103 protein-coding genes (1 of these 103 only partly in view) are annotated in these 112,137 nt (G+C 61.5%); 55 read left to right on the top strand and 48 right to left on the bottom strand.

Annotation, left to right across the window (positions count from 1 at the left end; all coding sequences use genetic code 11):
* Nucleotides 1-105: 105 nt before the first annotated feature.
* The gene (locus Q5H92_RS15505) at nt 106-2,715 is read right to left on the bottom strand and encodes a M14 family metallopeptidase (RefSeq protein ID WP_305012452.1); all 2,610 of its coding nucleotides are present in this window, start codon (nt 2,713-2,715) and stop codon (nt 106-108) included.
* Between the two features lie 250 nt (nt 2,716-2,965).
* Between Q5H92_RS15505 and Q5H92_RS15500 the strand changes: the two genes are divergently transcribed.
* Nucleotides 2,966-3,679: a hypothetical protein gene (locus tag Q5H92_RS15500; RefSeq protein WP_305012451.1), complete on the top strand. Its 714-nt coding sequence runs from the start codon at nt 2,966-2,968 to the stop codon at nt 3,677-3,679.
* A gap of 180 nt (nt 3,680-3,859) precedes the next feature.
* Here Q5H92_RS15500 and Q5H92_RS15495 read toward each other — a convergent pair whose 3' ends face one another.
* Nucleotides 3,860-6,820: a leucine--tRNA ligase gene (locus tag Q5H92_RS15495; RefSeq protein ID WP_305012450.1), complete on the bottom strand. Its 2,961-nt coding sequence runs from the start codon at nt 6,818-6,820 to the stop codon at nt 3,860-3,862.
* Between the two features lie 256 nt (nt 6,821-7,076).
* Between Q5H92_RS15495 and dnaG the strand changes: the two genes are divergently transcribed.
* The 6 genes from dnaG to Q5H92_RS15465 all read left to right on the top strand — a co-directional run bounded on the left by dnaG (nt 7,077) and on the right by Q5H92_RS15465 (nt 15,122).
* Entirely contained in the window at nt 7,077-9,167 is a 2,091-nt protein-coding gene (gene dnaG, locus Q5H92_RS15490) for a DNA primase (protein ID WP_305012449.1), read from the top strand.
* Nucleotides 9,168-9,316: 149 nt separating this feature from the next.
* Nucleotides 9,317-10,372 (top strand): potassium channel family protein, encoded by a 1,056-nt coding sequence (locus Q5H92_RS15485; RefSeq protein ID WP_305012448.1) that lies wholly within the window; start codon nt 9,317-9,319, stop codon nt 10,370-10,372.
* Between the two features lie 76 nt (nt 10,373-10,448).
* Entirely contained in the window at nt 10,449-11,705 is a 1,257-nt protein-coding gene (locus Q5H92_RS15480) for a glycosyltransferase family 4 protein (RefSeq protein WP_305012447.1), read from the top strand.
* Nucleotides 11,702-12,871 (top strand): glycosyltransferase, encoded by a 1,170-nt coding sequence (locus Q5H92_RS15475; RefSeq protein ID WP_305012446.1) that lies wholly within the window; start codon nt 11,702-11,704, stop codon nt 12,869-12,871. The genes Q5H92_RS15480 and Q5H92_RS15475 overlap by 4 nt, the downstream gene beginning before the upstream one ends.
* A 211-nt stretch (nt 12,872-13,082) precedes the next feature.
* Nucleotides 13,083-14,312 (top strand): bifunctional 3,4-dihydroxy-2-butanone-4-phosphate synthase/GTP cyclohydrolase II, encoded by a 1,230-nt coding sequence (locus Q5H92_RS15470; protein WP_305012445.1) that lies wholly within the window; start codon nt 13,083-13,085, stop codon nt 14,310-14,312.
* Between the two features lie 87 nt (nt 14,313-14,399).
* Nucleotides 14,400-15,122: a hypothetical protein gene (locus Q5H92_RS15465; protein WP_305012444.1), complete on the top strand. Its 723-nt coding sequence runs from the start codon at nt 14,400-14,402 to the stop codon at nt 15,120-15,122.
* A 236-nt stretch (nt 15,123-15,358) separates the two neighbouring features.
* Here the strand turns inward: Q5H92_RS15465 and Q5H92_RS15460 are convergent, their stop codons facing one another.
* Nucleotides 15,359-16,681, bottom strand: a complete 1,323-nt coding sequence (locus Q5H92_RS15460) for a competence/damage-inducible protein A (RefSeq protein WP_305012443.1) — start codon at nt 16,679-16,681, stop codon at nt 15,359-15,361.
* 112 nt (nt 16,682-16,793) lie between these two features.
* Here Q5H92_RS15460 and Q5H92_RS15455 point away from each other — a divergent pair, with 112 nt between their 5' ends.
* Entirely contained in the window at nt 16,794-17,639 is an 846-nt protein-coding gene (locus Q5H92_RS15455) for a DUF4197 domain-containing protein (RefSeq protein ID WP_305012442.1), read from the top strand.
* Between the two features lie 173 nt (nt 17,640-17,812).
* On the opposite strand, the gene Q5H92_RS15450 is transcribed toward Q5H92_RS15455, so the two are convergent.
* The 3 genes from Q5H92_RS15450 to Q5H92_RS15440 all read right to left on the bottom strand — a co-directional run bounded on the left by Q5H92_RS15450 (nt 17,813) and on the right by Q5H92_RS15440 (nt 20,619).
* A complete protein-coding gene (locus Q5H92_RS15450; RefSeq protein WP_305012441.1) occupies nt 17,813-18,241 on the bottom strand; it encodes a hypothetical protein in 429 nt (142 codons plus the stop codon).
* 116 nt (nt 18,242-18,357) lie between these two features.
* Complete coding sequence (locus Q5H92_RS15445) at nt 18,358-19,566, bottom strand: N-acetyl sugar amidotransferase (RefSeq protein ID WP_305012440.1); 1,209 nt, start codon at nt 19,564-19,566, stop codon at nt 18,358-18,360.
* Between the two features lie 138 nt (nt 19,567-19,704).
* Complete coding sequence (locus Q5H92_RS15440; protein ID WP_305012439.1) at nt 19,705-20,619, bottom strand: carbon-nitrogen hydrolase family protein; 915 nt, start codon at nt 20,617-20,619, stop codon at nt 19,705-19,707.
* 386 nt (nt 20,620-21,005) lie between these two features.
* Here Q5H92_RS15440 and Q5H92_RS15435 point away from each other — a divergent pair, with 386 nt between their 5' ends.
* Nucleotides 21,006-23,636, top strand: a complete 2,631-nt coding sequence (locus tag Q5H92_RS15435; protein WP_305012438.1) for a valine--tRNA ligase — start codon at nt 21,006-21,008, stop codon at nt 23,634-23,636.
* An 82-nt stretch (nt 23,637-23,718) separates the two neighbouring features.
* Here Q5H92_RS15435 and Q5H92_RS15430 read toward each other — a convergent pair whose 3' ends face one another.
* The 16 genes from Q5H92_RS15430 to Q5H92_RS15355 all read right to left on the bottom strand — a co-directional run bounded on the left by Q5H92_RS15430 (nt 23,719) and on the right by Q5H92_RS15355 (nt 36,295).
* Nucleotides 23,719-23,916, bottom strand: coding sequence for a hypothetical protein (locus tag Q5H92_RS15430; RefSeq protein ID WP_305012437.1), 198 nt, complete (start codon nt 23,914-23,916; stop codon nt 23,719-23,721).
* A 140-nt stretch (nt 23,917-24,056) separates the two neighbouring features.
* Entirely contained in the window at nt 24,057-25,442 is a 1,386-nt protein-coding gene (locus Q5H92_RS15425; protein WP_305012436.1) for a dihydrolipoamide acetyltransferase family protein, read from the bottom strand.
* A gap of 168 nt (nt 25,443-25,610) precedes the next feature.
* Nucleotides 25,611-25,985, bottom strand: a complete 375-nt coding sequence (locus tag Q5H92_RS15420; RefSeq protein WP_305012435.1) for a hypothetical protein — start codon at nt 25,983-25,985, stop codon at nt 25,611-25,613.
* A 66-nt stretch (nt 25,986-26,051) separates the two neighbouring features.
* Nucleotides 26,052-26,417 carry a hypothetical protein gene (locus tag Q5H92_RS15415; RefSeq protein WP_305012434.1) on the bottom strand — a complete coding sequence of 122 codons (366 nt, stop codon included), beginning with the start codon at nt 26,415-26,417 and terminating at the stop codon, nt 26,052-26,054.
* 101 nt (nt 26,418-26,518) lie between these two features.
* Nucleotides 26,519-26,995: a hypothetical protein gene (locus Q5H92_RS15410; protein WP_305012433.1), complete on the bottom strand. Its 477-nt coding sequence runs from the start codon at nt 26,993-26,995 to the stop codon at nt 26,519-26,521.
* A 12-nt stretch (nt 26,996-27,007) separates the two neighbouring features.
* Nucleotides 27,008-28,354, bottom strand: coding sequence for an acetyl-CoA carboxylase biotin carboxylase subunit (accC, locus tag Q5H92_RS15405; RefSeq protein WP_305012432.1), 1,347 nt, complete (start codon nt 28,352-28,354; stop codon nt 27,008-27,010).
* Between the two features lie 125 nt (nt 28,355-28,479).
* On the bottom strand, nt 28,480-28,956 hold the full coding sequence (gene accB / locus Q5H92_RS15400; RefSeq protein WP_305012457.1) for an acetyl-CoA carboxylase biotin carboxyl carrier protein: 477 nt from the start codon (nt 28,954-28,956) through the stop codon (nt 28,480-28,482).
* Nucleotides 28,957-29,086: 130 nt separating this feature from the next.
* Complete coding sequence (gene efp, locus Q5H92_RS15395; protein WP_305012431.1) at nt 29,087-29,650, bottom strand: elongation factor P; 564 nt, start codon at nt 29,648-29,650, stop codon at nt 29,087-29,089.
* A gap of 149 nt (nt 29,651-29,799) precedes the next feature.
* On the bottom strand, nt 29,800-30,810 hold the full coding sequence (locus tag Q5H92_RS15390; protein WP_305012430.1) for a beta-ketoacyl-ACP synthase III: 1,011 nt from the start codon (nt 30,808-30,810) through the stop codon (nt 29,800-29,802).
* Between the two features lie 151 nt (nt 30,811-30,961).
* Nucleotides 30,962-31,903, bottom strand: a complete 942-nt coding sequence (gene plsX / locus Q5H92_RS15385; RefSeq protein WP_305012429.1) for a phosphate acyltransferase PlsX — start codon at nt 31,901-31,903, stop codon at nt 30,962-30,964.
* Nucleotides 31,904-32,018: 115 nt separating this feature from the next.
* Nucleotides 32,019-32,249, bottom strand: a complete 231-nt coding sequence (gene rpmF, locus Q5H92_RS15380; protein ID WP_305012428.1) for a 50S ribosomal protein L32 — start codon at nt 32,247-32,249, stop codon at nt 32,019-32,021.
* Nucleotides 32,250-32,317: 68 nt separating this feature from the next.
* Nucleotides 32,318-32,851: a YceD family protein gene (locus tag Q5H92_RS15375; RefSeq protein ID WP_305012427.1), complete on the bottom strand. Its 534-nt coding sequence runs from the start codon at nt 32,849-32,851 to the stop codon at nt 32,318-32,320.
* Nucleotides 32,852-32,928: 77 nt separating this feature from the next.
* A complete protein-coding gene (locus Q5H92_RS15370; protein WP_305012426.1) occupies nt 32,929-33,300 on the bottom strand; it encodes a helix-turn-helix domain-containing protein in 372 nt (123 codons plus the stop codon).
* Nucleotides 33,301-33,302: 2 nt separating this feature from the next.
* Nucleotides 33,303-33,611 carry a type II toxin-antitoxin system HigB family toxin gene (locus Q5H92_RS15365; RefSeq protein WP_305012425.1) on the bottom strand — a complete coding sequence of 103 codons (309 nt, stop codon included), beginning with the start codon at nt 33,609-33,611 and terminating at the stop codon, nt 33,303-33,305.
* A gap of 73 nt (nt 33,612-33,684) precedes the next feature.
* The gene (gene pdxA, locus Q5H92_RS15360; RefSeq protein WP_305012424.1) at nt 33,685-34,719 is read right to left on the bottom strand and encodes a 4-hydroxythreonine-4-phosphate dehydrogenase PdxA; all 1,035 of its coding nucleotides are present in this window, start codon (nt 34,717-34,719) and stop codon (nt 33,685-33,687) included.
* 118 nt (nt 34,720-34,837) lie between these two features.
* The gene (locus Q5H92_RS15355; protein ID WP_305012423.1) at nt 34,838-36,295 is read right to left on the bottom strand and encodes a leucyl aminopeptidase family protein; all 1,458 of its coding nucleotides are present in this window, start codon (nt 36,293-36,295) and stop codon (nt 34,838-34,840) included.
* Nucleotides 36,296-36,540: 245 nt separating this feature from the next.
* On the opposite strand from Q5H92_RS15355, the gene Q5H92_RS15350 reads away from it, so the two are divergent.
* Nucleotides 36,541-36,942 (top strand): hypothetical protein, encoded by a 402-nt coding sequence (locus Q5H92_RS15350; RefSeq protein ID WP_305012422.1) that lies wholly within the window; start codon nt 36,541-36,543, stop codon nt 36,940-36,942.
* Between the two features lie 115 nt (nt 36,943-37,057).
* Here the strand turns inward: Q5H92_RS15350 and Q5H92_RS26680 are convergent, their stop codons facing one another.
* Nucleotides 37,058-38,590, bottom strand: coding sequence for a TSUP family transporter (locus Q5H92_RS26680; protein ID WP_369811152.1), 1,533 nt, complete (start codon nt 38,588-38,590; stop codon nt 37,058-37,060).
* A 225-nt stretch (nt 38,591-38,815) separates the two neighbouring features.
* Here Q5H92_RS26680 and rsmA point away from each other — a divergent pair, with 225 nt between their 5' ends.
* From rsmA to Q5H92_RS15300, 7 genes are all read left to right on the top strand, one after another.
* Nucleotides 38,816-39,640, top strand: a complete 825-nt coding sequence (rsmA, locus tag Q5H92_RS15335) for a 16S rRNA (adenine(1518)-N(6)/adenine(1519)-N(6))-dimethyltransferase RsmA (RefSeq protein ID WP_305012421.1) — start codon at nt 38,816-38,818, stop codon at nt 39,638-39,640.
* 20 nt (nt 39,641-39,660) lie between these two features.
* Complete coding sequence (locus Q5H92_RS15330; protein WP_305012420.1) at nt 39,661-40,626, top strand: NAD(P)-dependent oxidoreductase; 966 nt, start codon at nt 39,661-39,663, stop codon at nt 40,624-40,626.
* Between the two features lie 101 nt (nt 40,627-40,727).
* Entirely contained in the window at nt 40,728-41,204 is a 477-nt protein-coding gene (gene greA, locus Q5H92_RS15325) for a transcription elongation factor GreA (RefSeq protein ID WP_305012419.1), read from the top strand.
* A 153-nt stretch (nt 41,205-41,357) separates the two neighbouring features.
* Nucleotides 41,358-42,197, top strand: a complete 840-nt coding sequence (locus Q5H92_RS26675) for a nuclease A inhibitor family protein (RefSeq protein WP_369811151.1) — start codon at nt 41,358-41,360, stop codon at nt 42,195-42,197.
* Between the two features lie 45 nt (nt 42,198-42,242).
* The gene (locus tag Q5H92_RS15310) at nt 42,243-42,989 is read left to right on the top strand and encodes a hypothetical protein (protein WP_305012418.1); all 747 of its coding nucleotides are present in this window, start codon (nt 42,243-42,245) and stop codon (nt 42,987-42,989) included.
* 90 nt (nt 42,990-43,079) lie between these two features.
* On the top strand, nt 43,080-43,916 hold the full coding sequence (locus Q5H92_RS15305; protein WP_305012417.1) for an alpha/beta hydrolase family protein: 837 nt from the start codon (nt 43,080-43,082) through the stop codon (nt 43,914-43,916).
* Nucleotides 43,917-44,048: 132 nt separating this feature from the next.
* On the top strand, nt 44,049-44,993 hold the full coding sequence (locus tag Q5H92_RS15300; RefSeq protein ID WP_305012416.1) for a hypothetical protein: 945 nt from the start codon (nt 44,049-44,051) through the stop codon (nt 44,991-44,993).
* A gap of 20 nt (nt 44,994-45,013) precedes the next feature.
* Here Q5H92_RS15300 and Q5H92_RS15295 read toward each other — a convergent pair whose 3' ends face one another.
* The 5 genes from Q5H92_RS15295 to Q5H92_RS15275 form a co-directional block, all read right to left on the bottom strand.
* On the bottom strand, nt 45,014-45,424 hold the full coding sequence (locus Q5H92_RS15295) for a hypothetical protein (protein ID WP_305012415.1): 411 nt from the start codon (nt 45,422-45,424) through the stop codon (nt 45,014-45,016).
* Nucleotides 45,408-46,163, bottom strand: coding sequence for a class I SAM-dependent methyltransferase (locus tag Q5H92_RS15290; protein WP_305012414.1), 756 nt, complete (start codon nt 46,161-46,163; stop codon nt 45,408-45,410). Before Q5H92_RS15290 ends, Q5H92_RS15295 begins: the two co-directional genes overlap by 17 nt.
* Nucleotides 46,160-46,900 carry a DUF2071 domain-containing protein gene (locus Q5H92_RS15285; protein WP_305012413.1) on the bottom strand — a complete coding sequence of 247 codons (741 nt, stop codon included), beginning with the start codon at nt 46,898-46,900 and terminating at the stop codon, nt 46,160-46,162. Before Q5H92_RS15285 ends, Q5H92_RS15290 begins: the two co-directional genes overlap by 4 nt.
* A 10-nt stretch (nt 46,901-46,910) precedes the next feature.
* Complete coding sequence (locus tag Q5H92_RS15280) at nt 46,911-47,279, bottom strand: DoxX-like family protein (RefSeq protein WP_305012412.1); 369 nt, start codon at nt 47,277-47,279, stop codon at nt 46,911-46,913.
* Nucleotides 47,280-47,368: 89 nt separating this feature from the next.
* Nucleotides 47,369-48,838, bottom strand: a complete 1,470-nt coding sequence (locus tag Q5H92_RS15275) for a DNA/RNA non-specific endonuclease (protein ID WP_305012411.1) — start codon at nt 48,836-48,838, stop codon at nt 47,369-47,371.
* 113 nt (nt 48,839-48,951) lie between these two features.
* Between Q5H92_RS15275 and Q5H92_RS15270 the strand changes: the two genes are divergently transcribed.
* Nucleotides 48,952-49,677 carry a Bax inhibitor-1/YccA family protein gene (locus Q5H92_RS15270; protein ID WP_305012410.1) on the top strand — a complete coding sequence of 242 codons (726 nt, stop codon included), beginning with the start codon at nt 48,952-48,954 and terminating at the stop codon, nt 49,675-49,677.
* A 185-nt stretch (nt 49,678-49,862) separates the two neighbouring features.
* Here the strand turns inward: Q5H92_RS15270 and Q5H92_RS15265 are convergent, their stop codons facing one another.
* The 4 genes from Q5H92_RS15265 to aspA all read right to left on the bottom strand — a co-directional run bounded on the left by Q5H92_RS15265 (nt 49,863) and on the right by aspA (nt 54,002).
* Nucleotides 49,863-50,882 (bottom strand): aldo/keto reductase, encoded by a 1,020-nt coding sequence (locus tag Q5H92_RS15265; protein ID WP_305012409.1) that lies wholly within the window; start codon nt 50,880-50,882, stop codon nt 49,863-49,865.
* A 381-nt stretch (nt 50,883-51,263) separates the two neighbouring features.
* Nucleotides 51,264-51,500, bottom strand: a complete 237-nt coding sequence (locus Q5H92_RS15260; protein ID WP_305012408.1) for a hypothetical protein — start codon at nt 51,498-51,500, stop codon at nt 51,264-51,266.
* Between the two features lie 73 nt (nt 51,501-51,573).
* Nucleotides 51,574-52,449 (bottom strand): alpha/beta hydrolase, encoded by an 876-nt coding sequence (locus Q5H92_RS15255; RefSeq protein WP_305012407.1) that lies wholly within the window; start codon nt 52,447-52,449, stop codon nt 51,574-51,576.
* A 146-nt stretch (nt 52,450-52,595) separates the two neighbouring features.
* Entirely contained in the window at nt 52,596-54,002 is a 1,407-nt protein-coding gene (aspA, locus tag Q5H92_RS15250; protein WP_305012406.1) for an aspartate ammonia-lyase, read from the bottom strand.
* A 244-nt stretch (nt 54,003-54,246) separates the two neighbouring features.
* Here aspA and Q5H92_RS15245 point away from each other — a divergent pair, with 244 nt between their 5' ends.
* From Q5H92_RS15245 to Q5H92_RS15230, 4 genes are all read left to right on the top strand, one after another.
* On the top strand, nt 54,247-56,001 hold the full coding sequence (locus Q5H92_RS15245; RefSeq protein ID WP_305012405.1) for a DUF885 domain-containing protein: 1,755 nt from the start codon (nt 54,247-54,249) through the stop codon (nt 55,999-56,001).
* Between the two features lie 61 nt (nt 56,002-56,062).
* Nucleotides 56,063-56,419, top strand: coding sequence for a thioredoxin family protein (locus Q5H92_RS15240; RefSeq protein ID WP_305012404.1), 357 nt, complete (start codon nt 56,063-56,065; stop codon nt 56,417-56,419).
* 122 nt (nt 56,420-56,541) lie between these two features.
* The gene (locus tag Q5H92_RS15235; protein ID WP_305012403.1) at nt 56,542-57,309 is read left to right on the top strand and encodes a YdcF family protein; all 768 of its coding nucleotides are present in this window, start codon (nt 56,542-56,544) and stop codon (nt 57,307-57,309) included.
* Nucleotides 57,310-57,326: 17 nt separating this feature from the next.
* Complete coding sequence (locus Q5H92_RS15230) at nt 57,327-58,898, top strand: S41 family peptidase (RefSeq protein WP_305012402.1); 1,572 nt, start codon at nt 57,327-57,329, stop codon at nt 58,896-58,898.
* A gap of 36 nt (nt 58,899-58,934) precedes the next feature.
* Here Q5H92_RS15230 and Q5H92_RS15225 read toward each other — a convergent pair whose 3' ends face one another.
* On the bottom strand, nt 58,935-60,767 hold the full coding sequence (locus Q5H92_RS15225; RefSeq protein WP_305012401.1) for a hypothetical protein: 1,833 nt from the start codon (nt 60,765-60,767) through the stop codon (nt 58,935-58,937).
* Nucleotides 60,768-61,066: 299 nt separating this feature from the next.
* Nucleotides 61,067-62,467 carry an NAD-dependent succinate-semialdehyde dehydrogenase gene (locus tag Q5H92_RS15220; RefSeq protein ID WP_305012400.1) on the bottom strand — a complete coding sequence of 467 codons (1,401 nt, stop codon included), beginning with the start codon at nt 62,465-62,467 and terminating at the stop codon, nt 61,067-61,069.
* A 305-nt stretch (nt 62,468-62,772) separates the two neighbouring features.
* Here Q5H92_RS15220 and Q5H92_RS15215 point away from each other — a divergent pair, with 305 nt between their 5' ends.
* The 6 genes from Q5H92_RS15215 to Q5H92_RS15190 all read left to right on the top strand — a co-directional run bounded on the left by Q5H92_RS15215 (nt 62,773) and on the right by Q5H92_RS15190 (nt 67,047).
* Nucleotides 62,773-63,333: an RNA polymerase sigma factor gene (locus Q5H92_RS15215; protein WP_305012399.1), complete on the top strand. Its 561-nt coding sequence runs from the start codon at nt 62,773-62,775 to the stop codon at nt 63,331-63,333.
* A 7-nt stretch (nt 63,334-63,340) separates the two neighbouring features.
* Entirely contained in the window at nt 63,341-64,255 is a 915-nt protein-coding gene (locus tag Q5H92_RS15210; RefSeq protein ID WP_305012398.1) for an anti-sigma factor, read from the top strand.
* A gap of 136 nt (nt 64,256-64,391) precedes the next feature.
* Nucleotides 64,392-64,931 carry a heme NO-binding domain-containing protein gene (locus Q5H92_RS15205; RefSeq protein WP_305012397.1) on the top strand — a complete coding sequence of 180 codons (540 nt, stop codon included), beginning with the start codon at nt 64,392-64,394 and terminating at the stop codon, nt 64,929-64,931.
* A gap of 177 nt (nt 64,932-65,108) precedes the next feature.
* On the top strand, nt 65,109-65,441 hold the full coding sequence (locus tag Q5H92_RS15200; protein WP_305012396.1) for an arsenosugar biosynthesis-associated peroxidase-like protein: 333 nt from the start codon (nt 65,109-65,111) through the stop codon (nt 65,439-65,441).
* Nucleotides 65,442-65,482: 41 nt separating this feature from the next.
* A complete protein-coding gene (locus tag Q5H92_RS15195; protein WP_305012395.1) occupies nt 65,483-66,019 on the top strand; it encodes a rhodanese-like domain-containing protein in 537 nt (178 codons plus the stop codon).
* Nucleotides 66,020-66,153: 134 nt separating this feature from the next.
* Nucleotides 66,154-67,047 (top strand): hypothetical protein, encoded by an 894-nt coding sequence (locus Q5H92_RS15190; protein ID WP_305012394.1) that lies wholly within the window; start codon nt 66,154-66,156, stop codon nt 67,045-67,047.
* Here Q5H92_RS15190 and Q5H92_RS15185 read toward each other — a convergent pair.
* The 3 genes from Q5H92_RS15185 to Q5H92_RS15175 form a co-directional block, all read right to left on the bottom strand.
* Nucleotides 67,010-68,374, bottom strand: a complete 1,365-nt coding sequence (locus tag Q5H92_RS15185; RefSeq protein WP_305012393.1) for an MptA/MptB family glycosyltransferase — start codon at nt 68,372-68,374, stop codon at nt 67,010-67,012. The two genes, Q5H92_RS15190 and Q5H92_RS15185, sit on opposite strands and share 38 nt — an antisense overlap.
* Nucleotides 68,364-69,821 carry a cellulose synthase family protein gene (locus tag Q5H92_RS15180; protein WP_305012392.1) on the bottom strand — a complete coding sequence of 486 codons (1,458 nt, stop codon included), beginning with the start codon at nt 69,819-69,821 and terminating at the stop codon, nt 68,364-68,366. Before Q5H92_RS15180 ends, Q5H92_RS15185 begins: the two co-directional genes overlap by 11 nt.
* 145 nt (nt 69,822-69,966) lie before the next feature.
* On the bottom strand, nt 69,967-70,665 hold the full coding sequence (locus Q5H92_RS15175) for a glycosyltransferase family 2 protein (RefSeq protein ID WP_305012391.1): 699 nt from the start codon (nt 70,663-70,665) through the stop codon (nt 69,967-69,969).
* Nucleotides 70,666-70,803: 138 nt separating this feature from the next.
* On the opposite strand from Q5H92_RS15175, the gene Q5H92_RS15170 reads away from it, so the two are divergent.
* Genes Q5H92_RS15170 through Q5H92_RS15160 form a run of 3 tightly spaced genes read left to right on the top strand, consistent with a single transcriptional unit; the run spans nt 70,804 to nt 72,756 of the window.
* The gene (locus Q5H92_RS15170) at nt 70,804-71,259 is read left to right on the top strand and encodes a peroxiredoxin (RefSeq protein ID WP_305012390.1); all 456 of its coding nucleotides are present in this window, start codon (nt 70,804-70,806) and stop codon (nt 71,257-71,259) included.
* A gap of 11 nt (nt 71,260-71,270) precedes the next feature.
* Nucleotides 71,271-71,726 (top strand): SRPBCC family protein, encoded by a 456-nt coding sequence (locus Q5H92_RS15165; RefSeq protein WP_305012389.1) that lies wholly within the window; start codon nt 71,271-71,273, stop codon nt 71,724-71,726.
* A 37-nt stretch (nt 71,727-71,763) separates the two neighbouring features.
* Nucleotides 71,764-72,756, top strand: a complete 993-nt coding sequence (locus tag Q5H92_RS15160; protein WP_305012388.1) for an alpha/beta fold hydrolase — start codon at nt 71,764-71,766, stop codon at nt 72,754-72,756.
* A 3-nt stretch (nt 72,757-72,759) separates the two neighbouring features.
* Here Q5H92_RS15160 and Q5H92_RS15155 read toward each other — a convergent pair whose 3' ends face one another.
* The 4 genes from Q5H92_RS15155 to Q5H92_RS15140 form a co-directional block, all read right to left on the bottom strand.
* A complete protein-coding gene (locus Q5H92_RS15155) occupies nt 72,760-73,914 on the bottom strand; it encodes a formylglycine-generating enzyme family protein (protein ID WP_305012387.1) in 1,155 nt (384 codons plus the stop codon).
* Nucleotides 73,886-75,247: a 4Fe-4S binding protein gene (locus Q5H92_RS15150; RefSeq protein ID WP_305012386.1), complete on the bottom strand. Its 1,362-nt coding sequence runs from the start codon at nt 75,245-75,247 to the stop codon at nt 73,886-73,888. The genes Q5H92_RS15155 and Q5H92_RS15150 overlap by 29 nt, the downstream gene beginning before the upstream one ends.
* A gap of 150 nt (nt 75,248-75,397) precedes the next feature.
* Nucleotides 75,398-75,628, bottom strand: coding sequence for a hypothetical protein (locus Q5H92_RS15145; protein WP_305012385.1), 231 nt, complete (start codon nt 75,626-75,628; stop codon nt 75,398-75,400).
* Nucleotides 75,629-75,704: 76 nt separating this feature from the next.
* The gene (locus tag Q5H92_RS15140) at nt 75,705-77,045 is read right to left on the bottom strand and encodes an NAD(P)/FAD-dependent oxidoreductase (protein WP_305012383.1); all 1,341 of its coding nucleotides are present in this window, start codon (nt 77,043-77,045) and stop codon (nt 75,705-75,707) included.
* A 127-nt stretch (nt 77,046-77,172) separates the two neighbouring features.
* On the opposite strand from Q5H92_RS15140, the gene Q5H92_RS15135 reads away from it, so the two are divergent.
* Together Q5H92_RS15135 and Q5H92_RS15130 are read left to right on the top strand one after the other, a co-directional pair.
* On the top strand, nt 77,173-77,604 hold the full coding sequence (locus tag Q5H92_RS15135; protein ID WP_305012382.1) for a hypothetical protein: 432 nt from the start codon (nt 77,173-77,175) through the stop codon (nt 77,602-77,604).
* Between the two features lie 264 nt (nt 77,605-77,868).
* Nucleotides 77,869-78,600 (top strand): carboxypeptidase-like regulatory domain-containing protein, encoded by a 732-nt coding sequence (locus Q5H92_RS15130; protein ID WP_305012381.1) that lies wholly within the window; start codon nt 77,869-77,871, stop codon nt 78,598-78,600.
* Nucleotides 78,601-78,813: 213 nt separating this feature from the next.
* On the opposite strand, the gene Q5H92_RS15125 is transcribed toward Q5H92_RS15130, so the two are convergent.
* Complete coding sequence (locus tag Q5H92_RS15125; protein ID WP_305012380.1) at nt 78,814-80,301, bottom strand: APC family permease; 1,488 nt, start codon at nt 80,299-80,301, stop codon at nt 78,814-78,816.
* Nucleotides 80,302-80,418: 117 nt separating this feature from the next.
* Here Q5H92_RS15125 and Q5H92_RS15120 point away from each other — a divergent pair, with 117 nt between their 5' ends.
* Nucleotides 80,419-80,970 carry a hypothetical protein gene (locus tag Q5H92_RS15120; RefSeq protein WP_305012379.1) on the top strand — a complete coding sequence of 184 codons (552 nt, stop codon included), beginning with the start codon at nt 80,419-80,421 and terminating at the stop codon, nt 80,968-80,970.
* Between the two features lie 3 nt (nt 80,971-80,973).
* Here Q5H92_RS15120 and Q5H92_RS15115 read toward each other — a convergent pair whose 3' ends face one another.
* Nucleotides 80,974-81,510, bottom strand: a complete 537-nt coding sequence (locus tag Q5H92_RS15115; RefSeq protein ID WP_305012378.1) for a hypothetical protein — start codon at nt 81,508-81,510, stop codon at nt 80,974-80,976.
* 198 nt (nt 81,511-81,708) lie between these two features.
* Nucleotides 81,709-82,233 carry a hypothetical protein gene (locus Q5H92_RS15110; RefSeq protein ID WP_305012377.1) on the bottom strand — a complete coding sequence of 175 codons (525 nt, stop codon included), beginning with the start codon at nt 82,231-82,233 and terminating at the stop codon, nt 81,709-81,711.
* A gap of 185 nt (nt 82,234-82,418) precedes the next feature.
* Here Q5H92_RS15110 and Q5H92_RS15105 point away from each other — a divergent pair, with 185 nt between their 5' ends.
* Nucleotides 82,419-85,178: a PQQ-binding-like beta-propeller repeat protein gene (locus tag Q5H92_RS15105; protein WP_305012376.1), complete on the top strand. Its 2,760-nt coding sequence runs from the start codon at nt 82,419-82,421 to the stop codon at nt 85,176-85,178.
* A 165-nt stretch (nt 85,179-85,343) separates the two neighbouring features.
* Complete coding sequence (locus tag Q5H92_RS15100) at nt 85,344-86,384, top strand: AAA family ATPase (protein WP_305012375.1); 1,041 nt, start codon at nt 85,344-85,346, stop codon at nt 86,382-86,384.
* A 133-nt stretch (nt 86,385-86,517) separates the two neighbouring features.
* Here Q5H92_RS15100 and corA read toward each other — a convergent pair whose 3' ends face one another.
* A complete protein-coding gene (gene corA / locus Q5H92_RS15095) occupies nt 86,518-87,726 on the bottom strand; it encodes a magnesium/cobalt transporter CorA (protein ID WP_305012374.1) in 1,209 nt (402 codons plus the stop codon).
* Nucleotides 87,727-87,897: 171 nt separating this feature from the next.
* On the opposite strand from corA, the gene Q5H92_RS15090 reads away from it, so the two are divergent.
* The 6 genes from Q5H92_RS15090 (at nt 87,898) to Q5H92_RS15065 (ending at nt 97,612) form a co-directional block, all read left to right on the top strand.
* On the top strand, nt 87,898-88,905 hold the full coding sequence (locus Q5H92_RS15090; protein WP_305012373.1) for a hypothetical protein: 1,008 nt from the start codon (nt 87,898-87,900) through the stop codon (nt 88,903-88,905).
* 62 nt (nt 88,906-88,967) lie between these two features.
* On the top strand, nt 88,968-90,242 hold the full coding sequence (locus Q5H92_RS15085; RefSeq protein WP_305012372.1) for an MATE family efflux transporter: 1,275 nt from the start codon (nt 88,968-88,970) through the stop codon (nt 90,240-90,242).
* A 187-nt stretch (nt 90,243-90,429) separates the two neighbouring features.
* Nucleotides 90,430-91,383 carry a glycosyltransferase family 2 protein gene (locus Q5H92_RS15080; RefSeq protein ID WP_305012371.1) on the top strand — a complete coding sequence of 318 codons (954 nt, stop codon included), beginning with the start codon at nt 90,430-90,432 and terminating at the stop codon, nt 91,381-91,383.
* Nucleotides 91,384-91,506: 123 nt separating this feature from the next.
* Nucleotides 91,507-93,186, top strand: coding sequence for a hypothetical protein (locus Q5H92_RS15075; protein ID WP_305012370.1), 1,680 nt, complete (start codon nt 91,507-91,509; stop codon nt 93,184-93,186).
* 166 nt (nt 93,187-93,352) lie between these two features.
* A complete protein-coding gene (locus Q5H92_RS15070) occupies nt 93,353-94,333 on the top strand; it encodes an acyl-ACP desaturase (RefSeq protein WP_305012369.1) in 981 nt (326 codons plus the stop codon).
* A 120-nt stretch (nt 94,334-94,453) separates the two neighbouring features.
* Nucleotides 94,454-97,612, top strand: a complete 3,159-nt coding sequence (locus tag Q5H92_RS15065) for an FG-GAP-like repeat-containing protein (protein WP_305012368.1) — start codon at nt 94,454-94,456, stop codon at nt 97,610-97,612.
* Nucleotides 97,613-97,788: 176 nt separating this feature from the next.
* Here Q5H92_RS15065 and Q5H92_RS15060 read toward each other — a convergent pair whose 3' ends face one another.
* From Q5H92_RS15060 to Q5H92_RS15050, 3 genes are all read right to left on the bottom strand, one after another.
* On the bottom strand, nt 97,789-98,622 hold the full coding sequence (locus tag Q5H92_RS15060) for a bifunctional transcriptional activator/DNA repair enzyme AdaA (RefSeq protein ID WP_305012367.1): 834 nt from the start codon (nt 98,620-98,622) through the stop codon (nt 97,789-97,791).
* A gap of 216 nt (nt 98,623-98,838) precedes the next feature.
* A complete protein-coding gene (locus Q5H92_RS15055) occupies nt 98,839-99,501 on the bottom strand; it encodes an LEA/WHy family protein (protein WP_305012366.1) in 663 nt (220 codons plus the stop codon).
* 111 nt (nt 99,502-99,612) lie between these two features.
* Nucleotides 99,613-100,275 carry a hypothetical protein gene (locus tag Q5H92_RS15050; protein ID WP_305012365.1) on the bottom strand — a complete coding sequence of 221 codons (663 nt, stop codon included), beginning with the start codon at nt 100,273-100,275 and terminating at the stop codon, nt 99,613-99,615.
* Between the two features lie 108 nt (nt 100,276-100,383).
* Between Q5H92_RS15050 and Q5H92_RS15045 the strand changes: the two genes are divergently transcribed.
* The 13 genes from Q5H92_RS15045 to Q5H92_RS14985 all read left to right on the top strand — a co-directional run.
* The gene (locus Q5H92_RS15045; RefSeq protein WP_305012364.1) at nt 100,384-101,655 is read left to right on the top strand and encodes a tyrosine-type recombinase/integrase; all 1,272 of its coding nucleotides are present in this window, start codon (nt 100,384-100,386) and stop codon (nt 101,653-101,655) included.
* Between the two features lie 354 nt (nt 101,656-102,009).
* The gene (locus Q5H92_RS15040; RefSeq protein WP_305012363.1) at nt 102,010-103,038 is read left to right on the top strand and encodes a hypothetical protein; all 1,029 of its coding nucleotides are present in this window, start codon (nt 102,010-102,012) and stop codon (nt 103,036-103,038) included.
* Nucleotides 103,039-103,267: 229 nt separating this feature from the next.
* Entirely contained in the window at nt 103,268-103,507 is a 240-nt protein-coding gene (locus Q5H92_RS15035) for a hypothetical protein (protein ID WP_305012362.1), read from the top strand.
* 250 nt (nt 103,508-103,757) lie between these two features.
* Complete coding sequence (locus Q5H92_RS15030; RefSeq protein WP_305012361.1) at nt 103,758-105,881, top strand: hypothetical protein; 2,124 nt, start codon at nt 103,758-103,760, stop codon at nt 105,879-105,881.
* A complete protein-coding gene (locus Q5H92_RS15025) occupies nt 105,878-106,111 on the top strand; it encodes a hypothetical protein (protein ID WP_305012360.1) in 234 nt (77 codons plus the stop codon). The genes Q5H92_RS15030 and Q5H92_RS15025 overlap by 4 nt, the downstream gene beginning before the upstream one ends.
* A 605-nt stretch (nt 106,112-106,716) precedes the next feature.
* Nucleotides 106,717-107,637: a hypothetical protein gene (locus tag Q5H92_RS15020; protein ID WP_305012359.1), complete on the top strand. Its 921-nt coding sequence runs from the start codon at nt 106,717-106,719 to the stop codon at nt 107,635-107,637.
* A 475-nt stretch (nt 107,638-108,112) separates the two neighbouring features.
* Nucleotides 108,113-108,406 (top strand): hypothetical protein, encoded by a 294-nt coding sequence (locus Q5H92_RS15015; protein WP_305012358.1) that lies wholly within the window; start codon nt 108,113-108,115, stop codon nt 108,404-108,406.
* Nucleotides 108,399-108,860, top strand: coding sequence for a hypothetical protein (locus tag Q5H92_RS15010; protein WP_305012357.1), 462 nt, complete (start codon nt 108,399-108,401; stop codon nt 108,858-108,860). The genes Q5H92_RS15015 and Q5H92_RS15010 overlap by 8 nt, the downstream gene beginning before the upstream one ends.
* Nucleotides 108,857-110,002 (top strand): P-loop NTPase family protein, encoded by a 1,146-nt coding sequence (locus Q5H92_RS15005; RefSeq protein ID WP_305012356.1) that lies wholly within the window; start codon nt 108,857-108,859, stop codon nt 110,000-110,002. Before Q5H92_RS15010 ends, Q5H92_RS15005 begins: the two co-directional genes overlap by 4 nt.
* A gap of 204 nt (nt 110,003-110,206) precedes the next feature.
* Nucleotides 110,207-110,698, top strand: a complete 492-nt coding sequence (locus tag Q5H92_RS15000; protein ID WP_501991677.1) for a hypothetical protein — start codon at nt 110,207-110,209, stop codon at nt 110,696-110,698.
* 1 nt (nt 110,699) lies between these two features.
* Nucleotides 110,700-111,407 carry an NUMOD4 domain-containing protein gene (locus Q5H92_RS14995; RefSeq protein ID WP_305012354.1) on the top strand — a complete coding sequence of 236 codons (708 nt, stop codon included), beginning with the start codon at nt 110,700-110,702 and terminating at the stop codon, nt 111,405-111,407.
* Between the two features lie 156 nt (nt 111,408-111,563).
* Nucleotides 111,564-111,770, top strand: a complete 207-nt coding sequence (locus Q5H92_RS14990; RefSeq protein WP_305012353.1) for a hypothetical protein — start codon at nt 111,564-111,566, stop codon at nt 111,768-111,770.
* Between the two features lie 227 nt (nt 111,771-111,997).
* Nucleotides 111,998-112,137, top strand: partial view of a hypothetical protein gene (locus Q5H92_RS14985; protein WP_305012352.1) — the start only. The gene runs 592 nt beyond the window's last position; 140 of the gene's 732 nt are visible here — the first part of the coding sequence; it begins with the start codon at nt 111,998-112,000; the stop codon falls past the right edge of the window.

The raw sequence follows: 112,137 nt of genomic DNA, 5'->3' as shown, positions 1-112,137 counted from the left end.
GAGTTGATTGACCACTCGTATGAGTTGGTGCGGGCATCATTGCCCAAGGCCGTAAAAGCGGCGTTAAAACTGTAGCTCGGACTCGCAGAGTCCAAGCTACGGTGCTTACTGCCCGACCAGAAAAACGGCATTCCCAAACATCAGCTTGCCGCCCTGCCAGAAGGCGCGGAAAAGCGGGTTGTCGCCCAAGTACACCACCGAGCCGCGCCCTAAATCCTGGGTGCCAACGACGAACGTGTCGCTGAGTTCCTTCCGGGCCTTGGTGCCGGTGAAGCCGGCCGAGTAGCTGTCTTTTTTGATGACGCCCACGTTCCAGCCGCCTTTGCCCAGGAAACTGTAGTTGAGCGGGTTGCGCACCAGGGCGAAGTAGGTGCCGCCGTAGCCGAAGGCTAGCGGGTGGGTGTTGTCGAGCTGCACGCGGTAAATGCTGCCCTGCACGGCGTCTTCGGCTTCCTCGCGCTCGGCGTCGCCATAGCGGCGCAGCAGGCGGTAGGGGTTAGCCTTCAGGTCTTTCTTGATGGCAGTGGAATCGGTGGTTTTGGGCTTGAGCAGGAAGTCTTTTTTGCCAGACAGGAATTTGGCCGCGCCTTCCAAGGCGATGAGGCGGCCGCCGTCGCGCACCCAGGCTTTGAGGCTTTCGAGGTTGCGGTCGTTGTACACGTCGCCGTAGCCGCCGTTAGGCAGAATGAGGACGTCGTATTTATTCAGCGAAACGCGGTTGAGGTAGTCGGTGCCCAGCACCGTGAGCGGGTAGCCGAGCTGCTGCTCGAAGAAGTGCCACACCTCGCCAAACGCCGTGGCATCCACGCCCGGCCCGGCCACCACGGCCACCGTGGGCTGCTTCACGAAGTGCACCGAGCTGGAACCTAGGTCGCGCCCCGAAGTCGAAAAACCCGATTTAACGGCCATCACCGTCGTGCCGGCCGAGTCGGCCTGGGCGCGCACCAGCTGGTCGAACCGCGCCCCGAGGCCCTCGTTGCCGGTGCGGGTGATGATGAGCGTGCCGGGCGCGTACTGCTGGCCTTCCGATTCAAAGGCCTTTTCAGCGTAGCGCACCTTCACTTTCTGTTGCAGCAGGCGGCTGAGGAAGCGCACGTCCTGCAAGGAGTTCCAGCGGGCTAGGTAGGCGTAGGGGCGGTCGGCGGTGGCGGCGCTCCCTTTCACGCTGGCCGTGGCGGGCGCGCCGGCCGAGGCATCGAGGCGGCCGGGCACGGCGTAGGACTTCAGGCCAAACGCGTAGGGCAGGGCCCAGGAGGTTATATCGTAGGTGAGCGAGTCTTCGAGTTGCGACTTGGGCTCGAACAGCACCTTCACCAGCGTCGATTTGGGTTGATACATGCTGATAACCACGTCGCGCGGCTCGATGGTGACGTCGCCGGTTTTGCCGGTGGTGTAGTTGAAGCCTTTGGTTTTGACACGCTTCGGGGCATAGCCGTAGCGAATTTGGTTGCGGTCGAGGTACTGGGTGAAGGCGCGGAGCTGGCCGGGGTCGTTGCCGGCCGACATTACGTAGCTTTTGAACTCGCCCTGGGGCTTGCTGGCGGCGTTGGCGAAGTAGCTCTGGAACTCGCGCACGAGGTCGTCGTGCCGCTCGGCGGTGGCCTGGATGGTGGCGCGGCTGGCGGCGTGGTGGTGGGCAATGCGTTGGGCCAGCGTCAGGGTGTCGCCGTCGAGGCGGGCGTAGGCCAGGCCGCCGGCCCCGCCGCCGCCCTGCTCATACGTCATGCCAATGGCGCCGTTGAAGCTGGGCCAGGTGTCGCCGTAGGTGGGCGCGTACAGGTCGTAGACTTCGCGGGTGAAATACAGCCAGTTGTTCTTGTCGAAGGCCACTTTGTTGTAGTCGCCCAGCACGCCCTGAAACTTGCGCTGCCAAGCCGTGAGGTCGGCGTGGTAAGGTTTGGCGGCGGGCGAGAAGTAGTAGGTGTTGTTCGGGCCCATCTCGTGGAAGTCGGCGTGGACCTCGGGCAGCCACTGGTTGTAGAGGGCGATGCGCTGCTTGGTTTCCTGCTGAGTTTGCCAGGCCCAGTCGCGGTTCAGGTCGAAATAGTAGTGGTTGAAGCGGCCACCGGGCCAGGGCTCGTGGTGCTCCCAAGAGTCGGGGCTGGCATTCACCGACTGGTTGCGGACGCGGTTGTACCAGTTCACGTACCGGTCATGGCCGTCGGGGTTGATGCAGGGGTCGACGATGACGACGGTGTTTTTCAGCCAGTCCTGCATCTGCTGGTCCTGCGGGTTGGCCAGGTCGTAGAGCACCTGCATCACGGCTTCGGAGCTCACCGCCTCGTTGCCGTGCACGTTGTAGCTCAGCCAGCACACGGCCGGCTGCTGGCGCTGGCCGGTGCCGCTTTCCAGACCGGCCAATTTCAGATTGTTGTGACGCACGTCTTCCAACCGGCCGAAGGTTTCGGCGTTGGCAATCTGCACCACTTCGAGCGGGCGCTTTTCGTAGGTGCTGCCGTAGCGCACCAGTTTCATGCGGCCGGGCGAGTGGGCGGTGATGTGGGCCACGTAGCGCAGCAGCTCGGCGTGCGGCGTGAACTGCGCGCCCAGCTTGTAGCCCAGGAATTGCTCGGGCGTGAGCAGGGGGCCGGCCGCGTCGGTGGTTTGGGCGCGGCTTGTGAAGCTGAGCAGCAATAGCAGCCCGGTAGCTATTGCGCCGAAAACCTGCCGTTGGGTTCGCAGGAGCTTAAAATTCAGCCAGGAAAAACCGGTCATTTATGAACGAGAAATAGTGTGAGGGCAAACGTACTGCCAGCCAGCGGAAAGACGTGGCGGTCCCGCTTCAGTAAATGCGCATTGGCCTCTTTTGCTTCTCCAAAAAAGACTATCGAAGCCGGTAGCTTCCTGTCCAAAAGAAGCTGACGTGACGCAGAATGCTATCATGTTTTGTCTTGCTGTTCAACCGGGTACGCTCAATGCTGTCGTATATAAACCTTCTTTCTAAACTTACCCCCAGCACTTTGTTATGATTGATGCCAACAAATCGCTCCGGCTGCTCCAGGTGTGGGTAGGAGTGCTCACGCTGCTCGTCGTAGGCCTGCTACTGGCGCTGGTTTATCTGCTGCAAACCCAGCGGAGCCCGGTGCTGACGGCCGAGCGCATCAACATCGTGGAGCCGGACGGCCAGCTCAAAATGGTGATTAGCGGCAGCCGGCGGCAGCACCCGGGCATGCTGAACGGACGGTCCCTGCCAGCGCGCGAGCGCGGAGCGGGCCTGACTTTTTTCAACGAGGCAGGCGACGAATGCGGCGGCCTGCTATACAACGGCAACCCGCGCGAGGCCAGCATGGTGTATTCCATCGACCAGTTCCGCAACGACCAGCTGATGCAGCTGCAATACGACCAGCGCGCCGGCACCGGCCCGGTGGTGAGGAGCTACGGCCTGAAGCTCTGGGACCGCAACGACAGCTTCCCCCTGACCCGGGAACTGGCCTACCTCGATTCACTAACCGCCCTGCACGACACGGCCGCCTACCGGCGCGGCGTAGCGCAGCTCGTGGCCTCGAACCAGCTGGGGGCGGAGCGGCTGTTTCTGGGCCGGGCGGCCAGCGGCGAAACCGGCCTATTTCTGCGCGATTCCAAAGGGCGTGTGCGCCTCAAAATCTACATCGACACGCACGACCAGCCGGTGATGCAGCTCGTTGACGCTTCCGGCCAGCCGGCCAAGCTGCTGCCTTAGCCGCTAAAGACGCGCCACGATGCTAAGAGCAAAGAGGCCCGTTGCAATCGCAACGGGCCTCTTTTAGAAATATCCAAACCGTCATGCTGAGCGCAGCCGAAGCATCTCTACCGCGAGAGTAAATAATTACTACTGCGGTAGAGATGCTTCGGCTGCGCTCAGCATGACCGTTCCGTTAGCCTACACCACCACGTTCACCATGCGCCCCGGCACCACAATCACCTTCTTGGCCGATTTGCCTTCGCCGTGCTTGGCCAGGAAATCGGAGGCCAGCACGGCGGTTTCAATCTCGGCAGCGGTGGCGGCGGCGGCGAACTGCATTTGCTCGCGCACCTTGCCGTTGATGGCCAGCGGGTAGGTCACGGTGTCCTCCACCAGAAATTCCTCGCGGAACTCGGGGTAGCTGGCCGTGGAGATGCTGCCGGCCTCGTGGCCCAACTCCTGCCACAACTCCTCGGCGAGGTGCGGCGCGTAGGGCGACACCAGCAGCACCAGCGGCTCCAGGATGGCGCGCTTGTGGCACTTGAGTGCCGTGAGCTCGTTCACGGTAATCATAAACAGGCTGACGGAGGTGTTGAAGCTGAACTTCTCGATGTCTTCCTGCGCCTTCTGGATGGCGCGGTGCAGCACCTTGAGCTCGGCGGGCGTGGCGGGCTCATCGGTGACGGCGAGGGGGCCGTCTTCGGGGTGGAAGAGGCGCCAGAACTTCTTGAGGAAGCCGCCCACGCCGCTGATGCCGTTGGTGTTCCAGGGCTTGTACTGCTCCAGCGGGCCGAGGAACATTTCGTAGAGGCGCAGGGCGTCCGCGCCGTATTTGTCGATTAGAATGTTGGGGTTAACAACATTGTATTTCGACTTCGACATTTTCTCGACTTCCGAAGCAGTCAGGAAGACATCAGAGCCACCGAATGGGAAAGCGGTGAAGCTGCCATTTTGCCAATAGCCACCAGCACAAACGAAAACCGCATCCTGAATATCTGGGTGCGATGACAGATACTTATCAATATCAAGTTTATTGTTTTCGACTTGCGAAATGTCAACATGCAGTGCCGTTAAACTGCCGGAGCTAACACCTTCAGTTGGGCGGAATCTGTCTCGGATGTCCTGGCTGACAAATACATTCTTCGTTGGCAAACTGAGCTCAAATTCACTTGACGAAAAATGCAGCTTGGTGAAAGGAGTATCCAAGGCTGCTTGAGTTTCCGCAGTTGTTGCCTCAGGCTTCACAGCCTGATTCAATCGATAAATCTTCTCCGAAACCCCCAGAATCATCCCCTGGTTAATCAGTTTCTGGAATGGCTCGTTGCTGCTGACGAGGCCCAAGTCCTTCAGGAATAGGTACCAGAAGCGGGCGTAGAGCAGGTGGCCGGTGGCGTGTTCGGCCCCGCCCATGTAGAGGTCAACGCTGCCCCAGTACTGCTCGGCTTCCTCCGATACGAAGCGGGCTTCGTTGGTGGGGTCCATGTAGCGGAGGTAGTACCACGACGAGCCCGCCCAGCCGGGCATGGTGCTCAGCTCGTAGGGGTATTTGCCTTTATAAAGCCAATCCTGGGCGCGGCCGAGGGGCGGCTCGCCGGTTTCGGTGGGCTTGTATTCGTCGATTTCGGGTAGCACCAGCGGCAGGTCGGCCTCGGCGATGCCGTAGGCGGTGCCGTCCTTGTAGTAAATCGGAATGGGCTCGCCCCAGTAGCGCTGGCGGCCAAAAATGGCGTCGCGCTGGCGGAAATTCACCTTGCCTTTGCCCAGGCCCTTCTCTTCGAGGAAGGCAATGAGCTTCTGCGTGGCCTCCTTGTAGGTGAGGCCGTTGATGATGCCGGAATTGATGTAGCGGCCTTCTTTGGTGGGGTCGGCCTGCTGGTCGAGGCCCTGCTGGGCATCGGAGATGGCGGGGATGGGCAGGTTGAAGTGCTTGGCGAACAGGTAATCACGCTGGTCGCCGCTGGGCACGGCCATCACGGCGCCGGTGCCGTAGCCGGCCAGCACGTAGTCGGCCAGCCAGATGGGCACGGGCTCGTTGTTCACCGGGTTCAGGGCGTAGGCGCCGGTGAAGACGCCGGACACGGCCTTCACGTCGGTCATGCGGTCGCGCTCCGAGCGGCGCTTGGTGGCAGCGATGTACTCATCGACGGCGGCGCGCTGGCCGGGCGTGGTGAGTTCGTCCACCAGCTCGTGCTCGGGGGCAAGCACCAGGAAGGTGGCGCCGTAAATGGTGTCGACGCGGGTGGTGTAGACCTTGATTTGGGCGGTTTCGGAGCCCTGCACCGGGAAGGTGACTTCGGCGCCGATGCTCTTGCCAATCCAGTTGCGCTGCATTTCCTTCACGGCATCGGGCCAGTCGAGCTGGTCGAGGCCTTGCAGGAGGCGGTCGGCGTAGGCAGTGATGCGCAGGTTCCACTGGGGCATGAGGCGGCGCTCGACGGGGAAGCCGCCGCGCTCGCTCAGGCCGTCTTTCACTTCATCGTTCGAGAGCACCGTGCCCAGGCCGGGGCACCAGTTCACGTAGGTGTCCTGCTGGTAGGCGAGGCGGTAGGGGAGCACGGCGGCCAGCTTCTGCTTTTCCGAGAACAAGGCCCACTGGCCGGCTGAGAAGCTGAGGCGGTCGCCATCGTCGCCGGCGGCGCGGATGCCCTCGCTGCCGCTGGCGGCAAAGCGGGCGGTGAGCTCGGTGAGGGGCTCAGCCTTATCGGTATCGAGGTTGTACCAGGAGTTGAACAGCTTGAGGAAAATCCACTGCGTCCACTTGTAATAAGAGGCATCCGAGGTGCGCACTTCGCGGCTCCAGTCGTAGCTGAAACCGAGGCTGCTGAGCTGCTGCACGTAGGTTTCAATGTTCTTCTCGGTGGTGATGGCGGGGTGCTGGCCGGTCTGGATGGCGTACTGCTCGGCGGGCAGGCCAAAGGAGTCGAAGCCCATGGGGTGCAGCACGTTGAAGCCGCGCAGGCGCTTGTAGCGCGTCACGATATCGGAGGCAATGTAGCCCAGCGGGTGCCCCACGTGCAGGCCCGCCCCCGAGGGGTAGGGGAACATGTCGAGCACGTAGTACTTGGGCTTGTCGGAGTGGTTCTCGGTGCGGAAAGTGCGGTGCGCTTTCCAGTGGGCCTGCCACTTCTTTTCAATCTCTTCGGGGCGGTATGCGGGCATCTTGCGCGGAGTTTATTCCGGGCAAAGGTAGGACGTAGGAGAAAGTAGGGCGAAATTTGTTGTGTCACGTACTGTCGCACTATCAGAACTTCGTTTAGAACGTCATGCTGAGCGCAGCCGAAGCATCTCGCGTGTGGTAGTAATCAAAACCGCAGAACGATTGAGTTAGTGGTGGCACGCGAGATGCTTCGGCTGCGCTCAGCATGACGTTCTTGTATTAGCCGCTTCCGCCCCATTTGCCCCCGAATAGCCACCCATGGCCCGCATCCCCAAAGAATTAGTTGACCACATCATCCAGACCGCCGACATCGTGGAAGTCGTCGGCGACTTCGTGCAGCTCAAGCGCAAGGGCCAGAACCTGTGGGCCCCGTGCCCGTTCCACAACGAGAAGTCCCCATCCTTCTCCGTAAACCCGGCCAAGAGCCTGTACAAGTGCTTCGGCTGCGGCAAGGCCGGCGGCGTGGTGCAGTTTGTGATGGACGTGGAGGGCACCAGCTATGTAGAGGCGCTCAAGTACCTGGCCAAGAAGTACGCCATCGAGATTCAGGAGGAGGAAAAGACGCCCCAGCAGCAGCTGGAGCAGAACGAGCGGGACTCGCAGTTCATCGTTTCCGATTTCGCCAAAAACCACTACCACCGCCTGCTGCTCAACTCCGAAGAGGGCATGAGCATCGGCTACGGCTACCTCAAGGAGCGCGGCCTCAACCTGAGCACCATCCAGACCTTCGAGCTCGGCTACTCGCTCGACAGTTGGGACGACCTCATGAAAGCCGCGGAAACGGCCGGTTTCGACAAGAAATACCTGGAAAAAACCGGCCTCACCGTCATCCGCACCGACGACCAGGGCAAGGACACCGGCCGGCGCTACGACCGGTTCCGGGGCCGCGTGATGTTCCCGATTCACAACATCAGCGGCCGGGTGGTGGGCTTCGGGGCGCGCACGCTGAAGCGCGACGACAAGATGGCGAAGTACCTGAACTCGCCCGAGTCGGAGATTTACCACAAGTCCGATGTGCTATACGGTCTGTTCCAGGCCCGGCAGGCCATTCGGACGCAGGAGGTTTGCTATCTGGTGGAAGGCTATCTGGACGTGCTTTCGTTGTACCAGGGCGGGATTAAAAACGTGGTGGCCTCGTCGGGTACCTCGCTCACGGAAGGCCAGATTCGGCTCATCAAGCGGTATTCCGATAACGTGACCGTGCTCTACGACGGTGACGCGGCCGGCATCAAAGCCTCGCTGCGCGGCACCGATTTGCTGCTCGAAGGCGGCCTGAACGTGCGCGTGGTGTTGTTTCCGGACGGCGACGACCCCGACAGCTACATCCGCAAAGTGGGCGACCAGCGCTTCACCGAGTACATCGAAACCAAGAGCCAGGACTTTATCACTTTCAAAACCACGCTCGTGGCCCGCGAGGCCTCCGGCGACCCGGTGAAGAAGGCCGAAGCCATCCGTGACGTGCTGCACAGCATCGCCAAAGTGCCCGACGCCATTAAGCGCCAAGTGTTTTTGCAGCAGACGTCGGCCACGTTCGGCATCGATGAGCAGGTGCTCATCACCGAGTACAACAAGCTCGTCAAGTCGCCCAGCCAGCAAACCAAGCTCAGCGGCCAAGGCGACAACCGCGGCAACTACGGCAGCGGCGCGGGCAGCGCCAATACCGGGTACCCGCCCAGCTCAAACCCGCGCTCGGCCCCGGCGACGCGTCCGATGAGCGACGAGGAGGAGGCCGAAATGCTCATGTACGGCGGGGCCGAAGCGGCCGAGTCTCTGGGAAACTCGTTCACCTCCGCTCCTAAAAAGGCCGCCGAGGAGGAAGAAATTCCCGACATGCTCCAGGTGTGCGAGCGCGAGGTGCTGCGCCTGCTGGTGCTCTACGCCGGCCGCGAAATCGAGCCCGAAATGAGCGTGGCCGGCTACCTCATGGGCCAGCTCGGCGAGTACCCGCTCCAGAAGCCGCTCTACGCCGAAATGTGGGAAATCTGCCGGCAGGAGCTGCTGGCCGGCCGATTTCCCGACGCCCGCCTGCTGGCCCAGAACGAGCGCGAGGACATCCGTCAGCTCATCACCGACCTGGCCACCGAGCGCTATGAAATCAGCCCCAACTGGCGCACCAAGGAAATTTACGTCTTCAACGAAGTCGACCTGCCCCAACTGGCCTGCGACAACGCCGTGCTGCGTCTCAACAAAGTCCACGTGCAGCGCGAGCTCGACCAGTGCCTCGAACGCCTGCGCCACCCGCTGGAAGATGCCGAGATGTTCGAAATACTCGGCGACATCAAGCGCCTCAAGGAGCTGGATAACGAGCTGGCCGCCCTGCTGGGCACCGTGGTGGCGCGGGGCACTTGAGTTATTCGAATAAGGAAGAAGAACGTCATGCAGAGCGCAGCGAAGCATCTTGCCCGCAGCCACTAATCCTGTCGATTGGATTGCGTTGCGCGGGCAAGAAGCTTCGCTGCGCTCTGCATGACGTTCCTTTGAGGATTCAACTGTAAAAAATGCTCCAGCGCCTCAACATCAACCGCCTGATTCTGGCCGTCGTCCTCACCGGGCTGAGCCTGATTTTTGGCATGGCGGGCTTCATGGGCATCGAGCATTACCACCCCATCGATGCCTTTTACATGACCGTGACGACCATCGCCACGGTCGGCTTCGGCGAGATTCATCCGTTTTCGCTGGCCGGGCGGCTGTTTGTCTCCTTCTACATTCTATACAATCTAGTGGTGGTGGCCTACCTCGTGTCGGTTTTCTCTTCCTTTATCTTTGACGGCGAGCTGCGCAAAATTTATCGAATGATTCGAACCGACCAGGAAATCAAGCGTTTTAGCGGCCATGTCATCGTGTGTGGCTTTGGCCGTAACGGCCGCCGGGCCTACCAGGAACTCGTGGCCAATGGTGTGCGCGTGGTGGTCATCGAAATGAACCAGGAGCTGATAAAAAGCCATGCCGAAGGTGAAACCGAAGAGGACTACGACGGCGACGGCGTGGCCGGCGGCAACATCTTCGCCGTGTACGGCGACGCCACGGCCGACCGGATTCTCAAGCAAGCCGGCGTGGAGCGGGCCTCTTCGCTCATCACCGCCCTGCCCAAAGACGCCGACAACGTCTTTGTGGCCCTTTCGGCCCGGGCCCTCAATCCGCGCCTGCGCATCATCGCCCGGGCCTCGCAGAAAACCTCGGAAAGCAAGCTACTCTCCGCCGGCGCCGACTCCGTGGTGATGCCCGACGAAATCGGCGGCTCGCACATGGCCAACCTCGTGGTGCGCCCCGAAGTCATCCGCTTCCTCGACCTGATTTCGGGCCTGAGCGCCGACAAGCTGCGCCTCGAAGAAATGACCTTCGAGCAGCTCCGGCGCGACCTGCACGGCCGCAGCATTCGCGAGCTCAACGTGCGCTCCATCACGGGCGCCACCATCATCGGCATGCGCCAAGCCGATGGCTCGCTGCTCGTGAGCCCGCCCGTCGACTACGTGCCCGCTCCCGGCGATGTGCTGCTGTTGCTGGGCAGTGAGGAACAGATTGAAACCTTCGAAGTCCGGTTTCGCCAACTGTGAGCGATGATGGCTGCAGCTTGAGACCTTCATTCGACCCCTTCACAAAGCGCGGCCCTATTCTACCTTTGCGGGCCCTATGCACATTCTGCAACTCTGTCCGCGCGTCCCATTTCCGCCCCACGACGGCGGGGCCATTGCCATGTATGACGTGGCGGCTGGCCTCGTGCAGGCCGGTCACCGCGTCACGCTGCTGGCCATTAATACGCCCAAGCACCGCCAGCCTGCCGATGCCCTGGCCCATCTCGGCCCCAACCTGCGGCTGGTGCTGGTGGATGTCGATACGGCCATTTCGGCTGGCAAAGCCCTGAAAAACCTGCTTTTCAGCCGCCAGCCCTACAACGTGGAGCGGTTCATGAGCCCGGCAGTGGAGGAGAAGCTGCTGGAAATCTTGCGCGGCGAAAAGGTTGACATTGTGCAGATGGAAGGCACCTTCGTGGCTTGGTATGCTGAGTTGCTGGGCCGGCAGCACCGCCAGGATTTCCAGGTGCCGCCGCTGGTACTACGCGCCCACAACGTGGAATACACCATCTGGCAGATGCTGGCCGGCCGCGAAACCAACCCGCTCAAGCGCCGTTTTTTGAAAACAATGGCCGACCGGCTGGAGAAATTCGAGCGCCGCCACCTGCGCCAGTTCGACGCCATTGCCGCCATCACTGAGGCCGATGCCGACCGCCTGCGCGCCCTGCACTGCCCCGAGCCCATCGTCTTCATCCCCGCCGGTGCCGACCTAGCCCGCCTGCAGCCCGACCCCGCCATCCGGCCCCAGTCGCGCACGCTGTTCATGATTGGCTCGCTTGATTGGCTGCCCAACCAAGAAGGCGTGGAGTGGCTCTTGCGCGAGGTCTGGCCCACATTCCACGCCGAATTTCCCGATGTGGAGCTTCACATTGCCGGCCGCAACGCGCCCGCGCACTTACTCAATCTGAAGGCCGAAAACGTCACCATGCACGGCTTCGTAGAGTCAGCCCCGGCCTTTATGCAGCAGCACGGGCTGATGCTGGTGCCGCTCCTGAGCGGCGGCGGCATGCGTGTCAAAATCATCGAAGGGATGGCCGTAGGCAAGGCCATTCTCAGCACCAAACTAGGCGCCGAGGGCATTGCCGTGCGCGACGGCCACGACATCATCGTGCGCGACAGCCCGGCCGAATGGCTCCAATTCCTGCGCACCTGGGCCCGGGGCGAAGTCGACCTGACCAGCATCGGCGCCAACGCCGCCCGCACCGCTACCGAGGTGTACGACAACCGCCGCGTGGTGCAGCGCTTCGTCGATTTGTACGAGCAATTGCTTCTGCCCGCGCCGGCCGGCACGCCCGCTCACTCGCCGCCCGCATGAAGCTGCTCGTTCTCCTTTCGCGCTTCCCGTACCCGCTCGACAAGGGCGACAAGCTGCGCGCCTTCCACCAGTTGAAATATTTGGCTGAGCGCCATAAAATCTGCCTTTTCGCCGTGACGGACGAGGCCGTGACGCCCGAGGCCGACGCGGCCGTGCGGCCCCTGTGCCGGGGCGGCCTGGTGGTGCATCGCCTGCACCGGCCCGGCATTGCGGCCAACATGGCCCGGGCGCTGGCCACGGGCCGGCCGCTGCAAGTGGGCTATTTCTACGATGCCGGGGCCCAGCACGAAGTCGATGCGCTGCTGCGCGACTTCCAGCCCGACCACGTCTATTGCCAGCTCATCCGCATGGCCGAGTACCTGCGCCCCCACGCCGGCCGGGTGCCCATGACGCTCGATTACATGGACGTGTTTTCGGCCGGGGTGGCGCGGCGGGCTACGCAGGCGCCGTTGTGGCAGCGCCCCGTGATGGCGCTGGAAGCCCGCCGGCTGCTGGCCTACGAAGCCGAAGCCTTCGACTGGTTCGCTCACCACACCATCATCAGCGACCAGGACCGGCAGCTCATTCAGCACCCGCGCCGCCAGGAAATTCGGGTGGTGCTCAATGGCATCGATGCCGAACGGTTTCGGCCCCTGCCGAAGGTGGCGAAGGAATATGACGTGCTGTTTTCGGGCAACATGAGCTACCATCCCAATGTGGACGCCGCTGCATTTCTGGCCGAGGAAATCATGCCGTTGGTGCGCGCCCGCCACCCCGATGCCCGGCTGCTGGTGGCCGGCACCACGCCCGCGCCGCGCGTACAGGCGCTGGCGTCGGCGCACGTCATTGTGAGTGGCTGGGTGCCCGATATTCGGGCAGCCTATGCTTCGGCGCGGGTATTTGTGGCGCCCATGCGGGTGGGCACGGGCCTGCAAAACAAGCTGCTGGAGGGCATGGCCATGCATCTGCCCTGCGTGACCACCCCGCTGGCCAACAATGCCCTGGGCGGCACCAACGGGCAGGAGTTGTGCGTGGCTGAAACCGCCGCCGCCATCGCCCACGACATCATCGGCCTGCTCGACAACCCTACGGTAGCGGCAGAACTCGCCACCCGCGGGCAGGAATTTGTGAAAGCCCACTACACCTGGGCCGGCGCCACGGCGCAGCTGGAAGCGCTGTTTGAGTAGTCGGATTACCGCTGCAGTACGTCATGCTGAGCGCCGCCGAAGCATCTCGCGTGTGGTAGTAATTCAATCGTTGAAAAGGATTAGTGATGCACGCGAGAAGCTTCGGCGGCGCTCAGCATGACGCACTGCCTTAGCCCGTCGTCCTACCGGCGCGGCCCCGTTGGCTAACTTTGCAGGCGCCGCCGTTGTTATGGCCCGAAATACCCATCCCATGCTTGATACCATCGAATCCGCCATCGAAGACATTCGCGCTGGCAAAGTCGTCATCGTTGTCGACGACGAAGACCGTGAGAACGAAGGCGACTTCATTTGCGCCGCCCGCTCGGCCACGCCCGAAGTCATCAATTTTATGGCCACCCACGGGCGCGGCCTCGTGTGTACGCCCCTCACGGAGCAGCGCTGCGAAGAGTTGGGCCTCAACTTGATGGTTGGCCACAACACGGCCCTGCATGCCACTCCGTTCACGGTGTCGGTCGATTTGCTAACGAACGGCGTGACCACCGGTATCTCGGCTTCCGACCGCAGCAAGACCATTCTGGCCCTCATCGACCCCGCCACCAAGCCCGAAGAACTGGGCAAGCCTGGCCACATTTTCCCCCTCAAAGCCCGCAAGGAAGGCGTGCTCCGCCGCGCCGGCCACACCGAAGCGGCTGTGGACCTGGCCCGCCTGGCTGGGTTTGAGCCGGCTGGGGTGCTGGTTGAGATTCTGAAGGAAGACGGCGAAATGGCCCGCCTGCCCGACCTCGAAATCGTGGCCAAAAAATGGGACCTGAAGCTGATTTCGGTGCAGGACCTCATCAAGTACCGCCTTGCCACGGAAAGCCTCATCACCCGCGAAATCTCGGTGAAGATGCCGACCGAACACGGCGATTTCGAGCTATACGCCTTCACCCAAAACTCGAACGGCGCCAAGCACCTGGCCCTGGTGAAGGGCGACATCAGCGGCCCCGAGCCGGTGCTGGTGCGCGTGCACAGCTCCTGCGTGACGGGCGACATCTTCGGCTCGTGCCGCTGCGACTGCGGCCCCCAGCTGCACCAGGCCATGCGCCAGATTGAGCGCGAAGGCCGCGGTGTTATCGTATACATGAACCAGGAGGGCCGCGGTATCGGCCTGCTCAACAAGCTCAAAGCCTACAAGTTGCAGGAGCAGGGCCGCGACACCGTGGAAGCCAACGAGGACCTGGGTTTCAAGGGCGACGAGCGCGACTACGGCGTGGGCGCCAGCATCCTGCGCGACCTCGGCGTGCGCCAGATGCGCCTGCTCACCAATAACCCGCGCAAGCGCACCGGCCTCATCGGCTACGGCCTCGAAATCGTCGAAACCCTGCCCATCGAAATCCATTCCAACCCGCACAACGAGGCCTACCTGACCACCAAGCGCGACAAGATGGGCCACGAAATCATGCGCAAAGTAACCTCGGACGCGCCAGAAGCGGCATAAACTGCCATGCTAGGGTGCTGAGCATCAGAAGAACCGGTAAGTAGCTTATATTTAGGCTGCTTATCGGTTCTTTCTTTTCTGCGCGTCATGAAAGCTTGGCTTATCGGGTGTTGGTTGCTGGCCGCCGGGCCTGCCGTGGCGCAGTTCAACAAAGGAGTGCATTTGCAGTTTCAGTTCAGCCGGGTGGTATTGGCCAGCGGCGATACCTTGGCCGGGCCGCTGGCTGTGCAGTTTTCCACCGATTTGCTGTACCTGGGGCAGCCTGACGGCTCGGTGCGCACCTTTGTGCCGGCCGCCGTAGCCGCTTTCGCCGTGCAGGGGCAAGCGCCCTTGCGCGTGCACAGCGCTAAGAGCGGCATGGCCACTTTCGACCCCACGGTGGTGCGGTTGTTTCGTACCTTGCCGTGGCCATCGGAGAGGCCGGACCGGCGAGCCGAGCCTGCCTTTTTCGAACAGCTTAGCGAGGGACCGGTGCTGTTGCTGCGTCGACAGTCCTACGTGCCCCGCACGGTGGCATTCCCGGCCGAAGGGTCGAACCGTCAGTTCCCGGTTGGGTCTGCCAGGCAACCCGCCCACACACCCGCAGCCTTTCGCACCCTCACCGAACTCAAAGACGAGTTCTACCTGGCGTGGGCCTCTGGCGAAATCCGCCCGCTACACCACGGTAAGAAGGACTTGCTGGCGGCGTTTCCGGCCCACTCCAGTCAGTTGCAAGCCTATGCCAAGGCCCACGGCCTGGGTTACCACTCGGCCGCCGAGCTGCACGACCTGGTGAGTTACGTGAACACACTCGCTGGGGCCGCACAGTAACCGGAAAGTAAACAGTATTTGGGCGGAGGAGGACTGCAGGCGCTGGCCAAGGAATTAGTGTATGCTATCCACTACCTCCAAAACGGTGTCTTTGGCAACGATAAACCTGTGCCCTTTATAACCCATGGCTGACGACACAGAGAATTCGTGATACGAGGATTCAACCATTTTGCGCTGCTTGTTATAGAACACGCATTGATTTGCGCGCAGTAAATGACACCCGCTAATTTGCTGCGCTACACTTGCAACGGCCGCACCTGCTCCTGTGCCAGCTGCTGCCGTAGCAGCGTGAGCAGCGACTGAGCGGCGTATTCCACGTTCAGCGCCCGGCCGCGGTCCAGCACGTACTCGCGGCTGATGGTCTGGTGCGCGTCGGCGTAGGCGAGGCACACGGTGCCCACTTTTTTGGTTTCGGTGGCGCCGCCGGGGCCGGCGATGCCACTGGTGGCCACCGCCACATCCACGCCCAAGCGGCTGCGGGCGCCTTCGGCCATTTCGCGCACGGTGGCTTCGCTCACGGCGCCGTACCGGGCCAGGGTTTCGGTTTTAACCCCCAGCTCTTCCTGCTTGATGTCGTTGTGATAGGCCACGATGGCGCCCCGGAAGTAGCCCGAACTGCCCGGCACGCTGGTGAGGCGCTGGGCTACTAGGCCGCCGGTGCAGCTTTCGGCCGTGCCTACGGTGAGGCCTTTCGCTAATAACAGCTGGCCGATAGCGGCTTCAATGGTCGTTTCCTCCTCGGCAAAAATGTACTCGCCGATGCGCTCGCGCAAGGCCGGCAGCAGGGCCAGCATGCGGCCACGCAGGTCGGGCTGGCCGTCGTCGGTGCCCGTCAGGCGCAGGCGCACGGCCCCGAAGCTGGGCAGGTAGGCCAGCTTGAGATTGGCGGGCAGGGCTTCTTCCCAGTCCTCAATCTGCTTGGCCAGAAACGACTCGCCCAAGCCGGCCGTCATCACCACCACGTGCTCAATAGGCGCGATGTGAAACTGGCTTTGCAGGCGCGGCAGCACGTGGTCGGTCATCAGGCGCTTCATCTCGAAGGGCACGCCGGGCATGCTCACAAACACGGTGCCCCGGTCCTCGAACCACATGCCGGGCGCAGTGCCTACGGCGTTATGCAGCACCTCGCAGTTGGCGGGCACGAGGGCCTGCTGGCGGTTCACGTCGAGCATGGGCCGTTGGAATCGCTTGAAAATTTCCTCCACGTGGCGCAGCGTGGGCTCGTGCATCACCAACTCGGTGCCGAAGTAGCGGGCCAGCACGTGCTTGGTAAGGTCGTCCTTGGTGGGGCCGAGGCCGCCGGTGATGAGGACAACTTGCGCCCGCTGTCGGGCTTGGTCGAGCGCTGCCACAATCTCATCGGCCCGGTCCGATACCGAGGAAATCTGCCGCACACGCAGGCCAATTTTGCCCAGTTCCTGGCCCATAAAGGCCGAATTGGTGTCCACCACTTGCCCGTACAGCAGCTCGTCGCCGATGGTCATGATTTCGACGGCAGGCGGCGCGGCGGGCGTAGCAGGGGCAGCTGTAGCGGCGGAAAGTGGGGTGGAGGCAGGCATGGGTTTGACGAAAAAATAGGTTTGGCCGCAAAATTGTCTTCAATTTGCGCAAGCGACGGTCCAAGGACAGCCATAGGGGCCATCCGGTTTTCCCGCCGCGTCAGTTTATTCCATGTTTACTCGCATCGCCAGTGCCCTGCTGGTAGCCGGCCTGTTGGCCACCGCCGCCCCCGCCCACGCCCAAACTACCGCCGCCAAAACCGCTGCTGCCAAGAAGGCCGCCGCCGCCAAAGCCGCTGCCGCCAAAACGGCCGCTGCCAAAGCCGCCGCCGCCAAAGCTGCTGCCGCGAAAGCCGCGGCAACCAAAGCTGCCGCCACGCCCGCTGTGGTCACGCCCGCCCCCGCGCCGCTCACCGAGGCCCAGGCCAGCGCCGGCATCAAAGACGCCCTCAATAAAGGCATCACCAAAGCCGTACAGTTTGCTTCGGAGCCCGACGGCTTCAACCTGAACGACGACATCCACATCCCGGTGCCGCCTGATTTGGAAATCGTGAAGAGTACCGTGGGCCGCCTGCCGGGCATGACTACCGTCTTTACGCAGTTCGAAACCCAGCTCAACCGGGCCGCCGAAGCCGCCGCGCCCAAAGCCAAGGATATTTTCCTGAACGCGCTTACCAACATCAGCATCACCGATGCTCTGTCGCTGGTAACCAGCAGCTCCACCGACGCGGCCACGCAGTTCCTGCGCAAGTCGACCCAGTCCCAGCTCATTTCGGCTTTCCACCCCGACATCGAAGCCGCCATCGACCAGGTGGGCGCCGGCCGCGCCTACGCCACCATCACCGACAAATACAACAAGATTCCGCTGATGACTCCGGTTAATCTCAGCCTCGCCGATTACACGACTCAGAAGGCAGTAGATGGCCTTTTCATCCTGCTGGCCCAGGAAGAAGCCAAAATTCGCAAAAACCCGGCGGCCCGCACCACTGACATTCTCAAGCAGGTTTTCGGCCGCTAGCATCTGGGTTGTCAGTTGCTGGGTATAATCAAAAAGCCCCACTTGGATTGTCCAGGTGGGGCTTTATATTGCCTTAAAAGTCGTTGGAGTATTTTACCAGCTAAGCGTCGTGTCGAGCGAAGTCGAAACATGACGTTTTCAGCACGTCCATTCTGGCGGCCAACAACGAACAACTAGTAGTCGTCGCTGTCGAAGCTGCTGCCGCGCCGGCTGCCGCGGCCGCTGCTATAGCCTTCGTCGTCTTCGTCGTCGTCGTCGGCAAACTCATCCTCATCGTCGTCGAGGCTGGTGAAGCCGCCGCGGTCGGAGTTTTCGGCCCGTTCAGCTTCCACAAACTCTTCTTCGGTCATGTTGGCCAAGTCCAGCGCCTCGTCGTGCGACGAGCCCGTGTCGGTCCACATCAGGTAATCGGCGTATTTGGCCGAGAGGCGGTCTTCCGTATTGCCGAGGGCAGCAGCGCCGCCTTTCTTGGCGTAAGAGTCCAGGGAATCGTCGTCGTCGAGCAAGTCGTCGTCCAGGTCGTCGTCATCTATCATGGCCGGGGCGGGTAAATTGGTGAGGTGAGAAATAGTGCCAAAGCAGTGGCCGCGAAGATACGTCACGCGCCCTTTTTCGGTTGACTCCAAGCCGGAATTTTGCTGTAAAAATGTAACCTGAAGCGTAGCTAAAGGCCCTTTTTACATAATTATTTCTCCGGCGCCTCAGCACCTTGCCATCCTCAGGTGCCGCAGTTAAAATACTTGTCGTAGGCCGATTCCGGAATCAGGTTGAGCCGGCTCATCAGCTTGATGGGCAGGCGGAGCAGGCGGAGCAGGGCGTAGCTGTTGGGGTAATCGTGAAACGTTTTGGGCGGAGCGGCCACAATCCGGTCAAATTCAGCGCGCGTCAGGCCCAGCCGCTTAATGCACAGGGAAATAACGGCCTCATCTTCAATTGAATTGATGTGGGAAATCCGGTCCATGGCTACTTCCCGGCTCATTTGCCCCGAGCGCACCAGCGCCGAGTAGTTGAAAAGCCGCCGGTCGATGTTGAATTTGACGCGGTTGAGGTAATAAATCAGGCTTTGGTAAAGGTCGTCGGCGTAATGGGCACCGGGGCTTTTCCAGCCCAGCTCGCGCACCAGCAGCTCGTCCACGTCCGTGCGCACATAGTCGAGGTGGTAGAGCAGCGTTACGGTCTTGATGCGGCGCAGGAAAGCGTAGTAAAACATTTCCTTAATGCCGAGATTAAAGCCCGGGTCGGCGGGCTTCCAGGGCCGCAGCGGCACCGTGCCAAACTGCTTGTGCACGGCCCGCAGGTAGCGGCCGTCCAGAAAATTCCAGCTCAGCGGCGCAATGCCTTCGGTGCGAAACGACTGGCCAATAACCAGGTGCTGCACACCTTCCTTGGCCGCCACGCCGTAGAGGGCCGTGGCAATGCCCAGGTCGGTGCCTTCCTCCATGTCGGGCACGGAGGCCTTGAGAAAGGCAATTTTCAGGTCCTTCGACTCGCGCCAGTCCGAGGTAATGGTGCGCAGCTCCACGCCCAAGCGCTGACAGGCGCGCACCATGTTTTCGCCGGCCACGGGGTTGCCGAAGCCGTCGTTGAAATGCACGGCCAGCGGGCGCAGCTTTAGCTGCGTCACGCAATACCACAGGGTGTAGGAGCTGTCGCGGCCGCCGCTCACGCCCAATACGCAGTCGTAGCGCTTGCCCTGGCCGGCGCGCCGCATCTCGTCGGCCAAGCGCTGCACAGTGCGAAGCCCGGCTTCGCCCACGGGAAAAGCCTGTTCCATACGGTCATGCACTTCGCAAAACGAGCAGGTCCCTTCTTCATTGAAGGAAATGCCCGGCACAGTGGTGTCCATCACGCACCGCGTACAGCGCTGATGGTCGTGCGGTGGCGAAGCCGAAACAGCGTCCTCGGCGGGGTATACTTGTGTAAGCAAGGGAAGGAGGATGTAGTGGAAGACTGCTGATAAGTGGGGTGGGTAGCAGCCGCTGGAAGCGATGGGAAGAGGCGGGAATCAAACGGTAGAGGTCAGGAAGACAGCTAGCGAACCAATGCGAAAAGCAATACGCGAAAGCTAAGGCAGTTGGTCAAATTTGTAGCCTTTGCGTTGTAGCATGAGGCCGATGTCGGTGCCGCGTTCGGGGCGGTGGGGGCGGGCCAGGTCGGCCACCACCAGCTCGCCGGCAAATTCATTGAAGGCCCCCTGCGCTTGCACGCCGTGGGCATCGACGGCCAGCGAGCAGCCGACGCTTTTCTTGCCTTCGTAGGGCCCGCCCACGATGTAGCCCACCGACGTCGTGCTAATTACTACTACGTTGTAGAGCTTGGCCAGGATTGAGAACGGCTTCACCCATTTTTCCTGGTACGGGTCGCTTTCTTCCGTGATGGAGTAGTCGACCGTCCAGGATGCCGGGGCAATGATGAACTCGGCGCCCATGCGGGCCAGAGTGTGGCCAATAGATAGGCCGTCGATGTAGTTGTCGGCACACACATTCACCCCGATTTTGCCCAGAGGCGTGTCCACTACATTCAGCGTCTGACCTACTGCGTAAAAGGGTTGTTCGACGGCCAGTAAATTGATTTTATGATACTTGACAATTATCTCGCCCTGTGGGTCGATGAGGATGGCGGCATTGTAGTTGCGGCCGTCGGCGGCGCGTTCCGTCAGGCCGGCGCACACGTACAGGCCGTGTTCGGCCGCGGCACGGCACAGCACGTCGCTGAAAGGCCCCGGAATGGGCTGGGCTTCGTAGAGGGCGCTGGGGTGCGTCCAGGCAAAATCGAGGGTTTCGGGCAGCAGCACTAGGTCGCATTTGCGAGCGGCGGCTTGGGCTATTTGTTCCACGGCGCGGCCCAGGTTGCGGGCGGGCTCGCCGCCCTCTACCAACAGCTGGCCCATTCCCACGCGCAGGGTGCCCACCGGGGCAGGCACTGTCGGTGGCGGCGGGGCGGCAGGAATGGGTTTGCGGAAGGAAAAAAGCGCAGCCATTGGCAAAAACAAGGAAAAGGCGGTCGAAATATTTAGTAAGGTACAACGCTGAGATTAAACTCGGAAGCCTTTTTATGGTCGCTAACCAAAGGTAAGCAGCGGAAACAAGGCCAAGATTAAATAGTCATTAAAAGCAATAATAGCCCCCTTGCATGAAATTCACAAGGTGCATGAAGGCCTTCAGGAGCCGTTTGGTGAACCGTGAAGCGGGCATAATGTTGAGGCAGAGGACGGCATCGTGAATTATAGGTGAAGACAGAAAATGCCTGGGGTGACGATTGAAAGAGAATGGTTTAAGTCGAATTTGAAAAGGAGCCGCGCTGGCAGTTGTCTCGCCCTGCCTGACTAATGCCTATTTTTGTTCTTTCTGCTTCTTTTAATTTCACATGTCCCTCGCCACCACCTACTCGCCCACCGACGTTGAAGCCAAATGGTACCAGCGTTGGCAGGAGCAGGGCTTTTTCAAAGCCAAACCCAACCCCCGCAAGAAGCCTTACACCGTCGTCATCCCGCCGCCAAACGTGACGGGCGTGCTCCACATGGGGCACATGCTGAACAACACCATTCAGGACGTGCTGGTGCGCCGCGCCCGCATGCAGGGCAAGGAAGCCTGCTGGGTGCCCGGTACCGACCACGCCAGCATCGCCACTGAGGCCAAAGTGGTGGCCTTGCTCAAGGAACAGGGCATCAGCAAAACCGACCTCACCCGCGAGCAGTTCCTGGCCCACGCCTTCGAGTGGAAAGACAAGTACGGCGGCATCATTCTGGAGCAGCTCAAGCAGCTCGGCGCCTCGTGCGACTGGGACCGCACGCGCTTCACGATGGAGCCGGATTTGACCGAGGCCGTGCTGCGCGTATTCGTGGACCTCTATAACAAAGGCCTGATTTACCGTGGCGTGCGCATGGTGAACTGGGACCCCGAAGGCCGCACCGCCATTTCCGACGAGGAGGTGATTGCCAAAGATGTGCAGGCCAAAATGTACTACCTGAAATATGCCGTGGTAGGACAGGAAGGCCAGTTTCTGACCGTGGCCACCTCGCGCCCCGAAACCATCATGGCCGACGTGGCCGTGGCCGTGAACCCCAACGACCCGCGCTACGCACACCTGACCGGCGCGAAAGTGCGGATTCCGCTGCTGGGCCGCGAAATTCCGGTGATTTTCGACGAGTACGTATCGATGGATTTCGGTACGGGCGCGCTGAAAGTGACGCCCGCCCACGACCTGAACGACTACGAGCTGGGCGTGAAGCACAACCTGCCCGTTATCGATATTCTGGCCGACAACGGCACGCTCAACGAGAAGGCTGTGCTCTACGTGGGGCAGGACCGGTTTGCCGCGCGCAAGCAGATTGCCAAGGATTTGCAGGAAGCCGGACTGCTCGAAAAAGTGGAGGAGTATGCCAGCATCGTGCAAACGTCGGAGCGCACCAAGGCCGTGATTGAGCCCAAGCTCTCGCTGCAGTGGTTCATGAATATGGAGCAGATGGCTAAGCCGGCGCTCGACGTGGTGGAAAACGACACCGTGAAGCTGCACCCGCCCAAGTTCAAGAACATGTACCGGGCCTGGATGGAGAACGTGCGCGACTGGTGCATCTCGCGTCAGCTCTGGTGGGGCCAGCAGATTCCGGCCTACTACCTGCCCGACGGCACTTTCGTAGTGGCCCTTACCGCCGAGGATGCCCTGCACAAAGCGCGGGAGCAGAGCGGCAACGCCGAGTTGCAAGCCAGCGACCTGCGCCAGGACGAGGACGTGCTCGATACCTGGTTTTCGTCGTGGCTGTGGCCGATTTCGGTGTTCGACGGCTTCAAAGACCCCGACAACGCCGACATCAACTATTTCTACCCCACCAACGACCTGGTGACGGGGCCGGACATCCTCTTCTTCTGGGTGGCCCGCATGATTATGGCCGGCCTGGAATACCGCCAGGAAGTGCCGTTCAAAAACGTGTACCTCACTGGCATTGTGCGCGACGCGCAGGGCCGCAAGATGAGCAAGCAGCTCGGCAACTCGCCCGACCCGCTCGACCTCATCGCCCAGTACGGCGCCGATGGCGTGCGCACCGGCATGCTGTTTTCGGCGCCGGCCGGCAACGACTTGCTCTACGACGTGAAGCTGGTGGAGCAGGGCCGCAACTTCTCCAACAAGCTCTGGAACGCCTTCCGCCTCGTGAAAGGCTGGGAAGCCGACGCGTCGCTGCCCTTCGTGAACGAAAAGGCCGTGACCTGGTTCAACGCCAAGCTGCAGGCCGCCATTGTCGAGATGGACGACCATTTCGAGAAGTTCCGGATGTCAGATGCGTTGATGACTATCTACAAGCTGGTGTGGGACGATTTCTGCGCCCAGTACCTCGAGATGGTGAAGCCCGCCTACCAGCATCCCATCGACGCCGAAACGCTGCGCCACACCACCGCCTACCTCGAAACGCTGCTCAAGCTGCTGCACCCCTTCATGCCCTTCATCACCGAAGAGCTGTGGCACGAGCTGGCCGAGCGCGGCCCCCGCGACTACGTGACCGTGGCCCCCTGGCCCCGCGCCAGTGCCCCCGCCAACGCTGCCGAAACCTTGGCCAATATGGATAAGGCGCTGGCCATCGTGGCCGGCATCCGCGCCGTGCGCAACCAGAAAAACCTCGGCCCCAATAAGCCGCTGACGCTGGTAGCCAAAACCGACGAGCCCGCACTGGTGACCGATTACGAAGGCATCATCCGCAAGCTGGGCAGCATCTCTGAAGTGAGCTTCGCCGAGGCCGGCCCCGCCGCCTCGGTGAGCTTTGTGCTCGGCGGCAGCGAGTTCTTCATCCCGCTTGAAGGCCACATTGATATGGCCGCCGAGCGCGCACGCCTCGAAAAAGAATTGGAGTATGCCCAAGGCTTCCGCGACTCGGTGCAGAAGAAGCTGGGCAACGAGAAATTTGCCCAGAACGCCAAACCCGAAGTGTTGGAAAAGGAACGCCAGAAGCTGGCCGATGCCGAAGCTAAAATTGCGGCGCTGGAGCAGGCGCTGAAAGGGTTGTAAGTCCAATCCAGTTTGACGCAAAAAAAGCCGCTTCCTGTATTAGGAGACGGCTTTTTGCTTTCAGTTGTATCAGCGTCTTATGTTACTGTGGAATTCCGCCCGGCTGCTTTTTCTGGAGCGGAGCCAGCTGATTTTGCAATTGGAAAGTGACCTTCTGACAATCCGTGAAGCGTTGTTCCGATACTTTCAACGCCTTCTCAGTGGCATCGAGCTGCTGATACAAGTAGCCGATGAGGCCCAGCGCCAGCACCAATGCCCCGAGGTAAATAATATTTTTCATGAGTTGCGAGAGAATGAAAAAGAACGTCATGCTGAGCGAAGTCGAAGCATCTCTACCACGCAAGTAATTATTTACTTCCCCGGTAGAGATGCTTCGACTTCGCTCAGCATGACGTTCTACTATTGTTCAAATTGCCGGCTTTAAATCGCCGTGTTGGGGTCGAACTGCTCCAGGTAGTCGGCCACTTTGCGCACGAACATGCCACCGAGCGAACCGTCGACCACGCGGTGGTCGTAGCTGTGGCTCAAGAACATGAAGTGGCGGATGCCGATGAGGTCGCCCTGCGGCGTTTCAATCACAGCCGGCTTCTTCTTGATGGCGCCCACGGCCATGATGGCCACCTGCGGCTGCATGATGATGGGCGTGCCCATCACGTTGCCGAACGAGCCCACGTTGCTCAGCGTGTAGGTGCCGCCTTCGAGGTCGGCAGGCGTGAGCTTATTGATGCGGGCGCGGTTGGCCAGGTCGTTCACCTTCTTAGTCAGGCCGTTGAGGTTAAGCTGGTCGGCGTTGTGAATGACGGGCACAATGAGGTTACCCGAAGGCAGGGCCACGGCGATGCCGATGTTGATGTCGCGTTTCTTGATGATGTAGTCGCCGTCAATCGACACGTTTATCATCGGGAAATCCTGAATGGCGCGGGCCACGGCCTGCACGAAGATGGGCGTGAAGGTGAGGTTTTCACCCTCGCGCTTCTTGTAGGCGTCCTTGTGCTTGTTGCGCCAGTTCACGATGTCCGTCACGTCGGCTTCCACGAAGCTGGTGACGTGCGGCGAAATGCGCTTCGAGTCCACCATGCGCTGCGCAATCATCTTGCGCATGCGGTCCATCTCAATCAGCTCCTGGCCGCCGCTCACGCTGGGGGCGGGCTTGGTGCTGGCTACGGATGCAGCCGGGGCTGCTACAGACGCGGCCTGCGGCTGCGGTGCGGGCACGGCAGCCGGCGCCGGGGTTGCGGCCGGCGCGGCAGTTGCGGCGGCTGGCGCAGCCGTGAACGACGGTTTGCCCGCAGCCACGTAGTCGAGAATGTCCTTCTTCGTCACGCGGCCTTCTTTGCCAGTACCGGGCAAGTATTCGAGGTCACTCATGCTCACGCCTTCTTCGCGGGCGATGCTCAGCACCAGCGGCGAGAGGAACCGGCCGGGCTGGTGCTCGGCGCCGGCTGCTGGCGCAGCTGCAGGAGCAGTGGCTTCGGGCACGTAGGGCACGGCGCTGCCGTTGCTGGAAGGAGCGGGGGCGGCTTGCGGTGCTGGTGCCGCCGGAGCCGTAGCGCCCACGCTGGCCGCATCGGTTTCCACGATAGCAATGGGCGCGCCCACGGCCACGACCTGGCCTTCCTGCACCAGAATTTCCGTGAGCACGCCGGCGTAGATAGCCGGCACTTCGGTGTCAACTTTATCGGTGGCTACTTCCAGCACTGATTCATCCTGCTCAATGGGGTCGCCAACTTGCTTGAGCCATTTCAGGACGGTGCCTTCCATGATGCTTTCGCCCATCTTGGGCATCGTCATTTCCACTCGTGCCATAGGTAAGGAGGGGTATTTGGGGGTAATGAGGGTGGGGTGGGAGTTTGGTGCCGCAAAGGTAGCCCAAAAGCCGAACGCCCCCGGCGCATTCGGCGGCAGGGGCGTTTTTTATAATTTAAAACCAACGGTAGCGCCGGTTGTGCTGAAAACAGGTGGCAGCTTTGCGACTTATTTCAAAGCGCGGAAATATTTTATTTTGAGCCGTTTTCGGACATCGGCCGGCAGCGGCCAGCCCTGCTCGTACTGTTGCACCACGCCGGCCTCCCGGCTCTCACTGTAGCGCCTCAGGTTGCGCACCGCCAGCACCGACGACACCAAGGCATTGAGCGTGAGTAGGCCCGCTACAGCGCCTTGCCCGCGGGAAACGGCGAATGCCGTGCCGGCCAACCCCGCAAATCCGTACCCGGCCTCGCTCAGCGCATTGCCCCGGCGCTGGCGGAATAAGTTGTGCACGGCATAGGCCGAATCGCGCACCGGCCCGGGGCTCTGGGCGCGCAAGGTGGCAGGTAGCAGCAGCAGAAAGGGCAAAATCCGGAGTGCCATGAAAGGTGGAAAAGTGACGCAACCGACATGAAGAGCGTGTGTTCTCTCGCGAAGTTGCAGCGCTCCCTACTCTTCCACCGTAATTTCTGGCAGTCCTTCTTCCGTCAAATCACCGCCCGTAGCCGCCGCGTTGTTCTTAAACTTCGAGAAGCAGATGCTACGGTTCGAGGCGTAGCGGTTGGTGGGGTCGTTGATGACGACGACGTGCGGAAACGTGCCAAACTCCTTGCCCTCGTAGAGCAGCGTTTGCTTGATGCCCAAGTCGGGCTTGTTCACTACGTCCACGTAAATGCGGCGGCCCACGCCCTGCGGCCCCGGCTTGGCAAAGAGCACCGTGGTTTCGATGCTGCCGTTGCAGGCCGGCGAGCAGGCCGGGATGGCAAGGCAGGCAAATGGCAAGGCCAGCAGGAATTTGTTAACGTGACGCATCATGTGCCGAAGGTAAACAGATAAAACACAGCCCCGGCCGGAGCGCACCCGTGCCAACGAATGCCGCCCGGCCGGGGCCGTGAAGGAAGTGGATGCGGCAGAAATTAAGGGTTGACCCGACTGCCAATTGCGGGCAATTCCGCCTGATTGTAATATTCCTGCCGATGGCCGGTATCGCAGGAGGTTATCAGCAGTGCCAGCCACACCACGAAACCGAGGTTTCTGAAGTGCCGCATTTGCCAGGCGCGCAACGCCCCCGGCTCCGTGATTTGCTTGAGCAGCAGCCATCCCAACAGCGGCGCAAGCAGCGTGAGTAAAAAGGGCCAGTCCTCGCCCTTGTATTCTAACTGCCAGCTTTCCGGATGTAAGTTGTCATTCATACTCACCCAGGCATCGTTGTGAGAATAGCCGCTCACAACGGGGTTGTGCAAAACCGACAATTGAGTGAGCGAAACCAAGGCAGTTAGCAACACCCAAATAAGGGGAGCAATCGACAACTGGACGCCTCCCAATTCCCGATTACTATACAGCCATATCCCATATCCCAGAAGGGCCAACAGACCAAATGCCCACTCAGCCATTAGTCTGACCGATTATATTGTCGAGAAATCGAACGACTGCTCAATGAACGCCGTCGTGAAATTCCCCGCCTTGAAATCCTCGTTGTCCATCAGCGCGAGGTGGAAGGGGATGGTCGTTTTCACGCCTTCCACCACGAACTCGCTCAGGGCGCGCTTCATTTTCACGATGCACTCCTCGCGGGTCTGGGCCACGGTGATGAGCTTGGCAATCATCGAATCGTAGTTCGGCGGAATCTGGTAGCCGGCATACACGTGCGTATCCACGCGCACGCCGTGGCCGCCGGGGATGTGCAGCGTGGTGATGCGGCCCGGCGCCGGCCGGAAGCCGTTGCGCGGGTCCTCGGCGTTGATGCGGCACTCCATGGCGTGCATCTTGGGGTAGTAGTTTTTGCCCGAAATCGGGATGCCCGCCGCCACCTTGATTTGCTCCTTGATGAGGTCGTAGTTGATGATTTCCTCCGTTACCGGGTGCTCTACCTGGATGCGGGTGTTCATCTCCATGAAGTAGAAATCCCGGTTGGCATCCACCAGAAACTCAATCGTGCCCACGCCCTCGTAGCCAATGGCCGCCGCGCCCGCAATGGCCGCCTTGCCCATTTTCTCGCGCAGCGCGTCGGTCATAAACGGCGAGGGCGCTTCCTCCACCAGCTTCTGGTGGCGGCGCTGGATGCTGCAGTCGCGCTCCGACAAATGCGCGACGTGCCCGAACTGGTCGCCCACAATCTGCACCTCAATGTGGCGCGGCTGCACCACGTATTTCTCCAGGTACATGCCATCGTTGCCGAACGCCGCCTTGGATTCCGTGCGCGCGTCGTCCCAGGCTTTCTGGAACTCGTCGTCGCCATGAATAATCCGCATGCCGCGCCCGCCGCCGCCGGCCGTGGCCTTGATGATGACGGGGTATTTAATCTTGTTGGCAATTTTTTTGCCCTGCTCCACCGATTCGAGCAGGCCCTGCGAGCCCGGCACCACCGGCACGCCGGCCTTAATCATGGTCGCCTTGGCCGTGGCCTTGTCGCCCATCTGGTTAATCATCTCGGGCGAAGCGCCGATAAACTTGATGCCATTCTCGGCGCAGATGCGCGAGAATTCCGCGTTTTCGCTCAGGAAGCCGTAGCCGGGGTGAATGGCGTCGGCGTTGGTGATTTCGCAGGCCGCAATCAGGTTGGGCATGCTCAGGTAGCTGTCCTTCGAGGCGGGGGGACCGATGCACACGGCCTCGTCGGCAAATTTCACGTGCAGGCTTTCCCGGTCGGCGGTCGAGTACACGGCCACCGTTTTGATGCCCATTTCCTTGCAGGTACGGATGATGCGCAGCGCAATTTCGCCCCGGTTGGCGATGAGTATTTTCTTGAACATGTGGGTGGGATGGTCAGTGTTAAAACCTGTCATCCTGAGCGGCGCAAAGGACCTTATCACGTTTGAACGACTCGTTCCGACTTGATAAGGTCCTTCGCGCTGCTCAGGATGACAAATGGGGGTAACTATTCAATCAAAAACAGCGGCTGGTCGTATTCCACCGGCGTAGCGTTGTCTACCAGCGCCTTCACGACGCGGCCGCTTTCTTCGGCTTCAATCTCGTTGAACAGCTTCATCGCCTCGATGATGCAGATAACCTGGCCTTTTTCCACCATGTCGCCTACCTGTACAAAAGCCGGAGCATCCGGGCCGCTGCTGCGGTAGAAGGTCCCAATCATGGGGGCCTTTAGGGCTTTGTGGCTGGCCGCCGAAGCTTCCGCAGCAGCCGGGGCAGCGGCAGGAGCCGCAGCAGCCGGCGCGGGAGCCGACGCTACCGGGGCCGGGGCAGCAGGAGCCGCTGCCGGGGCCGCTGCACTGAATACGGTTTTGGTGTTAGGGTCGCGCTGCACCGAGATTTTAAATTCCTCAGTTTCAATGTTAACCTTATTCAGGCCCGATTTAGCGATAAAATCGAGCAATTCCTGGAGTTCTTTGGCTTTCATGGCAGCGTCCTTTTCCTTTTTGGGCGAGTTTGACATTTTGGGAGCTATTAGCTAATGGCTGTTAGCTAATAGCTTCTCGTTGACCGTCAGCAAATGGCTAACCGCTAGAAGCTAATAGCTAAACAAGAGGCTATTTTACGCGCTCGACGTAGCTGTAGTCGCTGGTTTTGATGCGGATTTTGGTGTCCACGTCCACGAACAGCGGCACCTGAATGCGGGCACCGGTTTCCACGGTGGCGGGCTTTAAGGTGTTGGTGGCGGTGTCGCCGCGCAGGCCGGGCTCGGTGTAGGTCACCACGAGGTCAACGGTGGTGGGTAATTCGGCGGTGAGGGGCTGCTCGGTTTCGGCGTGCACGAGGATGGTCACTTCCTGACCTTCCTTCATAATATCGGCAAAAGGCACCAACTCCTCAGGCAGGGTAATCTGCTCGAAAGTGCTGTTGTCCATGAAATTGTAGCCGTAATCGTCCTTGTACAGGAACTGGTGCGGGCGCTGCTCCACGCGGGCCGTTTCCACTTTCACGCCGGCGTTGAAAGTGTTGTCGATGGTGCGGCCGGTTTTGATGTTGCGCATCTTGGTGCGCACAAAGGCCGGGCCTTTACCGGGCTTCACGTGCTGAAACTCGGTGATGACGTGCAGCTCGTTGTTGTAATTAAGAACGAGCCCGTTGCGGAAGTCGGCGGTTGATGCCATGGTTTTGAAGCTTTTAGCGAATAGCCGTTGGCTATCTGCTTTTTGTGGGTGGTTTTTGAAGGCAGTAGCAAATCAAGAACGCGCTACTAACTTTTTAGGTAACAGAAAAATAAGTGCAAAGCTAAGGGCTGGCCGCTATTCGTTATCCGCTAGGCCTTGGCCACTTTATCGCCATCATACGCCCATTTGATGTAAATGGAGCCCCATGTGAAGCCACCGCCGAAAGCTGCCAGCACGAGGTTGTCGCCGCGGCGCAACTGGCTTTCGTAGTCGGCCAGGCACAGCGGGATGGTGCCGTTGGTGGTGTTGCCGTAGCGGTCGATGTTGAGCATCACCTTTTCCGGGCCCACACCCATGCGGTTGGCGGTGGCGTCGATGATGCGCTTATTAGCCTGGTGCGGCACGAGGAAGGCCACGTCGTCGTTGCTGAGGTGGTTGCGCTCCATCACCTGGGCGGCCACATCGGCCATGCTTTTCACGGCGAATTTGAAAACCGTGGCACCTTCCTGGTAGATGTAGTGCTCCTTAGCGTCCACGGTGGCGTGGGAGGGCGGGCGGCGGCTGCCGCCGGCTTTCTGGTGCAGGTAAGCCTCGCCCGAGCCGTCGGTGCGCAGCACTTGGTCGAGGATGCCGTAGCCGTCGGTGCTGGGTTCGAGCAGCACGGCGGCCGCACCGTCGCCGAAGAGGATGCAGTTGGCGCGGTCGGTGTAGTCCACGATGGACGACATCTTGTCGGCGCCCACCACAATTACTTTCTTGTGCGTGCCGGCCTGGATGTATTGCGCCCCGGTGGCCAGCGCGAACAGGAACGTGGAGCAGGCCGCGTTCATATCAAAGCTGAACGCCTTGGTGATGCCCACGCCGTTGGAAATGATGTTGGCCGTAGCCGGAAACAGCAGGTCGGGGGTGGTGGTGGCACAAATCAGCAGCTCCACGTCCTCGGGGTTGGTGCCGGTTTTGGTCAACAGCTGTTGCACGGCCTTGATGCCCATCACCGAAGAGCCCTGGTCTTCGCCCTTCAGAATGCGGCGCTCTCGAATGCCGGTTCGCGACATAATCCACTCGTCGGTGGTGTCAACCATCTTTTCAAGCTCGGCATTGGTGAGGACGTAGTCGGGCACATAGGAGCCCACGCCGGTGATGGCAGCAGTAATCTTCATACGGGCAAAAGTAGGCGGGGCAAGCGATAATTGGGAATTCGGGCCGAAAATGGGCAATTGCCTAGCAGTCAGGGCACGGGCGCTGAGCCAGCAAGCGACTAAAAAAAATCCGGCCGGAGCCGGAGGTTTTTTCACCGCCGCATGATACGGTTCAGGTTTTAAAAGTAGCCTTTATTTGGTCAACAATGCCCGACTCGGCCATGTTGAAGCCCTGCACCAGCATGTTGCCGATGGCCAACGGGGTACTGCGGCCGTGCCCGATGATGGCGTTGTCGTTGATGCCCAGAATGGGCGAACCGCCCACGGCTTCGTAGTTGAATTTGTCGAAAAATGGGTCGTGAATGTGCTTCTCCTCCATCATCTCGTAGATGGATTCGGCCATTTTCAGCAGGATATTGCCCGTGAAGCCGTCGCACACAATCACGTCGGCTTTGTCGTTGAACATGTCGCGGCCTTCCACGTTGCCCACGAAATTGATGTGGGGGTTCACCTTCAGCAGCTGGTGCGCGGCTTGGGTGATGGGCGTGCCCTTGCCTTCTTCTTCGCCCAAGTTCACCAGGCCCACTTTGGGGCTGGCGATGCCCAGCACATACTGCGCGTACAGCGAGCCCAACTCGCCGAACTGCTCCAGCATTTCGGGCTTGCATTCGGCGTTGGCACCCACGTCGAGGAGGATGCCGAAATCCTGCTTGAGCTTAGGGACGAAGTTGGCGATGGCCGGGCGGATGACGCCGGGCACGGCCTTCACGGTGAGCATGGCGCCTACGAGCATGGCCCCGGTGTTGCCGGCCGAGCAGAAGGCGTCGACTTCGCCAGCCAGCAGCAGCTTGTAGCCCACGGCAATGCTCGAATCCTGCTTCTGCTGGAAAGCCTTGGCGGGGTGTTCGCCCATGTCGATAATCTGCGACGCGGGGACAAACTCAAGGGCGGCCCCGGCGGGGCCGGCCGCCAGCAGCAGGGGCCGCACGGCATCTTCCTGGCCAATGAGGACGATGGTGGCGCGGCCAGCGAGTTGTTCGGCGGCAAGCAGCGCACCCGCCACGGCGGCTTGGGGGGCGAAATCGCCGCCCATTGCGTCGAGGGCTATTTTCATGAACGAGGTGTTTGGGAGGTCAGGTGAGGGTGTAGGAACCACAAGTCCGGCCCCGCTGGCTTAAAAAAGGAGCGAAGCCGGACCGTGTGGTACCGCGAAGTAACAACCTGACGCGCTATTCGTCGTCTTCGGCAGTGTCAACTGCAGGCGCAGCGTTGGTTTTAGCGTAGTTTTTGATGGCCAGCTGGCCATTGTGGTACAGGTCGCCGTCTACTACGTAAGCTTTGTGGCGGAGGTGCAGCTCGCCCGTGTTGGGGCAGAGGGTCACGGCCTTAGGGGTCAGCTTGTAGTGGGTGCGACGCTTGTCGCGTACGGCGGAAGAAGTGCGGCGCTTAGGATGAGCCATGGTTTAGTTGAAATTAGGGGATTGAAGTTGCGGTTGTCGAGTGGGGAGCGACTCGGGGCACTGACGGATTAATTCAGGTTGCGCAGCGCGGCCCAGCGCGGGTCGGCCGGCTCGTCGTCGTCGGGCGCATCATCAGCAGGACGAGTGCTGAAAATGAGCTTGGTCGGCGCGTCGGGGTTGTCGTCGGCCTCGTCTTGGAAGCGCGGGTGCAGCTTCTTCATGGGCAGGGCCAGACCGATGTAGTCGTAGAGGTGCTGGGCGAGGGGCAGGGTCTGGGTGTCGGGCGTGATTTGCAGCACGTTGTCGTCCAGCTCCTTGGCCTCGTCGCCGAAGCGCACCAGCAGTTGCTCGTGAATGTCCAGCGGCTGGTCGAATTCATCGAGGCTGCGGTCGCAGGTGAGCTGCACGGTACCGGTGATGTGGAAGTTCAGCGTCATCAGCCGCTCGGTTTTGATGAGCTCCACGTCGGCGTGCAAGTGGCCATGCTCCACCAGCGGCTGGTCGAATAAGGCGAAGAATTCGGGACCCAACTCGAACTCAAAGTGGTGCGTTTTCAGCGCCAGCTTGGCCAGGTTGAGGTCGTATTTGCTTTCTTTTTTCACGGTCGGCTGGATAGCAGGGGGCAAAAGTAGTGAAAATCCGGCTTTTTGCCAAATATTCGGGTCATTTTCCCCGTTGGCTAGGCGGTTTTGAGGATAAACTCGGGGCTGATGTGCAGGCGCTCGTAGAGCTTTTTGGCCAGGTCCATGGTTACGCGCCGCTTGCCGCTCAGGATTTGGGAGAGGCGGCCGGGCGGCACTTCGAGCAGGGCAGCCAGTTCCTTTTGCTTGAGGTGCTGCTGCTGGCGCTTGAGTTCAATCATCGCCGGCAGGGTGGTGGGCTTTGATAGCGGAATAGGTGCATCCTCAACCCGCACTTCGTACTCTTGAATGGCTTCGGCCAACAGGCGGGCCGGCTCCTGGAGTGAAGGTGTATTATCGATATCCTGGGCTAGCAGCGCATCGAATTGCTGCAAAGCTTCGCGGTATTCCTGAAGCGTGTTGATGAGCATAATTAGGGCTTGGAATAATCAATGGTGGCAGCATCCACCACGTCGTATTCCTGGTGCGTGCCGATAAACTTGACAAAAACAGTGCGGGTAGAGAATACAATGGCGGCAATGAGCCGGTAGCGGTTGCCGCGAATGTTGAAGACGTAACGAAAGTTGCCCACGTAATCAACCGTGTTGGAGAATTGACGAACGTCGGCCAGCGTGCGCCAGTCGGCTAGGCTTACCTGCTGGTACCAGTCCTTGAGCGCATTCGCGGCATCGGGATGCTGCTTGCTGAACTCGCGAAGAATCGGCCAACTCAGGACAACCATAATAAACGCAGAAACGCGGCCGTTGCCAGCCGCGTTTCAAAAGTAGAAAGAAAATTTCGTTTATGAAAAGAAGCTACCGGGCCGAGCGGGGCTGGGCGGCTTCCCAGCGCTGCTTCCAGATGTCGCAGGCTAGGTACACGGCGGCGCGGAAGGACGATTCATCGGCCCGGTACTGGCCGGCGAGGCCGTAGGCGGTGCCGTGGTCGGGCGAGGTGCGGACTACTGAAAGGCCAGCAGTGAAGTTCACGCCGCGCTCGAAAGCCATGAGCTTGAAGGGAATCAGGCCCTGGTCGTGGTAGAGGGCCAGCGTGGCGTCGAACTGGCGGAACTGCTGGGTGCCGAAGTAACCATCGGCCGGGAAGGGGCCGAGGACGAGGTGGCCGTCGTGGGCGAACTGCTGGATGACGGGCGTCACGATATCGCCTTCCTCCTTGCCCAGCAGGCCGTTTTCGCCGGCGTGCGGGTTGAGGCCGAGCACGGCGATGCGCGGCTTGAGGATGCCGAAGTCATTTTTGAGCGACTTGAGCAGCAGTGTGATTTTGGTGCGCAGCAGCTCGGCGGTAAGCTTGGCGGGCACGTCCTTCAGCGGCACGTGGCCGGTGACGGTGGCAATGCGCAGGCCGGCGTCCTCATCTACCAAGAACATGAGGCTTTCAGGCGCCTGGAAGAAGCTGGTGAGAAACTCAGTGTGACCGGGGTAGCGGAAGTCGTCGGCCTGGGTATTGTCTTTGCTGATGGGGGCCGTTACGATGCCGTCAAGCTTGCCGGCTTTGAGGTCGCGGGCGGCGCAAAGGAGGCTTTCGCGGGCGGCGGCACCGGTGGCGGGGGAGGGCTGGCCGGGGGCGAGGGCAAAATCCTCGTCCCAGCAGGTCACGGCGTTGAGGCGGCCGGGAGCGATATCGGCCGCGTCGCGCAGCTGACGAAACTGGAGGTGCTCGGTATCGGCAGGCGTGGGGAAGTCGTCGAACAGGGCCGTGGCCGTGCCGTAGATGACGGGCGTGCAGATGCGCAGCAGGCGCTCATCGAGCAGGGTTTTGTAAATGACTTCGGGGCCGATGCCGGCGAGGTCGCCCACGGAAAAGCCGAGGCGGGGGAGGTTTTGGGGCATTGTCAGGAGCGAAACGTCATGCAGAGCGCAGCGAAGCATCTCGCGTGCAGCAGTGATTCAATCGATTGGATTAGTGGTGGCACGCGAGATGCTTCGCTGCGCTCTGCATGACGTTCTTTTAAGCGAGCTGCTTGGTCAGGAACTCATAGAGCAGGCGCACGCCCACGCCGGTGCCGCCCTTGCCGCGGTAGCTTTCGGGGGCGGTGAGGTAAGCGGGGCCGGCGATATCGAGGTGAATCCAGGGATAGCCCACGGCAAAGCGCTCTAGGAATTTGCCAGCGGAAATGTGGCCGGCTTCGCCCTTGCCAAGGTTGTTGATGTCGGCAATGTCGGACTTGATGTGGTCGGCGTACTCGTCCCAGAGCGGAAACTCCACGAGGCGCTCGTGCACGGTGTAGCCGGCTTCGCTGAGCTTTTGCAGGGTGGCGGGCTCGGCGGTGCCCATGGAAGCGCTGGCTTCGGTGCCGAGGGCGCGCACGGCGGCGCCCGTGAGGGTGGCTAGGTCGATGACGAGCTCAGGTTCGTAACGTTTGGCGAAGCTAAGGGCATCGGCCAGGAGCAGGCGGCCTTCGGCGTCGGTGTTGCGCACCTCGACGGTGAGGCCGCTGTGCATGGTGATGACGTCGCCAGGGGCATAGGCGAGGCCGCCGGGGCGGTTGTCGGTAGCGGGCACGAGGCCGATGACGTGCAGCGGCACCTGGTTTTTGGCCAGGGCGAAGAGCGTGCCGGCCACGGCCGCGCCGCCGGCCATGTCGCACTTCATCATGTCCATGCTGTTGGGCGTGGGCTTGAGGCTGAGGCCGCCGGTATCGAACACCACCCCTTTGCCGACGAGGACGTAGGGCTTCTCGTTTCGGGCATTGGCGGGCTTATATTCGAGGATGCTGAATGTGGGCGGCTCGGGCGAGCCGAGGTTGACGGCGAGCAGGCCGCCCATGCGCAGAGCTTCGATTTTGGCCAGGTCGAGGATGTCGGTGGAGTAGCCGGCTTCGTCGCCGGCCTGGGCCATGCGCTCGGCGAACTGCACGGCGTTCAGCTTGTTGAGCGGGGCATTCACTAGGTCGCGGGCCAGAACGACGCCTTGCAAAAGGCCTTCGAGCTCATGGATTTGAGCGGCGGTAGCGGCGTTGCCGACGAGGTAAACTTCTTTCAGGGCCGGGGCTTTGCGCGACTTCTCGTCGGTTTTGTAACCTTCGAACTGGTAGGCGGTGAGGGCCAGACCTTCAGCCAGCAGCAGGGCGGCGTTGGGCGTGGCGCTGTGGTTTTCGATGAACACCTCAGCTACTTTTTCGGCCTTAAGCTGGGCATGGAGGGTGTGGCCAGCGCGGCGCAGCTGCTCGGCCACTTGGGCGGCGGTGGGCTTGTCGGCCAGCACCACGAAGTAGTGATGGTGGCTGAAATGGTTGAGGTGAACCAGCTTCTGGTCGTCGGCCAGGGCGTGTTCCACGTAGCGGGTGGCCGCGGCGGGCAGGTCGTCGGCGGCGGCGGCTGGCAGCGTGGTGGTGCCGTGGGGCAGAATGAATACCTGCGTGGACTGGGCCGGCGCGGCGGCTACATGGGCAAGGGCGAAGGACATGAACAGAATTGGCTGAGGTAATACAACCGCGAAGGTAGCCGAGTACCGGGGACTAGCCGTTTTCGCCTAGGTGTTTCCGAAGCGAAAGCGCGTCAATCCGGCACAGGAAGGCCGCTGAGTGACCCTGATGCCGCTTTTAGGCACAGAAGCTACTTCCATTACGCGGGTTCAACTGTAGTTTGCCGGTCCATTCAACGGAAGCCCTCATGTCGTTTTTTACTTCTTATCTTGTATCATCCAGGTTCTTGGGCATCCTGCTGGCCGTAGCTTTCGGGCTGACGGCTTGTAGTACGGGCCCGGAAAAGGCGGTTTGCCAGCGGTTTAAGACCGGGCATTTTCAGTTCCGGCATCATGAACCCGGCTTTCATTTCTCATCGCTGATTGAACGCACCGATTCGCTGCAAATCGAACGGGATGAAATCAGCGGCGACATTTCGACCCTGGCAGTGAAATGGACCGGCGACTGCACCTACGATTTGCGGCTCATCAGCAGCACCAAGCCGTTTCCCGATTCCATTCAGCACCTGCGCAAAACCGTGCCGCTGCACACCGAAATTCTGGGTGGCACGGCCGACTATTATCTGTTCAAGTGCTATCGGGATAATTCCGATTTGGTAATTACGGATACGATGTGGGTGCGGAAATAGCGTTTTGTTCATTAATAATGAGGAGTTTTAGTTTGCTGTAAAAAGTTAAAAGCTCGGGTCAGATAACCAGAACCTGTTATCTGACCCGAGCTTTTGAAATGGGGAAGGGTGTTCCCTAAAAAAACACCTTGCGCAGGGCCCAGAGGCTCCACACTATCACCATCAGGCCCACGCCGAGGAACATCCAGCGGGTGGGAATGCGGCCGGCCAGCCGGGCCGCGAGGGGCGCCGCCGCCACGCCGCCCACGATGAGGCCGGCCACAATCTGCCAGTGCTTGATGCCCAAAATGGAGAAAAAGGTGAGGGCGCTGGCAAAGGTGACGAAGAATTCGACCAGGCTCACCGTGCCGATGACGAAGCGCGGAGTGCGCCCGTTGGTTATTAAGGTGCTGGTAACCAATGGGCCCCAGCCGCCGCCGCCGAAGGAATCGAGGAAGCCGCCGGCGCCGGCCAGCCAGCCGGCGTGCTTCACCTTGCGACGTTTTTCCTTTTGCTTGCGCAGGGCTTTGCTGATGATGCGCAAGCCCAGAATGAGCAGGTAAACCGCCAGAATGGGCTTGATGTAGTTGGCATATTGCTCGCCAAAGGTGGAGAGCAGCAACGCGCCGCTCACCGAGCCGAGGATGCCGGGCAGCAACAGCACCCGAAACAGCTTTTTGTTGACGTTGCCGAAGCGGTAATGATTGTAGCCCGACGCGCCGCTGGCAAACATCTCCGCCGTGTGGATGCTGGCGCTCACCGATACCGGGCTCAGCCCCAATGACATGAGGCTGATGGCCGAAACCACGCCGTAGCCCATGCCCAGCATGCCGTCAATCAATTGAGCAATGAAGCCGACGGCCACGAATTTGTAAAACAAACTTGAATTGCTGAAGACGCCCCAGGCCTGCTGCCATGTGAAATAGTAAGACAGGATGTTGAGCAGAATGAAGCCTGCGAACGTGACCAGTGCGCCCGTGGCAATGCGTCGCCAGTAGGCCGTAGCCGGCGATTCGAAGGCCGGACCGTAGGCCATTTCGGCCGTTAGCGTATTCAGCACCTTGACTTTGCTGGCAAAGTCGCCGCTCAGCCGCCGCCGGATGACGGTCATGTTCTGGAGCAGCGTGTGGAGCTCGCCGGGCAGGGTTTCTTCCAGCACGGCGCGCAGGCGCTGGCCCACGGAGGGCGACTTGCCATTGGTAGAAATGGCCACTTTCAGGTCGCCTTTCTGCACCACCGAAGAGAGGTAGAAGTCGCTTTCCGCGGGCGTGTCGGCCACATTGGTGAAAATGCGGCGGACCGAGGCGACGGCTTTAATGTGGCGGTTCAGAGCCGGGTCGTCGGTGGCCACGAACACGAAATCCTGGTCGTCGAGGTCGTCGTCGGAATACGGGCGGGCGTGCAGTTGCACCCGCGGGTGCCGGGCGGCCAACTCGGCCAACGTGGGCAGGATGCGCGGGCCCACCACCGTCACGGCCGTGGCGGGGCTGTCGCGCAAAATGGCGGTGAGTATTTCCAGGCCCGCGTTGCCGCCGCCGACCAGCAGCACATTGAACTGCTCCAACTTCAAAAAAACTGGAAACAGGGCGTTGGTTTGGGGCGGGGTGGCGGGCGGCGCAGGGGAGTTGGTCACGCTGGGGGCGGGGTGGGCGATGGGGGCAACGGCCATAAGTTACGACGAAATCGGGCGTGAAAATGCGTGCCCTGGGGGTGGCCGCCCCGTAGCCCTGCCGAATAGCGAAGTTGCAAAACCGTTCCGGTAGCTGGCACCGGCCGGCCCAAGCGGCGCAATAAACGGCAAAAGCGCGTGCCGGATTCCGGCTTTTCGCCCCCGCCCGGCGGGGCTGCTACCTTTGCCCTGCCGCCGCGCCTCTAGCCGCCGCCGCGCTTTCCCGTGGTCAGACCCAAAAAACACCTTGGTCAGCACTTCCTGGCCGACCCCAACATTGCCCGCAACATCGTGGGCGCCCTCCAACTGCCCGACGCCGTGCGCACGGTGCTGGAAATTGGCCCCGGCATGGGCGTGCTCACCCAATACCTGCTCCAGAACCCGGCCTACCAGACCAGCGTGGTCGAAATTGACACCGAATCGGTGGCCTACCTCAAGCAGCACTACCCGGCGCTGGACGGCCGGATTTATGCCACCGATTTTCTGAAGCAGAACCTGGCCGAGCTGTTTCCCGGGCAGCCGCTGGCCATTATCGGCAACTTTCCCTACAACATCAGCAGCCAGATTTTTTTCTCCGTGCTCAACAACCGCCAGCAGGTGCGCGAGGTGGTGGGTATGATTCAGAAGGAAGTAGCTGAACGTCTGGCCGAGCCGCCCGGCTCGAAAACCTACGGTATCCTGAGCGTGCTGCTGCAGGCCTACTACCGCATCGAATACCTGTTTACGGTGCCGCCGCACGTGTTCAACCCGCCGCCCAAAGTGGAGTCGGCCGTGGTGCGCCTCACCCGCAACGACACCCTGCAGCTGGACTGCGACGAGAAGCTGTTTTTCCGGGTGGTGAAACAGGCGTTTCAGACGCGCCGCAAGACGCTGCGCAACGCCCTGAAACCCTTCGGAATGCCCGCCGAGACCACCACTGACCCGGTGTTTGACAAGCGCGCCGAGCAGCTGGGCGTGGCCGAGTTTGTGGGCCTCACGCAACGCGTGGCGCAGCACCAGGCCGGCGGCGCGGCTCTGCCGGATTTGGATGCCAGCGACATTGCGGAATAAAAAACACGCTTAAGAATCCCATGAGCCTCTGCCTCGTCGTCGACGAAATGCACCCTTCGCTGCTGCCGCTGCTGGCCGACATCGGCGTGGCGGCCGATTACCAGCCCGACCTGACGGCTGCCGAAATCCCCGCCGCGCTGGCCGCCCGGCCCTACGAGGGGCTGGTAGTGCGCAGCAAGCTGCGCGTGACGGCCGCCCTGCTGGCCCACGGCCCGCAGCTGCGCTACGTGGCCCGGGCCGGCGCCGGCACCGATAACATTGACGAGCCTGCCATGGCTGCGGCCGGCGTGGCGCTGCTCAACGCGCCGGAGGGCAACCGCGACGCGGTGGGAGAGTTTGCGGTGGGGCTGCTGCTGGCGTTGTTTCGAAATATCGTGCGGGCCGATGGCGAGGTGCGGCGCGGCGAGTGGCACCGCGAGGCCAACCGGGGCGAGGAAGTGGGCGGCAAAACCATCGGTCTGCTCGGCTACGGGCACATGGGGCGGGCGTTTGCGCTGCGGCTGGGGACGTTCGGCTGCACGGTGCTGGCGCATGATATTGACCCTGGCATTGAGCCCGATGCGAATGCGGAATTGGTGAGCTTGGCTGAAATACAGGCCCGCGCCGACGTGCTAAGTTTGCACATCCCGTACTCGTCGGCCAACCACCATTTCGTGAACGACGTGCTGCTGGCCGGCTTTGCCCGGCCCATCTGGCTGCTGAACACGGCCCGCGGCGAGGTGCTGGACCATGCGGCGCTGGTGGGCGCGCTCCAAGCCGGGCGGGTGCGCGGCGCAGCCCTCGATGTGCTCGACAATGAAAAGCTGGGCACCCTCACGGCCGCGCAACAGGCTCGGTTCGATTTCCTGCAGCGGGCGCCCAACGTGGTGCTGACGCCGCACGTGGGCGGCTGGACGCACGAGAGTTACGCCCGCATCAACGAGGTGCTGGTGGAGAAAATTCGGGCATTTCGGGCCGGGGCCGAAACGGCGGGTGTGGGGAGCTAACTGGTTTTGCGTATCTTTGTCTCAAACCTAAGAAGGGAGAACGGTTGGCAGTGCCAGCCGTTCTCCTTGCTTTTTAGCCAAACCGTCAAGCACTAATTCCCATGGCCACCACCATCAATTATTACACCCCCGAGGGCCTGCAAAAACTGAAGGATGACCTCCAGGACCTTAAAATCCGGGGCCGGGCCAAAGCCGCTGAAGACCTGCGCGAAGCCCGCGACAAAGGCGACCTGAGCGAAAACGCCGAATACGACGCCGCCAAGGACGCGCAGGGCCTGCTGGAGCTGAAAATTTCCAAGCTCGAAGAAGTGCTGGGCAATGCCCGCCTCATCGACGAAACCAACATGGATTTCAGCAAGGTGCTCATCATGAGCAAGGTGAAGCTGAAAAACCTAAAAAATAACATGGTGCTCGACTACACGCTCGTGGCCGAAGAAGAAGCCAACCTGGCCACCGGCAAAATCTCGGTGAAGTCACCCATTGGCAAAGGCCTGCTGGGCAAATCGGCCGGCGACACGGCTGAAATCACGGTGCCCGCCGGCAAGCTGCAGTTTCAGATTCTGGAGATTTCGCGGTAGTTGTCAGTTGCTCGTTGTCAGTTGTTAGGGCAGCGCCGCGAGGTGCTGCCCTTTCTCCTTTTTAGACCCGGGCCGATGCCGGACCGTTGGTTCTCGTTTATTTGCATCAGCGACCTGCCAATTGATAACGAACAACCGACAACTAACCCGCCCATGCCTTCGATTTTCTCCCGCATCGTTTCCGGCGAGCTGCCGGCCTATAAAGTGGCCGAGGACGGCCGCCACCTGGCTTTTCTCGACATCACGCCGCTGGTGGAAGGCCACGTGCTGGTGATTCCCAAGCAGGAAGTCGATTACATTTTCGACCTGCCCGCCGATGAGCTGGCTAGCCTGCACGTGTTTGCGCAGCGCGTGGCCAAGGGGCTGAAAGCCGCCGTGCCCTGCAAGCGCGTGGGCGTGGCCGTGATTGGGCTGGAAGTGTCGCACGCCCACATCCACCTCATCCCGCTGCAAACGGTGCAGGATATTAACTTCACCAATCCCAAAATAAAAGTGCCCGATGCGCGAATGCAGGAACTGGCCGCCGCCATTGCGGCCAAGGTGGACGGCGGCAGCGGCCTGAGCGACGCCAAAGCTGCCGCAAATCGGGGCACTGATGCCGGCGCGCCCGTGCCGCCGGAACTGCAAAAGCAGGTGGCCGGGCTGCACTTCCTGAGCGAGTCGGACGCCCCGCTCGAGGCCGTGGCCTACGCCGCGCCCGGCGGCGAGCTGAGCAACGCCGCGCTACTCAAGCTGCTAGGCGAGCCCGCCGATGCCAAAGTAGAAACCATGGAACTCACCCAGTTCCTACGCAACCACACGGCCGACGATGGCGTGTTGAACGACGTGGCCCAGGCCAACCGCTACAAGGCCCTGCAAATGTTTATGAAGCAGGACATGGACGGCGTGCAGGTGTACCGCGTGGGCAAGGGCCCCGAAATCCACGCCTACGCCCTGGGCCGGACGATGGACGGCACCTTGGCCGGCTTCAAAACCGTGCTGACGGAGACGTGAGCCTGACCGAAATAATTACGAAGTCCATAACGGCTGCGGGGTGTCATGTCATTCGAGGTAATGCCGGTGCTCGATGCGATGCTGGCGCTGTATGACCAGCCGCGCGACCAAGCGCGCTTTCAGCGCTATCTGCAACTGCTGGGCGGCGGCAATCAAGCCGATTTGGTGGTGCCGGTGATGCACTTCAACCCCATGGCCAAGGAGCCGTTGGTGACCCGGCTGCGGGAATTGCAGCAGCTGGGCGCAGAAGACATTGCGGCGGAAGCGCTGCAGGAGGCCGGATTATGGCGCGGCACCGTGCCCGCCGAGCCCCATTTCCGGGTGGCGCTGAACCTGGCCGACGACGTGGCCGGCGGCTGGACCAACCGTTACACCACCGATTTCGCCAGCAAATTTGAGTTGAAGGCCTTGGTGAAGCGGGGCTTCTGCACGCCCGTATTTTGGGCCAGCGAGGAATATAGTCCGGCGTTGGTGCGGCAGCGCGTGCTGGCCCAAGTCTGGCGCACCCGCTACTACGCCAGCCACGTTCCGCCGCGCACAGTGGCCGAGCACCTGGCGCAAGAGGTGTTTGTGGCGCAACGGGTGCTCAAGAGTCCCGGCCTAGTAGAAACGGATTTTGAAGGAATACTGGCGCGTTACGAGGCCGTGAAGGCGGCCATTGACATGCCCACGCTGCTTACTTTTTTCTACGGCGACGCGGCGACGCGGCAGTTGGGCCATGCCGAATGGGAGCACTGGCCGGTGGAGAGTGGCTTTGAACTGGCCCGCCTGCTGGCAGCCGGGCTTCGCTAGCCGCTGCCGCCATCGCTGCAACCGAACCGGTCGGTATCGGTCTTTGGCGAAGGCTGGCCGGGTGGCCAGGTTTCTATTTCACAAAAACCAATGCTCCGTTTTCTACTGGTAAGCTGTTTCCTGTTGGTTAGTGCGGGGTCCTGGGCCCTCAAGCCCAGCCGCGTCTGGATAGCTACCCCCGATTCGTTGGGCCTGCGCTACCAGACCGTGGCCCTCGTCACGCCCGACCATGTGCAACTCACCGGCTGGCTCATTGAGCCGGCGCCGGGCGTGGCCGACCGCCACACCACCATGGTGGTGGCCTACGGCGACTTTGGCAACATGTCGAACGAGCTGTACCAGGCCCGGGCCCTGACGGCGGCCGGCTACCGGGTATACCTGTTCGATTACCGGGGCTTTGGCCACAGCGCCGACTTTGCCATCGATACCAAACAGCTTTATTATCATGAATTCGCCGTGGATTTGGGGGCGGCGCTGGCCGATGCGCGCCGGCGCTTCCCGCACGACCGCACCGGCATTATGGCTTTCTCGATGGGCAGCATCATGGCCAGCGAGGTGGCCGCCACGGCCCCGCACTGCGACTTCCTGGTGACGGAAGGCTACGTGGCCAGCCCGCAACGGCTGGTGGCCTACCAGTGGCAAAGCCGGCAGAAGGCTGTGAGTTTGCCGGCGGAAGCGGCTGCGTATTCACACTACGCGCCCCGCATCCGGTGCCCGTGGCTGCTCATTGGTGGCACGGCCGACAAGCACACGCCGCTGACCGATTCGGTGGCGGTGGTGCGCGAGGCCCGGCGGCGGCAGCGGCGGCAGGTGCTGGCTTTTGAGGGCGAGCACCTGCAGGGAATGGTGGCGCTGAGCATCGAGAGCTTCGGCGATAAGTACGTGGGGGAGGTGAGCCGTTTTTTGGCAGCCGGCAAACGGGGTTAGGCCAAGCGTTGGCTGTGGCGGACGCTGGTGGACGGGCCGGAAAAGCAGCGTAGGGCCAGCAGTGCAACTTTGAGGCGGCGAGGCCGGTCAGGCTGAAAACAGGAAACTCCCTGCTTTCAACCCTTCTTCACCATGCAAAAGCTGTTTTTACTACTGTTCATCGGCTTCGGCCTGAATGCCTGCAGCCACCAGCCGGCCCCGCCGCTGGCCACCGACCAGGTGAATGTGCTGGTAGGCAACGCCGGCTACGTGGCCGCCACCGGCAACGCCCCCACCACTGCTACCAACGACGATGCCCGCGTGCAGGCCCACCTCGCTTACGCCGAGGAGGAGCTGCGCCAGCACTCCACGGCCGGCCTGAGCCCCGCGCTGGTCCAGCGCCGCGGACAGTTGCTCGACCTGCTGCACCGCTACTGGGTGGCCGGTGTGTTTCCGCGCAACTACGACCATCCCGAAGGACGGCGCCCCTGCTTCATCGACCGCGACGGCCGCCTATGCGCCGTGGGCTACCTGGTGGCCGAAACCGCGGGCCGCTCCGCTGCTGAACGCATCAACCGGGCCCACCAGTACGACCTCATTGCCGACATGCGCACGCCTGTGCTAGCCGATTGGGTAAAAACCTCGGGCCTCACCACCGCTGAGTGCGCCCTCATTCAGCCCACCTATGGCCCGCTGCCACCCACCGAGGGCGAGGTGAAAGCCTACGCCGTGGGCTCGGCCCTGTGGGGCGGGGTGAACGTGATGCTGGGTGCCGCCAACGCCAGCCAGTTCAACCGTGCCGATGTGGGCAAAGGCGCCGCCTATGCCGGCATTCTGAGCGGCACCGGGCAGTTGCTGACGGGGGCCCTGCGCCTGCCCAACGACCAGCAAGGCATCAACTGGAGCCCGAGCACAACCTACGGCACGGAGCGCACCATTTCCTGCCTCAACATCGGCATGGGCACCGCCACCCTGGCCCTCAGCGCCTGGAACCTCATCAGCCACCGCAACGCCGAGCGGAAGAAAACCACCGTGGGCGTGGCGACATTCCCTGGCCCGGCGGGGGGCAGTGGGCTGTCGCTCACGCGGCGCTTCTGACGGCCGCCGGCCAAGCCAACTCATGCCGCAAGGCCCAGACCGCAGCCCACCCACAAAAAAACGGCACTCAAATACGACCAAAGCACCGAGAAAAGCAGGTGAATGATGGTTTCGAACCGCTTGCCGCGCCACAGCTCGGGCGAGTAGCCGAAGAACTGGACGAGCAGCCGGGCCAGCCAGAACACGCCGCAGCCCAGCGCCACCCGGCGGCCCAGCGGCGTGCCTACCAGCTCCGGGGCCGAGGTGAGGCAGAGCAGGCCCATGAGCAGCACGGTGAAGGCAATGAAGAACGTGTGCACGTACATCATCTGTCGGTTGATGAGGCTCACGGCGGCAAATTCGGTGCGCCAGTTGAAGTAGCGGCCAAAAGCCGCGTGCAGCAGCGCCAGAATGACGAGAAAAAAACCGGTGGCTTTAAGCTGCAGAACCATCTTGGCGCAGGAAGAAGGAGGTGATGAAGGGCGTAATTTTTACTTCCCGCTCGACGCGCAGCCCTGCCGCCCGAAAGGTTTCCAGCCAGGCGCGGCGCGAGTGGAAGTGCAGAAAGCCTACGGTGTAGGCCAGAAAATTGGCCGGGTCGCGCAGGTGTTCCGTCACCACCAGCGTGCCGGCTGGGGCCAGCACCCGGGCAATTTCCCGGAAGAAAGCGGCCCGCTCGGTGGCATCGCGGATTTCGTGGGCGGCCAGAAAAGCCACGGCCAGGTCGATGGAGCCCGCGGCCAGCGGCAGGGCGGCACGGGTATCCACCGCCAGGATGCCGGGGTAGGGCGGGTAGGCCCGCCGGGCGCGCTGAATAGACGGCTCGGTGTGCCGGGCCGCGTCGTAGAAATCGGCCGCCAGCAGGTGGGCCGCCGGGTACTGCCGGGCCAGCGGCGCGCTGATTTCATCGAAACCGGCGCTGAGGGTGAGCAGCGTGGCTGGCACGGGCACTTTGCCAAAAAGCCAATCGAACCGGTACAGCCCCGAAAAATCGTAGACGTAAGCCGTGACGAGCAGCGACACCAGCAGCGGCAGCAGCGCCAGCGCCAGCAGCAACCCGGCATACGGACGCCAGGCGGCCGGCCCGGCCAGCCACCCGGCGACTAGCGTCAGCGCGGCCCCGCCGGCCACGAGGTAAAGCGGCCAGTTGAACCGCACCACGTTCCACAGGCCTTGCAAGGGCTTTCTCACGACTGCCATTGCTCGGTGCGGCCTTTTTTCCACGAATAGGGGATGTCGCGCACGACGAAGGCATTGGCCAGGTGCAGTTGGCTAAAGCCCAGCTGCTCGAAAAACCCCACCCGATAGCTTTCCACGGCCACCGGCTGGGGCTGCCAATGCTCGCGCACGCCTTCCACAATCAGCATGCGGCCCGCCCGGGCATCGGCCGAAAAGGTAAAGGGCAGCGGGCCGGCAAAGCGGCGGGCTTCGGCCCAGGTGGCGAAAGGAGAATGCGGCGGCAGCGCAACTTCCGAAGCCGGCGGGGCCAGCGTCACGTGGAAATTGGCTTGCAATGATTCGATGTGCAGCCGGCCGGCGCGGTGCTGCTGCGCGATGTCGACGGTGTGGTACTGGTAGTGCGTGAAGAGGTTGCCCAGCCAGGTCATGCGCTTTTTATCGGTTTCGGAGCGCAGGATGTAGAGGCCGCGCAGGCGCTTGCCGGTGGGCGAGGGGTAGCGCACGAAGGCCCGGTAGCCAATCAGAAAAAAGGCCTGCCCCAGTGCGGCCGGGAAGCCCTTGGGCCGCAGGTGCCGCGTCTGGACCAGCGCCACGGCCAGGAAGCCCCGGCCTTCCGCAAAAGTATCGGCCACCAGCGGCGCCGGCAGCAGCGCCTGCAGCTCGGCCTGCGGCACGGCGAAGGTGAGCACCAGCGAGTGCTCAAAAAACGCTTCGACGGGGAATGGATGGGTTTTGAGCCAGGCCAGCATAATGCCGTATTTAGTAACCAGCGCGCTGGGCCGGCGGCAGGCTATGAAAGTAGATAAGCGCGCAGAACAGCACCGCAAACACCGCATTGAAGCGGCCCCACAGCAGCAGGTCGTGCGCCAGCACGGCCTCCAGCGTGTTCATCGACAGAATGAGCGCAATCTGTGCCCATGCGCACCAGCGGGGCCGGATGCCGCTCAGCACCCACACGGCCATGCCGATTTCACCCAGGCCAATCAGGCGCGTGAGCAGCGGGGCGTGCGCCGGGCCGAGGATGCGCGCCACGATGGCGGCGTGGCGCGGCACGAGCAGCAGCACTTTGCAAAGCAGGCCGTTGGCCAGCCAGACAAGCGCGATGAGGTAAGTGAAAAGGCGGTGCATGTCATTTTGTAGCGTGGACTCTGCGAGTCCGCGCCCGCTAGGTTTCGTTCGGCTCGTGCATGCGCGGACTCGCAGAGTCCACGCTACAGCTATTCGGCGCGGCCGGCGTCTACTAGCTTTTGGAGGCGAGCCTGAGCGGGGCGGGGCAGGGCGCTGAGCAGGTCGAGGCCGGTGGCGGCTTCGATTTTATCGACTGACGTGAGGTATTGGCGCCAGTCGGGGTTCACGGTGTTGTTGTCGTTGGGCGTGTCGATGGCCAGCACGCGCACGGCCGGGTCGGTGGCAATGCGCTGCAGGTCGTTGAGGCCGTCGGGCAAAATCACCATGACTTTCCAGATGCGGGCGGGCACGGTCACGCGGCCTTGGTCGAGGGTTTGGAGGAAGCCGTTGGCGCCGGTGCCGCCGCGCCCGTAGCTGCCCATGATGACGTAGATTTCCTGGCCGCGCTGGATTTGGGAGCGGCCGTATTCTTCAAGGTGGGCCCAGGTCTGCTGGTTGTTTTTGGGCGCCTGGGGCACCATGTTGGTCATCAGGAAGGTGTTGGCGTTGGCGTCGAGGTCGGCGGTGCGGTCGCCGCTGGGGCAGTTGTGGCCTTTGTCGAAGCCGGAGCGGGCGTAGCTGGCGGGCGTCACCGGGTAAAACTGCCGGGGCAGGGCCGCGTCGGGGCGGAAGTTGTTTTGGCGCGGGGCTTCGCCGAGGTCAGCCTTGTCGAGGTGCCAGCTCACCCAGGTGGGGATGCCGCGCGCGGCATGGTAGCCGATGGTAAATTCGGGGTGGACCAGCAGGTAGTTGTTGGCGTTGGCGGGGTCGGAAGTGGCGCCGCTGGGGTTGCCGAGGGCCAGGTTGGCGTCGTTGGGGTCCTGGGCCACGCCGGTGCCCGTGCCGACAGTGGGGGCGGGCTGCTGAGCGGGGCTGGTAGTGGCCGGCTGGGGCTGGTTGCGGTTTTCAAAATAGCCACCCGTCACGCCGCCGCCCACGGCCGCGGCGGGGCCGGCGGCGGTTTCGAGCACGATGTCATCAATATCGAGCCGGTTGGTGGGGCCGCTGGTTTTGCGGATTTCCAGCCGCAGAGGCTCATTGGCCAGCCCGGCGAAGACGTGCGCCGTGAGCGTGGGCCCGCTCGTGACCACCGGCTGGCCGGTACGGGAATACGTGCGGCCCCCGTCGCGGCTCAGCCACAGTTCCCAGGTGCTGGGCCCGTCGGAACCATACGCGGCCGCCGAGATGCGAATGCGGCGCACGCCCGCCGCCGCGTTGAAGCGCATGGAAATGCGGCCCAGGTTACGCAGGCGGGCGGCGTGGGCGCCGTTGGCGTGGTCCTGCGGGCTGCTGCCGATGAGGGCGTCCTGGAAGTGCCAGAGGCCAGTGGCCAGCGGCTCGTCGGCTTCCTCGTATGCGCCTTTGCTGCCCGACTCGAAGGTTTCGGGAAACGGCTGGCCGGCCGGCGCCTGGGCAGCGGGGGCTTGAGGCACCCGGGCCGTGGTGGTTTCGGGGGACTGCTGGGAGCAGGCCAGTAGGGCAAAAAGGGCAGCGGTGGAGAGGTAAGCCGGGGTGTGCATGGGGGCGAAGATATGGCTTCGGACGCCTGCGCTGGCGGCCTGGTTTTGGAGTGTAGCTTTCTGCTTAGCTTAGCCGCCTCATTCTCATCCCCAACCATTCATTCTGCTTCTTTATGGAAGAAAACCAATTCACCCCAGAGCCCAAACCGGTTTACATTTCCACCGAAGAAGCGGCGCAGGTGCAGGCCAGCTTTTTCACGCAGGTATACGGCTGGATGACGGCCGGCCTGGGCCTGACGGGCGGCATTGCCATGTTTGCCGCCTCTTCGCCGGCGCTCATGGAGTTTGTATTTGGTACGCCGTTCGTATTCATCGGGCTGATTATCGCCGAATTAGTGATAGTGGGTTTCCTGTCGGCCCGCCTCTTCGACTGGAGCCTGGGCAAGGTGCAGGCCGCTTTCGTGGGCTACTCCATCCTCAACGGCATCACGCTGAGCTGCGTGTTTCTGGCTTATACGTCGGGGTCGATTGCTTCCACCTTCTTCGTGTCAGCCGCCACGTTCGGCGTCATGAGCCTGTTTGGCTACTTCACTAAAGCCGACCTCACGGGCTGGGGCAAGCTGCTGAGCATGGCCCTCATCGGCCTAGTGCTGGCCATGGTGGTGAATATTTTCCTCAACAATTCTATGCTGGAAACCATCACCTCCTTCATCGGCGTGCTGCTCTTCGTGGCCCTCACGGCCTACGACACCCAGAAACTGAAAGCCGTGGCCCTTCTGGGCGTGACCGAAGGCGAGGAAGTGAGCAACAAAGCCTCCATCATGGGCGCGCTCACGCTGTATCTCGATTTCGTGAACCTGTTCCTGTTCCTGCTGCGCATTTTCGGCCGTCGGCGGTAGGGTGAATCCGAATTATTTCATAAAAAAGGCCCACTGGATAGTCCAGCGGGCCTTTTTTATGAAACGTCATGCAGAGCGTAGCGAAGCATCTCGCGTGATATGACTACTAATTTTCAACGATTGAGTTACTACCGCACGCGAGATGCTTCGCTGCGCTCTGCATGACGTTCTTCTGCACTACAGTCCTACGCCTGGCGGTCGGCGCCGGTCATGCTCAGCATCCAGCCGGGATATTCTTGCGCCAGCTTGCTCACTTCGTCGAGCTGCTTGAGCTCGTCGGGGGTGAGCTGCACATCTACGGCCTTGAGGTTGTCTTCGAGCTGGTCCATCTTTTTGGCGCCGATGATGACGGTGCTCACCACCGGCTGGTGCAGCAGCCAGGCCAGGGCTAGGGCGGCCACGGTGGTGTTTTTGGCTTCGGCCATGGGGCGCAGTTTGTCGATGATGTCGAAGGCCAGTTCCTTGTTCACGGGTGGGAAGTCGAAGTTGCTGCGGCGGCCTTCGCCGTTGGGGTTTTCGCGGGTGTACTTGCCCGAGAGAAAGCCGCCGGCCAGGGGGCTCCACACCATGAGGCCGAGTTGCTGGTCTTGCAGCAGGGGCACGAGCTCGCGCTCCAGGTCGCGCCCGGCGATGGTGTAGTAGGCTTGCAGGCTCTGGTAGCGCTCCAGGTGCTGGCGCTCCGAGATGCCGAGGGCTTTCATCAGCTGCCAGGCGGCCACGTTGCTGGCCCCGATGTAGCGCACCTTGCCCTGGCGCACGAGGTCGTCGAGGGCGCGCAGGGTTTCTTCCAGGGGCGTGAGCGGGTCGTAGGAGTGGGTTTGGTAGAGGTCGATGTAGTCGGTTTTGAGGCGCTTCAAGCTGCCTTCGACCTGGGCCATGATGTGCTGGCGGGTGAGGCCGGCGTCGTTGGGGCCGTCGCCCATCTTGCCGCGCACCTTGGTGGCGAGGATGAGCGAGTCGCGCCGCAGCCCGAGGTTGTGAATGGCCTGGCCGGTGATTTCTTCGGACTGGCCTTCGGTGTAGATGTTGGCCGTGTCGAGGAAGTTGATGCCGGCTTCGACGGCGCGCTTCACCAGGGCATCGGCCCCGGCCTGGTCCACGCCATTGATGGCGGCAAAGCGGCCGCCGACGGCGCCAAACGTCATGGTGCCGAGGCAGAGCTCGGAAACTTTGAGGCCGGTGCGGCCGAGAAGGTGATATTTCATGCGGAAGGTGTTTTAGGAAAGGTGCGTCCTGAAACCGGCCCGGCGAGGGATTGTTGGGCAGGCCCATCGGCAAGTTGTGGCGGGAGTGCGAGAGCAAGAATCCAGACCGCGGAATGACGTGGCTTGGGCGCGGAAAGCTGTGGCGGCAGGTAGAGAAGATGCGGCGCGAAGTAAAAAAGCCTTAGCGTAGAGTAGAAAAGCCGTGGCGACAGGTAGGAAAGGTGTGGCGGTAGAGATGAAAGCCGTGGCGTGGAGTAGGAGAACCATGGCGACGGATAGGAAAGCCGTGGCGGAAGCGAGGAAAACTGGAGTGAAATGCAGCAGCCCGTCACGCGGAGCATGACGGGCTGAAATGGGCACTTGGGATGTACACCAGGGCCTTTAGCGGTCGATGTGGCCCTGCGTGCCGCCGTTGCTGATGACCGTGGCTTCGGCGGCTTTTGGCATGCCGCGCTGCGTTTCGTGGTTGACGCGCCGGCTGCTGTCTTCGGCAGCCAGGGAATGGCCGTCGGGGTGTTTGTTGGGGTTCACGCCGTAGGGGGTGCCGTCGGGCTTCTGGCCGCAGCCGGTGAGTAGCGCCAGCAACAGCAGGCGCGGGAATAGCGAGGGAATAGACACGGGCGGGGAGCTGAGGAGGTATACTTCCGCTAAAACGGCTGCACGGCGCCGGTGGGTGCGTTTTAAGCCCGATTTAATGCGGCACCAGAGTCCCGTTGGTCCGGAGCACCTCCTTAAAAAACAGCACCTGGTAGGGCAGGGCCGTCTGCCAATAAGCCCACGTGTGAGCACCCGGGCGCTCGGTGTAGTCGTGCGGGGTGTGGTTGTACACCAGCCGGCGGTGCATCTCGCGGTTGATTTCGATGAGGCCGTCATCCACGCCGCAATCGAAGATGAGGGGCAGGCCGTTGCGGTGCATCTGGTCAATCATGTTCACCACCGAATTAGCGCTGAAAAACGCGGGATTTTCAGCTTCGGAACCCATGATGGGCTGCAGGTTTTTGGTGCGCCAGGCCAGCTCGTCGGGGGTGAAGCTGCGGTTGGCGCTGCTCAGTTCCAGGGCGCCGCTCATGCTGCCGGCGGCGCCGTACAAATCGGGGTGGCGGGCCGAGAGGTACATCGCCCCGAAGCCGCCCATCGAAAGGCCCGCAATCACGCGGCCTTTGCGGTCGCGCACGGTGCGATAGGCCTGGTCGATGGCCGGGATGACCTCCTTGGTGAGGTAGGTTTCGAACTGGCTGTCGGCCTTCACCGGGCTATCGAGGTAGAAGCTAAAGGTTTCGCCCTCGGGCGTCACGATAATTAGGTTGTTCTCATCGGCCAGACGGTGCAGGAGCTGCTTGTCGGCGGGGCTTTTCAGCCAGTTATAAAAGTGGCCGTAGGCGCCGTGCAGCAGGTAGAGCACGGGATAATTGGCCTTTTTATTTTTGACGTAAGAGGCGGGTAGCACCACGGCGGCGCGGTAGGTTTTGTGCATGGCCGCGCTGGGAATGCTCAGGGTATCGACGCGGGCGGCGCGGGCGGTGGCAGCGGTGAGCAGGAGGCAGGCGAGGAGGAGCAGGGGGCGCATGGGGTGGAGGAAGGAGGAGGGAATGAATAATGAAAGAACGTCATGCTGAGCGCAGTCGAAGCATCTCTACTGCAATAGTAAAATCAATTACTGCAGTGGTAGAGATGCTTCGACTGCGCTCAGCATGACGTTCTTGAAAGCAACGCCTACCGCATAAACACCGGCCGAATCAAATTCTCGAACGTGAAAATCTCGTCCCACTTCTCTTGGGTCAGCAGGCCGCGCTCGGTCACCGCGATGTCGTGGACCGACTTACCGGTTTTCAGCGCTTCCTTCGCGATTTCGGCCGAGGCCTCGTAGCCGATAACCGGATTGAGCTGCGTGACGATGCCGATGCTGTTGCGCACGAGGCTCTCGGCGTGCTCCTTGTTGGCCGTGATGCCGATGACGCACTTTTCGCGCAGTGTGCGGCAGGCGTTGGTCATGTAGGAAATCGAGGTGAAGAGGGCAAAGCTGATAACCGGCTCCATCACGTTGAGCTGCAGCTGGCCGGCTTCGGCCGCCATGGTCACCGTGAGGTCGGCCCCGATGACGTAGAAGGCCGTCTGGTTCACCACCTCGGGAACCACGGGGTTTACCTTGCCGGGCATAATGCTGGAGCCCGGCTGCAGGGGCGGCAGGTTGATTTCGTTGATGCCCGTGCGCGGGCCGGAGGACAGCAGGCGCAAATCATTGCAGATTTTGCTGAGCTTCACGGCCGTGCGCTTCAGCACGCCCGAGAGCTGCACGTAGGCCCCGGTATCGTAGGTGGCCTCGAACAAGTCGCCGGCCAGACTCAGGTTCAGGCCGGTGATGCGGCGCAGGTGCTCGGTCACGAGCTCAGGGTAGCCGGTGGGGGCGTTGATGCGCGAGCCGATGGCGGTGGCGCCCATGTTGATTTCGTCAATCAGCCGGCGCGAGTCGTCGATGCGCAGCAGCTCCTCGCGCAGGTTGGTGGCGAAGGCCTTGAACTCGTCGCCCATGCTCATCGGTACGGCGTCCTGCAGCTGGGTGCGGCCCATTTTGAGGATGTCGCGGAACTCCTCGCCTTTTTGGGCGAAGGCCTCGGCCAGCTCATTCAGCGTTTCGCGGTAGCCCACCAGCTTGTTGTTGAGGGCGATGCGGAAGGCGGTGGGGTAGGCGTCGTTGGTGCTTTGCGAGCAGTTGACGTGGTTGTTGGGGTGGCAGTACTGGTATTCGCCCTTCTGGTGGCCCATCATTTCCAACGCGACATTCGCAATGACTTCGTTGGCGTTCATGTTTACGGAGGTGCCCGCGCCGCCCTGAATCATGTCAGTAAGAAACTGGTTGTCGAACTCGCCGGCGGCCACCCGGTCGCAGGCGGCCGCTATGGCGTCGGCGATGTTGGCGGGCAGCACACCCAGCTCCTTATTGGCCAGCGCCGCGCCCTTTTTCACGTAGGCCAGGGCCTGCACGAAAAGCGGCTCGTTCTTAATCGGAATGCCGGTGATGGCGAAGTTTTCGAGGGCGCGCAGCGTCTGGATACCGTAGTAGGCGGTGTCGGGCAGGCTGCGTTCGCCGAGAAAGTCGTGTTCGATGCGTGAAGGATTCATGCGGGAATTTTGGGGTGGGAGAAAGAGGCGTGTACGGAAAGGCCGAACGCCGGGACAAACCTACGGCGGGGCTTTGCAACTGGGCCGGTTTGGCGAGGGCTGGGATATCTGAGAACGTCATGCAGAGCGCAGCGAAGCATCTTTACCGCTTCGTTGCAGTCGCATTAATTACTATTGAGGTAAAGATGCTTCGCTGCGCTCTGCATGACGTTCTTTTAAATTCGACAAGCCTCAATTCCCGCCCATGAAACTCCGCTACCTGCCCATCATTGCTTTGGCGCTCGCCAGCTGCTCCCAGGCCGATAAAACCAAAGCCACCTCCAACGCCGCCGACGCCCGCTTCGACGCCTTCAAAACCCAGTTCATTGAAGCCCTGTGGCGACAAAACCCCGACTATGCTAGCAGCCAGGGCTACCACCGCTACGACTCGTTGCTGGTCATCCCAAACGCCGCCCAACGCCAAAGCGACGACGCTTTCGCCCGGAAATACCTGGCCGCGCTGGGCGGCTTTGGCCTCGACAGCCTCTCGCCCAACAACCAGATTGACCTGCGCCTGCTCCGCAACGAGCTGCGTGCCGAGCGCTGGTACGCCGACACGCTCAAAAACTGGCAGTGGAACCCGGCCAGCTACAACCTGGGCGCCTCGGTAGCCGACCTGCTCAATGGCCGCCACTACCCGCTGGACCGCCGCCTGCGCAACATCTCCGACAAAATCAGCCACGCCACGGAGTATTATGCCGCCGCGAAGTCCAACCTCAGCAACCCCACCCGGGAGCACACCGTGCTGGCCCTCAAGCAAAACGCCGGCGGATACGCCGTGTTTGGCTTTGCCTTGGCCGATTCAGTGAAGAAGTCGGGCCTGAGCGCCGCCGAGAAAAAGACGATGATGGACCGCGTGGCCGCCGCCCGCACGGCCGTGGCCGGCTACATGAATTTTTTGGAACGCGACGTACTGCAGGGAAAGCAGTTCCGCCCGTTCCGCATCGGCAAGGAGCTGTTTGAGCAGAAATTCGCCTACGACATTCAGTCGCGCTACTCCGCCGCCGAGCTGTACCAGGAGGCCCAGAAGCACAAGGCCGAACTGCTGCACGACATGGGCCGCCGCGCCGCCCGGCTCTATCCCAAGTACTTCCCTGGCCAAAAGGCCCCGGCTGACACGCTGGCTCTTATCACCGCCGTCATCAACCAGCTCACGCTGAAGCACGCCCCGCGCGACGGTTTCGTGGACGCCGTGAAGCGCCAGATTCCGACGTTGGTGGCGTTTGTGAACGAGAAAAAGCTGCTCACTCAGGACCCCAGCAAGCAGCTGGTGGTGCGCGAAACGCCGCTCTACATGCGCGGCAGCGGCGCGGGCGCCAGCGTATCGGCCCCCGGGCCCTACGACAAGGGCGCCAACACCTACTACAACGTGGAGCCCATTCCGGCCGACTGGACGCCCGCCCAGGCCGAAAGCTACCTGCGCGAATACAACGACTACACCCTGCAGATTCTCAACATCCACGAAGCCATTCCGGGCCACTACACGCAGCTCGTATACGCCAACCGTTCGCCCTCGCTGGTGAAAAGCATCTTCGGCAACGGCGCCATGGTGGAGGGCTGGGCCGTGTACGCCGAGCGCATGATGCTGGAAAACGGCTACAGCAATAATTCCGACGAAATGTGGCTGCTGTGGGACAAATGGAACATGCGCTCGACGCTGAACGCCGTCATCGACCACGCCATTCAGGTCGACAACATGAGCGAAGCCGAGGTGGTGAGCCTGCTGCGCCGCGAAGGCTTTCAGGAAGAAGCGGAGGCCCGCGGCAAATGGCTGCGCGCCACCCTGAGCCAGGTGCAGCTCAGCAGCTACTTCACGGGCTATACCGAGATTTACGCTCTGCGCGAAGAGTTGAAAAAGAAAGAGGGTAAGGACTTCGACTTGAAAGCCTTCAACGAAAACTTCCTTAGCTACGGCAGCGCACCGGTGAAATATATTCGCGAGCTGATGCTGCGCAAGTAGGCCAGGGGAAACCTCCTCCGTAGGAATTGAGTTTAATGCATCCATTTACGACCGTTTTCTTATGACCGAAGAAGAACGCAAACATGTGGTCGATACCGACGACGAGCACCTGCGCCGCCTCACCCACGAGCACATGAAGGTGTTTGCCAAGTTCACCTCCGAAAATTGCGCCATCTGCCAGGCGCTGGCCCCGCCTTTCGCCAAATTCGTCGATGATCCCGGCAACGAATCCATCCTGTTCGTGCGCCTCGATTCGGACCAGAACCCGGTGGCCAAGAAACTAATGCAGCAGAAAGTAGCGCCCTTTTTCGTGAGCTATTGCCAGGGGCGCATGCTGGAGTGCGACAACCTGACCACCGAAGCCGAAGTGCGCGCCCAGCTCGACCGCCTCCGCGCCTTCATGCCGCACACCGAATAATGGTAGCGCGAACTTTGTAGTTCGCGTACCTGCGCCGTTCAGGTATCGTTCTGTCACGCGACCTGCAAAGTTCGCGCTGCTGCCCAAAGGCCGGCTGCCGCTCAGGCAGCCTACCTTTGGGCATGTTTTTTATCCTCTCCAAGGTCCTCGACCTCGTTTTGTTGCCTACGGTTTGGCTGCTGGCCTTGCTGCTGGCAGCGCTGCTGGCCCGGCAGCCGCGCCGGCAGCGGCAGTGGCTGGTAGCGGCGGCGGCTCTTACGCTGCTGGCCACCAACCCCGCCCTCACCAACGAGGCCCTGCTGGCCTGGGAACTGCCGGCCGTGCCGCTGGCCGCCCTGCCCGCCCACGCCGATGCCGCCGTGCTGCTCACCGGCATCACCCAGGTCGATAAATCGCCGCACGACCGGGCCTACCTCGGCTCCGGCGCCGACCGGCTTACCAACGCCCTATGGCTGTACCGGGCCCGGCGGGTGCGCCGCATCATTGTATCGGGCGGCTCGGGGGCGATAACGCAAAAAGCCCACAGCGAAGCCTCCGACCTGGCCACGCTGCTGCGCCTGGCCGGCGTGCCCAACTCGGCCATCATCCTGGAAGACAGCAGCCGCAACACCCGCGAAAACGCTCTCTACACCAAGCGCCTGCTGACCCGCTACCCCGGCACCGATACGCTCATCCTCGTCACCTCGGCCTTTCACGAGCGGCGGGCACTGGGCTGCTTCCGCAAAGTGGGCCTGCAACCCATCGCCTTCCCGGCCGACTTTCGCAGCACCGACCGAAGCTGGTCGCCCGGCTATTGGGCGGTGCCCAGCCCGGGTGCTCTGGAAAACCTGAGCCTGCTGGTGCACGAAATGACCGGTTGGCTGACGTATAAGGTGATGGGGTATATTTAAGCCACTTCTTTCGACGCATGACTTTGTTTTCAAGGCGCCGGGGGCTGTTGGTTGCTGCAGTGGCCGTTGCAGTAAGTGCCTGCCACCCAACGGCCACAGTGCCGCCCACCAGCCCCATCCTGCGTCGCGTCATTCCGGCCCGGCAGGTCCTGGCCGACCTAGCCTTGTTCCAGCGGCTGAAGGAGGCTGCGCATCCCGGCATCTATAAATACCGCTCGAAGGCGCAGATGGACAGCACGTTTGCCGACGCCTGCGCCCGCGTCACCAGCCGCATGACCGTGCTCGACGCCTACCGCCTCGTGGTGGGCATCACCGACTTCGAAGGCAGCCTGCACAACGATACCGCCCTGCCCGACTCGGTCAGGAAAGCCCTGGAAGCAGAGAAGTCCTTCTTTCCGTACCCGCTGAAGCTGGTGGCGGGCCAGCTTGTGCTGAACACGGGCCACGCCCCGCTGCCCCTGGGCGCCACCATCAGCAGCATCGACGGCGTGCCGGCCCGGCAGCTGGTGCGCGCCCTGGGCAAATACTACACCACGGACGGGCTGAACACCACGGGCAAGGCCGTCGGATTGGCCGAATCTTTCCCGGAGTACTTCCGCCTGGAGTACGGCCCCCGCGCGGGTTTCGTGGTGCGCTACTATGCACCCGGCGCGCGGGCCATCCGCCAGCAAACGCTGCCCGCCGTCACTTACGCGGCCTACGAGCGGGCTTTCGCGGACCGTCATTCCCGGCCCTGCGACCGTTCCTTTTTCGAAGGAATGCCCGCCAAATACACGTTCCGGCTGCTGCCAACCCAAGCCAAGGCCGTGCTGACGCTCAATACATTTGATATCGGCGAAGATAATTCGTGCGGGCATCGGCGGTACGCACAGTTTCTGGATTCCTGCTTTCAGCTCCTGCGTCGTTCCCCCGCCATCACCCATCTGCTCGTCGATGTGCGAGGCAACGGCGGAGGCGATGACGACAACGACATGCTGGCTTTCTCCTACCTGGCGCGGGCGCCTTTCCGGGAAAACCAGCGCGCCACGATGCGTTTCTGGCAGGTACCCGGCCGCCGCTACCTCACCGTAGCGCGCGATACAGCGGAGCGAGGGGGTATCGTGGCCGACATCGCCGAGGAGTTGCGCACTGATTTCACCAAGGGCGCCGACGGCCTGCCACACGAGAATGCGCACGGCAATCCTTGGTTTCAGCCCAAGCCTGCCCGCTTTCGCGGGCAGCTCTACCTGCTCATCAGTCCCCGCGTAGCCTCGGCGGGGTCGATGTTTGCGGCTATGGTGCGCGGCAACACGTCGGCCGTGGTCATTGGGGAGGAAACGATGGGCGGCTACTACGGCCACACCGGGCACGGCAGCCTCGACTACACACTGCCGAACACCGGCATCCAGGTCAGCTTTTTTCGGGTTGATTTGGCGCAGGCTGTGCCTGTTCGCGCATCGCAGCCCTTCGGCCGCGGCGTGCTCCCGGATTATGAAGTGTCCCAGTCAGCCGCCGATTTTCTGGCCAACCGGGATACCCAGCTACGTTTCGCGCTGCAACTGATTGCGGCTAAGCAACCCAAACGGGTCGCTGTCAGCAACAAGCGCTAGGGTTTATAGGGTGCAGAGCCGGGTGGGTGGCCCGGTTCAGCCGCCGATTTTGAAGCTCGGCCCGTTGTCCGTAAAATTCAAATGGAAGCCGATGCGGTGCTGGCCCAATTCCGGCAACTCGCTGCCCGTGAGGGGGATGGAATAGCCGTAGAACAGGTTGAGGAAGCCCCACAGCGACAGGCCCGCCTGGGGCGTGAGGCGCAGGCCGCTGGTTCGAAAATTGACCGTGTAATACGCCACGTCCAGCCGAGCGCCGCAAAAGGCCGCCGTGGCCTCATAGCTTAGCTTGGGTGCCAGCACATAATGGCGCGGCCCGGCGCCCATTTCCAGCCCCACCGAAGGGCCGTGCTGGGAATACCCGTTTCCGGTGGCGTAGCGGTAGTAGCCCACGTCCAGGCCTTTGGTGGCGCCCTGGCTGAAATAACCCAGCCGCAGGGTGCCGTCTTCGGGCAGCGCGTTGGCGAGCCAGGCGAACGGGGTGCGCCCGGGCAAAGAACAGTTGCGCCATTGGGGCCGGCCCGGCGGGGCCTGAAAATCGGCGTAGCGGCGCGTCTCGTAGCAGCGAGCGAAATCGGCGCAAGCCCCCTCCCGGTCGTGCAGGTAGTCGGCGCGGAGCACGCCGCGCCGGCAGTGGTAGCGCCCCGACCCGCCGGCGTAAAAAACGTTGTCGATAAGGGTATCGAGGTCGGCCGCGGCGCGGGCATAATCGGCGAGGCCCTCGTAGGCGCGGGAGCGGTAGTCGCGGGTCGTTATCTGGTCGGCCCGCGTGAGCGCCGCATTGGTCGTAGGCCGATTCAGGGGCGCCGCCGGGGCCACAAAACGAGCAGCGGCCCGGATAGTAAGCAGCCGCGTGAGCAGGCGTTCAGCCCGCAGAAACTGCTTGCCTGTCAAATAAATATCGGCTTGCTTCAGCGAGTCGGCGTAGGCGGCGCGGTAGGTAAGTACGTCGGCCGGCGTCACCGGCCTGCGGGGCAATGCGCAGCCGCGCCAGTCGGGGCGCCAGCCGAGGGTGTCGGGGTTGTGCGCGTAGGCCCAGCGCAGGTCGGCGCAGCCGCCGTCGCGGTCCTGGAAATGGTCTATTTTGAGGGTGCCCAGCGCGTAGTAGTGCAGGGGCTGCGGCAGGGGCAGGGCCACCAGGCTTTCGAGCAGGGCGCGGGCCTCGGCGTACTGCCCGCTCTGCCGGGCCAGCTCGCTGCGCAGGTACGCGGTGTTGAGGGCCTGAACGGGGTTCTGGTAGCGCGGCTGCACCCAGGCGAAGCGGCCTACGTGGCCCGCTTCCAGCTGATTCAGCAACGTTTCGGCCCGCGCCAAGCGGCCCTCGGCCAGCAGGCGCTGCCCGCTGGCCAGCGAATCGGTGAGGTCGCGCTGGGCCTGCTCCATCTCGTCGCGGGTGCGCGGTGCGTGGGTTGCGGGCACCGGGCAGCCGTGCCAGTCCAGGGCCGATGCAGGGGCGGAGTCCAGCTCGTACCCGGCGGCCAGGTCGGCGCAGGCCCCGGCCGGGTTGTTGAGCCAGGCGCGGCGAAGCGTGGCCCGCTCGTAGTGGGCTTGTTTCAGCAGCGCCTGGGCGGGGGCTCTGTAGCTCAGGTGGCCTTCGTAATACGGGTAGGCGCTGGCCGCGAGGGCGATGGTTTGGGTCAGGTCGGCTTCGGCCCCGGCAAAATTGCCGCGCTGCCGCCGTGCTTCGGCCCGGTAGGCGTACACCATTGGTTGGTAGGCCGTACGGACGCCAGTGGCAAAGTGCGATGGCCAGGTCGGGGGATATTGAAAGACGGCATCGTAGGCGGCGGGGTATTGCGCCAGCAGCTGCGTGGCCAGCCGCTCCACGTCCGGCGCGCGGCCGAACTGCGCATACCGGTGCAGGGCGTGCATGGAATCCTGCAAAACGCGGCCTTTATCAACCGGAACCTGCTTTGCGCGGCCCCTTTGAGCCATTACGGGTATCGTCAGCCAGCATAAAAAGCAGAATAGCCAGTAGCGGTTCATCCGCCCAAAGGTAGCGTGCAGGCGCTGCCGTGCTTAACCTCCTAGCCTCCCCATTTTCAAGAAGTTCCGATAGATACTGAAGTAGAGCAGGCACAGGAAACCGGCTTCGGAGCCTGCTACCGAAAAGCCCGCCCGGCAAATCCAGAAGGAATTTCCTCACGCGTCAGAGCCAAACGACGGGCCATTTATTCTACTTTCTTCCTCGCTGCTGTTGCCGCTTCCTTGCCAATCCAAATCGACTTCTGGTTCACAAACTCCCGGATGCCCAAGTACGAAAGCTCCCGGCCGTAGCCCGATTTCTTCACCCCGCCAAATGGCAGCTCGGGCATCGACTTCACCAGCCCATTTACAAACACGGCGCCGCTTTCAATCTGACGGGCCATTTCCTCGCCTTTTTTAGCATCACCCGTCCACACGGCCGCGCCCAGGCCGAAGCGCGAGTCGTTGGCCAGGCGCACGGCATCATCAGCGTTTTTGGCTTCGAGCACCAAAGCCACGGGGCCGAAAAACTCCTCGGCGTAGGCGCGCTGGCCGGGTTTCACGTTCGATAAAATCATGGGGCGAAACAGGGCGGTGCCGGGCTTGGCCTGGCCGCCGTGCAGCTCCACCCGGGCGCCCTGGGCCACCGAATCTTCTACCTGTTTGGTCAGCTCGTCGGCCAGGTCGGGGCGGGCCAGCGGGCCGTATTGGGTGGCCGGGTCGAGCGGGTCGCCGGGGCGGAAGGCGAGGAGGTGGGTTTTCAGCTGGTTGAGGAAATCCTTGAGCACGGGTTTTTCCACGATGAAGCGCTTGGCGGCAATGCAGCTCTGGCCGCTGTTTATCATGCGGCTCTGGGCAGCGGTTTTGGCGGCCAAGGCCACGTCGGCATCGGCCAGCACGATGAACGGGTCGGACCCGCCCAACTCCAGCACCATTTTTTTGATGTGCTGACCGGCCAGCGCGCCCACCGTGGCGCCCGCGCCCTCGCTGCCGGTGAGGGTGGCGGCGCGCACCCGGTCGTCGGCCAGCAGCTTTTCCACCTGCTCGGTGCCAATGAGCAGCGTGCGGAAGCAAGCCGGCGGTAGGCCCGCGTCGTGAAAAATCTGTTCCAGCGCCAGCGCGCACTGTGGCACGTTGGAGGCGTGCTTGAGCAGGCCCACGTTGCCGGCCATCAGCGCCGGCGCGGCGAAGCGCACCACCTGCCAGAGCGGAAAATTCCAGGGCATGATGGCCAGCACCACCCCCAGCGGCTGGTAGCTGATGAAGCTGCGGCCGGCGTCGGTTTCAATCAGCTCATCGGCCAGGAAGTCTTCGGCCCGCTCGGCGTAGAAGTCGCAGCAGGTGGCGCATTTCACGGCTTCGGCGCGGCCATCGGTGATGGGCTTGCCCATCTCCAGGGCCATGAGGCGGGCCAGCTCGTCCTGCCGCTCGCGCAGCAGCGCGGCCGCCCGGCGCAGGATGCCCGCGCGGTGGGCAAAGGAGGTGGCCCGCCAGTCGGCCGCCGCGCGGTGCGCCTGGCCGAGGATGCGTTCGGTTTTGGCCCAGCTAAAGGCCTTGAAGCGGCGCAGCACGCGCCCGGTGTGGGGGTTGAAAGACTCGATGGGCATGGTGGTGGGAGGTAGGGGGATGGGGAGGTGAGAGATGGAAAGGATGGGTGTAGCGGGACGTCATGCAGAGCGTAGCGAAGCACCTTTACTACAATAGTAAATCTGATTACTCGCTACGGTAAAGATGCTTCGCTACGCTCTGCATGACGTTCTTTATCTAAACCTTACTCAACCCCGCGCCAGGTTGTTCGGTTACATATACGGCGGCGGCGTATAGGGTAGCAGGCAATTGCGGGCACCGCCGTATTTTCGTGCGCTTTGCATGATGCCCGCTCTGGCCTCATTTTTCACTTTCAGTCACTCCCGTGTCGGATACATCTTTAATCTCCCTCCCACCCGCCGCCGAGGCGGACCTCGTCCGACGCTTGCAGGCGCGCGACGAATCGGCCATGACGCTCTTCTACGACCGATATTCGGCGGCCCTCTATGGCGTCATCTTCCGCATTGTGAAGGCCGAAGACGAAGCCGAAGACGTGTTGCAGGAGGCGCTGGTCAAAATCTGGCACGCCTTTGCTAGCTACGATGCCAGCAAGGGCCGCCTCTTTACCTGGGTGCTGAATATTTGCCGAAATCTGAGCATCGATAAAATCCGCTCCCGGCAGCACCGCGTAGGTAGCCGCACTCAGGGACTGGACGACAGTCTGACCGCGCAGCGCCAGGCCGCGCCCACGACCTTCCGCCCTGAGCACATTGGTCTCCAGGAAATTACTCAAAAACTCGTGCCCGAACAACGGCAGATTATCGACCTGCTCTATTTCGAAGGATTCACCCAAAGTGAGGTGGCGGAGGAACTCAACATTCCCTTGGGAACGGTGAAAACCCGGGCCCGCACCGCCATCAAAGTCCTCAGCAAACTTATTCGCTAATACCATCGTGGAAAACATCCAAGCATACATAGAATCGGGCATTCTGGAGCAGTACGCTCTCGGAGAGCTTTCGCCGGCCGAGCAGGCTGCCGTGGAAGCCGCCGCCGCCCGGCACCCGGAGGTTGGCGAGGAATTGGCGCAAGTGCAGCAGGCCCTTGGTTTCTACGCCGAAGCCCATGCCATCGCGCCCCCGGCCGGCCTGCGCGAGCGGGTGCTCGGCAACGTAATGGCCCAGATTGCGGCCCCCGCCGCTAACGCTACCCCGAATCCTACGCTGCGCGCCGACGTGGATGCGGTAGTGCAAGCGCCCCGCGCTACTTCCGCGCCGGTGCAGCCCACCGCTGGTGAGGCTACCGTGCGCCCCTTCACGCCGGCAGCCGAAGCCCCGGCGGCTTCGCGCTCCCTGTGGGCCATGGCGGCTTCGGTGGCCTTACTGCTGAGCCTGGGTGTGAATGCATTGCTCTATTCGCGCTGGAAAGATGCCAGCTCCGAGGTAGTGGCCTTGCAAAGTGAGAAGTCGCGCTTTGCCACCACCTCGCAGGTAGTGGAGCGGCAATTGGGCGACTTGCGCCAGGAAAACCAGGTGCTGCGCAGCGACGAGTTCAAAGCCGTGGCGCTGGCCGGCACCAAAACCGCCCCCACGGCCCACGCCCGCGTGCTGTTCAACGCCGCCACCCACAAAGTATTCGTGGACGTGCGCAGCCTGCCTGCCCTACCGGCCGGCAAGCAATACCAGCTGTGGGCCCTCGACAAAGGCAAGCCGGTAGATGCTGGCGTGCTCACGGCCAGCACGGCCACCGGCCAGGGTTTGCAGCTGATGAAAGACATTGCCAGCGCCCAGACCTTCGCCATGACCGTGGAGCCCGAAGGCGGCAGCGTGAACCCCACGCTGAGCACCATGACGGTGGTTGGCAATATTTAGAGAAACAATGTGCGCGGGAAGTTGGTAGCTTGCCTGCCGCCGCCCGCGCGTAACTGCCCTGGACCGTTACCGCCCGTTGGCCCGCCCGGCCGATGGGCGGTAATTGTTTGTTAGCCCTTTTCATCTTCCCGGTTTTATGCACGGAACCATCCTCACGTTGCTAAAACGCTACGTGCAAACCCAATACGACCACAGCACCTGGGTGAAGCTCATGGAACTGTCGGGCCTGGAGCACGTCGAGTTTGACCATAAAACCGTGTACCCCGACGAGCACATCTACGCCCTAGTGGGCCAAGCCGCCGAGATGACCGGCATTCCGGCCGGTGAGCTGCACGAAAAATTCGGCGAGTACCTCGTGCCCGACCTCATGTACATGTACCAGAAGTTGCTCAAGCCCGAGTGGAAAACGCTGGACATGCTGGAGCATACCGAACTTACCATGCACAAGCAGGTACGCAAGGAGCACACCGAAAACTCACCGCCCGTACTAGAAGTTACGCGCCTGAGCCCCAATGAGCTGTATATCGACTACGTGTCGCCGCGCCGCATGGGCGGGCTGGCCGTGGGCATCGTGCGCGGCCTGGCAACTTATTACGACGAGGCCGATCGCATCGACGTGCAGCCCACTACTACCGAGGATGGTGAACGGGTGCGCATCCATGTGCGGCGGCGGTAGCGTAGCTTTTTTAATTGAACGGTGTAGAACATCATGCTGAGCGTAGTCGAAGCATCTCTACCGCAACCGTAAACTCATTCGATTGAATTACTTTGGCGGTAAAGATGCTTCGACTGCGCTCAGCATGACGTTATTTTCTAACTGTTTATAACAACTTCATCCCAACTCCCCAACCCCATGAGCTCCTACTACAACCCCGCCGACCTGGCCAAATTTGGTAAAATCAGCGACTGGCAGCCCGAAATGGGCAAGAAGTTCTTCGACTATTACGGTGAGGTTTTCAAGGAAGGCGCCCTCACGGAGCGCGAAAAATCCCTGATTGCCCTCGCCGTGGCCCACGTAGTGCAGTGCCCGTACTGCATCGACGCCTATACCTCGGATGCGCTGCAAAAAGGTGTGGATGAAGCCGAAATGATGGAAGCCGTACACGTAGGCGCGGCTATCAAGGGCGGGGCCACGCTGGTGCACGCCACCATGATGATGAACAAAGCCAAAGAACTGTCCATGTAAGCCGGCGGGCGGGACTGGTTCCGGTCCCGCCGCCATTCGGTATGTATTTCCCCCTTATTGCCTGCTCCTGCCTGTGTCTGGGGCTATTCGGCCTCAGCAGCTGTGGCCCCGACGATGCCAAGCGCGCGGCCGGCTCCTCCACGGCTTATGACCGGATGCTCCGGTTGCTTTATAAGCACACGGTGCCCACGGTGGCCCCGGCCACGCTGGCGCAGGAAATCAACCTGCTCACGGCCCCGCTGCTGCTCGATGCCCGCACCCCGGACGAGTACGCGGTAAGCCACCTGCGCGGGGCCCAACTAGTACCCTACGACTCGGTGCCCACGGCCGAGTTTGCAGGCGTCGACCGCAGCCGGCCGGTGGTGGTTTACTGCTCGGTGGGCTACCGCAGCGAGCGGCTGGGCGACCGGCTCCGCGCGCTGGGTTTTGAGCACGTGCGCAACCTCTACGGCGGCTTGTTTGAGTGGGTGAATGAGGGCTACCCGGTGGAGAATGCCGCCGGCCCCACCCAGAACGTGCACCCGTATTCGGCCTTGTGGGGCCCGTGGCTGAAGCGCGGCCGTAAAGCATATAAGTAGGCGCCCGGTGCCGCTTTGTAGCATCAACCAAACTGTGAGGCGCTTTTTTAGCGTATGCATTTGTCTGCCGCCCGGCATTGAGCCATTTAAATAGCGCCGTGCCGATACATTTGCGGCCAATGCAACCACCCGACATGCTTCGTCCCCCCCTTCGAACCACCTTGCTGCTACTGGCTGTCAGCGCGTCGCTACTGGGCTGCGATGCCCCATCGAAGGAGAAGGAACCGGGCCGGACCCCGGCCTCGGCCCAGGCCCTGCAGGCGGTGCTGCCCTACTTCGAGCAAGGCTGGGCAATGAACAAGCTATGGGAAGACGGCCTGGCCGAAGTGGCCACCTACGACGCTGAGCGCGTGATTTACAAGAAGAAGCGCGCGTTTGAGTACACGATGATTACGGTGAAGGAGGAATTCAACCAGGAATTCAACGTCAAAACCGACGACTACAAGCGCGCTGACTTGTTTCCGGTGATGAAAATCAACCAGTTCTGCTCCATTCAGGCCGACCAGTACCCGTACCATTACCTCACGTCGCTGTTTTTCCGGCGCGACCAGCCCGTGGCGCTCTATAAGATGACCACCTCCTCGCAGGAATGGTGCGGCAACACATTCAAGTCCATCATCGACGACGGTGTGAATTTCGAAATGTGGTACCACTCGTACTGGGACGGCGAGGGCAGCAATAGCCGCGACCTGCGTCGCGACTTGTTTCTGGAAGATGCCTTGCCTTACACTCTGCGCAGCCTGAAATTCGACCAAAAACCGGCCTTCGACCTGACGGTACTCGACTTGCAGCAGACCAATCGGGCCAAGCCGCCCGTGTATTACCAGGCCCACCTGACCACCACCGAGACCCCTGCCACGGCCTCCAGCCCCGCTGCGTGGCGCGTGGCCGTGAAGCTGGCGCCGGACAAGGAGAATACGTACCTGTTTGCGAAGGAATACCCCAACATTTTGTTGAGCCAGACCACATGGGATGGCCGTACGCTGCAGCTTAAAGCGCAGCGTCGGTACGCTTACTGGCCGAAGTAGCGCGCAGCTCCCAGGCCAGCACGGCGTAGGTGCCGGCGTATTCCAGCGCCACCAGCCACAGGTTTTCGGTGTAGGCGGAGGTTTGATAGGCGGCGTAGGAAAGGATGGCCAGCCCGCCCCACACCCGGGCAAAGCGGAAGCGCGTGAGCGTGCTCAAACCCACCAGCAGCGTGAGGTACCAAGGGTGCACGGTGGTGGCCGCCGCGTAGTACGCCGTGAGCATGAGCAGCAGCGTAGGCAGGAGTGAGGCGAGCTCCGAGCGTCGCTCCCGCCAGGCCAGCGCTAAGCCCGCCAGCCCGCTTAGCACAGCCAGGCTGGGCCCGATGATGGCAATCTGGTTGTAAGTAGTGAGCCAGATTCCGATGGGCCGCAACAGGTAGTAGATACTGGCATTGAATTCGAAGCTGCGGAAGTAAAGCTTGAGGCTGCGGGCGATATTGACAAATAAATCAACCGATAAGAACGGGCCGAACAGCAGCGCCACTGTGCCCACGCACAGCGCCGCGTACGCGGCGAAGCGCCGCCAGCCCAGCCGCCGCACCAGCAGCGGCAGAACCAGCAGCGGCAGCAGCTTGGTGGCCACGCCCAGCCCCAGCGCCCCCGCCGAGGCCGTCCACTTCTGCCGGCTCAGCAGCCATAGCGCCAACAGAATGAAGCCGAACACCAGCCCTTCAAAATGCAGGTTGCCGGTGAGTTCCACGATGACCAGCGGGTGCAGCAGATAGCCCAACGCCCGGCGCCCCGGCCAGCCCAGCGCGGGCAGTAATGTTAGTAACAGCCAGGCCGTGCCCGCCTCGGCAGCCAGGATGACTACGCGCAAACAGGCGGCAAAGCCCGCATCGGAAGTAGGAAACAGCCGGGCGGCGGCGCCGAACACGAACTGACAAACCGGCGGATATACCGAGTAGTAGTGCGGTGAGTTGAGCTGCCGGTAGAGCTGCTGCAGCTCGGGCAGCACGGCGGCGCGGGCGGCTTCGTTAGGTACGGCGGCGCGGGCGCCGTCAGCAATGAGCTCATCGGGCCGGAAGCGGAAGGGGTTGACGCCGTTGGCCACCAGCAGGCCGTCCCAGCGGAAGCGGTAAAGGTCGTCGGACAGGGCCGGCGTGGCGGGCAGCCACAGCAGCCGGAACACCAGCGCCGCGCCCAGCCCCCAACGCAGCGGCAGGCGCGTGCGCAGCAGCCACCAATACGCCAGCCCCGCCACCGCAAACAGCCCCAACAGCTGCCCAAACTGCACCCGCGGCGTGGCGTAGGCCAGGGCCGCATAGGCCGCGCCCGACAGCAGCAAAGCCGCGCATTGCGAAAGCGAAGGAAGCTTAGCGGGCATGGCGCACCGAGTAGTAGAAAATGGCCGCGAACCCCACCGTGAGCAAAGTATGGAAGGGCAGCAGTCCGAAGTCATCGAAATAAATGCCCGTGCCCCAACCGAATGCGAAATAGGCTGCCAGCAGTCCCTCCAACGCCACCAGTGGGCCCACGCCGCCCGTGCGGTAGCGCCGGCGCCGAGCCACGGGCGCGGTGCCGGCCTTGGGCGTGCGCACGAAGGGCGTGCGACGGCCCAGCCAGCCCAGAATCACGGCCCGGGCATTATGCAGCGCCAAGCCCATTGAAACCGACAGAAACAGCAGGAAAAAGCCCGGGTAGCGCCACAGCGGCTTGTCGGGGTGGGCCAGCCGCCAGGCCGAATAATAGTAGTAAATGAGCGGCGTGAACCCCACCAGAAACACCGACGCCAGCTGAAAAACCACCTTGTACTCGCTGTATTGGGCCCGCACAAACACCAGCGGTACGCTCAGCAAGGCCATGAGCATGATGACGATGTACACGCTGCTGTTGAGCAGGTGGAAGGTGGCCTGCAGCTTCACGGCCAGCGGCTGCTGCGAGCGCCACACGGGGCCGAGGTGCTTGTGGGCGGTTTCGGCCGCGCCCTTGGTCCAGCGGAACTGCTGCGACTTGAGGGCGTCCATCACCGCTGGCAGTTCGGCGGGGGCCACGATGCCGGCGCGGTAGATGAAGCGCCAGCCACGCAGCTGCGCCCGGTAGCTCAGGTCGAGGTCTTCGGTGAGGGTATCGGTGTGCCAGCCGCCGGCGTCGTCGATGCAGGCGCGCCGCCACACGCCGCCGGTGCCGTTGAAATTGATGAAAAAGCCCGCGAAGGTGCGGCCCACTTGCTCGATGAGAAAGTGGGCATCGAGCCCAAAAGCCTGCAGGCGCGTGAGTAGCGACTCGTTCTCATTGAGGTGGCCCCAGCGGGTTTGGACCACGCCAATTCGCTCATCCTGCAGGAAATACGGAATGGTGCGCCGCAGAAAATCAGCTTCGGGCACGAAGTCGGCGTCGAAAATGGCCACGTATTCTCCGTCGGTTTCCTCCAGGCCGTGGCGCAGGGCGCCGGCTTTGTAGCCCTCGCGGCTGGCGCGGCGCACGTGGCTGATGCGCAGGCCTTGGGCGGTGTGGTGGGCCACGCGGGCGGCCGCGAGGCCAATGGTGGCGTCGGTCGAGTCGTCGAGCACCTGAATGTGCAGCAGCTCAGGCGGATAGTCGAGGGCGGCGGTGGCGTCGATGACGCGCTCCACCACATTTTGCTCATTATAAAGCGGCAACTGCACCGTGACGCGCGGCCACGCGGTGGGCATCGGTGGGAGCGGGGCCGGGGGGGCCGCATAAGCACGCCGCGCCAGCCGCGTGAGCTGCCACTGGCCCAGGCTAAACCCCAGAATAAAGAGCAGGCACAGGCCGTAAACCGCCACCAGCAAAATGGGCAGAACCGGCATCAGCAAAAAGGAACGGTATAGAGAGGTAGCATAAATATGTCTGTCATCCTGAGCGCAGCGAAGGACCTTATCACGCCCGAACGATTGGTCTGAATGTGATAAGGTCCTTCGCTGCGCTCAGGATGACAGGCGCTTTTAAATTGCATTACCAATACCGAAAGATGGTCCACAGAATCTTATAGCCTGCCCCCAGCGTGCCGCGCACCGTGCCCGATACCTTGCTGGTGCCAATGCGGCGGCGGTAGCGCACGGGCACCTCGGCCACGCGCAAGCCTTCGCGGAAGGCCTTCACCTGCATTTCCACCGTCCAGCCGTAGGTTTTGTCTTCCATACCAATGCGCTGCAGGGCAGGGGCGAGGATGGCCCGAAAGGGGCCCAGGTCGGTGACGTTGCCCTTGTAGCGCAGGTTGAGCAGGCGCGCCGCCAGCCAGTTGCCGAAGCGCTGCTGGGGCAGCAGGGCGCCTTTTTCGCGTTCGCCCAGGGCCCGCGAGCCAATCACGAGGTCGGCCTCCCCGCGCAGGAGCGGGGCCAGTAGTTCGGGCATTTGTTCGGGGTAATCGGAATGGTCGCCGTCGAGAAATACGACGATGTCGGGCCAGTCGGATTGCGGGCGGCCGAAGGCGTGGGCCATGCCGGCCAGGCAGGCGTAGCCGTAGCCGGGGCGGGGCTCGCGCAGCACGGTGGCCCCGCAGGCCCGGGCAATGGCGCCGGTGTCGTCGGTCGAGTTATTGTCGACCACGATGATTTCCTGCGCCAGTCCGGCCGGGATTTCGCCCAGTACCAAGGCAATGGCGCCGGCTTCGTTGTGGGCCGGAATGATGACGCTGATGCGGGGCTGAAGCATGAAATGCGGAGGTCGGAATAACACTTTAGCCAAACAAAAAGGAGTGGCCGGCGCTATATGAATCACAAAGATGCCGCCGCCGCCGTAAAGCCGCATCGTGCCGCTCCCGCGCCGCGCCTTTCAATTAACCTCAACCGTATGCTACAAGTAGGCCAGCCCGCCCCCGATTTCACCCTGACCACCACGTCCGGTGCCACCTTCCGCCTCGCCGAGCAGCGCGGGCGCCACGTGGTGCTTTATTTCTACCCCAAAGATGACACCCCCGGCTGCACGGCCGAAGCCTGCTCGTTCCGCGACCAGTACGAAGATTTCAAAGACCTCGGCGCCGAAGTGGTGGGCATCAGCTCCGACAGCGCGGCCTCCCACCAGAAATTCACTCAGAAGCACCGCCTGCCCTTCGAACTGCTGGCCGATACCGAGGGCAAGGTGCGCAAGCTCTACGAAGTGCCCCGCGCACTATTGGGACTGCTGCCGGGCCGCGTCACGTTTGTGATTGATAAAGAAGGGATTGTTCAATACATTTTCAACTCGCTGAGCGGGGCAACGGACCACGTGAGCAACGCGAAAAAGGTGCTGGCGGGGCTGCCGGCTTAAGGCATTATTCGATGGCGCGCATCGAGTTGGAAACGTTTATCCAAGCATCGCCAGCCGCGTGCTATGCGTTGGCCCTCAACGTGCAGGCTCACCTCCATTCGACGCAGCAAACTGGGGAGCGGGTGCTGGATGGCCCCGCCAGCGGCCAGTTGGCGCTGGGTGACGTGGTGACCTGGGAAGCCCGGCATTTGGGAGTGCGGCAGCGGCTGACGGTGCGCATCACGGCCGCCACGCGGCCTCGGCATTTTCGGGACGAGTTGGTGCGGGGGGCGTTTAAAACCCTGTGCCACGACCACTACTTTGACGCGGTGCCGGGCGGCACCATCATGCGCGACGTGTTCGAGTTTAGCAGTCCGGCGGGCATCGTTGGTCGGTGGTTCGACCGCTTGTTTCTGACCCGTTACCTGACTCGGTTTTTGCTCGCCCGCAACGCGGTTTTAAAGCAAATGCTTGAGCAGGTACCCTGATTTCTGCGCAAGCGGTAATACTCAATATAAACCCATAATGCCCCGTTTCCTGCTGTTTCTCCTGCTACCCCTGCTGCTGGCTGGCACGGCTGCCCCGGCCCAAACGGCCCCGCTCAACGCCACACTGGATGGCTACGAGTACCCGTTCCCGGTGAAAGTGCTGCCGCTGAAGATTGAAGGCCAGACCCTGCGCATGGCCTACATGGACGTGCCGCCCACGGCCAAAGCCAACGGCCGCACCGCGGTGCTGTTGCACGGCAAAAACTTCTTCGGGGCCTACTGGCGCGAAACCATCAAAACGCTGGCGGCGGCCGGCTTCCGGGTGGTCGTGCCCGACCAGATTGGCTTTGGCAAGTCGGACAAGGCTGATATCCATTACTCCTTTCACCAGCTGGCGCGCAACACCCGGCAGCTGCTCGACACGCTGGGCGTGACAAAGGCCGTCATCGTGGGCCACAGCATGGGCGGCATGCTAGCTACGCGCTTCGCGCTGATGTACCCGGAAACCACCGAAAAGCTGGTGCTCGAAAACCCCATTGGCCTGGAAGACTACCGCGTGGGCGTGCCCTTCCAGCCCGTGGCGCAGGCCGAAGCCACCGAGCTGAAAAGCACCGAGGCCAGCATTCGCAAGTACCACGCCACCTACTACCCCAACGGCTACCCGGCCGCCCACGACCAATGGCTGCTGCCCCTGGCCGCCCAAACCCGCAGCCCCGACTTCGCCCAAGTGGCCCGCGCCAACGCCCTCACTTACGACATGATTTACCAGCAGCCCGTGAGCTACGAGTTCAACCGCATCACGGTGCCCACGCTGCTCATCATCGGCCAAGCCGACCGCACCGTGGTGGGCAAGGCCCTGATAAAAGACCCGAAAACACTGGCCCAAATGGGCCAGTACCCGGCGCTGGGCCGCCGCACCGCCGCCCAAATCCAAGGCGCCAAATTAGTGGAACTGCCCAACGTGGGGCACATCCCGCATCTGGAGGTGCCGGCGCAGTTTTACCGGGTGCTGCTGGGGTTTCTGGGGTAAAAATCAGCGCTGATTGGGAAGGGTAGCGCGGAGCACACAACGAAAGCCGATGGTGGGTGCCGGGCCGTTGTAAGTCCCGCGGGCGGCCACGGTGCAGGCAGACAACGGGTCGCGAAAGTTGCCGCCTCTGGTGATGCCCCGTTCCTGCATCATCTCCGAGACATTGCCCAACAGGTGAAAAACCTGGTAGTCGTTCGAAGGCGTTTGGAAAACGTAGGCCGGGGTGGCCTGCCGCAAAAAGTAGGGTTCGGGCTGATTACAGACAATGAAGGGCCTTACCGGCTTGCGCTGGTTGTAGGCTTTGATATCAGCTTCAATCTTATCGACCGATTCGGGGCTGCCGGAGCGCACTTTCAGGTAAGCCGCTGCTTTGGGATTCACCCTGATGGGCGCTTCGCTGCACCGGCTGCCGTAGGGGAGGCCCCGGCCCGCTAACGCCGCCTTCTCCCATTCCGCTTCGGTTGGCAAACGGCATTCAACCGCGACGTAGGCCGGAGACTTCGAGTCGGACAGGACCGGCTTGTTCCTGTTGAGCGCCGCTTCAATGGCCTGGCCACGCCATTGGCAGAAGGCCATAACCTGCTCGTAGCTGAGGCCAACGACGGGGTAGAAATCGTAAAAGGTGTTGGTGAAATAATCGGGAACCGGCAGGGAAGCCGTCGCGGGCTGGGTTGCCGCGATGCTTCGGCCTAGGGCCGCCAGCCGCAACTGGTAGCGTTTCCACTCAATGTTGGGCACTTCCGACTCGTCGATGCCCAGGCCATCCCTGGTCAGCAGCAAGCAGCCGGGCATGCCGATGGGAGCGGCGTGCGGCACCGATTTCAGCGTGCTCCAAATGTCCTTGACCACTTGCGAAGTGTCTTTGCAGGTAGGGTCTGGCTGGTAAGTAAGAACCTCGTAATCGCGCAGGGCCGAACTGCGCCGGTTCATTTCCGGCGAAATATTTTGCAGGCCTGTTGTGGTGCTATAAAGCCCCGGATAGGAGCTTGATGGTGGCACGGTCATGCAGCCCGCCAAGCCGAAAGTCGCCACAAGGCTCCCCATCGACTCGCACGCGAAGCGACGGCGAAATGGGAAGAAACGGGTAGAAAAATTTCTCATAAATGCACCGGGGAAGAACGGGTAATACCTACGATAATATCCGCAACGAATCGGCATGAATAAGCGGCGAGGCCTGATAGCGCCCTTCGCGCGGCCCGTTCTCCAGGTTGAGCACGCCGCGGGGGCAGGCCGTGCTGCACAGCCCGCAGCCCACGCAGGAGGCGCGGATGATGGGCGCGCCGCGCTGGGCGTATTGCTGCACGTCGATGCCCATTTCGCACACGTTGGAGCAGTTGCCGCAGGAGATGCACTGGCCGCCGTTGGTGCTGATGCGGAAGCGGGAGAAGTGTTTTTGCAGCATGCCCAGGTAGGCCGCCATGGGGCAGCCGAAGCGGCACCACACCCGCGAGCCCAGAATCGGGTAAAAGCCCACCCCGATAACGCCCGAAAACACCGAACCAATGGCAAAACCGTACCACTTGGCAGCCACTGTGCCGGCCTCGCCCAGCAGCGTGCCGCCGGTGGCAAAATGCACCCACAGCAGCGCCGTAATGGCCACGATGAGGCCCAGAATGGGGTAAATCAGGCGGACTTCCCAGCGCCAGGCAGCGCGGCTTTTGTCGGACAGGTGGCGGTAGGGGTCGCCGGCGGTTTCGGCCAGCCCGCCGCAGCCGCACACCCACGAGCAGTACCAGCGCTTGCCAAAAAAATACGTCAGCACCGGCGTGGCCACCAACGACATCACTGCCCCCCAGAACACCATGAACACGCCCAGTCCGCCGTTTTTCAGCAATGAAGTGACGGTGCTTGGAAATAGGTAGTCGTATTTCAGCGGCCAGAAGTAGCTGAAGTAGAACTCGGGCTGCTGAAAAAACTGCAGGATGCCCGGAATCAAAAACGCAAAGCCCAACTGGAAAAACATCACCGACGCCGTGCGGATGACCTGATACCGCGAGTGCCGGTACTTCCACAGCGCCCGGCCGCCCATCAGGAGCACGGCCAGCGTGTAGAACGTGCCATAGAGAAACCATTGGTCGGCCGGCCGGCCGCGCAGGGCCTGGCTGAATCCGTCGAGCGGATGGACAAGGTTGTTGAGTACGCCGAAATGGCCGTGGCCGTCATCGCCGCTGAACCAGTACAGCACCACGTAGAAGCCCGTGAGCACCAAGCCCGTGACCCAGGCCACGGCGCCGCGACTGGTGCTGGCGCGCAGCCAGAGGTTGTCGTGCTGCACCCCGGCGGGGCGGGAGCCGAATTTTAGCCAGCTCCAAGCCAGGGCACCGCCGCTGACTAGGCCCAGCGCCGCCCAGAACCACAGTCGTTGGCGGCTGGGGTCAGCATCGGCCAGGGCTAGCAGCAGGGCCAGCAAGCCCCCAGCCACCACGGCCAGCGTGAGTTTCTCAGCTGCTGAGGTGTCGGGCAGGGGAGGCGTGGCGAGGGTTGGCGTCATGGGGCAGAATAGGGGAACAGAAAAAGAGTGTCATGTCGAGCGCAGCCGAGACATATGCCCTGTCGCCGCTAATTCATTTATTACGAGTGAGTAGATTACTGCGGCACGCGACATGCCTTGGATGCGCTCGACATGACGTGCTAAGCGCACTCAATGGTGGTGATGGTGCCCGCTGTCGTTGGGCTTGCCGAAGAGGTTGCGGAGCGTGCCGGCAATGTAAAGCGCTGTCCAGCACACGTACAGCCAGTTGAAACCCGCCGGGGTGCGGCCCACGAAGAAGTGCAGAATCAGATGCGCGCCGGCGCTCATCAGCAGGCCGGTGAGGGCGATGAACTGAAAGCTATTGAGGGCCGAGGGGCGGTATAATTTGGAGAAATCCACGTTATGAAGTTGAGGAATGAAGCGTGAGGAATGAAGAATTGACGGGGGTGAATCAAGCGAAGTAATTCTCCATTCCTCACGCCTCATTCCTCAACGAGAAAAGGCCTTTACGGCGCTTCAGCACCACGGGCTGCTGCGGAAACTGCCGATTGAAGGCCGCCACAATAGCCGCTTCGTGCTGCGGAAAAAACTCGGGGTCAAAATTAGCTGCACCCAGTTGGGCCAGCACGGTGGCCACCGGCGCCTGCTGCCGAATCCACTGCTCGCATACGGCTTGGCGCAGGCGCAGGCCCAGGGCGTTGAAGCCCACCACGGCGTGCGGCGTGGCGGCATGGAAATAGATGCGCAGCGCCACGCTGGCTGCCGGATGTTCCCAATAAAAGCTCTCCAGGCCGGGCGTGGCGCCGGCCGGGGCTTGGCCGTAGGTCTGGTATTCGAGGTTGAAGAACTTGGCCGAATTAAACCACACGCCGCGCCGGTAGGCCGTGGGCTGGCCGCAAATGGTGTGCGCCACGGTTTCGCCCTGCATGCGGCCCGTGTACCAAAGCTGCTCGATGGGCACCTCGCCGGCGGCCGGCCGGCGGTGCTGGGCGCAATCGCCGGCCGCGTACACGTTGGCCACGCTGGTGCGCAAACAGTTATCGACCAGGATGCCCCGGTCGGTTTCCACGGCGGAGGTTTTGGCCAGCGTCAGGTTGGGGGCCACGCCGGTGGCTAGGCCCACCCACTGGCAGGCAATTTCTTCGCCTTTGGTGGTCACTACGGCCCGCACGCGGCCCTGGGCATCGCCCAGAATCTCGCGCAGCTCTGTCTGGTAGCGCACTTCGACGCGGTTTTCCTGAAACTGGCGGTCCACCAGGTTGGCCTCCTCGGGCGGCAGCACGGAGGCCCAGTAGCGGCCGTCGCGCACCAGCATCACGGGCTCGATGCCGCGCGAGTGCAGCATTTCGGCCAGTTCCACGCCGATGAGGCCGCCGCCCACCACCACGCCGCGCGCGATGCCGGGGGTGTCGCGGGTCATGGCCTCCAGGTCGGGGAGGCTGTAGAGGCCCTGCACGCCGGCCAGGTGCTGGCCGGGCCAGCCGTGTAGCTTGCTTTTGGAGCCGGTGGCGAGGAGTAATTGATTGTAGGCGAGGGTGGTGCCGTTGTCGAGGACAATCAGGTTTTCGGCGGTGTTCAGGGCCGTGGCGGTGGCGTGCACCAGCGCCAAGCGGTTTTCGGCCCAAAACCAGTCCTCGTAGGGCTTGATGTCCTGAAGGCGCAGGTGGCCCATGTACACGTACATCAGCGCCGTGCGGGAATAATGGTGGGCACTTTCGGCCGAAACCAGCGTGATGCGGGCCTCGGGGCGCAGGCGCCGCACGGTGAGCGCGCAAGTCACGCCTGTGATGCCGTTGCCGATGATGACCAGATGCATGAAGGAAAGGATAAATGCCGGGGCAGAAATCAAATGTAGCCTAAACGGGGCCGAAACGCCCAAACCGAAACGGAATGGCGGGCCCTGCGTAAGCCCAAACACTTTTCATCCCCAACTCCTCCAGCCCATGATTCCCGACAATATTTCCGGCGACGGCACCAATCCCAACGAAGGCGAAAACGCCGACATCACCGAAAACAAGCACTTCGCCAAAAACGAAGAGCTCGAAAAACAGAAAGAGTACCAGCAGGACCAAAGCAACAACAAAGCCAGCAACGACCCCACTGCCGCCCGCAACACCGGCGCCAACGGCTACACCCAGCGCGACAACCAGAAAGACCAGCTCGACAACCTGCACATCGGCGGCTCGGAAACCAGCCCCCAGGGCGGCAACGACCACACCAACGCCGGCGAGCAGGCCCAGGGCCCCGGCTTCGAGGCCGAAGGCAGCTACGAACTGGACCACAACCTGCGCACCCGCGACCAGGAATTTGGCGATAAAGCCCCCAGCGGCCCTGCCAAGCCCGCCGGCAATAGCGAAAGCATCAGCGACGAATAAGCCCGGATTAAGCCTGGGCGGCGTTCGACGCCCCGGTCCTCAAAGCGGGGCCGACGCACTTCCTGAGCGGGAGGGCGCCGGCCCTTTGTTGTTTGATGGGTGGCTGGTTAGCCAATGGATTACCCTTGAATAATTCAAAAAAATGGCCATCTGATGCGCGGAACTGTGCTAAATCATTAACTTGCCGCACATATCTAAGGCTGCGCTATTTGCCGGCTTTACCGTTTACTTCTTTTCCCACCCACTTCGTTGATGCCCTTGCCGATGAATCCTGAAAATTTACCCAAACCCGAAGAGCAGCCCTACAACCCCAACCTGGACGCGCAGGACGAGGATGTGACCTCCGGCGGCAGTAACCGCCTGACTTACATCCTGGTGGGCGTGATATTGGCGCTGGTGGTGGGCTACGTGGCCCTGCCGAAAGGCCACGGCACCGGCCTAGCGTCCGTTACGCCCTCCTTCATGCTCGATGATGCGGCCGTGACGGCCACCGCCCCCACCGCTGAAGACAGTATCGCGGCCGGCCTTAAAGCTGCGCCTGCCGCCGATGACGAAGCCGCTTATGTAAAGGAAACAAAAGCCGCCGCTAAGAACATCACAACCCGCCCGGCCCCTGCTACGGCCGCCGCCGCGCCCGCTTCCACAACGGACGCCGCCCCAACTGCTGCCCCCACCGCCGCGCCCGAAGCCGCCCCCGAAGCCGCTGCCCCGGCGCCTGCGGCTGCCCCGGCCGCGCCGACGGCCATCACCATGTCGGGCAAGATTGAGGACGAAAACGGCAAGCCCCTGGTAGGCGCCACGGTGCTGCTCAAGGGCAGCAGTAAAGGCACCAGCACCGATGCCAATGGCAACTACACCATGGAAGTGCCCGCCGGCGCCGACAACACCCTCGTGTATGGCTACGGCGGCTACGAAGACGAGGAGGTGCACAGCCGAGGCACCCAGCCCGTGAACGTGACCCTCACGCCCCGTGCCAAAGCCAAAAAGCGCCGCTAGGCTAAGCTGAGTTGAATGCGAAAGGCCCCGAACTTTGAGGAAGTTCGGGGCCTTTTTGGGTTGAGTGGCCTTGGAAAAAAAGAACGTCATGTCGAGCGCAGCCGAGACATCTCGCGTGGGGTAGTAACTCAATCGTTGAAGAAGAGAATTACTTCGGCACGCGAGATGTCTCGGCTGCGCTCGACATGACGTTTTAATGTTACACTCCATTCGCTACCCCGCTTTGCTGCCAAACCGTCGGCCGAACAGGAGGTACACTGGCAGGCCCAGCGCCATGAGCATGAGGCCGCGCTGCGAAAACTCGGCCGTGTCGGGGGCAATGAGCAGGATGATGCAGAACGCGCTGGCCAGCAGAACGTAGAGGCCCGGCACCAGCGGGAAGCCCCAGGCGCGGTAGGGGCGGGGCGCGTCGGGGCGGGTGCGGCGCAGCACGAAAATGCCGATGATGGTGACGACGTAGAACAGAATCACGGCGAACATCACGTAGTTGAGCAGGTCGCCGTATTTGCCGCTCAGGCACAGCAGGCTGGCCCAGAAGCACTGGGCCCACAGGGCGCGGCCGGGCACGTTGGCGTGGTTCAGCCGGGCCAGGCCGGGGAAAAACAGCCCGTCTTTGGCCATGGCGAAGTAGGCGCGGGCGCCGCTGAGAATGATGCCGTTATTGGCGCCAAAGGTGCTGAGCATGATGAGCACGGCCATCACGTAAGCGCCGTTCTGGCCGAGCACCGATTCGGCTACGGCGGTAGCCACCCGGTCGTCGGTAGCGTACTGGATGCCGCGGCCGGCCACGGTGGCCGCCTCGGGCGAGCCGTGCAGAGGCAGCACCAGCAGGTACACCACGTTGATGAGAATGTAGAGCCCGGTGACGATGGCTGTGCCGATGGCCATGCTGCGCACCAGCGTGCGCTCGGGGTTCTGGATTTCCTCGCCCGCGAAGCCGATGTTGTTCCACGAATCTGATGAAAACAGCGAGCCCGTCATGGCCATGCCAATGGCGATGACGAGGGCGCTGCCGCCAATGGGCAGCGGCGCGGCGCTCACGCCCGGGGCCGGAAAGCGCATGGCCGCCCACATATCGGCAAAGTTGGCCTGAATAGCTTCGTGGTTCAGTCCCAGGGCCAGGCCGAAAATGATGAGCAGTGCCAGGGCCACCAGCTTGGTGCTGCCCAGCACGTTCTGAATCATTTTGCCGGTGCGCACGCCCTGCGCGTTGAGCGCCGTGATGCCGATAATCAGCAAAATGGCCAGCAGCTGCACCGACGAGAACGTGAAGTGCCAGCTGCCCAGGTTGGTTTCAAACAGAATGTTCTTGACGCTGAACCACGGGTGCAGCACGCCGGTGAACTTGGCAAAGGCCACGGCCACGGCCGCAATCACGCCGGTCTGGATGACGAGAAACAGCGTCCAGCCGTAGAGAAAGGCGGTGAGGCGCCCGAAGGCCTCGCGCAGGTACACGTACTGCCCGCCCACCTTGGGGAACATGCTGGCCAGCTCGCCGTAGCTGATGGCCCCGGCCATGGTGATGAAGCCCGTGAGCAGCCACACCACCAGCAGCCAGCCCGCGCTGCCCACCTGCCGGGCAATGTCGGCCGAGACGATGAAGATGCCCGAGCCAATCATGCTGCCCGTGACGAGCATAATGGCGTCGAAAAGATTGATGGCGCGCTTAAAATGCGGCTGGTCGGGTTGCGGTTCGGTCATAAAGCCAGTTGTTGAAGCCGGGAAGATAGAGCGAGTGCCGGGAAATGTGCGGTGATTCGTACTTTGGCAGGAGATGGGCCTGCCTCCAGCTTCCGACCGCTTTGCTTCAATTGCATCATGAAAAGACTTCTTCCTGCCGGCTGTACTTTTCACGCGGCGTGCATTGGCCTTATAGCCGGCGGTTTGGTAGCCAGTGGCTGCAGCAAAGAGAAAGTCAACTGCGGCCACGGCTTTCCCACCAACTCGTTCCGCTTTCAGGTGGTCGATGAGCGTACCAATTCGGACTGGTTTGACGGGCCTGGTCGTCCACCGGTTGACACCTTAAAACGGTTGAATAACAACCCCTATGGGATTACCAAAATCGGCAGCCAAGTGGTTTGGGAAGGTGGTTTTGGCAACTACCGTGCACTGCCGGAGGGAGGGGGCGATTTACGGAATGTCTTTCTGATACGCGTCAGCGCGACCGATACCGATACCGTGGATGTCCGGGCCAACTTCGGCCCATTGAAGAAAAGCGAGTGCCTGCCCGATATGCACTACATTCAGACGGTTGAATTTCGCTACAACGGTCGCCTTAATGACGCGTACGACTTTGTTGGCAACGGCAAAAAAGCCAGTTTCCTGTGTGCTGGTTGCGGCACTATTCTGGTGTTTCGCAAGCGCCCGTAGTGGCTAAAACTCGCTGCGGTCGTACCAGCTGCGCATGCGCCAGGGGTCGTTGCGGTTTTTGCGCACCAGCACCAGCCGGGCGGTGCCGGAGCCGGAAAACCGCTGGTCGTCGCGCTGCTCGATGGTGAGCAGGAAGGACCGTTCCACGCTGGCCAGTGTGTCCGATGACAGGGTGTCGGAGCTGGGCAGGTACTGCGTCCACTGCAAATTGGTGGAGCGGGCGGCCCGGAAAAGGCGGTAGGTGGTATTGGCGTCCACGTCGCGGGTCCAGGTCCGGTCCACGTTGGCGGCGAAGTCGCGGTAGGTAAACTTGAACTTGGGCGAGAGCAACTGCCCGTAGAGCGTAGAGTCACGCAGCTGATACGACGCCCGGAACCGGTCGAAAAAACCGCGTACCGTCACGGGGTTGCCCAGCAGGGCATTCTGGTCGGTGGGCACCTCATCGAGGGCCGGCGCAAACGGGTTGCAGGCGGGCACCGTCAGCACCAGCACGATGCCAGCCAGCAGCAAAGCAGTAAATGAGGGGCGCCCAAGCTTCATGAGCCGAAATATACGGGTTGGCTAATGAAGAATTGATAGGTAGCCGACGAACAAGTAGAATGTCATGTCGAGCGCAGCCGAGACATGCCGCGTGCTACACTAATCTTTCTCATCGATTGGATTACTTCGGCACGCGAGATGTCTCGGCTGCGCTCGACATGACGTTCTTTTCCCAACTCCCCAACTCCACGACTTCCCTCAGTGCGAGCTGAAATATTTCTTCAAATCGGTCCAGCACAGGCCGGGGGTGGTGCGCTGGTCGCGCCAAGCCACGATGCGCCACTCGTTGTTGCGACGGCGCAGGATGAGGCGGATGTTGCCCTGCAGGGTGCCGGCGTGGAAGGCCGTGTCCTGCTGCGTGATTTTTAGCTGGTAAAGGGCCGATATTTCAACTGAATCGGCGGTGTAAAGCTGGTCGCGCCGGTCGGTGAGCGTGAGGGTGTTATTGACCGTGGAAGCCGTGCGGCGGCGCAGGCTGCTGAAGTAGGTGGTTTCCTCGGGCACGCTCCAGTTGGCGAAGAGGCCAGGCGAGGAACCGGCGCTGGTGGGGTCGGGCACGAAGCGGTAGGTGGGCCCGCTGAAGGTGCGCTCGTAGTTGGCCACGTTGACGTGCTGCACCGCTGTGATGAAGTTGCTCAGCAGGATATCGACCTGCGTGGGCTGAATCCACTCGCTGGCCGCGCCGGCGGGTTCGGGCTCGCGCAACTGGAAGCAGGCCGGCAAAGCCAGCAGCCCGAGCAGTGGTAGTAGCGCACGGCCCCGCGGCCGGGGCGGGCCTTCAGAATTTCGACGCCGGTGCTTCATAACCAGTTGCGGGGCTTGGGATTGAACCGAAAGATACACCGGCTTTTGATGGAAGGCCGCGCCCGTCGCCGTACTTTCGTCGCCCGTCATCCGCTTCCTTCCGCATGTCCCGAAAGCTTCTGGCGCTTCTCACGGCCCTCGTTTTGCTGCTGGCGCTGGCCACGTTCGTGTACTACCGCCGCACGCTGGCGGCCGTGCCCGTCGACCCCTACGCCCTGGTGCCCGACGATGCCGTGCTGGTGCTCAGCACCCACGACCACCCCGCTCTGGTGCGCCACCTGCAGGAAACTGAGCTCTGGGACAACCTCACGGCGGTGCGCTACTTCCAGCAGGCCGCCGGCCACCTGGCCCTGGCCGATAGCCTGAACGGCGGCAGCGCCCGGCGCAACAGCCTGCTCAGCCTGCTGGGCCGCAAGCTGGTCATCACCTCGCTGCACGTCACGGGCCCGGGCGAGTTCGACGTGCTCTACCAGGTGCCGCTCACGCAGGTGAGCGAGTACCGGCAGGTGCGCGGCCTGCTCGAAACCCTGGGCCGCGACGCTCGCTATCGCCTCAGCACCCGCGACTACGAAGACCAGGAGCTGACCGTCCTCACCGAGCAGCGCAGCGAGTTCAGCATCACGATTCTCAACTACCGCAACCACCTCCTCATCAGCGCCAACCCCAGCCTGGTAGAGGCGGCCGTGCGCCGGCTGGCGCACCTCGATACGCCCACGGTACTGGCGGCATTTAACTCAACTGATTTGTTGAAGCTGCGCGGGGTAGATGCTTCGTTATTAATCAACTATCGGCGGCTACCGCAGTTTCTGGATGTGCTGTTTCGGCGTGATGCGCACGGGCAGTTCGACCAGCTCACCGGGCTGGTTTCGCAGGGCCTGCTGGGTGTGAAGCTGACCGGCCGCGAGTCGATTTTCCAAGGTTTTTCCAACCCCGAAACGGCCAAAGGCGCCCTGCAACAGCGCCTGCAGGGGCAGCCGGCCCAGCCCCTGGGCCTCACCGGTATCATGAGCACGCGCACGGCGCTGCTGCTACACCTGGCCGCCAACCCGGGCCGCACCTGGCCGGCCGCGCCGCGCGGGACGACCGATTCGCTGGGCATCAGCGGCGCGCTCGATAGCCTGCGGGCCACGTTTGGGGGCGAGATGGCGGTGGCTTATCTGGCCACCACTACGCCCGGCAGCCGGCCGGGGCGCCTAGCTATGGTGCGCTGTCCGGTGCCGGCGCGCACGGCCAACTGGCTGGCCCGCCTGCGGCGGCTACAGGGTAATTCGCCGGCCTTCACCCGGGTGGGCCCCTACCAGATTCACCCCGTCGGCTTCACGGAGGCCTCGGTGCTGGGGCCGCTGCTGAGCCCCGAGCGGCCGGCGGCCGTGGAAGCCGTGGCCAGCGCCGGGGTATTGGTGGATGACTACCTGGTGCTGTCCGATGAGCAAACCCTAAATGGCTACCTGGCCGACGTGGTGGCCGCCAATACCTGGGCTAAGACCCCGGCCCAGGTGTCCTTTCTGCAGGAAACCCTGCCCCGGGCCCGCCTGAGCATTTTCATCGATACGCGCAACAGCTGGAACGCCCTGCTCGGCGTACTCACCGAAGACCGTCGGGCTGGCTTGCTCCGCAACGAAGCCCTGTTCAAGCGCTTCCCACAAATGGCGCTGCAACTGGCCCCGCCCGAAAATGAAACCCTGCCCGACGCGCAGTACTTCACCCAACTGCTGCTGCACCGGCCCAACCTGGGGCCGGCCACCATGCAGCCCGGCGGTGCCACGGCCAACGGCCGGGTGCTGGCCTTCAAGCATGAGCTGACCGGCACGCCCACCTTGCTGCCCGCCCTGGGCACGCGGGTACCGGCCGTGGTGGTGCAGGATTCGCTGCACACGCTGCATTACGTGAGCGCCGAAAATGCCGTGCTGTGGTCCGATACCCTGGCCGGGCCGGCCGTGGGCGTCAGCCTGCTGCCGGCCGGTGGCGGTGTGCCCGGCGGCCTGCTGCTGGGCGCCGGCCAACGCCTGCACCTGCTGGCCAACGACGGCGGCGAGGTACTGCCTTTCCCCCTGAACCTGCCCGATACCGTGCGCGTGGCCAGCCTCCTGGCCGCGGCGCCTGGCCCCGACACCCCGGCGCGCCTATTGGCCGTGACGGCCGGCAACGCCCTGGTGCTGCTCGATGCCAAAGGCCGTCAGTACCCCGGTTGGCAGTCGAAGCGGCTCGATTTCCCGCTGGCCGGGCGGCCGGCGGTGCTGGCCGTGGGTGGGCGCAACGTGGTGGTGGCGCCCCTGCAGAACGGCTATGTGTATGCCTTCGATGGCACGGGCACGCTGCTGCCCGGCTTCCCCCTGAGCATGGGCGCGCGGCTGGCCGGCGACGTGCTGGTGCAGGCCAGCAGCACCCTAGCCCGCACCCGCCTGAGCATGGTGAACCAGCACGGCGAGCTGGTGAGCTTCAACCTGAGCGGCGACGTGCTCAGCCGCCGCCGCATTGCCACTTGGAGCCGCACCGCCCGCTTCCGCCTGGTGCCCGACCTGCGCGGCCGCTCCTTCGTGCTGACGCGGGAGGACGGCAATCAGCTCGACGTATACCTGCCCGACCAAACGGCGCCGCTGCTCACCCAGCGCTTCGTGACATCGGGCGACAAGGCAGTGCAGTTTTTCGATTTCGGCAACAACCGCCGCATGGTGGCCGTCACGGAGCCCGGTCCGGCGCAGGTCTTCTTGTACGATGCCAAAGGCCGGCTGCTCGGCGGCGAGGCCCTGCCCAGCACTGGCACCGGCGTGGGCCTGACCTACGACGCCACCACGGCTACCTTCCAACTGGTCCGCATTGTGGGCCGCGAGCTGCGCCGCACCGAGCTGCGGGTTGGTGGATGAGTGCGTTAGTGGATTAGAAGAACGTCATGCTGAGCGAAGTCGAAGCATCTCGCGTGCCACCACTATATCTTATATCTCTTTTAACGATTGAGTTACTTGCTACGGGCAAGATGCTTCGACTTCGCTCAGCATGACGTTCTTCTAATCCGAATGACCCGCTACCCTATGTCCCATTCCTACTCTACCGGCCTGGTGGTCGGCAAGTTCTGGCCACCGCACCGGGGCCATCAGCTGCTGCTCGAAACGGCCGCCCAAGTAGCGGAACTGGTGGTGCTGGTGTATGCCAACCCGGACTCCCCGACGCACCCGGCGGCCACGCGGGCCGACTGGCTGCGGATGCTGTACCGGGGCGATGACGGCCACGCCGGGCCGCACATTGGCCGCACGCCGCTGCGCATTTTCGCGCTGTCGGCCACTGCCGATGGCGTGCCGCCTGATGCGGCCGACGACACCACCCAGCGCGAATTTGTGCGGCAATGGCTGGCGCGACAAGGCATTCGGATTGATGTGGTTTTCACCAGCGAGGCCTACGGGCCGGGCTTTGCCGAACACCTCGGCGTGGCGCACGTGGCCGTGGACGAAGCCCGCACCCGCGTGCCGGTTTCCGGCACGCGGGTGCGGAACAACGCGGCGGCTTATGCGCAATTTCTGCACCCGCTGGTGGCGGCGCAGCTGGGCGTTAGCCCGCCAGCGCCGGTGCCGCGCGTGGTGTTTCTGGGGGCGGAAAGCAGTGGGAAGTCGACGCTGTGCGCGGCTTTAGCCGAAGCCTGCGGCACCGCGTGGGTGCCCGAATACGGCCGCACGCTGCACGAGCAGAAAAACGGCAACCTCGACTACGACGACCTGCTCTACATTGCCCGTCGCCATGCCGAGCTGGAAGACGAAGCCGCCGCGCAGGCTCGCGGCGTGCTGTTTTGCGACACCAACGCGGCCACCACGGCGCTGTATTCCTACTACTATTTCCACCGCTGCGACCCTGCCCTGCAAGCCATGGCGGCCGTGTGCGGGCAGCGCTACGCCCACACCTTCGTGTGCGCGCCCACCGTGCCCTTCGAGCAGGACGGCTGGCGCGGCCCCGAGGCCCTGCGCAGCTTCCAGCACGGCATGATACTGATGCAGCTGGATTACTTCGGTATCCCGTTCACGCTTGTGGAGGGCACCGTGGCCGAGCGGGTGGCGCAGGTGCGGGCGGTATTGGCGAGGTAAACAGTGAGCAAAACAACGTCATGCTGAGCGTAGCCGAAGCATCTCGCGTGCCGAAGTAATCCAATCGATTGAGTTGCTATCACAAGCGAGATGCTTCGACTACGCTCAGCATGACGTTCTTTTTGCTCACCACTTACCGGTTTGTCAGCCAGCCTTTTCGGTAGAAGTAGAAGAGCTGGGTGCCCACCACCAGCGCCATGATGGCCAGCACCACGGGGTAGCCCCAGGGCTGGTACAGCTCGGGCATGTTGTGGGGCAGCAGGTGGCCCTGGTCGTCGTGGCGCTGGAAATTCATGCCGTAGAGGCCCACCACGAAGCTCAGGGGGATGAAAATGGTGCTGATGATGGTGAGCACCTTCATCACCTCGTTCATGCGGTTGCTCTGGTCCGACATGTAGAGGTCGGTGAGGGAGGAGATGTTGTCGCGGTAGCTTTCGGCCAGGTCCAGGGCCTGAATGGCGTGGTCGTAGGCGTCGCGGTAGAATATTTTCAGCGTTTCGGGCATGATTTCCTCGGGCAGCCGCAGAATTTCCGCGATTTTATCCCGCTCGGGGTACACCAGCCGGCGGAAGCGCACCACGTCTTTCTTGATGCGCAGGATGCGGCCCAGCAAGCGGCGCGGGCGCTTGTCGGCGAAAATAGCTTCCTCCAGCTCCTCGATATAGTCGCCAATAGCGGCCATGGTGGGGTAGTAGTGGTCGAGCACCACGTCGGTGAGGGCGTAGGCCAGGTAGAGCACCGGGTGGCGACGCAGGGTGCTGAAATTGGCCCGGAAGCGCGCCCGCAGCGTGTCGAGGCAGTCGTCGTAATCGTCCTGAAACGTGAGCACGTAGTTCGGGCCGGTGAAGATGGAGAGCTGGTCGTCGTCGATTTCGAGCAGGGGCGTGAAGTCGGTCATGCGCGACACCATGAAGAGGCGGTGGTCGTCAAAAACCTCGATTTTGGCCCGCTGGTAGTCGTTGAGCACGTCCTCCATTTGCAGGGGATGGAGGCCGAAATCCTGCATCATGCGCTCGATGAGGGCCAGGTCGCCGTAGCCGCGCACGTCAATCCAGTGCTTGAGTTCGGGGTGCGCGTGCAGCTGGTCAATCAGCTCATCGTAGCGGTCGGTGTACTCGTTCTCGGTGAGGGTGTTATCGTCATACGACACCAGAAAGAGGCGTGGCTTCAGCGCGCCCTCGCGGATGTTGAGCGTGCCCGGGCGCTGGCCCACCTGCTGGTAGCGCGCCTGCCGGGTGGCCTCGCGGTCGGTGATGGTGATGGAGTCGGTACCGGGCTGCTCGCCCAGCGCGGGCGAGCGGTTGGGCGCGGCTGACGAGGAAGACGAGTTGTTTGGACTCATGAGGCGTGCGGCAAAAAGAAGCGAAAGCAAAGACGCAATGTGGCAGCCTACGCATGGCAGCCCGATGAAGATGTGCCCGGCTAAGCTGAACCCTGCAAAACGGGCGCCCACCGAATGCCTTCGACCGCCTTTCCGTGCCGTACTTTGCCCGCCCAGCCACCCGCACCACGCTTGAAAAGGACGGAACCCATTATTGCCACCGAAGCCGAACCGTTGCCGCCCCCTGCGTCTCTGACCGTGTGGATGGCCGAAAGCGGCCCCGCGGCCCCGCGGCTGCCGCTGGCGTTTGAGTCGTTTCTGTACCTGACGCCCGAGCACCAGCGCCTGCAGGCCGACGCCGGCCCGGTGCTCAGCTTTTACCTGGAAGATGCCGCCGCGGGCCGCACCGTGGCCCAGCTGCACGTGGCTCTGGATGAGGCCACCGCCACCGCCCACAGCCCCGCGCAGGCGCCGTTTGGGGCCGTGCAGCTGGCGGCGGGGCTGGGCCGGCCGGCCCTGCACCAGCTGCTGGGCGCGGTGGAAGCCCAGCTCCGGCAGCGCGGCCTGCGCCGGCTGGCCCTGCGCGGCTATCCCTTCGCCTACGACCCCGCCGGTGCGGCCACCCTGGCCGAAACCCTGCGCCACCGCGGCTACCGCGTGGCCCTGGCCGAGCAGAACTACCACCTCGACCCCGCCCGCGACTACGAAACCCACCTGCACCCCTCGGAACGGCGCCGTCTGCACAAGTGCCGCCGGCACGGCCTGCGCTTCGAACAGGAGCCGCCCTTTCTGCTGCCGGCGGCCTACGAGTTCATCCGGGCGTGCCGGCAGGAGCGGAGACAGGAGCTGTCGTTGCCCCTAGAGCGGGTTCAGCAGCTGTTTAAGGCTTTCCCGCGCGAGCATTTCTTGTTTTCGGTGCGCCAGCCCGATGGTGAGTGGGCGGCCCTCACAGTGGCCATTCGGGTGAGCGAGCGGGCGCTGTATAATTTTTACCCCGCCAGCCCGCTGCGCTGCAACGCCCTGAGCCCTGTAGTGATGCTGAACGAGGGCCTGCACGCCTTTGCGCGGGCCAGCGCCCTGGCCGTGCTCGACCTCGGCACCTCCACCCTCGACACCGGCCCCAATGCTTCACTGCTGCGTTTCAAGCGCCACCTGGGCGGCGTGGCCGGCCTACGCCTGAGCTGGGAAAAGGAGCTGTAATGGGAGGAGCGGGGATGAAGGGAAAGATGGGTAGAGAGGAGTTGGCCGTTCTTTGCACTCGTATGTCTGTCTTGCCCAACCATTCTGCTCCACGCTCGGCCATTCGGCAGTTTGTGCGGGGCTCGCTGGGCACGGGCGTGGCGGTGGCGGCCCGGGCAGCCGGTTCGTTGATTGTGAACAAGCTATTTGCGCTCTACGCGCCAGCCGGAGGCATGACACTGCTGGCGCAGTTCCAGAACCTGATGGCCCTGCTCACCACGCTGCCCAACGACGGCGTGCACGTGGGCGTGGTGAAATTCCTGGCGCCGCTACGCCCGGGCAGCCCCCGCTACCGCGCCTGGCTGGGTGCCGCCTGCATGCTGAATGCGGCGGCGCTTCTGGCCGGGGCCGCAGTGCTGGCCACCAAAGGGCTGCTGCCCTGGAGCTGGGGCAGTTTGGCGGTGTTCGTGGCAGGCATTGCCCTGCTCACCGGGCAGGGGCTGCTGAGCGCCGCGCTGCTGGCCGCCGGCCGCCTGCGCGCCTACATCGGCCTGTCGGCGGCGCTGGCGGCGCTGGGCACGGCCGCCGTGGCCGCGGCCTTGTGGTGGGGCTATCCGTCGCCTACGGTGCTGCTGGCCTATCTGCTGGCCCAGGGTCTGACGCTGGTGCCAGCCTGGTACCTGGCCGGGCGGGCCGGCCTGCTGGCAGGCTGGCGGCTGCGGGCGCCGGTCAGCCGCGTGGCCTTACGCGGCCTGGGCCGGTTCCTGCTGATGGCCGTGAGCACGCTGCTCTTCGGCAAAGCCGTGGACTATGCGCTAAGGGGTTACCTGCTGGGCACCTTCGGGCCGGGCCCGACCGACCTGTGGCAGGCCGTGGCGAAGTTGTCCGACAACTACACCATGGTATTCGGGGCAGTGATGAGCAGCGTGTTCTACCCCCGGCTGGCGGCGCTGGCGGCCCAGTCCGGCGCCGCGCGCCGCTATCTGCGGAGCGTGCTGGCTCTGCTGGCGCCGCTGCTGGCCGGCGGGCTGGGGCTGGTTTGGCTGTGCCGCGACTGGCTGCTGCCGCTCCTGTTTGCCCCGCGCCTGCTGGCGGCCCGGGCGCTGCTGGCGCCCCAGCTGCTGGGCGACTGGGCCAAGTTCCTGAGCTGGCTGTTTATTTTCCAGCTCATGGCCCGGGCCCGCACCGGGCCCTACATCGCGGTGCAGGCGGCCTCGGCGGCGGTGTTTGCCGGGTTGCTGGCGGTGCTGCTGCCGCGCTACGGGCTGGAAGGGGCGGTGCTGGCCCACGCCGCCCGCTATGCGCTGGTGCTAGCGGCTTGCGCAGGGTTTTTTGGGTTTTCGGGCGGAAATAAATGATAGGGAAAGGTATTGGTGGTTCGGCCTTGGACGCCCGTCGCATCGACCTGACAGTTTGGTCCTGTTCGTCCTGGGCGGTGTGTAGCTGCCTTCCAACGCCAGGCCCGTGGCGGCCTTCACTTGGTTCCACTGGGTATAAGCCATTGGCCTGACTTCTGTTTCTATGCTTCTTTTGTGCCCTTGCACAATGGCCAATTCTACAACTGACATTTCCCCTTCCTCCCCAAGCCAAGCGCCCCCGCTGGTTACCATCGTGGCCCTGTGCCACAACCACGCGCCGTTTTTGCGCGAGGCCTTGGATTCCGTTCTGGCCCAAACCTACCCGCACTTGGACGTGTGGCTCGTGGACGATGCCAGCACCGACGGCAGCCCGGAAATCCTGCGCGAGTACGCCGCTCGCCATTCCGCTTGGCACCTGCTGCTACTGCCCGAAAACGTGGGCAACTGCCGCGCCTTCAATCAGGCCTTTCGCCGGAGCCGCGGCGCGTTCGTCATCGACTTCGCCACCGACGACGTGCTGCTGCCCGCGCGCGTGGCCCAGCAGGTGCAAGCCTTCCAAAATGCGCCCACCGATGTAGGCGTGGTGTATTCCAACTGCGAATTGATAAGCGAGGCCGGCGAGCCGCTGGGCCTGCACCACCAGCCCGACGGGCGGGGCGGCCTGCGCCCCGCGCCCGCCAGCGGCTGGGTGCTGGCCGACGTGCTGGCCCGCTACTTCATCAGCACGCCCACCATGCTCATGCGCCGCACCTGCTTGGAGGAGCTGGGCGGTTACGACGAAACGCTGGCCTACGAAGACTTTGATTTCTGGGTGCGGGCCAGCCGTGACTGGCAGTTCTGCTACCTCGACGCCGTGACGACCCGCAAGCGCAAGCACCCGCGCAGCATGAGCGCCAAAGCCTACCAGCGCCACGACCCCTTTCTCGCCTCCACCATTCGGGTGTGCGAAAAAGCGCTGGCCCTCGTGCGCACCCCAGAGGAGAAGGCTGCCCTAGCCGTGCGCCTGCGCTGGGAGCTGCGCCAGGCCGTGCGCCGCCACCGCTACGCCGAGGCCGGCCAACTGGCCGCGCTGTTGCGCCAAACCAGCCGCCTCAGCGTGCTCGACCGCGCGCTGGCAATCTGGAGCCGGGTGTTGGCGTAGAAAAGCCCATTCGCGGCCGGCCAAACGTGGGTTGAGAACCGGCTTTGATTAAATTCAGAAATGGGCATACAGCGCGCCGCGAAGCATCTTTGCGGCACAACCAGCCCGATTCACTCCTCCGCCGTGCCGCGTCACTCCCGATTTGCCATCTTCCTGCGGGTAGTGCTGCTGCCGCTGGGCCTGATTGGGAGCACCGTGGCGGGCCTTGGCAGCTACTACGAAACCAGCGACGAAACGGCCCTGGCCTGGCTGTTCAACGGCACGCTGGCGCTGAAACCGGTCGTTTCCCTGCCGCTGTATTTCCACGGTTATGGGCACTTGCTGGCGGCGGCGTATGCGGCGGTGCCGGGCGTGGCGTGGCTGGGCGGATTGCTGGGCGGGCTGATGGCCGGGGCCACGGTGCTGGCTTTTGCGGTGCTGGACCGGATACTGCGGCCTTACCTGCGCCCGGCGCCGCTGGCTGGGGTGCTGATGGCTTTTTTTGCCATATGTTGGCTCGAACATTGGCTGTTGTTCAGCCACGTGCGGGTGGCGGTGCTGCTGGCGGCGGCAGCGCTGCTGTTTGCCGCCCAGCGGCCGGGGCAACGGTGGGCGCTGGCCGTGGGCCTGCTGGGGCTGGGCGCGGGCTGGTTGCTGCGGCCCGGTCCGGCGGTGCTGGGCCTAGCCGCCGCGGTGCCGGGCGCCATCTGGCTGGCGGGGGGCTGGCGCCGCGCGGTGCCCGTGGTAGCCGGCGGCGCCGCGCTGCTGGTGCTGGCTACCGGCGCGGCGGCCGCGCTGCAAACGCCCGCCCAGGCCCGGGCGCAGGCCCGCGACGGCTATTTGGCCCCAATTCTCGATTTTGAGCAGCTGCGCCCGCAGCCCCGCACTGCCGCCGACAGCCTCGGCACCGCGGCCGTGAGCCTGTGGCTGCTCGGCGATTCCACCGTGGTCAACGAGACCTTTTGCCGGCGCGCCTACCGTTTCGATGCTCCTGCTTTCTGGCTGCGCGTGGCCCCGGCCAAGCTTCGCTTGCGGGCCGGGCTGCTGCTCCGCGACTATTTTCCTGTACTGCTATTGCTGGCCGGCACGGCCGTGGTGGCCGGGCGCGGCGGGCGGCCCCGGCGCGGCTTTTGGCTGGTGCAGGTGGGCTTCGGGGGGGCGCTGGCGTTATTGGCGGGCGTCCTCAAGCTGCCGCCCCGGCTCGCGCTGCCCATCCTCGATTGCTGGCTGCTGGCCAACGGCGCCTTCCTACTGGCCCGGCCGGCGGACTCGCGCGGCGCGGCGCTGCTGCCGGCTTTTTCGCGTAAAGCTGGCGGGCTGGTAGCTGGGCTGGGATTGGTCGTTTTCGGGCTCTACGGGCTGAAAACGCTGCACCGCCGGCAGGTCCTTCGCGCCGAGCGGGGGCGCCACGAACAAGCCCTGCGCGCCATCGGAATAGGAGCGGGGCGCCTCGTAGTGATGGCGGGGACTACCGACTTATTCAAGAGCCTGTCGCCGTTTCGTGCCGATGCGGCCACCCCCGCGTCTGTGCTGCTGCTGAGCGGCTGGCCCTCGCACGATGCCTCCCAGGCCGCGCTGCGCAAGGCCTTGAGTGGCACCACCGACCAAACGGAATGTCTGCGCCGGTTGGCCAACCGGCCGGTCATTGGCACCGATGTGCCCGTCGCCTGGGTGCTCACCCCCGAAACGGCCGCCTGGCTAAGCCGCCGCACTGCATTCGATGGCTTCCAGCTGTTGTTCTCGCGCCAAAGACCAGTACTGCCTGCGGAGGCCGATTCGGTGTTCTGGCTATATCGGGCGGAGCTTCAGTTAAAAAAGATGTGAGCGGTGAAGGGCCGAAGCAGGCCTAAAACCGGGTAGATTGGTTTGAATTTGGCCTTTTTGCCCGATAATGCCATAATCTTATAACCGCCCCCCTACGGTTCGGGCAGACCTTTGTTGCGCGAAAAGCGTTTCTTCATAACCCCTTCACGTTTTTTCGTCTCACCCCATGCAAACCTCCATATCAGCAACCCGCGGCGAAGTCCTGCAACAGATGGAAGGCTTCCTGAAGGCCAACATGAGCACCTTCCTCAAGAGCGTGGAAGACAGCTGGCAACCCGCTGACTACCTGCCCGATTCGCGCCGCGACACGTTTTTTGACGAAGTAAAAGAGCTGCGCGAAAAGGCCGGCACCCTGAGCTACGACCTGCTGGCCGTGCTCATCGGCGACACCATCACCGAAGAAGCCCTGCCCAACTACGAGGCCTGGTTTCACGAACTCGACAACATCAACCGCGACCGCAACAACGGTTGGGCCGAGTGGATTCGGGGCTGGACGGCCGAGGAAAACCGCCACGGCGACCTGCTCAACCGCTACCTCTACCTCTCGGGCCGCGTGAACATGCGCGAGTTTGAAGTCTCGACCCAGTACCTCATCAACGACGCCTTCGACCTAGGCACGGCCAACGACCCCTACCGCGCCTTCGTGTACACGAGCTACCAGGAGCAGGCCACCAACATTTCGCACCGCCGCGTGGGCCAGCTGGCCCGCAAGGCCGGCGATGACCAGCTGTCCAAAATCTGCGGCATGATTGCCGGCGACGAAACCCGCCACGCCCGCGTGTACAAGGCCTTCGTAACCGAGATTTTCAAGTACGACCCCTCGGAAATGATGCTGGCCTTTGAGGACATGATGCGCAAGAAAATTGTGATGCCGGCCCACTACATGCGCGAAATGGGCGTGGAAATGGGCAAAACCTTCGGCCACTTCACCGACGCCGCCCAGCGCCTGGGCGTGTACACCAGCGCCGATTACACCGACATTCTCGACTCGCTCATCACCGACTGGGACATTGAGCACATCGGCGGCCTGACCGGCGAAGCCGAGAAGGCCCGCGACTACATCATGGCCCTGCCCAACCGCCTGCGCCGCGTGAGCGACCGGATGGCCGTGCCAAAGCTGGAATACAAGTTCAAGTGGATTTCGTAGCCTGACCAACTGGCACCGCTAGGTTCAATTGCCCCTTTCGACTGAGTCGGGAGGGGTAATTTTTTTGGAGCCGCCGGAGCCGTTGGCCTGTTACATTTGCCGGGTACGCAAATTCTTGGTATGACGCATTTTTCCTCCTTAGCAACTCTACTTTTAATCGGTTCGTGCTCCCTGCTAGGCGGGCGCGTGGCCCGGGCACAAGGACCGGCGGTGGTGGGCGCCACGCTCAGCCCGGCCCACCATGCGCCTTCGGCGGCCCGCAACAGCGCCGTAGCCATTCCCTTCACGCTGAATATCAGCCCGGCCACGTCCGGCAACGTGCGGGTGTTTTCGGCGCAGTACCGGGGCCGGCGCACGGCCACTGCAAGCACCAGCGGCAGCACTGTCACGCTCACCCCCACGGCTCCTGCAGGACAACTGCCAGATTTCAAACCCGGCGAAACAGTACAGGTGAGCGTGCCCGGCAGCGTGCAAAACCTCAACGGCATCGGGGCCAGCCCCTTCGTGTACCAGTTTACGGCGGCTACCACGGGCGGCACCGGCGTGTACGCGGGCGGCGCCGAGGTGCCAAGCGGCAGCCAACCGTGGAGCGTGGCCCTGGGTGACATGGACAGTGACGGCGACCTCGACCTGCTGTCGGCCAACTACGGGGCCGCCACCGTCAGCCTGCGCCTCAACAATGGCGCCGGCACGTACTCCGGCAGCACCGATTTGAACACCGGCACCCCGCCGATTGCCGTGACCACCGGCGACATCGACGGCGACGGCGACCTGGATATTCTGACGGCCAATTACTACGGCTCGGCAAGCGTGTTGCGCAACAACGGCAACGGCACCTTTGCCAACGTGGTGCAGCTGACGGTGGGCCTGCAGGCGAAAAGCCTCGTGCTGGGCGACCTCGACGGCGACGGCGACCTCGATTTGGCCACCGGTAATACCACGGTGGGTTCGGTGAGCGTGCGCTTTAATGACGGGCAGGGCGTGTTCTCGGGCACGACGGACCTGGCCTTTGGACAGGTGCTGGAATGGATGACGCTGGGCGACGTGGACAACGACGGTGACCTCGACGTGCTGGCCGCCGTGAACGCCACCTCCAGCTCCGCCTTGCGCATCATGCGCAACAACGGGCTCGGCCAGTTCAGCGCCATGCCCGATGCGGTGCTCAGCCAATTCACGACTAGCCTGGCGCTGGGCGACCTCGACGGCGACGGCGACCTCGACCTGGCGACGGCCAACCTGCTCGCAGGTTCGGCCACCGTGCTGCTCAATGACGGCACGGGCCGGTATACTTTTTTTAGCAGCGGGGCGGTAGGACCGCAGCCGCGCAGCGTGGCGCTGGGCGACGTGGATGGTGACGGCGACCTCGACCTGCTGGCCAGCAGCAGCACGGGCAACGCCGTCACGATGCTGCTCAACAGCGGGGGCGGCCACTTCCTTTGGGGTGGCAGCACCACGGTGGGCAGCACGCCCCAGGGCATGGCTTTGGGCGACGTGGATGGTGACGGCGACCTCGACCTGCTCGCGGCTAACTCGGGCGGGGCCTCGGTGAGTGTCCGCCTCAATCCGGCCCGGCTGGTGCCGCTGGTGCCCCCGGTGCTGGTACGCACCGAGCCGGCGGCCAATGCACGCGCCTTCGCCCGGAGTGCTAAAATCGGCCTGTTTTACTCACAGCCCATCAACATCGCTTCCCTTTCCGGTGCGCGCGTGTTCTCGGCCCAGCACGGCGGCCGGCGCACCGTCGCCTTCGATACGCCCACTTCGGCCTACGGCCCCACCACCTTCGGCGTGACCGTGGAGCCGCGCCAAGGTGCTTATCCGAATCCAGCGCGGGGCTTTCAGCCGGGAGAAATTGTCTCGGTGACGCTGCCGCGCCGGGTGCAGAGCACGAGCACCGGCGCCAGCACCGGCCAACCGTATGTGTTTCAATTCACCGTAGCCGCTGATAGCGCCGCTGGCAGTTTCATGCCGGCCGCTGATGTGGGCGTGGGCCGGCTGCCCCACTGCGTGGCGCCCGCCGATGTGGACGGTGACGGTGACGTGGACCTGCTGGTGGCCAACGCCGCCGACAACACCGTGAGCGTACGTCTGAACAACGGCCACGGCGTGTTTACCCCCAGAGCCGAGGTGCCCGTGGCCCAAAGCCCCTACCAGGTGGTGCCCGCCGATGTGGACGGCGACGGCGACCTGGATTTTATCAGCGTGGGCCGCGGCATCACCAGCATGCTGAGCATCCGGCTGAATGACGGCAACGGCAACTTTGCGCTGGGCTCCGACCCCGCCGTGTCGACTTCGGCGCTCGGGCTAACGGTGGGCGATGTGGACGGCGATGGCGACCTCGACTTCGCGGTGTCCACCAACATCGGCAGCTCGGTGAGCATTTACGTCAACAATGGCAGCGGCACGTTTCAATGGGTGCCGCAGTCCTTCCTGCTCAATGGCATGCAGAGCCTGGTGCTGGCCGATATTGATGCCGACGGCGACCTGGATTTGCTCGGGACGGACATGGCCAACAACCGCGTCATTATCGCGCCCAACAACGGCAGCGGTACTTTCGGGGGCACGGGTTTCTCCAATATTCTCAGCGTAGGCCGCAACCCCTGGCGCCTGAGCGTGGCCGACGTGGACGGCGACAACGACCTCGACATTCTGACCGCCAACTACGACGGCAACAGCGTGAGTTTGCGCCTCAACAACGGCCGGGGCTCGTTCAGCGGCACCACCGACATCGCCGTAGGTACCAACCCTAAGTGGGTGACCACAGGCGACCTGAACGGCGACGGCACCCTCGACCTGATAGCCACCAACGGCGCCGACAACACGCTCAGCGTGGGGCTGAACGACGGCCGAGGCAATTTCGCCGCCACCGCTCCCGTACCCGCCGGCCTGAACCCAATGAACACCGCCGTGGCCGATGTGGACGGCGACGGCGACCTCGATTTGCTAACCGCCGCGCTGGGCTTGTCTACCGACCCGTCGGCTGTGGTGGTGAGCCTGAATGCCCCCGTCCGCCGCAGCCCCCTCCCCGGAGTCGACGTGTACCCCAACCCCGTCAGCAGCCGGGCCGCCGTGTGGCTCGACCTGCCCAAAGCCGCCTGGGCGGGCGATGTTCAGGTAGAGGTTTTTTCCACCATGGGCCGCCGAATGCTCAACGTGCTGCTGCCTGCCGTGCCCGGTCAGGGCGGACGTATGCTGCCGGGGCTGCCCTTGGTGCCCGGCGTGTATACGCTGCGGGCCACCACCACCATGGGCACCTTCAGCCAGCGCCTGACCGTGCAGTAGAGCAGTTTCAAAAAATATAAGAACGTCATACGGAGCGTAGCCGAAGCATCTCTACCGCGCAACGCAATCCAGTCGATTGGTTTGCGCGGTAGAGATGCTTCGGCTACGCTCCGTATGAAATTCCAGCGGGTGCTGTAACCTGCTGAACATCTTTAAAATCAATGCAAGCGCACGGCCTACTCCTCGGCCGGGACTTGTTGCGCCGCTTCCCATCCCAGCAGCGCCGCCTTGCGGGTGGCGCCCCAGCGGTACTGGCCCAGCTCGCCGGTGCCCCGAATCACGCGGTGGCAGGGGATGAGGTAGGCCACCGGATTGGCCCCGATGGCGGTGCCGGCCGCCCGCACGGCCTCGCCTTGCCCAGCCGCTGCGGCCAATTGGGCGTAGCTGCGCAGCTCGCTTTCCGGAATGCGCAGCAGCGACTCCCAGATTTTGAGTTGGAACGGCGTGCCTTTCAGGTGCAGGTGCAGCCGAGCTGGGGCGGCAAAATCGCGGGCAAAAAACCGGGCTGCCTGCTGGTGGCTGGCCGTTTCTGCTGCGGTCAGCGTGGCGTTGGGCCATTCCTGCCGTAGCTCCTGCCGGGCGGCGTCATCGTCATCGGCAAACACCAGCTTGCAGATGCCTTTGCCCGTGGAAGCCACCAGGTAGCGCCCGAAGGCGCTATTGCCAAAACTGTAGCTGATGGTGAGGGCCGCGCCACCCTGGCGGTACTCGCCGGGCGTCATGGCTTCCAGCGTCACGAATAAATCGTGCAGGCGGCCGGTGCCGGACAGGCCGGCGTCATAAGCTGCTTCGGCCACGGTGGCTTGCTGGCGCAGGCGCTGCTTGGCGTGGTCCAGGCTCAGGTACTGCAGGAATTTTTTAGGCGACACACCGGCCCATTCCTGAAACTTGCGCTGAAAGTGAAAAGGGCTCCAATGCGCTTGGGCCGCCATTTCTTCCAGCGTGGGCTGGGTGTGAAAATGCGTTCTGGCGAAAGCAAGGGCCGCGGCGATACGCTGGTAATCCGTCATAAAACTGGGCTGCTGATGGACTACAAAAGTCTGACTTCACCCCGGCTTTCAACACCCGATTCTTGCGCTGTTTGAAATAAAGCACGTCCTGCTGAGCGCCGCCGAAGCATCTCTACTGCGCAAGTAATTAGTTACTCTGGCAGTAGAGATGCTTCGGCGGCGCTCAGCAGGACGTTTTTTATCGCCTGTAGAGGCAAAGCGTACTGTTCGGCCGGCTTATTTGGCTGAAACGGCCTTTTTCATGGTCACCAGCGGTACAGGCTCGAAGTTGGAAGCCGGCACCTGACGGCCGCTGGCGCCTATGTACATGGGCCGAATCTGGACGGTGAGGCGGCGGTTGGCGGCCGTGAAATCGGTGAAGCCGGCCGCGAAGGCCGCCGGGGTGCTGCCCGCAAGCTGGGCCGGTTTCACGTTGAGGTCCACGGTGATGGGCAGGGTTTCGATGGCGCTGGCTTCCAGCTGCAGGTTCTGGCCGGTGGCACCGGTGGTCAGCTCCTTGCCATCGAGTAACAGCTTGTAGTCGAGCTGTTTAAGCTGCACGCTGGTGGCGCTGGGGTTCTTGGCGTACACGCGCATTTTGAGGTGCAGGGGCAGGTTGCCTTTTTTGAGGGCGGCCTGCAACTGCTCCTGCTGGGGCGAGGCAATGTCGGAAGCCTGGCGCACAAACAGAATGTCCTGGCCGCCAAGCTTGGCTTCGTCCACGAAGTTGAGGCGGTACTGCATCAGCGTGTAGGCCTCGTTTTCGAGGGCTTCGGCCGAGACGTTTTTGCCCGTGGGCTTGTCTTTCACCTGCTCGCTCACGCTGCACGAAGCAGCGGCCAGCAGCAGGGAGCCCAACGCCAGGGCACGGGCAGGAGTGAGGTAGGAAGAAAAGGTCATAAAGGGAGAAGCTGACAAAGTCGAAACGAATGTAAGGGCGGCCAGTAAGCGCCACCATGGGCGTGCTTACGCGAATGCCGGGCCAAAGGCTGCAAAGGTAGCCCGGCGGCACTACTGCGGCAGTAGCCACACGCGGCCCGCCATCCAGAGAATGAAGCTGGCCACGCCGAGCGTCATGATGCGCAGGCCGTGCACCCGGTCGTGGGCAGAATAGCCGGGAATTTGGCGACCGTCGTTCAGGGTCTTTTTGTGCGAATACAGCTCCCAGCCCATAAAAATGGCCCCAAAACCGCCCAGCAGCGCAAACAAGTAGCCCAGCCGAATGCGGCCGGAGTTGTTCGGCTCCGGCTTGTTCTGCTCCACCACGCGGTGCTCGCGCAGCAGCCGGACGGTATCGGCCGATACATCGCGGCCGCGCTGCCGCAGCAGCTGCCCGGCCAGCGTCACGTCGAGCGGGCTCCACTCCTCGGGCTTGGCCAGCAGCTCAAACAGCTCGGCATCGGAGAAGCTGAACAGGTAATGGTCGGGGCTGAGGTTGGCCAGGGCGTCGCGGTTGGCGTCTTCCTGCAGGCGACGTACCCACTCAAAATCAGCGCCGTGCAGCTTCACCACGAAGGTGGCGTAGGTATTGTTGAAGGTGAACGCCGGGTTGAACACCGGCTCGCCCGTATCGGTCCCGGTTTCGAAGGGAATGGCGTGTTGCCGCAGCATCGCCAGCAACGGCTGCGCCGCTTCCGCCGACGGAAAAGACTGAAATGGTAGAAAGTCAAGCATAAAAAGCAGAAAAAGGGGCCGCCGAGTGCGGGCCAACAAATAACGCAAAAAGGCCGGAAGCTCACGCCCTCACTCCCACCCAAAGTAACCCCCTGACTTCCATGTGTAATGGCCCAATTTTCTTCTCTCCTTGGCCTGAATGTGGCAGACCCTGTGGCAGTAGCCCGGGAATTGGCCATGATTCCTCCCCCTGTGGGCCTTCCCTTGGTCTACAAACCGGCCCGGGTCCTGAAGCCTGCCAAGGAGAGTGTGGACCAACGGTGGCTGGTTGTCTGGTGGCAATACTCTACTCCGGAAAGGAAGGTTATCCGTAGAAGGCAGGGGTTTGACCTCAATTCCATCCCGGGGAAGAAGGATAGGGAAGTGAGGGGAAGTGAGTGGTGTGGGACCATCAACTCCCTACTCAAGGCCGGGTATGTCCACGGGGAAGTGATTCCCGAGGTTTCTACCCCCTCCCTCCCCCAAACCCCTACCATTTTCCAAGCCATCACCCAATTCCTAGCTCACCAACAGACCCGGGGACTGGCCAAGAACTACTACCCAGCTCACCTGGCCATCTTCCAGCAGTGGACCTCTAAGGAAGACTTACATGCCTTGGATTCCCTCACCCCGGATACTAGGAATAGGTGGAAGGATTACCTCAAGGGCTACACTTCCCACAGGACCCTTCAACCCCTTTCTCCCAAGACGAGGAACATGGTGGGGTCTTCCCTGCATGTGTGGGCCACCTGGTGCCGGGAACAGGGGTGGAGCATTCCCCACCAAGGGCCCACCACCCCCGGGAAACGGGTCAAGGTGGCCTCCTCTTCCAAGCACCGGCCCTATACCCAGTCCCAACTCTCCCACATCCTTACCGAGGCCAAACCCAACCCCCAGCTCTACCTCTTCCTCCAAATGGCCTACTACACCTTCCTAAGGCCCCGGAGGGAACTGGCCCTGTTGCGGGTGGAGGACCTCAAGGGGGATACCATCTGGGTAAGGCCCGAGCATGACAAGAACCGGGTGGGCAGGTTTGTCACCATTCCCCCGGCCCTGAATTTCCTGTTGACCCAGATGGGAATACAGGACTACCCACCTCACTACTTCCTGTTCACCAAGAAACGGGTGCCGGGATTGAAGCCGGTGGGGGAAGCCTACTTCTACAAGCAACTCCGGAAGATACTGGTCAAGCTGGGCATGGACGGGTTGGAGTACACCCTGTACGGGTTGAAGCATACTTCAAACATCCAGCTCTACCGGGCCACCAAGGACCTGGCCCTCATCCAACGGCAAAATGGGCACACCACATTAGCCCAGACCAGTACCTACCTCCGGAGTTTGGGACTTATCCAAGGGAATGAGGGATTGAGCCAATTCCCGGTGATGGGAGGTTCCGGATAAATAATTTCACCTTTTTGTACAACTTGTAGGAATAGTACCAAATACTGTCCTACTTTTGCCATCCTCTCTCCAGGGGGTGGCTTTTTGCATTTTCCATATGACCATAACCAAACCAGCCACCCAAAAGAGGATTGGGAATGTACTCTACTGGGAAGTGTATACACCCTCTTCCCTTTCCCTGGGACTTCCCACCTACACCCCTCCCCAAAAACTCCAATGGTGTGGAGTGGACACCCCAACCTGGTGGGAGAGTGTGGGAAATCTTCCCTGGTACCGCCAACAGACCGATAACCTGGGGAATACCTGGGAAATAGACTTCCTCACCAATCAAGTAACCCTCAACAAGTAAGACCCATGAAAGTAGGTGATAAAGTAAAGATTAAGTACCGGAAACCTGATAATGATACCGGCCTCCGTCCATACTCTGACAGTATTGGTAAAGTGGGTGTAATTCGCGAGGATGAGTGCCCAACCCGTCCTGCGTTTCCTTACCAAGTCTATGGTATTGATGCGGAGACAACCTATTTGGGAAGGTACTCAGAGGAGGAACTTGAACTCCTTCCCCAAACCCAGGAGCTTGGATTGGAGGATGTGTACACCCATGCTCCCCAGAAAGAACTTCAAACACTACTGGGTCAAGCTGCCAAGAAGGTAGGCCTCAATCAGGTAGTGGCTAGTCCCTGGGTGTTCTTCAAACCGGAGTTTACCGAGCCCGAAGGTCCGGGTATCACTTCCTATGGTAGCCGAGACGGACTTACCCGTAATTACCCCAACAAACAGGAAGTCTCCATTCCCCAATTTCTCGACCTGCTGACCACCTATTCCCAACGGAAGAAGGAAGTGAAGGTCCAGTTGAATGCCAAGCTGGTGGCCACCGTGGAGGAAGGGAATGAGGTGGTGGCCCTGAACCTCAACGAAGGACATGGACGGGACCTGTACGCCGTGACCCAGAAGGAACTCCTGGACTTCCAACAGGCCCTGAAGGGGGATGGACAAGGTCTACGGGATGGTGACTACGTGAAGGTGGGTATGGATGCAGGGAATGCCCTATTCCAGTATGCCCAGAAGATGGGTGTTAAGGTGTCGAGTAACAATTGCTTGAACAAGATGATGTCCATGGATAAGTACTTGGGCTACAACAAACTTCTGGCAACAGTGTGTGAACCCCAGACCAACCTCATTACCATTGAGGAATTCATAGGGAAGTGTGCCCAACAACCTTCCCCACTTCCCAAACTGGCTGGGTACGAGGTGAAGAAGGTGAAGGAAGGGGAGGTGTACTACTCAGACCTGAAGGCCCCCAGCGAGGGTCTAGCTGTGGGCTGTCAACACATTCCCATGGCCCAGTTTGAGGCCCTGATGGAAGCTATTACCACTAAATAACCCCCCCCTCACTAACCATGGACTACAAATTCACAAGAGGGGACACAGTTAAGGTCCTTACCAATAAGGAGTCAGGAGCCCCGGTCCGGACTGTAGGAGACATAGCCATAGTCAAGGGAATGTACCAGAATTCCAGTGGGCCTAATGGGTATGAACTGGACAATGGATGGGACTACTACGAGCATGAACTGGAATCAGTGTCTTCTAACCCTCAAACCAAGCAATAACAATGTACACCAACAACAAACAGGAGATGTTCTTACTCAACAACTTCAAGAGGGCCTGGTCTGCCATCACCGGGGATGCCACAGCCCAGATACAGGACTACTACGGCAGGCCTCGGTTCTGGACCAAGGACCCCCAGGCGCCCAAACGGGTCCAGATGATGGTACCCGATGGGGAAGGGAGGGGAATGCGGTACTACACTGTGCTGGTACCTGAGGAAGGGAATTACCTGATTGAGGGGTAATGGGAAAGAAGGCTAACACCTACTGGTACCCTTACCCGGCCCTACTCCTTAGACTGGGTTTCAAGAAGTCAGAGTTTGGAGGGAAGAACAACTACCCCTTTAAAGGTGGTCCCTACGGACGGTATGCTGTCCACTGGGGAAAGGACCCTGATGGAGACCCTTATTTGGAATTGAAGGCAGGGAGTGGAACCCATTTCTATGGGATGGTAGACTCTGAGGAAGAATTCATCACCCTACTTAGACAGGTCCAATGGAAGATTACAACCTAGATAGGGCTTGGACCTATGACCTTGAGTCCTTTCCCAACTTCTTTTCCTGTATTGCCAAACATAAGGAAGAGGTAAGGACCTACACCATCTACCCCGGAGTTGAAGGAATAGGGGAAGTGAATGAGTTGATTGCTCTGTTGGAATTCCTGGAGACCAGACCCCTCTTGGTGGGCTTCAACTCCTTTAACTATGACAATGTCCTGCTCCACTACCTACTGACCTACCAACAGGCCCTCAAGGTTACCCCCACAGAGAAGATAGTCAGGACCCTCAACAACCTGTCCCAAGCCATTATTGGGTTTGATGACCTAGAAGAGGAACCCCGGAAGGTGATTAAGGACCTCAGGAAGATGGACTACTTCCCTTCCATTGATGTGTTGGAAGTCATCCGGGAAGGGTACAACACCAAGTCCCTGAAGGCGGTGATGGTCAACCTCAAATTCCCGAGAATTCAGGACCTTCCTCACCACTACCTACATGAAGTCCAACCAGATGAAGTGGAAGGTATCCTCTCCTACGACCTCAACGATGTGGTAGGCACCGAGGAAATCATGCACCACATAGCCCCCCGGTTGGAAATGCGGAGGGTGCTCTCGGAGAAGTTTGGGACTCCCATGTACTCGGATGCTGACTCCAAGATAGGGAAAACCATCCTGGACACCTTCTATGCCCAGGAGAGTGGGAAGCCCATCGAGACCATTGCTAGGAAGAGAACTCACCGGACTACCCTCAGGATTGGAGACCTCATCTTCCCCTGGGTCAAGTTCACTACCCCAACCTTAAACACCTACCTGGATTCCCTGAGGGACTTATGGATTACGGACATCAATGAGAAGGGAAGTTGTGAGATTCCCCCCTTGTCCTTTGGTGGGGTAGAGTATGTAGTGGCCCTTGGGGGAATTCACTCAGTGGATGGTCCCGGGGTGTTTGAGACCACCGAGGAATCCATCCTACTGGACCTTGATGTGGCCAGTCAGTACCCCAACTGTATTCTCAACAACAAGGTCAGTCCCCAACACCTGGACTCTTCCACCTTCCTGAGAGTGTACCAGAGGATAGTTACCCAACGGTTGGAGGCCAAGAAACAGGGGAAGACAGACAAGGCACAAAAGGTTGTGGCTGAGGGACTTAAAATCTCGGCAAATTCCGTGTACGGTCTGATGAACTTCCAGTACTACTGGCTCTACGACCCCAAGTGTACCTACCAGGTCACCTTAAACAACCAGTTTTCCCTGTTGATGTTGATTGAGGCCATGACCCAGAAGGGAATACAGGTTATCAGTGCCAACACCGATGGCATCTTACTCCAGACCGGGAAGTGTAACCTGGAGCTGGTCAGACAGGTGTACCGGGAATGGGAACAGGTCACCGGGTTCACCCTGGAGGAAACCTTCTACTCCAAGTATGTACGCCGGGATGTCAACAACTACCTCAGTATCAAGGAAGATGGAAGTGTGAAGGTCAAGGGAGTCTTCATTCCCCAGGGTGGGGTACTTAAAGGGTATGACAAACCCATTGTGGCCATTGCCCTGAGGAAGTACTTCACAGAGGGAGTAGACCCCAAGGAAGTCATTGGGAAGATGGGAGTGCCCTACACCTTTTCCAACCTGTATGTAGAAGGGGAGGAGAGGGTTACCGACATCTACGACTATGCTCTGAGTGTGAAAATCGGGAAAATGTATGAGGAGGTCCAGTACCATGTGGGGCCTGAAATCCTTCCCATGCAGAGGACCCTGAGGTATTATGCTTCCAATGGTGGAGGCCAACTCTTCAAGGTCAAGAATGGGGCACCACAGACCCTCTTATCCTCTTCCCCGGTGACCCTCTTCAATGACTACGAGGAAGGCCCCTATGACCTCAATCTTCAGTACTACCTGGATGAGGTGGAGAAACTGATTTGCACCATCGAGGGAAGGGAATGGATTGACCGGAGTAAGGTCCAGGCCAAAGTGGAGAAGTTGAAAGAGCGGGAGACCAAGTCCCTGACCCTGTACTGGGGCTACCACACCAAAGGAAAGACCCATCTCAAAGTAGCCCAGGGATGTAGGGAAAACCTCATCAAAATCTGGGAAGAATTACACACCCTAACCCCATACCTCACATGATAGCATTCATCATCCTACTAGGAATAGTAGCCCTATTTGGCCTCATTCAGTGGGGCTGGAAGGACATCGAGAACAAGGTTAACCAACAGATGTACCACAAGTACTTCTCCATGTGGCAGGTAGCTGAACAGGACAATAAGTGGTTGAGGACCATCCTCCAACAACAGTTTGACCTAAAGACTGAGGGACCCCAACTTGGGGAAAAGGGAGAGGAGGTACCCAATGCTTGAGTTAGCCTTAGGGGCCTTATTCCTGACTTCCCTATTGGGTGGTGGGTTGGCCCTGTATTACCGGAAACAGGTCAAGTACTTCAAACAGGATGCCCTGTGGTGGATGGATACCTGGAAGGATGAGAACCAAGCCCATAACACCACCAAGGGGGAGAACCAACTCCTACGGGACATCATCCAGGTGGAAGTGGAGGACCTGACCAAGGAATGTGATACCTGCCTCACACCCAAGTCCCTCACCGAATACCATTCCCACCCCACCTGCAAGTGCTGTAGGAAACAGGAGGATGCAGCCCGGTACAAGGCCAAGAAAGGGGTGTTACATGACAGCTAAGCCCTGTTTACACTGTGGGAAGGTCAAGCACCTCACCCAGTACCATCCTGCCAAGAGAGGGGACAAACCGGCCATGTGCATCCTCTGCACCGACACCCAAAGGGAATTGAGGAATGAGGCTGTACGGGCCCAGGAAGTGGCCCAATCACTAATTGGACTGTACTGATGGCCTTCTCCTTTTTCCCCACACCCCAACAGGCCCAGGAAATCTACCCCGTCCTCGGACCCCGGGCCTTTGCCCACAACCCATCACCCTTAGCCCTTTTAATCCATGCCCAAAAAGAAACTAGAACACTGGGACCTCAATGCCCAGATAAATGGCCCAATGTCCCTTCTGGAGGCAGCCTACAAGGAAATCCAGACCCGGCTTCCCCACTATGAGGAAAACAAGGGACAAGGTAAGGACCGGGACACTTCCATTTTCCCCACTGTTATCAAGCTGTTTACCTATGTGAATGAGAAAGAAGGTGGTTATTGGTGGAGTGGTTGGTGTGCTCCTCGTGGAGACCAGGAACTCACCCTTCCCCAGGACTGGGACCAGCTCATGGACATCCTGGAAGGGTTGAAACAGCCCAAGGTCCCAGAGTATGTCTTGGTCAATGGGAAGGTGCTCAAGATTAAGGGTGTTACCCCTGATAGGTTGAATATGTTGGATGCCTACACCGTAAAGGGGGAAGCTACCCGTATTCCCTGTCCACTATACACCCCCGTCACCGAGGAGGAATTCATCCAAGGGGGCCTGAAGGAGTTGGAGGAAGCTGGGTTTGTGGTGGGTGCTAAGGCCAAGGGTCCACTATCCACTGACCGGGAATACAATATAGGGAAGATGGAATACCTTGACACCAAGACAGAGGGTGGGTATATCCATTCCCCGCTTACTGTGGAGGAAGTAACCCGGGTGGGTTTCTGCTTCACTGTGAAAGGAGAGGGTTGGTCTATTCCAGTAGGCCAGTGTACCCTACTCCCCAAGGCCCAGACCCTTCCCACCACCAAGAGTGGGATTCCCTACTTGATTAACCGGGATAACCTCTACCTAGGCCCAAACCCTTCCCCTAATCCTCTATTCCCTGAGACCACCATTACCCTGAAGGCTTCCCAGCTTCGGTACATGATGAAGCAGGGGGTAACAGGGATTGTAACCAAGGTTGGTCACTTGGACAAGGAAGACCTCACCAAAGTCCTGTCTGTATGAAGTACCCATCCTTAGTCCTGTGTGGGTGTGGAGGCTTCTTCGCGTTGGGGTGCCTAATGCCCAATCCTGCTCCACTTCCCTGTCCCCCAGTCCCTGAACCCCTTCCTGTGGTCCTCAAAGCCCAAGGACTGGAAGTGAGGGAAGTCAGTGCCACGGTGTACTACCCCACGGGTTCCCCCACCTTCGACGGGACCACCACTCCAAAGGGGAAGGCCCTGTCCAACACCCGATGGTGTGCCCTCTCCCATGACCTACTCCGGATGACTGGGTGGCAGTGGGGAGACACGGTGCTGGTGTACGGGAAGAACCTACCCAACCAACACTGGGGCCTGTACATCCTGCATGATAAGACCCATTCCCGGTTGAGGAATAGGATTGATTTACTGGTACCCAACCACACTTACTCGGATAAGTGGGACGGGGTACTGGTGCGAAAGTTCACCCTTAAAGACCATAAAGTATGACACTAGGAAGTTTGATTGAATTCTTGGAGACCCAAAACCCTAACAAGTTTGTCCCAATGGGTTTCCACAACCCCCATTCATACCGGGGTTATTACTCGGAGTTGGCCTTTGAGCCAGTGGAAAAGGTAACGGTAGGGAAGATGTTGGAGTGTGCTAAGGAAGCTCTAAGAAATACCTACGAGGGTTGGAAAGGTGGAGACTTCACCATGAATTCCTATACCGATGTCTACTTGGCAGAGGAAGGGAGTACTGGTGAGGAGATTAGTGAAATCCTTCTTAAATACATGGTAGGTGCTTATGACTGACCTAGAAAACCCCGTAGAGAAGTGGACAGAGGTGGGTATTGCCATGGGCTGGATGGTAACCCACAAAGGGGTAACAGTCCTCACCGAAAAGTACTTCACCACCAAGGGACAGAAACCCCCAGCCAAGGCCCCGGGGGACTGGAAAGAGAAGTACTTGGCCTTCATCAAGGAAGTGTTTGGGGAAAAGAGGGTTAGGCTTCCCTATGGGACCTCGGGAAGTGAGTTCACTGTGAGTGACTTCTCCAAGCCCGGAATGGAAGCCTTTGCTAAGTGTATGAAGGAGCCTTCCATGGACTATTCCCGGTTGGTGCAGGCCAGCAGAGCCTTCTACCTGGACCCTCGGAATTCCCGTCCCACTATTGGGAACTACTTCATCAAGGAATTGTGGGTGAGTGTGTACCGGGACTATAACCCAGCCAGTGTCCAAACCCAAACCTTTAACATCGAACTATGACCAAATACCAGGAAGTGGTGGAAGGGATTGAGGCCCGTAGGAAGAATACCTACAACTGTATTCCCACCCACTTTGAGCGGTTGTCTCCTTACTTCCCGGGGATTGAGCGGAAGACCTACTACCTGGCCACGGCCTCCAGTGGGGTGGGCAAGTCCAAGTTCAGTAGGGAAGCTGCCATCTACGGTCCCCTCAAATTCCTGGAAGAACACCCCGAGTGTGACTTCACCTACCACCCCTTCTACATTTCCCTGGAGGAAACAGAGGAACAGTTTGTCCTCAACGGCATCCTTTCCCGGTTGGCCTTGGAAGATGGGATTGAACTGGACATGATGACCCTGAAGGGAGTGGGGGTGAACCGGCACAAGTTGACGGATTATGTGATGGAGAGAATCCGGGCCCACCAAGCCTACTTCGAGGACCTGATGAAGAAGGTCACTTTTGTGGACACCGTGAGGAACCCCACCGGTATCTACTACCTGATGCGGGAGTATGCCTGGAAGGTAGGGAAGTTCTACAAGAAGGGAGTCCACGTCACCGACCCCAAGGGAAGTTGGGATACCTACATTCCTGATAACCCCAAGGAAATAGTCATGGTGATAGTGGACCACCTTTCCCTGTTGGCCACGGAGAAGAAGGAAGACCGGATGATGTCCTTGACGGAGACCATGGACTACTTCTCCAACCACTACGCCATCCACATGAGAAACAAGCTCCATATGAGTGTGTGGGTGGTCCAACAGCAGTCTGCTGACAAGGAACGGGTGGAGCACACCTTCAAGGGAGTGAAGATTGAGGAGAAGTTGGAACCTTCCCTGGACGGGTTGGGGGACAGTAAGAAGACCCAACGGGATGTGGACTATGCCTTTGGTCTGTTTGCCCCCAACCGGTATGACATTCCCACCCACCGGGGCTACAGTGTAACCCTCCTCCAGGATAGGTACCGCTCCCTCTCCATTCTCAAGTCCCGGGAAGCACCCCCTGGGGCCCGCATAGGTCTCTACTTCCGGGGGGACCTGAACACCTTCGAGGAATTGCCCCCTGCTAAGGAGATGAATGACCTGATGAGTGGGGAGCCTGACCCTGATAAATACCGGCCGTATCTACCCAAAAAAGGTCTAGGAAAAACCACATTTTCACCGTAACTTACAGTACATTACCAAGATAATCCTAACATGCCAGCAACCAAAATCCTAATTGAAGGTCCCTCGGGCACAGGTAAATCCACCTCCCTCCGTAACCTGCCCAGTGAGCAGACCTTCATCATTTCCCCCAATGACAAGCCCCTTCCTTTCCAGGGGAGTGCTAAGAAGTATGTGAAGGGAAAGAACCTGATTGTTACCGAGAAGGTGACGGACATCCCCGCTGCCCTCAAACACATCTCCGACAAACTCCCGGCTGTAAAGTATGCCGTGATTGAGGACTCCACCCACTTCCAGAATGCCCGGATGATGAGTGATGCCTTCACCTCCGACAAAGGCTTTGCCAAGTGGGGGGTGTTCGGCAAGGACATCTACCAAGCCCTGGCCAATACCCAAGGGCTCCGGGATGACCTGTTTGTGGTGGTCCTGTCCCACGTCCAGACCAACGACGTGGGGGAGAGTGTGTTCAAGACTTCCGGGAAGCTCCTGGACCAGACCGTGGACATTCCCTCATACTTCACCTACATCCTGCACACCGAGGTAGTCCGGAAGGATGACAAGGTAGCCTACTCCTTCCTCACCAACAGTGATGGGAACAAGCAGGCCAAGACCCCCATGGGCCTTTATGACACCCTCCTGATTCCCAATGACCTGATGGAGGTGATTACCAAGATTAAGGCTTACCAGGAAGGAGAATAGTATGTTACCCTTTGAGATTGTAGACACTGTTGAAGAAGTGTGGAAGCCTGTAATTGGGTGGGAAGACCGGGCTGTGGTAAGTAATAAGGGGAATGTACGGAGTTTGACAAATGGGAAACTGATGACCCAAACAACCAAGTCCAACAACCCTTACCCCTTCATTCAGATGACCCGGAACTACAAGTCTACCCCTGTTCGGGTTCACCGGATGGTGGCTGAGGCTTTTGTTCCCAACCCTGACAATAAACCTTGTGTCAACCACATAAACCATAATAAGCTCTACAACTGGGCAGATAATTTGGAGTGGGTGACTTACAAGGAAAACAGTCAGAAGATGGTGGCAAACCGGCATGGTTGTCATGTCCCAGTAGGGGAGGCTTCTTCCTCTAGTAAGCTAACAGAGCTTCAGGTGTGGGACATTCTACTGGCCAGCCGAGCAGGACATAAGGTAAAGGACCTAGCTCTTAAGTACCAAGTCCATCCTGTCACCATTCAGGAAATTAAGAGGGGTACAGCTTGGTCCCACATACCCTTTAACCGGAAGTCTCTGCTTCGGAAGTCCACCCTCCCAGGAATGAAGGAAACCATTCTACAACTCCACTCTCAAGGGGAAACCTACATAGGTATTGAAAGAATTACGGGAGTGTCTCGGAAAACAGTCAAGAATTTCATCATTGAAAACCAACCCCATGAAACCAATACCTTATAACTGGACCCGGTGTTTTTCCATTGGTTGTCGGAGGGTGGCTCCTGATGCCCTGTTGGGTTTCTACGAGACCAGTGAGGCCATTGACATTCCCAACTCCCGGGCCAACTATTCCCTGTCAGAGGATGGGGAAGTGAAGGTGATTGACATCAACTAACCATGGCACAGGCTACAGAGTTGGAATACCTAAAGTTCTTCTTCCGGGAAGCTGACTTTGGGCCAGCAGACTCCGACATCCGGGACCTCATCAATGAAAGGTTTGAGGATACCACAGGCAAGGACCTTCCCGAGGGTTATGGTCGAGAGGAAGAGGAGGGGTATGATGAGGAAGATGAAGACCTAGAAGACGAGGAATACCCCACCTAAAAGCCCCAGAGAAGTACCATCACGGTCTTCCTCGGGCTACAGGTACCCAACACCCTTCCCCAGTAGGAGAACCCAGTAGAGAGCGGGATATAATATTTCCAAGAAACCATTTGGACAATGGGTAGGGGATACTCTACCTTTGCCCGCCCCGGAAAACAGGAATAGTCCTGATAATTCCAAAACAAGTACCATTTACCAACCAACAACAAACCCCCAATAGTATGTCATTGTCAGTAGGAATTTTCGACAACATCACCACCTCGGCCACCATCAACGATAAGGGTTCTCTTGAGTTGACCTTCACCCAGCAGACCGGGGAAGTACAGGCTGAGGCCAAGGAAGTAAGCCTGTTGGATTCCCTGTCCAG

The sequence above is a fragment of the Hymenobacter mellowenesis genome (assembly GCF_030581005.1).
GTDB lineage: Bacteria > Bacteroidota > Bacteroidia > Cytophagales > Hymenobacteraceae > Hymenobacter > Hymenobacter mellowenesis.
The sequence above is the reverse complement of the archived record's forward strand: the minus strand, read 5'-3'. Positions and strand labels throughout refer to the sequence as shown.

What these genes read in the sequence shown, in the direction of transcription:
- Q5H92_RS15120 (WP_305012379.1), top strand. Translation starts at nt 80,419, where the DNA reads ATGAAAAGACTTCTTCCTGCCGGCTGTACTTTTCACGCGGCGTGCATT.
- Q5H92_RS15285 (WP_305012413.1), bottom strand. Translation starts at nt 46,900, where the DNA reads ATGCTGGCCTGGCTCAAAACCCATCCATTCCCCGTCGAAGCGTTTTTT.
- Q5H92_RS26675 (WP_369811151.1), top strand. Translation starts at nt 41,358, where the DNA reads ATGCCTTCGATTTTCTCCCGCATCGTTTCCGGCGAGCTGCCGGCCTAT.
- Q5H92_RS15275 (WP_305012411.1), bottom strand. Translation starts at nt 48,838, where the DNA reads ATGCACACCCCGGCTTACCTCTCCACCGCTGCCCTTTTTGCCCTACTG.
- Q5H92_RS15425 (WP_305012436.1), bottom strand. Translation starts at nt 25,442, where the DNA reads ATGGCACGAGTGGAAATGACGATGCCCAAGATGGGCGAAAGCATCATG.
- Q5H92_RS15105 (WP_305012376.1), top strand. Translation starts at nt 82,419, where the DNA reads ATGTCCCGAAAGCTTCTGGCGCTTCTCACGGCCCTCGTTTTGCTGCTG.
- Q5H92_RS15080 (WP_305012371.1), top strand. Translation starts at nt 90,430, where the DNA reads ATGGCCAATTCTACAACTGACATTTCCCCTTCCTCCCCAAGCCAAGCG.
- Q5H92_RS15295 (WP_305012415.1), bottom strand. Translation starts at nt 45,424, where the DNA reads ATGGTTCTGCAGCTTAAAGCCACCGGTTTTTTTCTCGTCATTCTGGCG.
- Q5H92_RS15060 (WP_305012367.1), bottom strand. Translation starts at nt 98,622, where the DNA reads ATGACGGATTACCAGCGTATCGCCGCGGCCCTTGCTTTCGCCAGAACG.
- Q5H92_RS15390 (WP_305012430.1), bottom strand. Translation starts at nt 30,810, where the DNA reads ATGAAGATTACTGCTGCCATCACCGGCGTGGGCTCCTATGTGCCCGAC.
- Q5H92_RS15140 (WP_305012383.1), bottom strand. Translation starts at nt 77,045, where the DNA reads ATGCATCTGGTCATCATCGGCAACGGCATCACAGGCGTGACTTGCGCG.
- Q5H92_RS15045 (WP_305012364.1), top strand. Translation starts at nt 100,384, where the DNA reads ATGGCCCAATTTTCTTCTCTCCTTGGCCTGAATGTGGCAGACCCTGTG.
- accC (WP_305012432.1), bottom strand. Translation starts at nt 28,354, where the DNA reads ATGTTCAAGAAAATACTCATCGCCAACCGGGGCGAAATTGCGCTGCGC.
- Q5H92_RS15505 (WP_305012452.1), bottom strand. Translation starts at nt 2,715, where the DNA reads ATGACCGGTTTTTCCTGGCTGAATTTTAAGCTCCTGCGAACCCAACGG.
- Q5H92_RS15195 (WP_305012395.1), top strand. Translation starts at nt 65,483, where the DNA reads ATGTATTTCCCCCTTATTGCCTGCTCCTGCCTGTGTCTGGGGCTATTC.
- Q5H92_RS15165 (WP_305012389.1), top strand. Translation starts at nt 71,271, where the DNA reads ATGGCGCGCATCGAGTTGGAAACGTTTATCCAAGCATCGCCAGCCGCG.
- Q5H92_RS14990 (WP_305012353.1), top strand. Translation starts at nt 111,564, where the DNA reads ATGGCACAGGCTACAGAGTTGGAATACCTAAAGTTCTTCTTCCGGGAA.
- Q5H92_RS15030 (WP_305012361.1), top strand. Translation starts at nt 103,758, where the DNA reads ATGGAAGATTACAACCTAGATAGGGCTTGGACCTATGACCTTGAGTCC.
- corA (WP_305012374.1), bottom strand. Translation starts at nt 87,726, where the DNA reads ATGAGTCCAAACAACTCGTCTTCCTCGTCAGCCGCGCCCAACCGCTCG.
- Q5H92_RS15185 (WP_305012393.1), bottom strand. Translation starts at nt 68,374, where the DNA reads ATGCCCGCTAAGCTTCCTTCGCTTTCGCAATGCGCGGCTTTGCTGCTG.
- Q5H92_RS15115 (WP_305012378.1), bottom strand. Translation starts at nt 81,510, where the DNA reads ATGAAGCTTGGGCGCCCCTCATTTACTGCTTTGCTGCTGGCTGGCATC.
- Q5H92_RS15475 (WP_305012446.1), top strand. Translation starts at nt 11,702, where the DNA reads ATGAAGCTGCTCGTTCTCCTTTCGCGCTTCCCGTACCCGCTCGACAAG.
- Q5H92_RS15130 (WP_305012381.1), top strand. Translation starts at nt 77,869, where the DNA reads ATGAATCCTGAAAATTTACCCAAACCCGAAGAGCAGCCCTACAACCCC.
- Q5H92_RS15500 (WP_305012451.1), top strand. Translation starts at nt 2,966, where the DNA reads ATGATTGATGCCAACAAATCGCTCCGGCTGCTCCAGGTGTGGGTAGGA.
- Q5H92_RS15035 (WP_305012362.1), top strand. Translation starts at nt 103,268, where the DNA reads ATGTACACCAACAACAAACAGGAGATGTTCTTACTCAACAACTTCAAG.
- Q5H92_RS15495 (WP_305012450.1), bottom strand. Translation starts at nt 6,820, where the DNA reads ATGCCCGCATACCGCCCCGAAGAGATTGAAAAGAAGTGGCAGGCCCAC.
- Q5H92_RS15170 (WP_305012390.1), top strand. Translation starts at nt 70,804, where the DNA reads ATGCTACAAGTAGGCCAGCCCGCCCCCGATTTCACCCTGACCACCACG.
- Q5H92_RS15230 (WP_305012402.1), top strand. Translation starts at nt 57,327, where the DNA reads ATGACTTTGTTTTCAAGGCGCCGGGGGCTGTTGGTTGCTGCAGTGGCC.
- Q5H92_RS15085 (WP_305012372.1), top strand. Translation starts at nt 88,968, where the DNA reads ATGTCTGTCTTGCCCAACCATTCTGCTCCACGCTCGGCCATTCGGCAG.
- Q5H92_RS15330 (WP_305012420.1), top strand. Translation starts at nt 39,661, where the DNA reads ATGAGCCTCTGCCTCGTCGTCGACGAAATGCACCCTTCGCTGCTGCCG.
- pdxA (WP_305012424.1), bottom strand. Translation starts at nt 34,719, where the DNA reads ATGCCCCAAAACCTCCCCCGCCTCGGCTTTTCCGTGGGCGACCTCGCC.
- Q5H92_RS14995 (WP_305012354.1), top strand. Translation starts at nt 110,700, where the DNA reads ATGTTACCCTTTGAGATTGTAGACACTGTTGAAGAAGTGTGGAAGCCT.
- Q5H92_RS15150 (WP_305012386.1), bottom strand. Translation starts at nt 75,247, where the DNA reads ATGACGCCAACCCTCGCCACGCCTCCCCTGCCCGACACCTCAGCAGCT.
- Q5H92_RS15265 (WP_305012409.1), bottom strand. Translation starts at nt 50,882, where the DNA reads ATGAAATATCACCTTCTCGGCCGCACCGGCCTCAAAGTTTCCGAGCTC.
- greA (WP_305012419.1), top strand. Translation starts at nt 40,728, where the DNA reads ATGGCCACCACCATCAATTATTACACCCCCGAGGGCCTGCAAAAACTG.
- Q5H92_RS15470 (WP_305012445.1), top strand. Translation starts at nt 13,083, where the DNA reads ATGCTTGATACCATCGAATCCGCCATCGAAGACATTCGCGCTGGCAAA.
- Q5H92_RS15480 (WP_305012447.1), top strand. Translation starts at nt 10,449, where the DNA reads ATGCACATTCTGCAACTCTGTCCGCGCGTCCCATTTCCGCCCCACGAC.
- Q5H92_RS15225 (WP_305012401.1), bottom strand. Translation starts at nt 60,767, where the DNA reads ATGCACGCCCTGCACCGGTATGCGCAGTTCGGCCGCGCGCCGGACGTG.
- Q5H92_RS15305 (WP_305012417.1), top strand. Translation starts at nt 43,080, where the DNA reads ATGCTCCGTTTTCTACTGGTAAGCTGTTTCCTGTTGGTTAGTGCGGGG.
- aspA (WP_305012406.1), bottom strand. Translation starts at nt 54,002, where the DNA reads ATGAATCCTTCACGCATCGAACACGACTTTCTCGGCGAACGCAGCCTG.
- accB (WP_305012457.1), bottom strand. Translation starts at nt 28,956, where the DNA reads ATGAAAGCCAAAGAACTCCAGGAATTGCTCGATTTTATCGCTAAATCG.
- Q5H92_RS15355 (WP_305012423.1), bottom strand. Translation starts at nt 36,295, where the DNA reads ATGTCCTTCGCCCTTGCCCATGTAGCCGCCGCGCCGGCCCAGTCCACG.
- Q5H92_RS15460 (WP_305012443.1), bottom strand. Translation starts at nt 16,681, where the DNA reads ATGCCTGCCTCCACCCCACTTTCCGCCGCTACAGCTGCCCCTGCTACG.
- Q5H92_RS15025 (WP_305012360.1), top strand. Translation starts at nt 105,878, where the DNA reads ATGATAGCATTCATCATCCTACTAGGAATAGTAGCCCTATTTGGCCTC.
- Q5H92_RS15200 (WP_305012396.1), top strand. Translation starts at nt 65,109, where the DNA reads ATGAGCTCCTACTACAACCCCGCCGACCTGGCCAAATTTGGTAAAATC.
- rpmF (WP_305012428.1), bottom strand. Translation starts at nt 32,249, where the DNA reads ATGGCTCATCCTAAGCGCCGCACTTCTTCCGCCGTACGCGACAAGCGT.
- Q5H92_RS15420 (WP_305012435.1), bottom strand. Translation starts at nt 25,985, where the DNA reads ATGGCACTCCGGATTTTGCCCTTTCTGCTGCTGCTACCTGCCACCTTG.
- Q5H92_RS15175 (WP_305012391.1), bottom strand. Translation starts at nt 70,665, where the DNA reads ATGCTTCAGCCCCGCATCAGCGTCATCATTCCGGCCCACAACGAAGCC.
- Q5H92_RS15435 (WP_305012438.1), top strand. Translation starts at nt 21,006, where the DNA reads ATGTCCCTCGCCACCACCTACTCGCCCACCGACGTTGAAGCCAAATGG.
- Q5H92_RS15440 (WP_305012439.1), bottom strand. Translation starts at nt 20,619, where the DNA reads ATGGCTGCGCTTTTTTCCTTCCGCAAACCCATTCCTGCCGCCCCGCCG.
- Q5H92_RS15300 (WP_305012416.1), top strand. Translation starts at nt 44,049, where the DNA reads ATGCAAAAGCTGTTTTTACTACTGTTCATCGGCTTCGGCCTGAATGCC.
- Q5H92_RS15280 (WP_305012412.1), bottom strand. Translation starts at nt 47,279, where the DNA reads ATGCACCGCCTTTTCACTTACCTCATCGCGCTTGTCTGGCTGGCCAAC.
- Q5H92_RS15240 (WP_305012404.1), top strand. Translation starts at nt 56,063, where the DNA reads ATGACCGAAGAAGAACGCAAACATGTGGTCGATACCGACGACGAGCAC.
- Q5H92_RS15485 (WP_305012448.1), top strand. Translation starts at nt 9,317, where the DNA reads ATGCTCCAGCGCCTCAACATCAACCGCCTGATTCTGGCCGTCGTCCTC.
- Q5H92_RS15050 (WP_305012365.1), bottom strand. Translation starts at nt 100,275, where the DNA reads ATGCTTGACTTTCTACCATTTCAGTCTTTTCCGTCGGCGGAAGCGGCG.
- Q5H92_RS15190 (WP_305012394.1), top strand. Translation starts at nt 66,154, where the DNA reads ATGCTTCGTCCCCCCCTTCGAACCACCTTGCTGCTACTGGCTGTCAGC.
- Q5H92_RS15005 (WP_305012356.1), top strand. Translation starts at nt 108,857, where the DNA reads ATGACCAAATACCAGGAAGTGGTGGAAGGGATTGAGGCCCGTAGGAAG.
- Q5H92_RS15415 (WP_305012434.1), bottom strand. Translation starts at nt 26,417, where the DNA reads ATGATGCGTCACGTTAACAAATTCCTGCTGGCCTTGCCATTTGCCTGC.
- Q5H92_RS15040 (WP_305012363.1), top strand. Translation starts at nt 102,010, where the DNA reads ATGAAAGTAGGTGATAAAGTAAAGATTAAGTACCGGAAACCTGATAAT.
- Q5H92_RS15245 (WP_305012405.1), top strand. Translation starts at nt 54,247, where the DNA reads ATGAAACTCCGCTACCTGCCCATCATTGCTTTGGCGCTCGCCAGCTGC.
- Q5H92_RS15055 (WP_305012366.1), bottom strand. Translation starts at nt 99,501, where the DNA reads ATGACCTTTTCTTCCTACCTCACTCCTGCCCGTGCCCTGGCGTTGGGC.
- Q5H92_RS15370 (WP_305012426.1), bottom strand. Translation starts at nt 33,300, where the DNA reads ATGCTCATCAACACGCTTCAGGAATACCGCGAAGCTTTGCAGCAATTC.
- Q5H92_RS15235 (WP_305012403.1), top strand. Translation starts at nt 56,542, where the DNA reads ATGTTTTTTATCCTCTCCAAGGTCCTCGACCTCGTTTTGTTGCCTACG.
- Q5H92_RS15070 (WP_305012369.1), top strand. Translation starts at nt 93,353, where the DNA reads ATGCAAACCTCCATATCAGCAACCCGCGGCGAAGTCCTGCAACAGATG.
- Q5H92_RS15465 (WP_305012444.1), top strand. Translation starts at nt 14,400, where the DNA reads ATGAAAGCTTGGCTTATCGGGTGTTGGTTGCTGGCCGCCGGGCCTGCC.
- Q5H92_RS15125 (WP_305012380.1), bottom strand. Translation starts at nt 80,301, where the DNA reads ATGACCGAACCGCAACCCGACCAGCCGCATTTTAAGCGCGCCATCAAT.
- Q5H92_RS15430 (WP_305012437.1), bottom strand. Translation starts at nt 23,916, where the DNA reads ATGAAAAATATTATTTACCTCGGGGCATTGGTGCTGGCGCTGGGCCTC.
- Q5H92_RS15065 (WP_305012368.1), top strand. Translation starts at nt 94,454, where the DNA reads ATGACGCATTTTTCCTCCTTAGCAACTCTACTTTTAATCGGTTCGTGC.
- Q5H92_RS15365 (WP_305012425.1), bottom strand. Translation starts at nt 33,611, where the DNA reads ATGGTTGTCCTGAGTTGGCCGATTCTTCGCGAGTTCAGCAAGCAGCAT.
- efp (WP_305012431.1), bottom strand. Translation starts at nt 29,650, where the DNA reads ATGGCATCAACCGCCGACTTCCGCAACGGGCTCGTTCTTAATTACAAC.
- dnaG (WP_305012449.1), top strand. Translation starts at nt 7,077, where the DNA reads ATGGCCCGCATCCCCAAAGAATTAGTTGACCACATCATCCAGACCGCC.
- Q5H92_RS15310 (WP_305012418.1), top strand. Translation starts at nt 42,243, where the DNA reads ATGTCATTCGAGGTAATGCCGGTGCTCGATGCGATGCTGGCGCTGTAT.
- Q5H92_RS15255 (WP_305012407.1), bottom strand. Translation starts at nt 52,449, where the DNA reads ATGCGCCCCCTGCTCCTCCTCGCCTGCCTCCTGCTCACCGCTGCCACC.
- Q5H92_RS15160 (WP_305012388.1), top strand. Translation starts at nt 71,764, where the DNA reads ATGCCCCGTTTCCTGCTGTTTCTCCTGCTACCCCTGCTGCTGGCTGGC.
- Q5H92_RS15100 (WP_305012375.1), top strand. Translation starts at nt 85,344, where the DNA reads ATGTCCCATTCCTACTCTACCGGCCTGGTGGTCGGCAAGTTCTGGCCA.
- Q5H92_RS15020 (WP_305012359.1), top strand. Translation starts at nt 106,717, where the DNA reads ATGCCCAAAAAGAAACTAGAACACTGGGACCTCAATGCCCAGATAAAT.
- Q5H92_RS15220 (WP_305012400.1), bottom strand. Translation starts at nt 62,467, where the DNA reads ATGCCCATCGAGTCTTTCAACCCCCACACCGGGCGCGTGCTGCGCCGC.
- Q5H92_RS15180 (WP_305012392.1), bottom strand. Translation starts at nt 69,821, where the DNA reads ATGCCGGTTCTGCCCATTTTGCTGGTGGCGGTTTACGGCCTGTGCCTG.
- Q5H92_RS26680 (WP_369811152.1), bottom strand. Translation starts at nt 38,590, where the DNA reads ATGGCCGTTGCCCCCATCGCCCACCCCGCCCCCAGCGTGACCAACTCC.
- Q5H92_RS15155 (WP_305012387.1), bottom strand. Translation starts at nt 73,914, where the DNA reads ATGCCGATTCGTTGCGGATATTATCGTAGGTATTACCCGTTCTTCCCC.
- Q5H92_RS15270 (WP_305012410.1), top strand. Translation starts at nt 48,952, where the DNA reads ATGGAAGAAAACCAATTCACCCCAGAGCCCAAACCGGTTTACATTTCC.
- Q5H92_RS15010 (WP_305012357.1), top strand. Translation starts at nt 108,399, where the DNA reads ATGACTGACCTAGAAAACCCCGTAGAGAAGTGGACAGAGGTGGGTATT.
- Q5H92_RS15455 (WP_305012442.1), top strand. Translation starts at nt 16,794, where the DNA reads ATGTTTACTCGCATCGCCAGTGCCCTGCTGGTAGCCGGCCTGTTGGCC.
- Q5H92_RS15135 (WP_305012382.1), top strand. Translation starts at nt 77,173, where the DNA reads ATGATTCCCGACAATATTTCCGGCGACGGCACCAATCCCAACGAAGGC.
- Q5H92_RS15410 (WP_305012433.1), bottom strand. Translation starts at nt 26,995, where the DNA reads ATGGCTGAGTGGGCATTTGGTCTGTTGGCCCTTCTGGGATATGGGATA.
- plsX (WP_305012429.1), bottom strand. Translation starts at nt 31,903, where the DNA reads ATGAAAATAGCCCTCGACGCAATGGGCGGCGATTTCGCCCCCCAAGCC.
- Q5H92_RS15205 (WP_305012397.1), top strand. Translation starts at nt 64,392, where the DNA reads ATGCACGGAACCATCCTCACGTTGCTAAAACGCTACGTGCAAACCCAA.